The 113146-nt window shown below is 72.6% G+C and carries 101 protein-coding genes, 2 tRNA genes and 2 pseudogenes (1 of these 105 cut by a window edge); 57 read left to right on the top strand and 48 right to left on the bottom strand.

Annotated elements, in window-relative coordinates; genetic code table 11:
* Nucleotides 1–947 carry the 3' portion of an MFS transporter gene (locus FRAQA3DRAFT_RS19260; protein WP_051054392.1) on the top strand. 625 nt of this gene lie to the left of the window's left edge, so 947 of the gene's 1572 nt are visible here — the last part of the coding sequence; the start codon falls outside the window, past its left edge; it ends in the stop codon at nt 945–947.
* 406 nt (nt 948–1353) lie between these two features.
* Here the strand turns inward: FRAQA3DRAFT_RS19260 and FRAQA3DRAFT_RS19255 are convergent, their stop codons facing one another.
* A complete protein-coding gene (locus tag FRAQA3DRAFT_RS19255) occupies nt 1354–1710 on the bottom strand; it encodes a carboxymuconolactone decarboxylase family protein (RefSeq protein WP_009740720.1) in 357 nt (118 codons plus the stop codon).
* Nucleotides 1711–1946: 236 nt separating this feature from the next.
* Here FRAQA3DRAFT_RS19255 and FRAQA3DRAFT_RS19250 point away from each other — a divergent pair, with 236 nt between their 5' ends.
* The 5 genes from FRAQA3DRAFT_RS19250 to FRAQA3DRAFT_RS32125 all read left to right on the top strand — a co-directional run bounded on the left by FRAQA3DRAFT_RS19250 (nt 1947) and on the right by FRAQA3DRAFT_RS32125 (nt 6012).
* Complete coding sequence (locus FRAQA3DRAFT_RS19250) at nt 1947–3362, top strand: membrane protein (RefSeq protein ID WP_009740719.1); 1416 nt, start codon at nt 1947–1949, stop codon at nt 3360–3362.
* 219 nt (nt 3363–3581) lie between these two features.
* Nucleotides 3582–3995 (top strand): SHOCT domain-containing protein, encoded by a 414-nt coding sequence (locus FRAQA3DRAFT_RS19245; protein WP_009740718.1) that lies wholly within the window; start codon nt 3582–3584, stop codon nt 3993–3995.
* Nucleotides 3996–4036: 41 nt separating this feature from the next.
* Entirely contained in the window at nt 4037–4756 is a 720-nt protein-coding gene (locus FRAQA3DRAFT_RS19240; protein WP_009740717.1) for a GAP family protein, read from the top strand.
* A gap of 518 nt (nt 4757–5274) precedes the next feature.
* Nucleotides 5275–5412, top strand: a complete 138-nt coding sequence (locus FRAQA3DRAFT_RS35225; protein WP_157467480.1) for a hypothetical protein — start codon at nt 5275–5277, stop codon at nt 5410–5412.
* Nucleotides 5413–6012 carry a transposase gene (locus tag FRAQA3DRAFT_RS32125; protein ID WP_063820808.1) on the top strand — a complete coding sequence of 200 codons (600 nt, stop codon included), beginning with the start codon at nt 5413–5415 and terminating at the stop codon, nt 6010–6012.
* A gap of 161 nt (nt 6013–6173) precedes the next feature.
* Here the strand turns inward: FRAQA3DRAFT_RS32125 and FRAQA3DRAFT_RS19230 are convergent.
* Nucleotides 6174–6994: pseudogene (locus tag FRAQA3DRAFT_RS19230) on the bottom strand (IS1634 family transposase); the annotation flags it as partial.
* Nucleotides 6995–7306: 312 nt separating this feature from the next.
* Between FRAQA3DRAFT_RS19230 and FRAQA3DRAFT_RS19225 the strand changes: the two are divergent.
* Nucleotides 7307–7954, top strand: coding sequence for an SAM-dependent methyltransferase (locus tag FRAQA3DRAFT_RS19225; protein ID WP_009740715.1), 648 nt, complete (start codon nt 7307–7309; stop codon nt 7952–7954).
* A 60-nt stretch (nt 7955–8014) separates the two neighbouring features.
* Here the strand turns inward: FRAQA3DRAFT_RS19225 and FRAQA3DRAFT_RS19220 are convergent, their stop codons facing one another.
* The 4 genes from FRAQA3DRAFT_RS19220 to FRAQA3DRAFT_RS19205 all read right to left on the bottom strand — a co-directional run bounded on the left by FRAQA3DRAFT_RS19220 (nt 8015) and on the right by FRAQA3DRAFT_RS19205 (nt 13011).
* On the bottom strand, nt 8015–9895 hold the full coding sequence (locus FRAQA3DRAFT_RS19220) for a glycoside hydrolase family 3 protein (RefSeq protein ID WP_232291662.1): 1881 nt from the start codon (nt 9893–9895) through the stop codon (nt 8015–8017).
* Between the two features lie 130 nt (nt 9896–10025).
* On the bottom strand, nt 10026–10784 hold the full coding sequence (locus tag FRAQA3DRAFT_RS19215; RefSeq protein ID WP_009740713.1) for an SDR family NAD(P)-dependent oxidoreductase: 759 nt from the start codon (nt 10782–10784) through the stop codon (nt 10026–10028).
* Between the two features lie 285 nt (nt 10785–11069).
* Nucleotides 11070–12041 (bottom strand): alpha/beta hydrolase, encoded by a 972-nt coding sequence (locus FRAQA3DRAFT_RS19210; protein ID WP_009740712.1) that lies wholly within the window; start codon nt 12039–12041, stop codon nt 11070–11072.
* 124 nt (nt 12042–12165) lie between these two features.
* Nucleotides 12166–13011 (bottom strand): enoyl-CoA hydratase-related protein, encoded by an 846-nt coding sequence (locus FRAQA3DRAFT_RS19205; RefSeq protein WP_009740711.1) that lies wholly within the window; start codon nt 13009–13011, stop codon nt 12166–12168.
* 344 nt (nt 13012–13355) lie between these two features.
* Here FRAQA3DRAFT_RS19205 and FRAQA3DRAFT_RS31640 point away from each other — a divergent pair, with 344 nt between their 5' ends.
* Nucleotides 13356–14858 (top strand): DMT family transporter, encoded by a 1503-nt coding sequence (locus FRAQA3DRAFT_RS31640; RefSeq protein ID WP_009740710.1) that lies wholly within the window; start codon nt 13356–13358, stop codon nt 14856–14858.
* 121 nt (nt 14859–14979) lie between these two features.
* Here FRAQA3DRAFT_RS31640 and FRAQA3DRAFT_RS19195 read toward each other — a convergent pair whose 3' ends face one another.
* Complete coding sequence (locus FRAQA3DRAFT_RS19195) at nt 14980–15567, bottom strand: dihydrofolate reductase family protein (protein ID WP_009740709.1); 588 nt, start codon at nt 15565–15567, stop codon at nt 14980–14982.
* On the bottom strand, nt 15555–16148 hold the full coding sequence (locus FRAQA3DRAFT_RS19190; protein ID WP_009740708.1) for a metallophosphoesterase: 594 nt from the start codon (nt 16146–16148) through the stop codon (nt 15555–15557). The genes FRAQA3DRAFT_RS19195 and FRAQA3DRAFT_RS19190 overlap by 13 nt, the downstream gene beginning before the upstream one ends.
* 87 nt (nt 16149–16235) lie before the next feature.
* Here FRAQA3DRAFT_RS19190 and FRAQA3DRAFT_RS19185 point away from each other — a divergent pair, with 87 nt between their 5' ends.
* Entirely contained in the window at nt 16236–17567 is a 1332-nt protein-coding gene (locus tag FRAQA3DRAFT_RS19185) for an MFS transporter (protein WP_009740707.1), read from the top strand.
* A 37-nt stretch (nt 17568–17604) separates the two neighbouring features.
* Here the strand turns inward: FRAQA3DRAFT_RS19185 and FRAQA3DRAFT_RS19180 are convergent, their stop codons facing one another.
* On the bottom strand, nt 17605–22095 hold the full coding sequence (locus FRAQA3DRAFT_RS19180; protein ID WP_009740706.1) for a LysM peptidoglycan-binding domain-containing protein: 4491 nt from the start codon (nt 22093–22095) through the stop codon (nt 17605–17607).
* Nucleotides 22096–22802: 707 nt separating this feature from the next.
* Between FRAQA3DRAFT_RS19180 and FRAQA3DRAFT_RS19175 the strand changes: the two genes are divergently transcribed.
* Nucleotides 22803–23462, top strand: a complete 660-nt coding sequence (locus tag FRAQA3DRAFT_RS19175) for a hypothetical protein (protein ID WP_035921166.1) — start codon at nt 22803–22805, stop codon at nt 23460–23462.
* 159 nt (nt 23463–23621) lie between these two features.
* The gene (locus FRAQA3DRAFT_RS19170; protein WP_232291661.1) at nt 23622–24224 is read left to right on the top strand and encodes a hypothetical protein; all 603 of its coding nucleotides are present in this window, start codon (nt 23622–23624) and stop codon (nt 24222–24224) included.
* A 21-nt stretch (nt 24225–24245) separates the two neighbouring features.
* Here the strand turns inward: FRAQA3DRAFT_RS19170 and FRAQA3DRAFT_RS19165 are convergent, their stop codons facing one another.
* From FRAQA3DRAFT_RS19165 to FRAQA3DRAFT_RS19105, 12 genes are all read right to left on the bottom strand, one after another.
* Complete coding sequence (locus tag FRAQA3DRAFT_RS19165) at nt 24246–24533, bottom strand: hypothetical protein (protein ID WP_035923102.1); 288 nt, start codon at nt 24531–24533, stop codon at nt 24246–24248.
* Nucleotides 24534–24604: 71 nt separating this feature from the next.
* Entirely contained in the window at nt 24605–24874 is a 270-nt protein-coding gene (locus tag FRAQA3DRAFT_RS19160) for a hypothetical protein (RefSeq protein WP_009740702.1), read from the bottom strand.
* Nucleotides 24871–29535 carry an FtsK/SpoIIIE domain-containing protein gene (locus FRAQA3DRAFT_RS19155; protein WP_009740701.1) on the bottom strand — a complete coding sequence of 1555 codons (4665 nt, stop codon included), beginning with the start codon at nt 29533–29535 and terminating at the stop codon, nt 24871–24873. The genes FRAQA3DRAFT_RS19160 and FRAQA3DRAFT_RS19155 overlap by 4 nt, the downstream gene beginning before the upstream one ends.
* 109 nt (nt 29536–29644) lie before the next feature.
* The gene (locus FRAQA3DRAFT_RS19150; RefSeq protein ID WP_009740700.1) at nt 29645–30784 is read right to left on the bottom strand and encodes a GGDEF domain-containing protein; all 1140 of its coding nucleotides are present in this window, start codon (nt 30782–30784) and stop codon (nt 29645–29647) included.
* Nucleotides 30785–31254: 470 nt separating this feature from the next.
* Nucleotides 31255–31953, bottom strand: coding sequence for a DUF305 domain-containing protein (locus tag FRAQA3DRAFT_RS19145; RefSeq protein WP_009740699.1), 699 nt, complete (start codon nt 31951–31953; stop codon nt 31255–31257).
* Between the two features lie 93 nt (nt 31954–32046).
* Complete coding sequence (locus FRAQA3DRAFT_RS19140) at nt 32047–32541, bottom strand: hypothetical protein (protein WP_051054606.1); 495 nt, start codon at nt 32539–32541, stop codon at nt 32047–32049.
* A gap of 161 nt (nt 32542–32702) precedes the next feature.
* Nucleotides 32703–34931: a hypothetical protein gene (locus tag FRAQA3DRAFT_RS19135; RefSeq protein ID WP_009740697.1), complete on the bottom strand. Its 2229-nt coding sequence runs from the start codon at nt 34929–34931 to the stop codon at nt 32703–32705.
* On the bottom strand, nt 34928–35287 hold the full coding sequence (locus FRAQA3DRAFT_RS19130) for a PadR family transcriptional regulator (protein WP_009740696.1): 360 nt from the start codon (nt 35285–35287) through the stop codon (nt 34928–34930). The genes FRAQA3DRAFT_RS19135 and FRAQA3DRAFT_RS19130 overlap by 4 nt, the downstream gene beginning before the upstream one ends.
* A 469-nt stretch (nt 35288–35756) precedes the next feature.
* Nucleotides 35757–35847, bottom strand: a tRNA-Ser gene (locus FRAQA3DRAFT_RS19120).
* A 15-nt stretch (nt 35848–35862) separates the two neighbouring features.
* On the bottom strand, nt 35863–38286 hold the full coding sequence (locus tag FRAQA3DRAFT_RS19115) for a [protein-PII] uridylyltransferase (protein ID WP_009740695.1): 2424 nt from the start codon (nt 38284–38286) through the stop codon (nt 35863–35865).
* A 293-nt stretch (nt 38287–38579) separates the two neighbouring features.
* On the bottom strand, nt 38580–38921 hold the full coding sequence (locus FRAQA3DRAFT_RS19110) for a P-II family nitrogen regulator (protein ID WP_009740694.1): 342 nt from the start codon (nt 38919–38921) through the stop codon (nt 38580–38582).
* Nucleotides 38918–40204, bottom strand: coding sequence for an ammonium transporter (locus FRAQA3DRAFT_RS19105; RefSeq protein WP_009740693.1), 1287 nt, complete (start codon nt 40202–40204; stop codon nt 38918–38920). Before FRAQA3DRAFT_RS19105 ends, FRAQA3DRAFT_RS19110 begins: the two co-directional genes overlap by 4 nt.
* Nucleotides 40205–40469: 265 nt before the next feature.
* Here FRAQA3DRAFT_RS19105 and FRAQA3DRAFT_RS19100 point away from each other — a divergent pair, with 265 nt between their 5' ends.
* Nucleotides 40470–41873, top strand: coding sequence for an NlpC/P60 family protein (locus tag FRAQA3DRAFT_RS19100; protein ID WP_009740692.1), 1404 nt, complete (start codon nt 40470–40472; stop codon nt 41871–41873).
* A gap of 70 nt (nt 41874–41943) precedes the next feature.
* Here the strand turns inward: FRAQA3DRAFT_RS19100 and FRAQA3DRAFT_RS19095 are convergent, their stop codons facing one another.
* A complete protein-coding gene (locus tag FRAQA3DRAFT_RS19095; RefSeq protein WP_009740691.1) occupies nt 41944–42633 on the bottom strand; it encodes a metal-dependent transcriptional regulator in 690 nt (229 codons plus the stop codon).
* Between the two features lie 202 nt (nt 42634–42835).
* On the opposite strand from FRAQA3DRAFT_RS19095, the gene FRAQA3DRAFT_RS19090 reads away from it, so the two are divergent.
* From FRAQA3DRAFT_RS19090 to FRAQA3DRAFT_RS19080, 3 genes are all read left to right on the top strand, one after another.
* Entirely contained in the window at nt 42836–43060 is a 225-nt protein-coding gene (locus FRAQA3DRAFT_RS19090) for a DUF3039 domain-containing protein (protein ID WP_011602139.1), read from the top strand.
* 239 nt (nt 43061–43299) lie between these two features.
* A tRNA-Arg gene (locus FRAQA3DRAFT_RS19085) sits at nt 43300–43372 on the top strand.
* Nucleotides 43373–43933: 561 nt separating this feature from the next.
* Nucleotides 43934–45178, top strand: coding sequence for a hypothetical protein (locus FRAQA3DRAFT_RS19080; protein ID WP_009740689.1), 1245 nt, complete (start codon nt 43934–43936; stop codon nt 45176–45178).
* Between the two features lie 103 nt (nt 45179–45281).
* Here the strand turns inward: FRAQA3DRAFT_RS19080 and FRAQA3DRAFT_RS19075 are convergent, their stop codons facing one another.
* A complete protein-coding gene (locus FRAQA3DRAFT_RS19075; protein ID WP_009740688.1) occupies nt 45282–45725 on the bottom strand; it encodes a type II 3-dehydroquinate dehydratase in 444 nt (147 codons plus the stop codon).
* 325 nt (nt 45726–46050) lie between these two features.
* Between FRAQA3DRAFT_RS19075 and FRAQA3DRAFT_RS19070 the strand changes: the two genes are divergently transcribed.
* From FRAQA3DRAFT_RS19070 to FRAQA3DRAFT_RS38840, 3 genes are read left to right on the top strand one after another with little or no spacing between them, the layout of a single operon-like run.
* Nucleotides 46051–47217, top strand: coding sequence for a DegT/DnrJ/EryC1/StrS family aminotransferase (locus FRAQA3DRAFT_RS19070; RefSeq protein ID WP_009740687.1), 1167 nt, complete (start codon nt 46051–46053; stop codon nt 47215–47217).
* A 14-nt stretch (nt 47218–47231) separates the two neighbouring features.
* A complete protein-coding gene (locus tag FRAQA3DRAFT_RS19065; RefSeq protein WP_198286930.1) occupies nt 47232–48314 on the top strand; it encodes a Gfo/Idh/MocA family protein in 1083 nt (360 codons plus the stop codon).
* 54 nt (nt 48315–48368) lie between these two features.
* A complete protein-coding gene (locus tag FRAQA3DRAFT_RS38840) occupies nt 48369–49244 on the top strand; it encodes an HAD-IA family hydrolase (RefSeq protein ID WP_009740685.1) in 876 nt (291 codons plus the stop codon).
* A gap of 85 nt (nt 49245–49329) precedes the next feature.
* On the opposite strand, the gene FRAQA3DRAFT_RS19055 is transcribed toward FRAQA3DRAFT_RS38840, so the two are convergent.
* From FRAQA3DRAFT_RS19055 to FRAQA3DRAFT_RS19045, 3 genes are read right to left on the bottom strand one after another with little or no spacing between them, the layout of a single operon-like run.
* Nucleotides 49330–50385, bottom strand: a complete 1056-nt coding sequence (locus tag FRAQA3DRAFT_RS19055; protein WP_009740684.1) for an ROK family protein — start codon at nt 50383–50385, stop codon at nt 49330–49332.
* Between the two features lie 18 nt (nt 50386–50403).
* Nucleotides 50404–51264, bottom strand: a complete 861-nt coding sequence (locus tag FRAQA3DRAFT_RS19050; RefSeq protein ID WP_009740683.1) for a shikimate dehydrogenase — start codon at nt 51262–51264, stop codon at nt 50404–50406.
* Nucleotides 51261–52331 carry a 3-dehydroquinate synthase gene (locus tag FRAQA3DRAFT_RS19045; RefSeq protein WP_051054389.1) on the bottom strand — a complete coding sequence of 357 codons (1071 nt, stop codon included), beginning with the start codon at nt 52329–52331 and terminating at the stop codon, nt 51261–51263. Before FRAQA3DRAFT_RS19045 ends, FRAQA3DRAFT_RS19050 begins: the two co-directional genes overlap by 4 nt.
* A gap of 238 nt (nt 52332–52569) precedes the next feature.
* Between FRAQA3DRAFT_RS19045 and FRAQA3DRAFT_RS19040 the strand changes: the two genes are divergently transcribed.
* Together FRAQA3DRAFT_RS19040 and FRAQA3DRAFT_RS19035 are read left to right on the top strand one after the other, a co-directional pair.
* The gene (locus tag FRAQA3DRAFT_RS19040; RefSeq protein ID WP_009740681.1) at nt 52570–53022 is read left to right on the top strand and encodes a MarR family winged helix-turn-helix transcriptional regulator; all 453 of its coding nucleotides are present in this window, start codon (nt 52570–52572) and stop codon (nt 53020–53022) included.
* A gap of 288 nt (nt 53023–53310) precedes the next feature.
* On the top strand, nt 53311–53775 hold the full coding sequence (locus FRAQA3DRAFT_RS19035) for a hypothetical protein (RefSeq protein WP_009740680.1): 465 nt from the start codon (nt 53311–53313) through the stop codon (nt 53773–53775).
* A 684-nt stretch (nt 53776–54459) separates the two neighbouring features.
* Here FRAQA3DRAFT_RS19035 and FRAQA3DRAFT_RS19030 read toward each other — a convergent pair.
* Nucleotides 54460–55029 (bottom strand): VOC family protein, encoded by a 570-nt coding sequence (locus FRAQA3DRAFT_RS19030; RefSeq protein ID WP_009740679.1) that lies wholly within the window; start codon nt 55027–55029, stop codon nt 54460–54462.
* Nucleotides 55030–55158: 129 nt separating this feature from the next.
* Here FRAQA3DRAFT_RS19030 and FRAQA3DRAFT_RS19025 point away from each other — a divergent pair, with 129 nt between their 5' ends.
* Together FRAQA3DRAFT_RS19025 and FRAQA3DRAFT_RS19020 are read left to right on the top strand one after the other, a co-directional pair.
* Entirely contained in the window at nt 55159–55527 is a 369-nt protein-coding gene (locus FRAQA3DRAFT_RS19025) for a cupin domain-containing protein (RefSeq protein WP_035921155.1), read from the top strand.
* 45 nt (nt 55528–55572) lie between these two features.
* Nucleotides 55573–56547, top strand: coding sequence for a pirin family protein (locus FRAQA3DRAFT_RS19020; protein ID WP_009740677.1), 975 nt, complete (start codon nt 55573–55575; stop codon nt 56545–56547).
* A gap of 116 nt (nt 56548–56663) precedes the next feature.
* On the opposite strand, the gene FRAQA3DRAFT_RS19015 is transcribed toward FRAQA3DRAFT_RS19020, so the two are convergent.
* The 3 genes from FRAQA3DRAFT_RS19015 to FRAQA3DRAFT_RS19005 all read right to left on the bottom strand — a co-directional run bounded on the left by FRAQA3DRAFT_RS19015 (nt 56664) and on the right by FRAQA3DRAFT_RS19005 (nt 59691).
* Nucleotides 56664–57143 carry a peroxiredoxin gene (locus FRAQA3DRAFT_RS19015; protein ID WP_009740676.1) on the bottom strand — a complete coding sequence of 160 codons (480 nt, stop codon included), beginning with the start codon at nt 57141–57143 and terminating at the stop codon, nt 56664–56666.
* A gap of 270 nt (nt 57144–57413) precedes the next feature.
* Nucleotides 57414–59063 carry an NAD(P)/FAD-dependent oxidoreductase gene (locus FRAQA3DRAFT_RS19010; protein WP_009740675.1) on the bottom strand — a complete coding sequence of 550 codons (1650 nt, stop codon included), beginning with the start codon at nt 59061–59063 and terminating at the stop codon, nt 57414–57416.
* Nucleotides 59064–59433: 370 nt separating this feature from the next.
* The gene (locus FRAQA3DRAFT_RS19005; protein WP_009740674.1) at nt 59434–59691 is read right to left on the bottom strand and encodes a hypothetical protein; all 258 of its coding nucleotides are present in this window, start codon (nt 59689–59691) and stop codon (nt 59434–59436) included.
* Nucleotides 59692–60029: 338 nt separating this feature from the next.
* On the opposite strand from FRAQA3DRAFT_RS19005, the gene FRAQA3DRAFT_RS19000 reads away from it, so the two are divergent.
* Nucleotides 60030–60707 (top strand): hypothetical protein, encoded by a 678-nt coding sequence (locus tag FRAQA3DRAFT_RS19000; RefSeq protein ID WP_157467472.1) that lies wholly within the window; start codon nt 60030–60032, stop codon nt 60705–60707.
* A gap of 6 nt (nt 60708–60713) precedes the next feature.
* Here FRAQA3DRAFT_RS19000 and FRAQA3DRAFT_RS18995 read toward each other — a convergent pair whose 3' ends face one another.
* Complete coding sequence (locus FRAQA3DRAFT_RS18995) at nt 60714–61283, bottom strand: hypothetical protein (protein ID WP_009740672.1); 570 nt, start codon at nt 61281–61283, stop codon at nt 60714–60716.
* On the bottom strand, nt 61280–62770 hold the full coding sequence (gene selA / locus FRAQA3DRAFT_RS18990) for an L-seryl-tRNA(Sec) selenium transferase (RefSeq protein WP_009740671.1): 1491 nt from the start codon (nt 62768–62770) through the stop codon (nt 61280–61282). The genes FRAQA3DRAFT_RS18995 and selA overlap by 4 nt, the downstream gene beginning before the upstream one ends.
* A 428-nt stretch (nt 62771–63198) precedes the next feature.
* On the opposite strand from selA, the gene FRAQA3DRAFT_RS18985 reads away from it, so the two are divergent.
* Nucleotides 63199–63822 carry a TMEM165/GDT1 family protein gene (locus FRAQA3DRAFT_RS18985; protein ID WP_009740670.1) on the top strand — a complete coding sequence of 208 codons (624 nt, stop codon included), beginning with the start codon at nt 63199–63201 and terminating at the stop codon, nt 63820–63822.
* Nucleotides 63823–63840: 18 nt separating this feature from the next.
* On the opposite strand, the gene FRAQA3DRAFT_RS18980 is transcribed toward FRAQA3DRAFT_RS18985, so the two are convergent.
* Entirely contained in the window at nt 63841–64323 is a 483-nt protein-coding gene (locus FRAQA3DRAFT_RS18980; protein WP_009740669.1) for a hypothetical protein, read from the bottom strand.
* Between the two features lie 307 nt (nt 64324–64630).
* Here FRAQA3DRAFT_RS18980 and FRAQA3DRAFT_RS18975 point away from each other — a divergent pair, with 307 nt between their 5' ends.
* Nucleotides 64631–64990, top strand: a complete 360-nt coding sequence (locus FRAQA3DRAFT_RS18975; RefSeq protein WP_009740668.1) for an STAS domain-containing protein — start codon at nt 64631–64633, stop codon at nt 64988–64990.
* Between the two features lie 6 nt (nt 64991–64996).
* On the opposite strand, the gene mshD is transcribed toward FRAQA3DRAFT_RS18975, so the two are convergent.
* Nucleotides 64997–65998 carry a mycothiol synthase gene (mshD, locus tag FRAQA3DRAFT_RS18970; RefSeq protein WP_009740667.1) on the bottom strand — a complete coding sequence of 334 codons (1002 nt, stop codon included), beginning with the start codon at nt 65996–65998 and terminating at the stop codon, nt 64997–64999.
* Nucleotides 65999–66196: 198 nt separating this feature from the next.
* Nucleotides 66197–66949 carry a response regulator transcription factor gene (locus tag FRAQA3DRAFT_RS18965; protein WP_009740666.1) on the bottom strand — a complete coding sequence of 251 codons (753 nt, stop codon included), beginning with the start codon at nt 66947–66949 and terminating at the stop codon, nt 66197–66199.
* Between the two features lie 127 nt (nt 66950–67076).
* Here FRAQA3DRAFT_RS18965 and FRAQA3DRAFT_RS18960 point away from each other — a divergent pair, with 127 nt between their 5' ends.
* From FRAQA3DRAFT_RS18960 to FRAQA3DRAFT_RS18925, 9 genes are all read left to right on the top strand, one after another.
* Complete coding sequence (locus tag FRAQA3DRAFT_RS18960; RefSeq protein ID WP_009740665.1) at nt 67077–67952, top strand: alpha/beta hydrolase; 876 nt, start codon at nt 67077–67079, stop codon at nt 67950–67952.
* Nucleotides 67949–68257, top strand: a complete 309-nt coding sequence (locus FRAQA3DRAFT_RS18955; protein ID WP_009740664.1) for a MoaD/ThiS family protein — start codon at nt 67949–67951, stop codon at nt 68255–68257. Before FRAQA3DRAFT_RS18960 ends, FRAQA3DRAFT_RS18955 begins: the two co-directional genes overlap by 4 nt.
* Before the next feature lie 87 nt (nt 68258–68344).
* A complete protein-coding gene (locus FRAQA3DRAFT_RS18950) occupies nt 68345–69382 on the top strand; it encodes a hypothetical protein (RefSeq protein WP_009740663.1) in 1038 nt (345 codons plus the stop codon).
* Nucleotides 69379–70125, top strand: coding sequence for a DUF2993 domain-containing protein (locus FRAQA3DRAFT_RS18945; RefSeq protein ID WP_009740662.1), 747 nt, complete (start codon nt 69379–69381; stop codon nt 70123–70125). Before FRAQA3DRAFT_RS18950 ends, FRAQA3DRAFT_RS18945 begins: the two co-directional genes overlap by 4 nt.
* Nucleotides 70126–70496: 371 nt before the next feature.
* Nucleotides 70497–70997 carry a thioredoxin family protein gene (locus tag FRAQA3DRAFT_RS33350; RefSeq protein ID WP_083873757.1) on the top strand — a complete coding sequence of 167 codons (501 nt, stop codon included), beginning with the start codon at nt 70497–70499 and terminating at the stop codon, nt 70995–70997.
* Nucleotides 70906–71112: a putative leader peptide gene (locus FRAQA3DRAFT_RS38835; RefSeq protein ID WP_369809369.1), complete on the top strand. Its 207-nt coding sequence runs from the start codon at nt 70906–70908 to the stop codon at nt 71110–71112. The genes FRAQA3DRAFT_RS33350 and FRAQA3DRAFT_RS38835 overlap by 92 nt, the downstream gene beginning before the upstream one ends.
* 92 nt (nt 71113–71204) lie before the next feature.
* Nucleotides 71205–71624, top strand: a complete 420-nt coding sequence (locus tag FRAQA3DRAFT_RS18935) for a DUF4395 domain-containing protein (RefSeq protein ID WP_009740660.1) — start codon at nt 71205–71207, stop codon at nt 71622–71624.
* Nucleotides 71621–72454 carry a sulfurtransferase gene (locus tag FRAQA3DRAFT_RS18930; RefSeq protein WP_009740659.1) on the top strand — a complete coding sequence of 278 codons (834 nt, stop codon included), beginning with the start codon at nt 71621–71623 and terminating at the stop codon, nt 72452–72454. Before FRAQA3DRAFT_RS18935 ends, FRAQA3DRAFT_RS18930 begins: the two co-directional genes overlap by 4 nt.
* Before the next feature lie 3 nt (nt 72455–72457).
* Nucleotides 72458–72757 carry a DUF1416 domain-containing protein gene (locus FRAQA3DRAFT_RS18925; protein WP_009740658.1) on the top strand — a complete coding sequence of 100 codons (300 nt, stop codon included), beginning with the start codon at nt 72458–72460 and terminating at the stop codon, nt 72755–72757.
* A 154-nt stretch (nt 72758–72911) separates the two neighbouring features.
* Here FRAQA3DRAFT_RS18925 and FRAQA3DRAFT_RS18920 read toward each other — a convergent pair whose 3' ends face one another.
* Nucleotides 72912–73184 carry a hypothetical protein gene (locus FRAQA3DRAFT_RS18920; protein WP_009740657.1) on the bottom strand — a complete coding sequence of 91 codons (273 nt, stop codon included), beginning with the start codon at nt 73182–73184 and terminating at the stop codon, nt 72912–72914.
* Between the two features lie 209 nt (nt 73185–73393).
* A complete protein-coding gene (locus FRAQA3DRAFT_RS18915) occupies nt 73394–73756 on the bottom strand; it encodes a DsrE family protein (RefSeq protein WP_035921151.1) in 363 nt (120 codons plus the stop codon).
* 192 nt (nt 73757–73948) lie between these two features.
* Between FRAQA3DRAFT_RS18915 and FRAQA3DRAFT_RS18910 the strand changes: the two genes are divergently transcribed.
* Nucleotides 73949–74518 (top strand): FABP family protein, encoded by a 570-nt coding sequence (locus FRAQA3DRAFT_RS18910; protein WP_009740654.1) that lies wholly within the window; start codon nt 73949–73951, stop codon nt 74516–74518.
* Between the two features lie 4 nt (nt 74519–74522).
* On the opposite strand, the gene FRAQA3DRAFT_RS18905 is transcribed toward FRAQA3DRAFT_RS18910, so the two are convergent.
* On the bottom strand, nt 74523–75017 hold the full coding sequence (locus FRAQA3DRAFT_RS18905) for a YbjN domain-containing protein (RefSeq protein WP_009740653.1): 495 nt from the start codon (nt 75015–75017) through the stop codon (nt 74523–74525).
* Nucleotides 75018–75114: 97 nt separating this feature from the next.
* On the opposite strand from FRAQA3DRAFT_RS18905, the gene FRAQA3DRAFT_RS18900 reads away from it, so the two are divergent.
* Nucleotides 75115–76323, top strand: a complete 1209-nt coding sequence (locus FRAQA3DRAFT_RS18900; RefSeq protein WP_009740652.1) for an RNA-guided endonuclease TnpB family protein — start codon at nt 75115–75117, stop codon at nt 76321–76323.
* Between the two features lie 115 nt (nt 76324–76438).
* On the opposite strand, the gene mshA is transcribed toward FRAQA3DRAFT_RS18900, so the two are convergent.
* Nucleotides 76439–77662, bottom strand: a complete 1224-nt coding sequence (gene mshA, locus FRAQA3DRAFT_RS18895; protein WP_232291658.1) for a D-inositol-3-phosphate glycosyltransferase — start codon at nt 77660–77662, stop codon at nt 76439–76441.
* A gap of 448 nt (nt 77663–78110) precedes the next feature.
* On the opposite strand from mshA, the gene FRAQA3DRAFT_RS18890 reads away from it, so the two are divergent.
* On the top strand, nt 78111–78974 hold the full coding sequence (locus tag FRAQA3DRAFT_RS18890; protein WP_009740650.1) for a class I SAM-dependent methyltransferase: 864 nt from the start codon (nt 78111–78113) through the stop codon (nt 78972–78974).
* Here FRAQA3DRAFT_RS18890 and FRAQA3DRAFT_RS18885 read toward each other — a convergent pair.
* Complete coding sequence (locus FRAQA3DRAFT_RS18885; RefSeq protein ID WP_009740649.1) at nt 78940–79464, bottom strand: O-acetyl-ADP-ribose deacetylase; 525 nt, start codon at nt 79462–79464, stop codon at nt 78940–78942. The genes FRAQA3DRAFT_RS18890 and FRAQA3DRAFT_RS18885 overlap by 35 nt on opposite strands.
* Before the next feature lie 292 nt (nt 79465–79756).
* Between FRAQA3DRAFT_RS18885 and FRAQA3DRAFT_RS18880 the strand changes: the two genes are divergently transcribed.
* Nucleotides 79757–80257, top strand: a complete 501-nt coding sequence (locus tag FRAQA3DRAFT_RS18880; RefSeq protein WP_035923093.1) for a DUF1269 domain-containing protein — start codon at nt 79757–79759, stop codon at nt 80255–80257.
* A gap of 166 nt (nt 80258–80423) precedes the next feature.
* On the opposite strand, the gene FRAQA3DRAFT_RS18875 is transcribed toward FRAQA3DRAFT_RS18880, so the two are convergent.
* The 4 genes from FRAQA3DRAFT_RS18875 to FRAQA3DRAFT_RS18860 all read right to left on the bottom strand — a co-directional run bounded on the left by FRAQA3DRAFT_RS18875 (nt 80424) and on the right by FRAQA3DRAFT_RS18860 (nt 84714).
* Nucleotides 80424–81380: an aldo/keto reductase gene (locus tag FRAQA3DRAFT_RS18875; RefSeq protein WP_085950037.1), complete on the bottom strand. Its 957-nt coding sequence runs from the start codon at nt 81378–81380 to the stop codon at nt 80424–80426.
* Nucleotides 81381–81498: 118 nt separating this feature from the next.
* A complete protein-coding gene (locus FRAQA3DRAFT_RS18870) occupies nt 81499–82050 on the bottom strand; it encodes a hypothetical protein (RefSeq protein ID WP_009740646.1) in 552 nt (183 codons plus the stop codon).
* A gap of 221 nt (nt 82051–82271) precedes the next feature.
* Nucleotides 82272–83189, bottom strand: a complete 918-nt coding sequence (locus tag FRAQA3DRAFT_RS18865) for a helix-turn-helix domain-containing protein (RefSeq protein ID WP_009740645.1) — start codon at nt 83187–83189, stop codon at nt 82272–82274.
* 310 nt (nt 83190–83499) lie between these two features.
* Nucleotides 83500–84714 (bottom strand): DUF349 domain-containing protein, encoded by a 1215-nt coding sequence (locus tag FRAQA3DRAFT_RS18860; RefSeq protein ID WP_198286928.1) that lies wholly within the window; start codon nt 84712–84714, stop codon nt 83500–83502.
* Nucleotides 84715–85020: 306 nt separating this feature from the next.
* Here FRAQA3DRAFT_RS18860 and FRAQA3DRAFT_RS18855 point away from each other — a divergent pair, with 306 nt between their 5' ends.
* From FRAQA3DRAFT_RS18855 to FRAQA3DRAFT_RS18835, 5 genes are all read left to right on the top strand, one after another.
* A complete protein-coding gene (locus FRAQA3DRAFT_RS18855) occupies nt 85021–85920 on the top strand; it encodes a carbohydrate ABC transporter permease (protein ID WP_009740643.1) in 900 nt (299 codons plus the stop codon).
* A complete protein-coding gene (locus tag FRAQA3DRAFT_RS18850) occupies nt 85917–86882 on the top strand; it encodes a carbohydrate ABC transporter permease (RefSeq protein WP_009740642.1) in 966 nt (321 codons plus the stop codon). Before FRAQA3DRAFT_RS18855 ends, FRAQA3DRAFT_RS18850 begins: the two co-directional genes overlap by 4 nt.
* A 12-nt stretch (nt 86883–86894) precedes the next feature.
* On the top strand, nt 86895–88253 hold the full coding sequence (locus FRAQA3DRAFT_RS18845; protein WP_009740641.1) for an extracellular solute-binding protein: 1359 nt from the start codon (nt 86895–86897) through the stop codon (nt 88251–88253).
* The gene (locus FRAQA3DRAFT_RS18840) at nt 88250–89611 is read left to right on the top strand and encodes an ABC transporter ATP-binding protein (protein WP_009740640.1); all 1362 of its coding nucleotides are present in this window, start codon (nt 88250–88252) and stop codon (nt 89609–89611) included. Before FRAQA3DRAFT_RS18845 ends, FRAQA3DRAFT_RS18840 begins: the two co-directional genes overlap by 4 nt.
* 1118 nt (nt 89612–90729) lie before the next feature.
* Nucleotides 90730–92079, top strand: a complete 1350-nt coding sequence (locus FRAQA3DRAFT_RS18835) for a hypothetical protein (RefSeq protein WP_009740639.1) — start codon at nt 90730–90732, stop codon at nt 92077–92079.
* Nucleotides 92080–92095: 16 nt separating this feature from the next.
* Here the strand turns inward: FRAQA3DRAFT_RS18835 and FRAQA3DRAFT_RS18830 are convergent, their stop codons facing one another.
* Nucleotides 92096–93244: a folate-binding protein YgfZ gene (locus tag FRAQA3DRAFT_RS18830; RefSeq protein WP_009740638.1), complete on the bottom strand. Its 1149-nt coding sequence runs from the start codon at nt 93242–93244 to the stop codon at nt 92096–92098.
* A gap of 608 nt (nt 93245–93852) precedes the next feature.
* On the opposite strand from FRAQA3DRAFT_RS18830, the gene FRAQA3DRAFT_RS18825 reads away from it, so the two are divergent.
* A complete protein-coding gene (locus tag FRAQA3DRAFT_RS18825) occupies nt 93853–94587 on the top strand; it encodes a phosphoglyceromutase (protein WP_009740637.1) in 735 nt (244 codons plus the stop codon).
* A 103-nt stretch (nt 94588–94690) separates the two neighbouring features.
* Here the strand turns inward: FRAQA3DRAFT_RS18825 and phoU are convergent, their stop codons facing one another.
* On the bottom strand, nt 94691–95338 hold the full coding sequence (gene phoU / locus FRAQA3DRAFT_RS18820) for a phosphate signaling complex protein PhoU (protein ID WP_009740636.1): 648 nt from the start codon (nt 95336–95338) through the stop codon (nt 94691–94693).
* A gap of 338 nt (nt 95339–95676) precedes the next feature.
* Between phoU and FRAQA3DRAFT_RS18815 the strand changes: the two genes are divergently transcribed.
* The 13 genes and pseudogenes from FRAQA3DRAFT_RS18815 to FRAQA3DRAFT_RS37440 all read left to right on the top strand — a co-directional run bounded on the left by FRAQA3DRAFT_RS18815 (nt 95677) and on the right by FRAQA3DRAFT_RS37440 (nt 111320).
* Nucleotides 95677–96996 (top strand): cell wall metabolism sensor histidine kinase WalK, encoded by a 1320-nt coding sequence (locus FRAQA3DRAFT_RS18815; RefSeq protein WP_035921147.1) that lies wholly within the window; start codon nt 95677–95679, stop codon nt 96994–96996.
* On the top strand, nt 96993–97673 hold the full coding sequence (locus FRAQA3DRAFT_RS18810; protein WP_009740634.1) for a response regulator transcription factor: 681 nt from the start codon (nt 96993–96995) through the stop codon (nt 97671–97673). The genes FRAQA3DRAFT_RS18815 and FRAQA3DRAFT_RS18810 overlap by 4 nt, the downstream gene beginning before the upstream one ends.
* Before the next feature lie 35 nt (nt 97674–97708).
* Nucleotides 97709–99004, top strand: coding sequence for a Ppx/GppA phosphatase family protein (locus tag FRAQA3DRAFT_RS18805; protein ID WP_009740633.1), 1296 nt, complete (start codon nt 97709–97711; stop codon nt 99002–99004).
* Nucleotides 99005–99346: 342 nt separating this feature from the next.
* Nucleotides 99347–100282: a sugar phosphate isomerase/epimerase gene (locus FRAQA3DRAFT_RS18800; RefSeq protein WP_035923090.1), complete on the top strand. Its 936-nt coding sequence runs from the start codon at nt 99347–99349 to the stop codon at nt 100280–100282.
* Nucleotides 100283–100313: 31 nt separating this feature from the next.
* Entirely contained in the window at nt 100314–101084 is a 771-nt protein-coding gene (locus FRAQA3DRAFT_RS18795; RefSeq protein WP_009740631.1) for a class I SAM-dependent methyltransferase, read from the top strand.
* A gap of 367 nt (nt 101085–101451) precedes the next feature.
* Entirely contained in the window at nt 101452–104352 is a 2901-nt protein-coding gene (locus tag FRAQA3DRAFT_RS18790; protein ID WP_009740630.1) for an acyltransferase, read from the top strand.
* 127 nt (nt 104353–104479) lie between these two features.
* A pseudogene (locus tag FRAQA3DRAFT_RS18785) lies at nt 104480–105064 on the top strand (IS607 family transposase).
* Nucleotides 105061–106389 carry an IS607 family element RNA-guided endonuclease TnpB gene (gene tnpB, locus FRAQA3DRAFT_RS18780; RefSeq protein WP_009740628.1) on the top strand — a complete coding sequence of 443 codons (1329 nt, stop codon included), beginning with the start codon at nt 105061–105063 and terminating at the stop codon, nt 106387–106389. Before FRAQA3DRAFT_RS18785 ends, tnpB begins: the two are co-directional and overlap by 4 nt.
* Before the next feature lie 58 nt (nt 106390–106447).
* Nucleotides 106448–107245 carry a pyrroline-5-carboxylate reductase gene (proC, locus tag FRAQA3DRAFT_RS18775; protein WP_009740627.1) on the top strand — a complete coding sequence of 266 codons (798 nt, stop codon included), beginning with the start codon at nt 106448–106450 and terminating at the stop codon, nt 107243–107245.
* Between the two features lie 83 nt (nt 107246–107328).
* The gene (locus tag FRAQA3DRAFT_RS33345; RefSeq protein WP_003948845.1) at nt 107329–107427 is read left to right on the top strand and encodes a 30S ribosomal protein bS22; all 99 of its coding nucleotides are present in this window, start codon (nt 107329–107331) and stop codon (nt 107425–107427) included.
* Nucleotides 107428–107656: 229 nt separating this feature from the next.
* Complete coding sequence (locus tag FRAQA3DRAFT_RS18770) at nt 107657–108520, top strand: S-adenosyl-l-methionine hydroxide adenosyltransferase family protein (protein WP_009740626.1); 864 nt, start codon at nt 107657–107659, stop codon at nt 108518–108520.
* Nucleotides 108521–108734: 214 nt separating this feature from the next.
* Nucleotides 108735–109775 carry an NAD-dependent epimerase/dehydratase family protein gene (locus tag FRAQA3DRAFT_RS18765; RefSeq protein ID WP_009740625.1) on the top strand — a complete coding sequence of 347 codons (1041 nt, stop codon included), beginning with the start codon at nt 108735–108737 and terminating at the stop codon, nt 109773–109775.
* 228 nt (nt 109776–110003) lie between these two features.
* The gene (locus FRAQA3DRAFT_RS37440) at nt 110004–111320 is read left to right on the top strand and encodes a 1-acyl-sn-glycerol-3-phosphate acyltransferase (protein ID WP_369809469.1); all 1317 of its coding nucleotides are present in this window, start codon (nt 110004–110006) and stop codon (nt 111318–111320) included.
* A gap of 44 nt (nt 111321–111364) precedes the next feature.
* Here the strand turns inward: FRAQA3DRAFT_RS37440 and FRAQA3DRAFT_RS18755 are convergent, their stop codons facing one another.
* The gene (locus tag FRAQA3DRAFT_RS18755; RefSeq protein ID WP_009740623.1) at nt 111365–112246 is read right to left on the bottom strand and encodes an HAD family phosphatase; all 882 of its coding nucleotides are present in this window, start codon (nt 112244–112246) and stop codon (nt 111365–111367) included.
* A 285-nt stretch (nt 112247–112531) separates the two neighbouring features.
* The coding region (locus tag FRAQA3DRAFT_RS18750) for a sigma-70 family RNA polymerase sigma factor (RefSeq protein ID WP_009740622.1) at nt 112532–113146 on the bottom strand (615 nt) is incomplete at its 5' end.

Below are 113146 nucleotides of genomic sequence, written 5' to 3'. Positions count from 1 at the left end.
TGCCCAGATGGCTGGGGCTGTCACCAGCAATCTGGTTGATACTCGCTGGCGGCTGCACACTCCGGATCTTTATTTGGTGGCAGGGCAACCGCCTCGCCCGGGGCGACGCGGTACTACTCGATCCGGAAATATTGCGGAACCCGACCCTTCGGGGTGGGCTCACCTCGTTCTTCTTCCAGTACCTGCTCCAGGCCGGCCTCTTCTTCGCAATCCCTTTGTTCCTGTCCGTGGCGCTCGGACTCTCCGCAGTCGAGACCGGGGTCAGGTTGCTGCCGCTGTCCGTCACTCTGCTCCTGGCCGCCGCGGGCATTCCCAAGGCACTGCCGCACAGCTCACCGCGCCGCATCATCCGGAGCGGATTTCTCGCTCTGTTCACCGGAATCGTGATCATGATAGCGGCGCTCGACGCCGGAGCCGGTCCCGAAATCGTGACCTGGCCGATGCTGCTTGCTGGCCTCGGCGTCGGCGCGTTGGCCTCGCAGCTGGGCAGTGTCACCGTCTCTTCCGTGCCGGACGAAAACAGCGCCGAGATCGGCGGAGTGCAGAACACGGTGACAAACCTCGGAGCGTCGATCGGCACCGCGATGGCCGGCGCGGTGCTCATCTCGACACTCACTACGTCGTTCCTCACCGGCGTCCAGCACAACCCCGAAGTGCCCGCAGGTCTCGCCTCGACCGCCGAGGTGAAGCTGGCGGAGGGCATTCCGTTTCTGTCTGACAAGGACCTGCAGACCAGCCTCGCCGAGGCTGGTGTACCCCCGAGGACAGCCGAGGCGATCGTCGACGAGAATGCTGATGCGCGCCTCGTCGGACTACGCGCCTCATTGGCCCTGCTCGCGGTCTTCGCCCTGCTCGCGTTGTTCTTCACTCGCCGTATCCCGACCCGGCAGCCGTCCGCAGCGCCCCAGACCGGTGGTCCCCCGGATCGGGTAGAAGACAGCAGATAGATCTGCTTTCTATCTTTAGGAGAACGCCGTTTCTGGCGGGCCGTCCGACGTTTGCTGGGGTTCGTACCCTCCGGGAATGCGGAACGGCAGAGGAACTGGGATACTGATCCCCGCCGGCAGCAGGAGGAGGCGCCGCGCCACGGCTACCTCCGGAACTCTCCCGTTCCGCATGGAACACGTCCTGGTAGCGAGTGCACCCAGACTGCCGCCGACTGGGCGGAGTGCCAACGGCTACGGAACGTCGAGCGTGCATGCACGGCCCGTATGCGTCGTTGTCCCTACTCGCCGTCGTCCGCCTGATCCCGTTTTTCTTCGCTCGCCGGATCCCGGGGTCTGCACCCGCTCCCGGTACCCCTGGCAGATTATTCCTCTCATCGAGGGATCGAGACCGATGGTGAAAGTCGTCCTATTCCCGGCTTTCCTTGCTCTCCGAAGAATCCTCTTGCAACACGAACGCCCTCAGCACGCTTCCTGCCGCTGACACGACCCGGGCGCTTCCAACGATCGGTGCGATGGCGGTGCACACGGCCTGGGCGTCGGCGGCGGTGAGCCCGACTTCCCGGGCAGCAGCAAGATTCGCTAGATAGGAAGCAGGTGCGGACTCCATCGCGATGAGCGCGGCCAGACGGACGAGGTGGTAGGTACGCTCATCGAGCCCGGACCTCTCGAGGGTGTCCAGGTGCATCTGAGCAAGCTCTTCCAGAACAGGGAATTCTCCTTGCGCGATCGCGTCGAGTGTCCGCTCCGGAGTTAGCGTCGTCATTTTCTCTCCTCATGCATGTTTGTGTTCGTGCAGAATTGTCACCTAAATGCCTCACTACCCAAAGAGTGACCAGTAAAACCCGCTCGAATGGATTGCGCGATCGCGGCCGATCGGCGGTATGAAATCTTACGGATATTTTATTCTTAACCCTGATTCTCGCCCAATTCTTCAGATAGGGAAGGTGGCGAAACCGCGACGATGCGCCTATAAGGGTTCAATGCGGAAAGGATCATACTATGGCTACCTCCGGTACTCCCGGTCCCAGTAGCTCGGAGTGTCCGGAGGGCAGGCGCCCTCTGACGGCCGCCGAGCGGGCGGAGTACGAGCGGCTGCGTACCGGGACTGGACCGCAGAACAGACGGCTGCGCATTATCGGGGCTTCTCTGGTACTCCTGCTGGCCTTCCTGCTGGCGCCGCTTAGCGTGATCGCCGTCTGGGCGCACTCGGAGGTCTCCGACACCGAACGGTACGTGCAAACCGTCGCTCCGCTCGCCACCGACCCCGCGGTGCAGCACGCGGTGACCGACCGCCTGACCAACCGGGTAGTCAGCAACGTCGACGTCGGTCAGGTCACCGCCGCGCTCGCCGACGCGCTCGCGCGCAACGGCGCTCCCCCCATCGTCGTGGATCACACGCACGCGCTGGCCGGCCCGCTGAAGGATGCGTTGACCAGCGCCGTGCACCGGGTGGTGGAGGGAGTGGTCACCAGCGACCTCTTCGCCCAAACATGGCAGAACGCAAACCGCCGGGCACACGCCGCCGTGGTCAAGGTTCTCACCGGCGAAGGAAACAGCGCCATCCAGACCGAGGGAGACACGGTGGTGCTGGACATCGGCACGGTCGTCGACAAGGTGCAGCAACGGTTGGTCGACGCCGGCTTCCGAAGGGCCGCGAAGATCCCCGATGCCGACCGACAGATCGTGTTGCTGAAGTCCGACGAACTAGGCAAGGCACAGAACGTCATGCGCCTACTCAAGATTCTCGGCCGCTGGCTGCCACTGGTCGCAATCGTGCTCGCGGGGCTCGGCGTATGGCTGGCGCCGTCGCATCGGGCCGGGCTCATGGCCGCAGGCATCGGCGTCGGCGTGATGATGGCCGTGCTACTGGTGGGGCTCGCCTTCGTGCGGCAGCGCTACCTGGACTCGGTGCCACCCGGCACCCAGCCCCAGGCCGCGGCCGCAGCCATCTACGACACGCTGGTCCGCTTTCTGCGGAACAGCACACGCACCGTCCTGGTCATCGCCATCATCACCGTGCTCGCCGGATATCTCTACGGTCCTGGACGCGGCGCCCGCGCGATCCGCACCGGCAGCAGCAGCGCCACCACGGCCATCGGGCGAGCCCTCGCCCGAACGGGTCTACGCACCGGCGCGGCGGGCCGGTGGCTGCAAACCCACCAACGCTGGACCACCGGCCTCGTCATCGGCGCCGGAGTCCTCGCCCTGGTGCTGTACAACGACTCCGCCCCGGCATCCGTCGCCTTCATCCTCTGCATCGTCATCGTCGCCCTGGCACTGCTGGCCATCCTCGCCGCCGCCGGCACACAACCCACCCCCGCGAAATACGGTGGCCCCCTGCCCGACACCGATACGATCCAGACCACCCCGAACCGGCCGGGAGGCTCACGGAACCGGCCACCTGACAGCACCTGACAGCACCCCCGCACCACGCCAAAGGCACCGCGACGCCAGCAGACGTGGTGCCACCTGCCCTGCCAGCACGTCCGGCAGCGGACGATATCTGTCAGCCAGTCGCACAAGTTGCACTGCTTCGCCCATATCAGATGCGGCTCCTACGGCTGATCGAGTCGACCGCTCCCCCCCTCGAGTGGGACTGTAGAGGTGTGACCGCGAGAGGCGGGTGAGCAAGAGATGGCTCACTACTATCTGGCCTATGACTACGACTATCCAGTTCTCGGCACTTTCTGGACCCTGCTGTGTATTTTCGTGTGGGTCATCTGGCTGGGACTCATTTTTCGTGTCGTCATCGACTTGTTCCGTGACCGGGAGCTGAGTGGATGGGCGAAGGCTGGATGGCTTTTCCTCGTGCTGGTCCTCCCGTTCGTCGGCGTCTTCGTCTACCTGATCGCGAGGGGTCAGAACATGGCCGGACGGGAGATCCAACACGCTCGCGAGCAGCAGGAACTGGTCAACACCTACATCCGGGACACAGCCGCCGGCACCAGCACCGGCACCGAGGACCTCATAAAACTCTCCGAGCTCAAGGCCCGCGGCGATATCTCTGAAGAGGAATTCCAGCGCGCCAAGGAGAGAATACTGCGCTGAAATCCGGCACCGGCTGGTAGGGCGTCGGAAGGCGGACAACAGTGACCAGAGCGCTTCCGCTGGCCTTCGTCGCCGGAGTCTATCCGCTGGGTCTGGCGATCGTACTGCGTTATCTGGGGGAGCCCACGGCGATGCGGCACGCATTCGCCTATCTCGCCGGAGCCGCAACCGTCACCCTCGGTGCCGGAGCCGCCATCTTGGTCGCCCTGCGCGTTTCCGACTTTCCTGAACGGCAGCAGCGGACGATGAGCGCCGGCATGCAAACGTTTCTCGGGGTGATGTTGCTCCTGGTGGCGGTCTGGGTGGCTCGGCACCGGACACCAGCCGGGATGCGTCGGCCCGCCCGGCGCGTCGCTGCACCACCGCGAGAGGCGGACACGCCGGATGCGGTGCGCAGCCCGGCGGCCAATGAACCTGCTACGAGACGACGGGCCTCGGGAGCCCGGGCGATCTTCTTCCTTGGGATGGTCACCTATCTACCCTCGGCATTTTATGTCGGCGCAATTAAAGATCTTGCCGATGCCGATCTCAGTAGGGCCGCCACCATTCTTGCCCTGTTCGCCTGCACCTTGCTGGTGCTACACATGGTGGAACTACCGATAATCCTTAGACTGCTCGTCCCACGTCGGACCGGGGCGATTCTCGCCGCCTACAATGCGTGGATGCACCGACACGGATGGGATATCGTCGTTCTGGCTGCCGCAGCCAGCGGAATATACTTCCTCGCGAGCGGAATCATTACGCTCCTCACGTCCAAATAAGACCGCTGGCATTTCCTGTTGCGGGATCATCACGCTCGCGCTGTGGGCTATTTTTGGCTGGTTGATGAGTTCCTGTCGCTCTTTCGGGTGATCGACTCGGCGTCTTATGTGTCGACGGGTTCTTGTGTACCGACGGGTGCAGTGCAACCCTCGAGAGACGCCGCGCTTCAACCTCCGAGAACAATGGTGTAGCCGCCCTGTCGCACTGCGTGCAGAGGCGCAGGTGGGGAGGCGCCTGATGAACGAGACGGTGACCGCCGACCTAGTACTACAGCCTCAGTGATTGCCGTGTGGTCTCTTGTCGCGGATGCGGTGTGGAGTGAGGTGTGGGGCGGCCACCGTGGTTTTCTACGTTGTTTGTGAGAACAGACGAAGATGCCGCGGTGGCCGCGGCTCGTAGCATATCCGGGGTGGGCGTGTCGGTGTGGGAGGCGGGGTTGGAGGAGCTGTTCGGTCGGGTGGCGGGCTGTTTCCGGTCCGAGCAGCCGCGGGCGCAGGTGCGGGCCTAGGTGGCCGGGTTGTTGTCTCGGACGGAACGGAAGAACGGGTGGACACTGGCGGAGTTCACCCGCGAGTCCGGGCCGCAGAAGATGCAGCGGTTGTTGAACGAGTACGCGTGGAACGCCGACGCGGTGCGTGACGTCGTTGCCCGGTAGGTGGTGGAGAACCTGGCCGAGGCGGACGGGGTCCTCGTGGTGGACGCGACCGGCTTCGTCAAGAAGGGAACCTCGTCGGCCGGGGTGCAGCGGCAGTACAGCGGCACCGCGGGCCGTGTCGAGAACCGTCAGCTCGGAGTGTTCACTGCCTGCGTCTGCGGGAGAGGGCGGGCGTTCGTCGACCGGGAGCTGTATCTTCCCACAGGCTGGACCGAGGACCGGGCGCGGTGCGCGGCAGCGGGCGTGCCGGCCAGGGTCGGGTTCGCGACCAAGCCGCTGCTGGCCCTGGACATGGTCCGCCGGTTCTGGGTGACGCACCGGGAGCTCGGCCGGGTCGCCGGCGACGAGGCGTACGGCGTGGACCCCGAGCTCCGTGACTGGCTGGAAGAACACCGGATCGGCTATGTTCTCGCCGTCAAGAAGGACACCCCTGTGCCCACGGCCGTCGCCGCGTCGACGTCCTCGCCGGGAAGGTCCCCGCCCGGGCCTGGCAGACATGTTCCTGCGCGGATGGTTCGCAAGGACCCCGGCTGTACGACTGGGCGCTGGTCGACACGATCGACCGCGCCGGCCTGGACAACCGGCCCCAGCAGATCCTGATCCGCCAGGCCGCCGTCCCACCGGCCGTGATCACCTGGTGGTCGGACTGGCGTCGCGGCCACCAGGCACGCGCCCGCTATCACCACTTCCAGACCAGGATCCGGGCCGCCCAGCGGATCGTCAGGCCGGCCGCGGCCACATAAAGATCACTGTGACTGCAGTGCTAGCCGGTGGCGGTCCTTGAACTGGCGGACGGTCGGCAGGACCGTCGCGGTCTCGGCGCGGTTGCCCTCGTAGCAGCCGATCTCCAGCGGGAAGCCGTACCGGTCGACGAGCAGGCCCACGACGATCTGCGGGTCGACGCGGCGTTCCTTGGAGTAGCCGACCCGGCGCAGGTCGTCCTCCTTCTCCGCCTCGAAGTCTCGAAGTACAGCGTCGTGACGTCGCAGAGGCACAGCGAGACGTCGCCGTGGGCCAGGGCGTGGGCGAAGCACAGGTCGGCGACCTGGCCGCGGTAACCGCCGGAGGCGCAGCGGGCCAGGGTCCGTTTCATCGTCGCGTACGCCGCCGGTTTGCGCCCCAGCTCGGGCAGCACCCGGCCGGTGTCGAGCAGCGACGTGGGCTCCACGACCCGGGCAATCACGAGGTCCCGGAACACCGGATCTCCCAGCGCGTCGAACCCGAGATCGGTGAACACCGAGGCCAGGGCATCGAACAGCAGTACCGACGCGGTCCCGAGGACCTTCGCCGGCCCGACCACCGCGGCCGGCCCGGCGGCCGGCTCGGGGTCGAACAGCGCCGGTTCACGCGGCGGCCCCAGCAGCCTGGCCGGGCGCACGGCCGGCTCGACCCCCAGGTCGAGCACCCCCTGCCGGCTGTCGGCGAGCATCTCCTCGGCCCGCGCCAGCAGGATCCCGAGCTCCGCCTCGGTATGGGCGGACCCCACATGCGCCACGACCCGCTGACGCCGGCCACCGACGTACTCGGCGATCTGCACCGCCGTCGCGCCCGAGGCCGTCCGCACCCTCCGCACGAACGCCACGGCCGAAGACTAGAACACCGTTAGTGCGTGAAAACGGCCCACCAGCCGGCCATCACCCCAGGTCAGCGCCCTGCAGCCCCGAAGATCACAACGCAGTGAGCCAATTCAGGTCTGTCGTTCTGCCGGCTCAGAGCCCGACGCCGGCCAGCGGGGATGTCCCTCCACGTATCCACGGCGCGGATGTAGCGCAGCACGGCCGGGCTTCCCGGAACCCAGCGGCCGCGTCGGGGGGAGTCGACCTACCCCGCCGACTGCGCGCCCTCGCAACCGGTCTACCAGCAGAAACAACCCAAAGATGCGGAAGAAGCCCACATGTGCAACCCAGGGGTGGTACCGATCGTGCTCACCCACGCCCGGGCGCTGCTCACCGGCACCCCGGCGGGGCGGACCGCCTACCTCGACGCCGACGTGCGGGACGTCAAGCGGATCCTGACCGCCCCGGAGATCGTGGACACCCTCGACCTGTCCCGGCCGGTGGCGCTGTCGCTGCTCGCGGTGGGCCACTTCCTGCCCGACTCCGACGACCCGGGCGGCATCGTCCGCCGGCTCGTCGACGCCCTGCCGGCCGGCAGCTACCTCGTCCTGTCCCATCTCGCCCCCGACCACGACCCGTCGATCGAGGCCGGCGCCAAGGCCTACCGCGCGCGGGGAATTCCGCTGCGGCCCCGGACCCGCGCCGAGGTCGAGGCGCTGTTCGACGGGCTGGAGCTGCTCGACCCGGGGCTCGTGTCGGTGCACCGCTGGCGGCCCGATGCCGCCGTGCCGGCAGACCTGACCGACGCGCAGGTCAGCGCCTACGGCGCCATCGGCCGCAAACCGTCGCCCTCGTCGCCCTCGCACCGCGGACCCCTGTCCGCGCTGGCGAACGACTCGATCGACCTCGACGCCGTGGCCGACGAGGCGCCGGGACTTTCCTTGCCTATCTGGAGGGTTCTGCGCCTGATTTATCCCTCTGGATAGGCAAGGAAGGATTTATCCCTCTGGATAGGCAAGGAAGGCGGCGCTGTACGCCGGCGGGGGTCAGCAGGGGCGCAGCGCGGTCAGGCCGGAGCCGCGGGGAAGGGGGCGGCCCGAGGGGGCGGTCGCGGTGACCGGGAGACGGCCGAGCGGTGGGGCGGCGCCGGTGAGCACGGCGGCCAGGGCCGTGATGGAGGCCGGGTCGGTGGAGTAGGTGGCCAGCCACGCGGCGGCGGCGGTCGGTGGGTGGTAGGGCGTGGCGGTGGAGACGACGACCGTGCCGGGCGTGGCGCGTGCGGGCGGCCCGGCGTTTCCCGCGAGGACGATCGTCACCGGGGCGGTCCCGGCGGCGCTACCGGACCCCGCGGCGGAGGTTCCACCGGAGGTGCCGGGGGGTGTCGTGGCGGTGCCGGCGGCGGCGCTCGGCGCTCGGGTGACGATTCCTCGGGCGGCCAGCGCCGCACGCAGGCGGGCGGCCGTGGTCGACGAACCGGCGACGGTGACCGGGGAGCCCGCGCGCAGGGGGAGGATCCCGCAGTCCTGCGTCAGGAGGGTGACCGACCGGGACGCGACCCGGGCGGCCACGGCGGGACCGTCGCCGGTCGGCGCCGGGGCCGCATGCGCGAGACGCCATTTCAGGTGCAGCACGCGGCGCGCCGAGTCGTCGACGCGGCTGGCGGGGATCCGGCCGGTACGCAGCGCCGCGAGCAGGCCGTCGCGGGCCTCGACGAGCCGGGGCGGCATCAGCAGCAGGTCGTTGCCGGCGAGCACGGCCCGAACGGCGGCCTCGCCCGGCGGGTACCGCTTCGTGATCGCCGCCATGTTCAGCGCGTCGGTGACGATGACGCCGTCGAAGCCGAGCTGGCGGCGCAGCAGGGTGGTCACCACCTCGCCGGACAGGGACGCGGGCGACGCGCCGTCCAACGCGGTGGCGAGCAGATGCCCCATCATCACCATCGGCACGCCCGCGGCGATGGCGGCGCGGAACGGTGCCAGGTCGACGGCGTCGAGCCGTTCGCGGGAGGACGCGACGACGGGCAGGTCGAGATGGCTGTCCACCGAGGTCGAGCCGTGCCCGGGGAAGTGCTTCGCGGCCGCTGCCACCCCGGCCGAGGTGAACCCGCTCACGGCGGCCGCGGTGAGGCGGGCGACCGCGGCCGGGTCGTCGCCGAACGACCGTTCGCCGATCACCGGGTTGGCGGGGTTGGTGTTGACGTCCGCGTCGGGGGCGAAGTCGACGTTGATGCCGAGCGCGCGCAGGTCCGCGCCGGTCACCCGGGCGGCGTCGCGCGCGTCGGCGTCCCGGCCGCTCGCGCCCTGCGCCAGCTGGTCGGGCAGCAGGGTCACCCCGTCGCGGATCCGCATCACCGGCCCCTGCTCCTGGTCGACGGCGACGAGCAGGGGGATGGCCGCGGCGCCCTGCAGCCCGGCGGTGAGGCCGAGGACCTGGCCCGGGGCGACGACGTTGTCGGGCAGCGCGCCGGGACCCGTGCCGCCGGCGTCGAACAGGACCACGCCGCCGAGCCCGAGGTCGCGCACGGCGGCGGCGGCCGTGTCGGTCCCCGCGACCGTCCGGTTGCCGGACAGCGCGGCCGGGGTCCGGTCGTCCGCCGACGTCCCGAACACGTAGCCCATGAGCAGCTGGCCGACCCGCTGCTGCGGAGTCATCCGCGCGAGCGTCGACTCCACCCACGCCGTCTCCGCCTCGTCGGCCGTCGCCGCCGGGGAGCGGGTCGGCGCCGGGGAAGGCGAGGGCGACGGGGTCGGCCCTGCCGCCCCGCCGGCCGCTCCGAGGGCCTCCCGGGTCGGTGGCGTCGTGCTGCGGGCGCGATCGGCGCCGGCCGGGTCCGGGTCGGGATCTCGCCCGAGGCAGCCCGCGACCAGCAGGAGACAGGCCAGCACGACGAGGACGGCACGCGGCAGCCGGCGCCGCCGTCCGCTCACCACAGATCGGGCCCCGCGTCCGGAGCACCGGGACTCATCGCGTCGATGAGTGATCGACCGCCTTCCTGATCGTTCGGGTGAACGGGGACGACCGTGGGCCCGCCCGCCGCGGGCCGGCCGGACCGCCGATTCAGGTGCTGGGGCGCAGGCCGCCGTCGACCTCGATGACGGTGCCGTTGACGAACGACGAGCCCGGCGCGGCGAGGTCGCGGACGACGGTGGCGATCTCGGCGGGCTCGCCGCCGCGGCCCACGGAGATGCCGGCGACGATCCGCTCGTGCCACTCGGCCGGGATCGCCCCGGGGTACAGCTCGGTGTCCGGCACGTAGCCGGGGGCGACGGCGTTGACCGTCACCCCGTCAGGGCCGTAGTCGTTGGCGAGGCCGACGACGAGCCGGTTGAGCGCCGCCTTGGTGGCGGCATAGCCGGGGTCGCCGCCGGCACTGCGCGCCGACCGGGAGCTGATCATGATGATGCGCCCACCCGGCCGCCGGATCGCGGGGCCGAGCGCCTGCGTGACCAGCAGGGCGCTGACGACGTTCTGCAGGTAGAGCGTCGTGTGCTTCACCACCACGTCGCGCAGCGAGGTCACCGGCGCGGAGTGGGTGCCGCCCGCGTTGTTGACCAGCACGTCCAGGGCGCCGAACTCGCCGGTCACGAACGCGGCGAGGCGTTCGACCTGGTCGGGGTCGGTGACGTCGGCGGCGAAGGGCAGCACCGGCGGGCCGCCGACCTCGGCGTTGATGTCCTTGGCCGCGGATTCCAGCCGGTCCGGGCGGCGCCCGACGATGACGACCCGGTCGCCGCGTTCGGCCAGCGCCCGGGCGATCGCCCGGCCGATCCCCGTCCCGCCGCCGGTCACCACGGCCGTCCCTGCCTGCTCGCTCATCGCAACGCCTCCTCGCGCCGGATCGATGTCGCAATGCATCGGCTTGTACCCAGACGTCTCCAGTCTGGTCGATGCCCCGACACCGGGCGCCCGTCACCCCCCGGCGGCCGTCGCGGTAGCGGTCCGAGTGGGAAACCGACGTGATCCGGTAGCTCGGGTGGCCGTGAGGATCTCGGCGGCGCGTCCCCTCGCCGCGGTCGGGATGGTCATCCCCGCCGGCTGGGCTGTCGAGATCGAGATGGTTGTCGCGGTCTTGCCGGCCGCCCGAGCCCCGCCGGCCGTCCTTCAGGTGTCCCGCAGGGCGGCGCGCAGGAAGTCGCCGCCCTGCGCGGTGGCGGCCTTCGCCGCCTGGGTGTCGCGCAGCGCGTGCGGCATGACGAAGTCGTGGATGGTGCCGTTGTAGCGCACCGAGGTGACCGGGACGCCGGCCGCGCGCAGGTGGGCCGCGTACGCCTCGCCCTCGTCGCGCAGCACGTCGGCCTCCCCGTTGATGACCAGGGCCGGTGGCAGCCCGGCGAGGTCGTCGCGGGTGGCGCGCAGCGGAGAGGCGGTGATCTCGGCCCGCTGCGCGGGATCGGTCGTGTACTGGTCCCAGAACCACTGCATGCCGTCGCGGCGCAGCCAGTAGTTCTCGGCGAACTGGTGGTAGGAACCGGTGTCGAAGGTCGCGTCGGTGACCGGGTAGTAGAGCAGCTGGGCGGCGATGCGCGGGCCGCCGTGCCGTTTGGCCAGCAGCGTGATCGCGGCGGTCAGGTTCCCGCCGACGGAGTCGCCGGCGACCGCGATGCGGCCCGGGTCGAGGTCGTGCTCGGCGCCGTGCGCGGCGATCCACTCCAGCGCGGCGTAGATCTCCTCGATCGCGGTCGGATACCTCGCCTCCGGCGACAGGCTGTAGGAGGTGAACACCGTCGCGGCCTGCGCGCGGACGGTGAGCTCTCGCGCGAGCCGGTCGTGGGTGTGCAGGTTGCCGAACACCCAGCCGGCGCCGTGGGTGTAGAGCACGACCGGCAGCACCCCGGTCGCGCCGGCGGGCCGGTAGACCGTGACGGACACCTGCCCGGACGGCCCGCCGGGGATCGTGAGGTCCTCGGTGCTGGCCGCCGGCTCGGGGAACTCGCCGTTCTGCGCCTCGTCGACGGTGCGGCGCCCCTCGTCCACGGGGAGGTCGAACAGGAACGGGGGCTTGGCGGTCGCCCCGACGAAGCGCGCCGCCGCCTCCTCCAGGACCGGCGTGGTCGGTGCATCGGGATTCGTCATGGGCACCGCTGTGACCGTCCCGGCGCGCGGCGCCACCGGTCACGGCGACTGGACCCGGCGGGTCGCACCGGTATCCGTCGGGGCGTCGCTTTCGGCACCGCGCAGCGGATCGCGTCGGTGCCGGTCAGGCTGGCGCGGGTCGCTCCTCGGTGCCGGGGACGCGCTCGCGGAACGTCGGGGCGCGCTTCTCCCGGCGGGCGGCGACGCCCTCGTCGAAGTCGAAGGCGCGCAGGCCGGCGCGCATCACCGGCACGGTCGCCGCGTAGTGCTCGGCGAGCGGCGAGCCGGCGGCGTCGTCGATCATGCTGCGGATCATCGCCAGCGAGTCCGGTGAGCAGTTGCGGGCCAGGTCACGGGCGTAGTCCAGGGCGGCCGGCAGCACCTCGGCGGCCGGCAGGACCCGCTGGGCGAGCCCCAGCTCGCCCGCCTCGGCGCCGAGGAACACCCGGCCGGACAGCAGCAGGTCCGCGGCGGCGCCGACACCGATCAGCCGGGGCAGCAGCCAGGCCGACCCGTACTCCGAGTACAGGCCCAGCCGGGAGAACGGCAGCGACAGCTTCGCGTCCGCGGCGACGAACCGGAGGTCGGCCGCCAGGCTGACCGCGAACGCCAGCCCGGCCGCCGGACCGTTGATCGCCGCGATCACCGGCAGGCGCAGCGAACGGATCATCGCGGGGCCGTTCTCCGGCGCGACGATCAGCGGGTCCCGGCCGTCGACCGGGGTGTGCGCCAACATGGCGAGGTCCGCGCCGGCGGAGAAGGCCCGCCCCGCACCGGTGATCACCACGGCCCGGACCCGCGGGTCGGCGTCGGCCCGCCGCAGCAGCGCGAACAGCCGGTCGCCCATCGCCACGGTCAGCGCGTTCAGCTTGTCCGGACGGTCGAAGGTGATCGTTGCGACCTGGTCGGCCACGTCGTACCGGACCGGCGCGTCGTCACGCTCCCCGGTCGTCCGGGTGTCCACCGGCATCTTCCACCCGCCCCTGTCGCTCCGGTCACATCGGTGTGTCGTCTCTTCATACCGCCCGCGATGCTCGCGTGCGCGCCGCCGCAGGGTCCGTCGACCGGTCGATGGACCCGCCGCCGCCCACACAACCGTCGATCCGCGGTCGGCGTCCGGTGTGAGATGTAGCGCCCGCGGCGCCTGAACGGGGACGGATGAACGACCGGTGGCCGCTATCTGGCCACCGGCATGGCACCCTGTGGGGAACCGGCCGCCGACGGGGTCGGGAACACGCCGGGGGCCGGCGTCACACGGCGACGGACGGACCGTCGCCGGCGGGCGCGACGGGACCACGGCGGGATCGAGGAGGCGTGGCGACCTATCTGCTCGGCCTGGGGGCCGCCGTGTGTTTCGGGGTGGCCGCTGTCATCCAGCAGCGGGTGGCCTTCACTGCGCCACCCGGTGACGTTCTGCGGTTGCGGCTGCTGCTCTGGCTGGTGCGCCGGCCGCTGTGGGACCTCGGCGTCGCCATCGGCGCCATGGGCAGCCTGCTGGCCGGGGCCGCGCTGACCCACGGCGCCGTCGCGCTCGTCGAACCGTTGCAGATCTGCCAGCTGCTGTTCGCCCTGCCGCTTGCCGCGCTGCTCGCGCGCCGCGTGGTGCCGCGGCGGGACTGGATGGCCGCCGCCGCAACCGCCGCCGGACTCGCCCTGTTCGTGTTCGCCGGCGACCCGGACGTGGGCGATTCCGAGGCCGCGACCTCGGGGGGCTGGGCGTTGACGGGCATCCTCGTCGGGCTGATCGTGTTCGGCGCGGTCTGGGGGACGCGGGGGATGGCGGCCGTGCGGCGCGCGCCGCTGCTGGCCGGCGCCGCGGGCCTGCTGTCCGCGCTGCAGGCCGCCCTCGTCAGCGCCACCGGCCACCTGCTGACCGACGATGGAGCCGGCGCCCTCGCCCAGTCCTGGTTCCCCTGGGCGGTCGCGGCCGTGGCGGTGATCAGCGCGTTGCTCGCGCAGAGCGCCTACGAGATGGCCCCGCTGCCCGCGTCGCTGCCCGCGTCGGTCAGCGTCGAGCCGCTCGCCGGCGTCGCGATCGGCGTGGGGCTGCTCGGCGGCGAGCTGCGGCTGACTCCGCTCGCGCTCGCCGGCGAGCTGCTCGGCCTGATCGTGATGACGGTCGGCGTGCGGACCCTGGCCCGCTCGCCGCTGATCACGGGGCAGCTCTCGCGGCTGGCGGCGCGGCAGGCCCAGGGCCGGCTGTCCCGGCTGGAGGAGCAGGTGCACCACGACCTGGAGCGGCTGCGCCACGACCTGCGGCGCAGCCGGCAGGCCGGGCCGAGCGGGCCGGCGGCCCGGCGCCTGCGCCGCCGCCTGCAGCGCGACCTGGACCGGATCGGCGAGGAGCTCGCGAGCCTCGCCCGACGAACGGGACCGCTTCGAGGAGCAGCTGCGGCCGCGACGGCCGGCGCGGGTGGTCGCCGCGGTCCGGACCGCGCGCCCCGATTCCCACCGGCGGCGCCCGATGACGCGCGCCGCCGGTGCCGCCGGTGCCGCCGGTCTCGCCGGCGCCGGAGTCGCCTGGGCCGGCGCCGCCGCAGCCCGGACGGACCTCGACGGCCGGGCCCCGGGCGCCGGGGCCCACGCGCCGATGCCGGGTGCCGCGGGCCCGGCGGGCTGGGCGGACACCGGCGGGCCGGTCCGTGGCGGCGGCCTGCCGATTGGATCGACCACGGCCCCGATCGCAGCAGGCGTGCCCACCCCCGGACCGGGTGTGCTCACGTCCGGATCGGGGGTGGCGCGGGACGTGCTCGGCAGCGACGTGGTGCCCGCGGAGGGTCTGATCGCGGCGCGGCGCGAGCTCGACGCGCGGGCTGAGGACCTGCGGCGGCAGGCCGACCGGCTGCGCCTGGCCACCCACCGGATCCTCGCCGCTGACGGGGCGGCCTGAGCCCCGGCCGTCGGCGTCATCGTCGTCTTCAGTGGACGCGCCGCACCGCTAGGGGGCACCGGTGACGCGGTGGTGCAGGTGCACCACGCCGCTGCCGAACCGGCGCTCCCCGAGCAGCTCCAGCCGGACCCGGACGCCGTCCGGCAGCGATCGCACGCCCCCGCCGACCACGACCGGCGTGAGGAACAGGTGATATTCGTCGACCAGTCCGGCCCTGATCGCGTGGCCGGCGAGGGTGGGTCCGCCGATGGAGACGTCGCCCTCGGCCGACGCGACCAGCTGGCGGACCGCGTCCGGATCGAACGTGGGTTCGATTCTGGTTCGCGCGGTGGACGCGCCGCCGAGGGTCGTCGAGTACACCACCTTGTCGGCTGCCTGCCAGATCCGCGCGTAGTCGAGCATGACCGGACGCGGGTCGCCGTCGGCATCCCCGGGCCGAGAGCCGACAGGCATCGTCTCCCAGGCCGCCATCACCTCGTACAGACGGCGCCCGTACAGGTAGGTGCCGATCGTCCGTTCCAGGTCGTTGACGAAGGCGTGCACCTCCTCGTCGGGCACCGCCCAGTCGAAGCGTCCGTCGGCGTCGACCACGTAGCCGTCGAGCGACATGATCGCCGTGTAGATCAGCCTGGCCATGAAGCGCTCCCTCGGTCTTCTCGGCGGGACGGCAGCGGATGCAGGACGATGTCGTCGAGGCGGCCACGGGCGACCACCGCGGTCAGGTAGGTGGCCGCGGGCTGGCGCCGACGGTCCGTGGGCGAACCGGGATTGAGCAGGCGCAGCGTGCCCGGCGCCGCCGGTGGCGTCCGTGCCGCCCGGCCGGCCGCGCCCGCCGGATCGGGGGAGCGTTCGGCCGTCGAGTCCCACGGCACGTGCGAATGACCGAAGACCAGCACGTCGGCATCCGGGTAGGCGGCGGCCATCCGGCGTTCCCGTCCCCGGGCCGGGCCGGTCTCGTGCACGACCACGAAGCGCAACCCGCCGAGCGTGGCTCGGGCGACCTCCGGCAGCACCGCCCGCACATCCGGACCGTCGTTGTTGCCGTAGCAGCCGATCAGCCGCCCCGCCCGCGCCGACAGCTCGTCGACGGCGTCCCGGCTGATCCAGTCGCCGGCGTGCAGCACCACGTCCGCTTCCTCGATCGCGGCCCAGATCTCGGTGGGCAACTCGCGCGCCCGCGTCGGAAGATGCGTGTCGGACAGTATTACCAGCCGCATCCGGCCAGTATGGGATGCAGCGCCGGAATCGGCCGGGTGAGCGCGCGGACGGGCGAGTGACGGCGCGGCTGGAGATCGGGTGACGACATGGGGCGTGCGGCCGTGACCGGCGGGGACGGCCCGCAGCGGCGTCGGCACCTGGCCCGGGCCCGGGCGGCGACCATGATCGCGCTGTTCGTTCTGGCCCTGGTGTTCGCGAGCTGGGCGCCGCGGGTGCCGCAGATCAAGACCGACCTGCGCCTCGGCGACGGGCGGTTGGGGCTGGCCCTGCTTGGCGCACCGGTCGGCGCCGTCCTGACACTGTGGCTCGTCGGCATCGCGGTGACCCGTTTCGGCAGCGTCCGGGTGGTACGCGCCGCCCTGCCCTGCTACTGCGCCGTCGGGTCGTTGTTCCCGTTCGTGGATGGCCAGTGGTCGCTGTTCGCCCTGCTCGCCCTGTGGGGTGCGACCAGCAGCGGCCTCGACATCGCCGCGAACGCCCAGGCCGTCGGGGTGGAGCACGGCTACGGTCGGCCGATCATGGCCACGGCGCATGCGGCGTGGACGGCTGGCGCGCTGGTCGGCGCCGGGATCGGTACCGCCGCCGCGGCGCTGGCGGTGCCCGTCAGCGCCCAGTTCGCCGCGCTCGGCGCGATCGGCCTGGTCATCGCCCTGCCGGCCACCTGGTGGATGCTGCCGGACCCGGCGGGGTCGATGGTGGAACCGTCCGGATGGCAGCCAAGGGCGGAACCGTCCGGCGGGTGGTCAGGGGCGGAACTCGTCGCCGAGCGGTCGGTGGCGGCGGCAGCCGAGCCGGCGCGCGAGCGGCGCCGTCGCCGGTTGCCCAGGCCGTTCGTCGCGTTGTGCGCCGTCGCGTTCGGGAGCTTCCTCTGCGAGGGGGTGGCCGCGGACTGGAGCGCCGTCTACCTCTCCGAGGTGACGGGAGCGGCCGCCGGGGTCGCCGGTGCGGGTTTCGTGGCGTTCACCGTGTGCATGTTCGCCGTACGTCTGGTCGGCGATCGCGTGATGGCGCGGTACGGCCCGGCGCGGACGGTGCGAGGCTTCACGGCGGTCGCGGGCGTGGGGTTCGCCGGTGCGCTCGCGGTCGGTGCCCTGCCGTTCGGTTCCGCCGCCGGCGTGATCGGTTTCGGCGCCCTCGGCGTCGGCACCGCCTGTGTGGTGCCGGCCGTGTTCTCGACCGCCGGCCGGCTCGGCGGGTCGGCGGGAACCTCGATCGCCGTGGTCAGCACGGTCGGCTACGCCGGTTGGCTGGCCGGACCGCCGGTCGTCGGCGGGCTCGCCGAGCTCGTCGGCCTGCACCGTGCCCTCACAGTCGTGCTCCTTCTGCTCACCACGATCGCCGCCTTCGCGCCCGCGTTGCGCGCCCCCAGCGCCGATCCCGCGGCGGACGTGCAGGCCCCCATCCGAGCCGGCGGCTGACGCCGGCGGACCGGGGCCCCGCGATCTCCCCTCCGTCTCACTTCCGCGCGCGCCGAAACCCGGGCAGCAACGTCTGGACCAGCGCGTCCGTCTCGGCCTCGGCCCGGCCACCCCGACGCGCCCCGCCGGCGCCGATGGTCCGGTACATCTCCGTCGCCACCGCCTCCAGCGTGCGGCGATCGCCGCGGGCCGACACGGTGCGCAGCAGGTCACGCCACAACACCTCGGATGCCGGCACCGCCCTCAGCCCGGTGCGGCAGGCGGCCATGGCCGTCATCGTGTCTCCGAAGCCCAGCGTGAGCTCGGCGAGGCGGTGGGCCACATCGACGACGCCGGCCCGGGTACTTCGCGCGATGGGACCGGTGGTCGCCCACCGGTACCGATCGGTGGGCAGGTTCGTCCACAGCGGGCCGCTGACCATCCGCAGGGCCGTCGTCAGGTCCGCCTCGGTGTCGCCCCCTGGCATGCCGGCGCGGTGGGTGTAGGCGACGAACAGCTCCCAGTCGCAGCGCACGTCCGGGCTCAGCCGCCACCGTCCTTCCGGGTCGAGGGACAGCCGGGCCCGACCCTCGGCATCGACTCCCAGCCAGTGGCGGGCGTTGTCCAGCGCCGCATCCACGGCGTCGTCGTCCGCCGCGGCGTCGGTGGGCCAGATCTCCTCGGCGAGCAGCCGACGGTGCGCGCCCTCGCGGTGCAGGGCGAGGTACACGGCAATCTCGGTGAGGAGATCGAGATCGTCCGTCGGTTGCCGGCCGGGCCCCTCGACGGTGGGCAGTCCCAGGATGCGGACCTGGGCCTCCCCAGTGGCCACCGGCTCGCCCGGCCGCGGCTCGCTCACCGGCACCGGCGCGGCTCCCACGGCCAGTGATGGTTCTGGCACTGTTGGCACTGTTGGCGTTGGTGGCGTTGGTGGCGTTGGTGGCACTGCCGGCGGTGATGGCGGGACCGGATCGGCTGGCCGGACCCGGCTGCTTGGAATGGTCGTTTCCCCGTCGGAGTAGGTACCCGGCACCGTGCGCCGCGCGGCCTGCGCGGGTTGCGGCCCGCCGGGTTCCGGCGCGGCAGATGATGGCGCGGTCGGTGATGGTTCCGGGGGTGGCGTGGAGATGGGATACCGCCCGGCGGGCATCTCGTTCGGCGGCGGAATCGGCGGGCGGGGCGGGGCCGCCGGGCGCGGCGGGGTCGGTACCCGCTCAGGCGGTACCGCGAACCGCCCGGACCCCGGCTGTGAGGTTGGCATCGCAGTCGGCGCCGTCGCCGCGGGCCATGGTGTCGCCGCGGGTTGTGGTGTCGTGGTGGCCGGCGGCGTAGTGGCCGGTGGTGGTGCGGCCGGAGCGGCATCCGCCACCTGCTCCGGCGTTCCCACCGGGGTCTGGGCCTGCCGATTGGCCCGCATCCGCGGCGTCTCGAAGTAGAGCACGGGTGGCACGCGGGGAATGTCGGTCGGCCGGATGAGTGGACTGCTCGGATGGGACAGCAGCGTGGATCCGGTGTCGTCCGGGTCCGTGTCGCCGCGTGCTGCCAGACGAGACGTGGGTGCCGGGCCCGATCCGGGAGTTGCGGAGGCCGGGGATGCCGCCGGTCCGGGCGATGCCGCCGGTCCGGGCGATGCCGCCGGTCCGGGCGATGCCGGAACGCCTGGGGAGGTGAGCGGGACGGGTGGTGGCCCGAGCGGAGCCCGGCGACCGTTCGCCGGTGGCCGGGTGGAATCCTCGTCCGCCGCCGGGTGCGCGGATGTCCGCGGCCCGGTCGCGGGTGGGATCGCCGAGAGCTGCGGCGTCCATGGCAGAACGCCGGGAACCGAGTCGCTTCGGGCCGGTGGTCGGGTGATCTCGTCAGCCGGCGTGAGGTGCGCCGTCGCGGCCGTCGTCCCGCCGGCGGCCGCCTGCGCCTGGGCCGGCGGCGCCGTCCCGGCGACGCGCGCAGGACCCGTCGTCGCCGACGGTGGCAGCGGTGAAACGGTGATGGGCGGTGGAGACGCCGGCCTAGGTTGCGGGGGCGTCTCGTCGTGGGCCGGGCCGGCGGGAGCCGGACCGGGCAGGGCCGCGTCCGCCTCGCGGAACAGGGCGGCGATCGCCCGGTATTCCGGCCCGGTGATGACCTGCGCCCACACCTCGACGCCCAGCACGCCCAGCGACATCCGACGGTCCGGCCCGACGGTGAACCGCCACCGGGCGGCCGGGGAGTCGCCCACGGCGAGGACGCCGACCGCGTGCCGGCGTCCCTGCGCCATTCTCATCAGCCGAGCGGTGTCGGCCTCGCCGGGCGGCTCCGCGAGGACGAGCAGGTCGGGTGCCAGCGCCCCGGGGTTGCCGGCGATCCGCTGACCCGCTTCGAGCGGAAAGTCGTCACCGGGTCCGACTCCGAAGCCCGCCTCTTCGTCGTCGGGCCCGGCCAGCTCGTCGAGGGCCTCGGCCACGCTGACCGCGGTCCACAGCCGTTCCGGAGCGATCGTCAGCAGCTCGTCGAGATCGTCGTCGGCGGGAAAGCCGATCAGGCAGACGCGCAGGTCGTCCGACCAGACGTTGGTCGCCAGTTCGAGGGCGACGGCGATCACGATCTGCGTCGCTATGGCGCGGTCACCGAGGAGGCTGATCACACCGGGGGCGCCTTCGAGGTCGACGAGAATGCGCGAGCCGGTGTCGTCATGTCCGAAGCTGACCAGCGCCGGGAACGGTGCGGGCACCCCGGGGTGCGGCTGGGCGGAGGAGTCACCGCCCGCCCCCGCAAGGAGCCCGGGCGTGCGCTCGATCCACCAGGATCCGGGAACCTCCCCGACCGTCCACGGCGCGGGTGGCGGCTCCTCCTCGGCCGGCGCCATATGCAGGATCAGCGCGTCCTCGGTGAGGATGGCCGCGTAGACCGCGGGAAGCAGGCGCCCCTGACCGGTGAGCGAGGCGGACAGCACCCGCAGCGACCGGTCGACGAATCGGGCTGCCTCGGTGTCCGCGGCGAGCAGCAGTGCTCGTTCCGTGGCGTCCTGGGGTGGTTGCGCCGGACCGGTTCGGCGCCCGGCCAGCGCCACCATCACCCCGGCCGCGAGCAGGCCGGCGGCGGCGATTCCCAGGAAGTCCTGTGGCGGCGCGAGCGAGGCGCCCTGCACCCGATCCATCGCCGCCGGTTCCGGCTCATCCGGCTCATCCGGCTCATCCGGCACCGCCGGCAGGTGCGATGTCTCGTACCGGTCGTCGGCTCCGCCGGGGCCGGCCTCGAGATCGACGTCGAGATCGGCACCGTTGGTGTCCGCGGCGTCGCCGAAGCCGTGGTGATCGAGGAGATCGCCCAGGTCATCGTCGCCGTCGGTGCCTGCCGGGGGTTCCGGCCAGCCGGCGGTGCCCTCGGGCATCTGCAGGACACGTAGCCCGTCGCCCTGAGCGTCGGCGGGCAGGAGCAGGACCCACCCGGAGTGGATGAGGGACGGCTTTGACAACGTTCGGCCGTCAGGTTGGGTGCGGCCCTCGTTCAGATCGAAGATCTCCCGATACCGCAGCCCGTCACCGAGAAAGCGTTCGGCGATGCCCCAGAGGGTGTCGTGATGGCGTCCCTCCGCGGGGCGTACCTCGTACAGCTTCACCACCCGTTCGCCGGGGACCAGGCGACTGTGCCGGTCCGAGGCCGGGCTGATCAGCTCCGGACGCTCGGGATGCCAGGGCGGCGACAGCTCGTCCTGGCCGGTGACTGGCTCCTGCGCCGCGGGAACCGGCCCGGCGAACTCCGCCGTCGGCGCCCCGTTAGAACCGCCGGTGCCGTCCAAGCCGTCCAAGCCGTCCAAGCCGTCCAAGCCATCCAAGCCGTCGTAGTCGTCGTAGTCGTCGTACCGATCGCCGGCATAGGGAGCGTCCTCATACCCGCCGTCGCCCAGGGGCTCGTCACGCGCCGAGGTGCCAGCGCGCGGCGCGGCCCGGTCGGCCGGCCGGCCCGGTGGTGCGGCGGGCAGGGCGGCCCGCCCGCGGGGGGCCTGGACGGGCGGGCCCGCACCGTCGGGTGTACCCGTGCCGTCGAGACCGTCGGCGCCGTCCGTGGCTCCGCGCCGCGGGTCGCCGCCGTCCGCCACCCGAGGCGGCGACAGTGCCGGGCGTGGACCCGGCGGAGGCATCGCCCGCAACGCCCCGGCCGGCCCGGGGCGCGGGCCGCGGGACATCTCCTGCCCATAGGTCACCGGAACCACGAGGGCTGTGGTGCCCGAGAGCAGCAGCGCGGTGACGACGAGGCGGCGGGCGATCGTCTGGGGGGCGCCGCCGAAGGGAATCCGCGGGGCGAGACCGCTGCCGCGCACCTCCGCGCGCCACTCCGCGACGAGACAGGCGATGAAGTGCGCCCACGCCGCCCAGAACAGCAGGGACAGGATCGCCCGGACGACCCCGCCCGCCCCGCCGCGGCCCTGGATCGGCGGGCCGAGCACCAGCGCGAGGATCACGGGGATGCCGAGGACCGCCACGGCGATCGCTGCGAGCGCGCCGGCTGCCTGCAGCCGCTCCCGCGCGCGTTCCTCCGGCGGGACCGCCGGCACCGCCTGCCGGGTAGGCACGGCCTCCTCGGGACCGGCGGCACGCCCGCCGCCCGTCGCCCCTCTGATGGGGCCGCGCCGCCGCTTCGCAGCCGGCCGCGATGTGCCCAGTTGTGGTGCGGGTTCCGGCGCGGCCGGGGTTCCCGTGGAGGTGGGCGGATGCGCGGGCGACGGTGCCGAGGGCAACGGTGTGGTCGACATGGTTCGTCCCCGATCAGGTGCAGGGTCGGGTGGACGTGCGTGCCGGGCGAGGGTCGGCGTCGGTCCGCAGGGCACGTCGCGTGGCGCTCATGCTAGGTCGACCGCCGCGGGAATTCGGCGCGAAGTAAGAGTTCTCTGGCCTTCTTGTGACGATTAACCAGATCGCGTACGCGGACGCCCGGGTCGATGGACGCGGGGATGCCCCGGAGCGGCCGGTGGGGGACATGGCGCGGCCGTAACGGCCACCAGGTGTCGTCCGGGGCTCCCTCCGCGGGCGGCACGCCGTGGGCATCCGGCCTCCTCACGCTGCTGCGCCGAGACGGCGACAGCGGGACGAACCAGGTGTAACCGTACCAGTGCGGTCGCGCAGCGGGAACGTAGGGATGACAGATCCGAGATCTTTCACGCACGATAAGCATTCGGTACCCGATCCAAGGCTAAATGTCCGGATTCAACCTTGCGCTGAGTAATCTCCGTATCTCGAAGCTGCGGTGTTGGTCGGCGCCTGCTGAGTGCAGGGATGTGGCTTGAGTGGATACGCGGCGGCGAGCCGGCGAGCTCCGGATCGTTTCGCCATCACGGTGCCCGAGAGCTGGTTCACGTTGGATCTGAGGTCCGGCATGGCCATGCGTTCGATCGATCCTCTCGTTCATGCCCGTCTCCGTGGCGCGCCGATGCTGGCCGGGCGACGCGCGGTCATGGCCGCGATGCTGCGCGACGCGGCGCGTCGGGCGACGGCAAGCGGCGCGGTCTACTGCGGGGTGATGGTGGATGCCGTCGACGGCGCCGGCCTGTCGGCCACGGTGTCGGTCTCCTCTTTCCGTCATGACGTATGGCCGGGGGAGCCGGTCCCGACGGCGGGCGATCTCGTGTTGGGGTTGCAGGAGGAGCCCGAGCCGTCGACGTCGGGCACTTGGCGCAAGGTGCAGATCGTGGATCTCCCCGCCGTCGGCCTGGCTGCCCGGATGCTCGGCGTGTTGGCCTCCGGTGGGGGGTTGGACATCGAGCCGAGCCTGGTCGCGAGCATGCGCACGCTGATCCCCGTGCCGGGTGCGCCGCGGGTGGCCCAGGTCGAGTGCCGGAGCCCGAACGTCGCGGTGACCAATGCGCTGCACAGCCTGTTCGACGCGGTGACCGCGACGTTCCGCTTCGTTCCCAGTGGCCCTGACTTCCGGGCACCCGTCTGACGGGCCGCCTTGTCCGAGGGGCCGGGTCAGGCTGCAACTCGGTTTGACCATCGGCTTGTGGCGCATCACTGCCCCCCTTGTTAGGTTAGGCAAACCTAATAGACGGCTGTTAACCATAGGTCGACGTGGAGGCATTGGATGACGGATCAGCGGCGACGCGTGGACAGCGCACCGGTCACGGCGGGCCGATCCTTGATCAGGACCGCCCCGTACGCGAGCCTCGCGCTGTGGGGTGGCCGGGTCGCGCATGGCCTGCGTTTCGCGACGGCCGCCGTCGATGTGTCGTTGGACGCGCCGACCGGCCCGGTGGCGGTGCCCCGGCCGCACCCCGGTGTGTCCCCCGCCCACCCGGTCCTTGGATCGATGTCACCTGCCGAGGAGTCGCCGACCAAAGCGCTGGCGAGCGGCTCGGCGGTTCCCCGGGTGCTCCTGCTCGCTCCGACACTGTTCGCCGAGAGCCTCGGCGAACAGGACCTCGTGACCCGGCTGAACCTGTGCGGGTCGGCACCTGGCTGCGGTCGATGGGTCTCGGTCGCGTTCGGTGGATGGGTCTCCTCGCTGTCCGCGGACGCCTGGCCGGCAGCCGCCGTTCGCTTCTCCGAGCGGCATCCGACTGCCGATCTGCTCGATCTCGGCGCCGGTTGGTTGCTGCTGCAGATGGAGATTGCCGAGGCCGTTGTCCGCACCGACCGGGCCTGTGTCCTGCTTAACACCGAGGAGGCGGGTGGTTTGCTGGTTGGCGCGCCCGGGCCTCTCCACTGACCCGACGGCGCCGGACACCGGTCATCCGGCGCTCTGGATCTCGCTCTGGATCTCCGCGAGCCGGGAGCGTAGCTGGTCGAGACGGGTGTGCAGCTCGGTGAGGGTGCGCTCGTAGCCGGGCCACACGGTGGTCCGGAACTCGGTCGCGCCGCGCCCGTCCCAGCTCTCCGGATCGGTGAGGGTTCTCGCGGTGGACCGCAGCTCGTCGAAGTGGGTGAGCAGCGGACCGTTGACGATTGAGGCGAGGTCCGAGACCGCGGCCACGGCCTGGGGGGTGCTGCGAACGGTGATGTCGGACGGCGAGGTCATGGTGTTCTCCGTGAGGATCTCGGTCGGCATGCGGACACGCAGCCGAGGGGGACGTGGGTCCGGGACGGTGTTCAGCTTCCCGCCGCGGCGGTCCGCCTGTTGATCTCGGTGATGCCGCGGGCCAGCTCCGTGAGGTTGGAGTGCAGGTCCGTGAGCGCGTGCTGTACCTCCGGCCAGATCTGCCCGCGGAAGATCTGCGCTTTCGGGCCCTCCCAGTTGCGCGGGTCCGCCAGCGTGTTGCCGTGGTTGATGAGGTTCATGGCCGTTGTCTGCAGGCCGGGCAGCAGCTGGCCCATCCGTGCGGCGGCTTGCATGGCCGCCGGGGTCGTGACAGTTCTCATGCGATTCCCTTCGCGGTGTGTCGCGGGCGGAGTGGGAGGGGAACGGTGGCTGGTGGGCAGGCGACCTGGACGGGGAGCAGGACTCCACGCCGGACGAGGAATCCCCGGCCGGCCGGCGCGGGGCCGGGGCTCGTCCGAGGAAGCCGGACACCGAGGAGTTCGCCGTCGACCGGCCGTCTCGGGGCGAGGAGCAGCCCGTGCCCCTCACGACGGACGTCGACGACGAAGCCGCGGTACTGAAGCACCAGCTCCTCCGTAGCGCCGGCGACGACGAGCGCGCCCCCAGCGTCACGTGCCCGCTGCCAGAAGCTCGCCAGCTCGGCGGCCGCCTGCTCGCCGATCAGCTCGGCGTCGTCGACGAGGACGACCGGCGGGCGGTCCCCCTGCATGACGGCCCAGGGCGGGACCATGCCGGAGAGGGGCTGGGTCGTTCCGGGGGGCGGGAACGGCAGGCCCGAGCCGCCCACGCTGTCGGATCCGGCAAGGTGGCTGAGTTCGGCATCCACCACGGCCAGAACACCCGAGTGGCCCGCAAGTGCACGCAGGGCTGATGGGCGCGGGGTCACCGCGACGACGTCGGAACCGCCTGCGAGCAGTGACAGGGCGATGGTGAGCAGCGCCGAGCTGCGTCCCGAGCGCGGCGGCCCGCCCACGACGAAGCCGGGATCCTCGCCGAGGTCGATGTCGACGACGTCCAGTTCGTCCCCGCCGAGTCCGAGGGCGGCTCGCAGCTGGGGCGCGGTTGCGCGGCGGGCCGGGGCATCCCTGCGAGCCTGGGCGGCGGTCGTCATCCGGGCGGGAGAGACGCAGTCCGGTAGCGCTTCGACGCGGAAGGGGCGGTCGCCGGCCCGATCCGGTGCCATTGCGGCGGCGCCGGCCTGGGCCCGTGCACCCACGGTCCGCAGCGCCGCCACCTGCGCCCGGCCGGTCGGTTCCGCGTCAAGCAGGGCGACTTGGACCTCGACGGGGGTCGGGAATCGACCTCCGATCACGACCCCGCGCCCGGGGGTCAACTGCTCGGGCACGTCCAGGGGTGAGATGCCGGCCAGGGCGTAGTCGCCGGAATCGGCCATCCGTAGGATCAGCCGCTCGTCGATGAGGGAGGCCAGCCGGCCGATCAGCCCGCGGCGGTCCGTGGACAGGATCACCTTCAGCCCGGCCGCCGGGCCCTCCCCTAACAGCCGAAGGAGGCTCTCGACGAGTTCCCCACCGTCGGCGTCCTCGGACGAGGCCAGCAGACCCTCGAAGCCGTCGAGGAGGAGCACCAGGTAGGGCAGGCGGACAGCGGCGTTGCCCCCGGCGGGGGCAACGCCGCGCCGTGCCTCCCGCAGATCCGCCACCCCGTCTGCGGCGAGTCGCCGACGCCGCTGCTCGACGGCGACGATCAGGCGGGCGAGCATCCGTCCGATTCGCTCGGGGTCATCCCGCCCGACGAGGGCGCCGGTGTGCGGCAGGCTGGTCAGAGCGGCCAGCGCGCCGCCGCCGTAGTCCAGCCCGTAGATGTGGACGTCCCGTGGGGACAGCGCGCCGGCGATCGCGCCCGCCGCGGTTCGCAGGACCGTGGAGCGACCGGACCGTGGCGCGCCGACAACCATCAGATGGCCGCCGTCCTCCAGATCCAAGGTGAGGGGCTGTTGCAACTGGCGATCACAGCGGTCGGACAGGCCAATGACGACAGGGGCGAGCAGCGTGCCGGTGGGGCGGGGCTCGGAACGGCGTCGCCCCGGCGGACCCGCGGGGCGTGCGTGCATCTCGTCGCCGTCGGCGAGGACATGCAGTGAGGAGAGGGCGATCCGCTCTGGCAGCGGCGGAAGCCAGGGACTTGGCGGAGCCGGGAGCCCCATGACGGTGGCGGCTTCGCGCACCGCCCGTACCAGGACGGTCAGTTCGGTATCCGGGGATGCGGTATCCCGGGATGCGACGGTGGGATCCGGCCGGCCAGGCCCCGACGCCAGCGAGCCTGGCCCGGGCCAGGCCAGCAAGGTCACTCGCGGAGCGGGCTGGCCGGGGGAGCCGTCGCCCTCCTCCCGGACTCGGCCGCCCACCCAGGCGGTCTGCACGGTAGTGACCCGGTCGGGTCCGGTGCGCACTACTGCTCGGCCGGGGGTCGCGGCAACAATCGCGGCGGCGTCCGGACAGCCGACGACGTCCTCGCTTTCAGCCGCATCGGTCACCCGCAGGGCGATGCGCAGATTCGTGTTCGCGCGGATCTCGGGGGAGACGACGCCGCTCGGGCGCTGGGTGGCCAGGAGCAGATGGATGCCGAGGGAACGCCCGCGCTGGGCGAGGCTGACCAGGCCGGTGACGAACTCGGGTAGCTCTCGGGCCAGGGTGGCGAACTCGTCTACGACGAGAACCAGCCGGGGAGGGACCGTCAGCTCGCCCGCACCCGTCGCCGTGCGGCGGAGGGCGTCGAGATCCTTGGCGCCGGCCCGGGCAAGGAGCGCCTCACGGCGCTGCAGCTCGGCGGACAGCGAGATCAGGGCTCGGCGCACCAGATGCGGGTCGAGATCGGTGACGAGACCCACGGTGTGCGGCAGCGCGGCGCATTCGGCGAACGCGCTGCCGCCCTTGTAGTCGACGAGCACGAACACCAGCTCGTCGGGCCGGTAGGTCACGGCGTGCGCAGCGATGATCGTCTGAAGCAGCTCCGACTTGCCCGAACCGGTCGTGCCCGCGATCAGTCCGTGTGGACCGTCACGGGGAAGATCGAGGGTGAACGTCCTGCCGCCGGCGACTCCCACCGGGACCGGACGGCTTCTCGGCGGGATCCCCGAGTCCGGGGCGAACGACCATCCTCGCAGGACCGTCGATGCGGTCGGCCGGCCCACGCCGGTGATGTCGGACAGCCGCATGGCCACGGGGAGCGCGGCATCGTCATCGGCCGCCACGCGAAGCGGCGCGAGTGCGCGCGCCACCGACTCGCACCAACGGACCGTCCCGGATGCGTGCCCGCGGTCCCCGGCCGGACCGACGAGGTCGGGGCGAACATTCCTGATCACCGCTGCCCGGTCCTGACGCACCGTGAGATGCCCGCCGTCCGATTCCACGACGGCCCGGCATTCGGCCGGAAGATCACGGATGTCGGAGTCCAGGCAGATCACGTGGATGCCTACTGGCGGGCCGGAGCGCAGCACCGGCACCAGGCCGGCGGTGGACCGCAGCGCGCGCGCACCGTCCAGCACGAGCAGGACGTCGGGGCCGGCGGGGTGGCGGTCGGGCGGCAAGTCCTGGCGGCGTTGCATCAGCGAGCGGAGTTCGGCGACGCGGGCGACCCGGTCCGCCGCGTCCGCCGCGAACCACCCGGCTCCATCCCCGGCGGCGGAGCGACAGTGCGGCAACCAGCGAATCCAGCGCCAGGCGGCGGCGCGGTCCGCATCCGCCGCCAATACGCAGATCGTCAGCTCCTCCGGGCTGTGCAGAACGGCGGCCTGCGCGAGGAGCCAACAGCCGAGTTCCTGGGACCGGGCGCCCGGCCCCGCGACTCCGACGACGCCGTTCTCGCTCAGTGCGATCACGGCGGGCAGATCCGCGTTGATCGGGTCGGACGGGTGGTCGAGGCCGGTGGCGCCGGTGACCCGGACCGCGCTCGGCTGGTTCGCGGTTCCGATGCGAAGCCGCAGGTAGTCGGCGTCCCCCCGGCGGCGCCGCCACAGCCCGGAGTCCCGCTGCCACGCCGTGGCGAACAGGCTCGCCGGATCGGGCTGCTCAGCGTGGCGTTCGGCGCACTCCGTCTCAAGTGCCACCTGCGCCGCGCGTTCCACCTCGTCGCACAGCCGCCGATGGCGCGCGGTGGCCTGGCGGAACTCGCGGCGGTCCCGGCGGCGTCCGCTCACCACCGACACGACCAGGTTCAACGGCCCGAGGACGGCGAACAGCAGGACATAGAGCGTGCGCAGCACCGCGGCCATGCCCACGGCGGCGAGCAGGGGGAGGAGCGTGGCCAGAACGGGGATGGGCGCTCGGCGGGGCTCCTCGGGCGCCGCGGGCAGCGCGAAGGTGGACGCCCGCTGGGGTGGGTGCAGCCGTGGCGGGCGGTTGACGTCGAGTCTTCCCGGCACGACGGAGGAGGGGAGGGCCAGGGGAGCGATCGGCGTGGGGCGCAGAAGCCGCAACGCCACGCTCGGAGTGCGCACGGAGGCGACGATCGAGCCGTCGCCCTTCGCCCCTTCCCATCCGACGACGGTCGAGCCGGGGCCGGGAGTGACCGAACAGCGTCCATCGGGGGCGACCCGCACAGTCAGTACGGGCGCGTCGGTGGTGGGGCCGGCAAGCATGATCGCGCTGCCGGGAGCGGAACCGACGGTGTGTTCGCCGACCGGTAGCGGATGGATGACGCCGGCGTCGGGGCCGGCGGTGACCATCAGATGGACCAGGCCCATGCCCGAGGCTCGCCGGGCCGGCGGCGCGTCGAGGATCACGGTCGCGCCCTCGTGCAGCGGTGATCGGGCGAGCGGCAGGCTCGGCCTGAGCGGGCGGCCGCTGCCGGCGAGGGTCAGTGAGGGACTGGCCCGAGCCGGGGCTCCGCCCGGGTGCGGCGGCCGGACGGCGGCCGCCAGTGCGCCGGCCACGACGCCGAGCGGTGTGTCGGCACCGGCGCGCAGAAGTACGTCGACGTTCGTCCCAGTGACGACATCGTGAACGGTGAATGCGAGCTGCATGGGCCGAAGATACGAGCTGAAACGTCGTCCGGCGACTTCGAGCGACGCTGCGTATACGAACTCGGCGTTGTGGTCGGGAATTTATCTGCTGAACGACCGGAAAGCCGAATTACTGACCGGAGCGGGATCGGCGGTCGTGGCTGGCCCGCAGTCTGGAACGGGCGCGAGTCACTTCCGCTCCGGCTCTTGCGACCAGTGCGTCCCCGTCCTCGGCCGGGGTAGCAGAGGCCCACCGAGTTCCCGGACGGCGGCCCTGTTCGCGCTGCCCAGGATGGTTGTCGCCGGCGTGGGGCGGAGATGCGCCCGCGAGGGCGACCCCAACGCTGACCGACAGCCGGATTCGACGGCCGTGCACGTCGAGTGGCTCGTCGAGGGCCGCCACCAGCCGTTCAGCCAAATCGGCGACCTCCGGTGCATCCCCGGAGCCGGCAAGGACGACGAACTCGTCGCCGTCCCACCGCCCGATGATGTCGGCGGGGCCGAGTACGCTCGAAAAGCGTCGGGCGACGGCATGCAGAGCAGCATCACCGGTCGGATACCCAAAGGAGTGGTTGATTCGACGAAATGCATCCAGATCCAGGAAGAGAACTGCGGTACCGGCCATTTCCGGGGAAGGATGCGTCCTTACGGATGAGGCCGCGTTCACGTTCGGTGCTTTGGTGGCGTCCGACGTGCCTGACCTGCTGGGGTTGAGTCTGGCCGCGAGCAGGGTTCGCAGCGCCGTCCGGTTCGCCAGACCGGTGATCGGATCCGTCGTGGCCCGACGGCGGAGGTCCTCTTCGCGATGGCGCCGTTCGGTCACGTCCTCGACGACGACGATCAGTCCATCGCCGCGGATGAGGGTGCTCAGGCGCACATCGAGCCAGCGGTGACCGCGCAGCGCCGGTTGCGGCAGCTCGATGCGGGCCCGGGTCCGCCGCCGGTCGATCAGCTGACGGGAAAGGAAAGCCAGCTTCCGGAACGGCGCGACCGGATCGAGCACGGTGACCTCGGTGTGGCCATAGGGCGAGGAAGGGGCCTGGTCCACATCCCTGCCGGCCGACCGCGCCGCGGTCTCCGCAGCGTCCGCCGCGTGGTCGCACGCCGCCAACCAGTTCATGCCGGGCCGGATGGGGAGCAGGGCCACCCCGGTCGCGGCGCTGCGGCGCCAGGCCTCGTTGAGGCGGGCCACCGTGCCGTCCGGGCCGAGTACCGCGATGAGTGAAGGGAGGGAGTCGAATACGGCCGCCGCGACGTCATCGGTGGGCACGGAGCTGGAATCCTTCCGGCTGCCGCACCGTGGTGTCGGCTTGGCGCAGGGCGCGCCCTCGACCCGCACGGCGCGGGTGATGTGCCGTGGGACCGCCCGGCCGGGTGTCTCCCGCGCCGGGCAGGGCTGCCGCGGCGGTGCCTTTCCGATCCTCGGGTGGCTACCGACGGGTGGTTTCCTTTTTGCCGAACGGTGTGCAGCGAAAGGTTTTGGTGAGAGCCGTGGATGCGTGGGAGTAGTGAATTCTCTGGCGTGTCGGCGCGACCTTGAGCCGGAAAAGTCCGGGTGAAGACCGTCGAACGGAGCCGGTGGGGCGCTGCCGCCGGAGAGTGCCGGGCCGCCGGAGAGTGCCGGGCCGATGGGCAGGTCCGGCGCGAACGCGGTGCAGGCTCGGCGGGAACCGGTTGGGCTCGGCGGGACGGGATGGTGGCCGAGTGTCGCAGCCACCATCCCGTGCTGCACAGGACTGGTCAGATCTTGGTGAGCAGGTCCTGCATGCTGGTGATCTCGGCCGTCTGAGTACGCCGAATGTTCTCGGCCAGCCGTTTCGCCGAGGTGTGGAGGCCGTCACGGATCTCGGTCTTCGCCATGGTGATGGCTCCCTGATGATGCTCGATCATCATGGCGAGAAACATCTCGTCGAAGGACGGTCCGGTCGCGTTCCTGAGGGCGGTCATGTCCGCGCTGGACATCATTCCCTCCATGGAGTCGTCCGGCGCCGCGGTTTCCGTTCCGTGATCGGCCATGCCGTCGTCGGTCATGCCACCGCTGCCCGAGCCATGACCACCCGAGCCATGACCACCCGAGCCATGACCACCCGAGCCATGGCCGGAAACACCCGCATCGGCCGGGGGATCGGTGGGCTGCCCCCAGCTGGTGAGCCAACCCGCCATGGTTGCGATCTCCTGGGTCTGTGCGGCTCGGATCTGCTGTGCGAGGGATCTGACCTGCGGGTTCTGTACGCGGGACGGGGCCAGTTCGGCCATCTCGATGGCCTGCCGGTGATGGGGGATCATCGCCTGGGCGAAGGTGACGTCGACCGCGTTGTGGCTGCCGGTGGTGGTCGTGGCGGCGGTGGAGGAGGGCGTGCCGCTGCTCCCCCCGCTGCCGCAGGCGGTGATGATGGCCGCGGCGAGAAGCGCCGGGATGAGCAGGATGAGTCGTTTCATGCTGAAGTCCTCGTCCTCCAGATGCGTGCGGAGCCGAATGCCGGGCCGCCGGGCGGGAGTCGTTGAGGACGCCCGCCAGCGGAGCGGGTCGGTCTACAGGCGGAGCACGCAGAGGCGGGCGAGTGAGGGTGCGCGGGGACGTGGTAACCCGCCGGGGGGAGACCGCTCGGGGCGGCAGGGCACCGGGCGTGAGCGGGCTCGTGCGCCGACGGCCGCCCGGACGGCGCGGGCGAGCAACAGTGCGGCGAGCAGGATGCCCACCAAGCGAAGGAACGCCAGGCACAGGTGGCCGACGTGCCCGACGTGACTCGTGGCCGGGTCGGGAGCCAGGGTCCCGGGCCCGCCCCCGAGGCTGGTCGGGTGGCCGGGGGTGGGCCGCTGGTGCGGTGCCCCGCCGTGCAGCGCGCCCGGCCGGCTCTCCGCCGCGGCGAGCGGTCCGTCAGAGCCGCAGGTGCCACCCGGGTGAGCGTTGTGGCCGGCATGGGCGGACAGGCCGCCATGCATGAGCAGAATGCCGAGGAGCACAGGCACGAGGAGCATCAGGTACGGCCCGCGCGCGGTGATCTGTCCGCGGGCCCTGACACTCACCGTTGCATGATGCCTGAGCGGGCGGGCCGCGGCGGAGTCTGACGCCACCTCCGATCCGGACCGCCCGAGAATCCGTGGAAGGACCTCGTCTCGAGAATGCACGGGCGGAGACGTTCTTCCCAGGACGGCCGCCTGTTCGCTGTGCCGCGTCGCCCGCGCGCTCAGGACCGACGTTCGGCCTTCTCCCCGGCGAGCTCGGCGCGTAGCAGCGCAGCACCCGCCAGGATCGTCAGCGCGCACCACAACCTCCTGGTACGACGCAGCCGACCGTCGACCTCCACGAGCGTCGCCTCGAACTCCTCCGCGTATCGTTCCTGCTGCCCGTCGGACGCCGCGATCGCGGCCGCCAGCCCGACCATGCCGTGCGCGAACGTACCTGGCCGCAGCAGTCGCAGCAGGCGGACCACCTGCCTCGCCGGCAACGACGACCGGAGCGCGGTGCTCCCGGCTGACGGGGCGTACGACGGCCCCAGTCCGCCGGCGGCTACGACCGCTCCGGCTGCTCCGCTGAGGACGAGCCAGACGGCGGGGGAGATACCGAACAGTATTACCGGGACCGACGTCCCCGCGAAGACCCCCGCGAGCGCACCCAGCGCGCGCCGCCCCTGGCGCGGCCATCGCGCCGTGAGAAGACCTGCCAGCAGGCCGAGCACGGCACCGGCGACCACGGCGGTGCCGACGTAGACGGCTATGGCGTCCGGTGTGTGCCCGTTCTCCCCAAGAAAGCCGTAGGTGTAGTCAGAACCGATGGCGGAACCCGCGAGGGTACCGAGAGCCAGCCCCAGCAAAGGGCTCGAGAGCCGGGTTCGGCGGTCAGCGAGCGCGCCGAGCACCAGCCCTGCCGCGGCACCGGCCAGCAGACCCACGACCTCCGCCCAGCGGCTGTCAGACGGGTGGTTGTAGGTGTAGTCGACGGCGAACAGGTACGTGTCCGCCGCCACGCGGGCTGCCGTTTGGCCGACAAGGGCGCCGAACACCAGGCCCAGCGCCGGTCTGACGAACCGGGGATACCAACCAGCGAACATGCCGGCGCCCAGCCCGACGACCACGCAGGCCAGCGCAGGGACAACAATCCTGGTTCCAGGAAAGTCATCGCCTGGATACGAGGGCGCGCTGCCAAGCAGGACGAAGTCGTAGTAGCCGGCGCTGACCGCGGAACCGGTCGAGATGCCCAGGGCCAGACCCGCCAAGGGCTTGAGGAGCCGAAGGCGACGGCCGGCGAGCAGGCCGGCGACGCCGCCCAGCACGGCGCCGACCAGCATGGCGACGACCTGGCCGTTGCCGTAGCTGAACACGAGCGACGTGGCCGTGCCGACGGGCTCGCTCCCCCCCGACCAGATGAGAGGGTTGGGCCAGTCGAAGGACGTGCTGTACATGGCCCTCAACCCAGCACCGGCGGCATGACCGACCACACCACCGACCGCAACTCCCAGCAGCGGTGTCGTAAGCCGGTGCCAGCGCTCGGCGAGCAGGCCGAGCAGCAGGCCAAGCGCCGCACCACCCGCCACGACGGCCAGCCCGTGGCCGAGGTCGCCGAGATAGCCCACGCCGGCGAACTTCTCGAAGGAGTGGGGGGAGCCCGTGTCGTCGAAGATGATCGGGCCGGGAAACGCGGCGTACATGCTCCGGCCCGCGGCGACGCCGAGGCCGCCGAGGAGGGCGCCGAGCGCCAGCCCCAGCGCTGGGCGCGCGAGCCCACGGCGACGCTCGGCCACCAGGCCGAGGAGCAACCCCAGCACCGCGCCACCCGTCACGAGCACGGCCGAGGCGTAGCCGTGAGCAAACCCGTAACCGGAGACGAGGATGTCGGCGTGACCGGCACCGTCGAGGAGGTCGAAACTCGGCCCGGCGCTGTCGGCGACGACGCGACCGTCACCGGTCTTTGCGGCAAGACTGGCGAAGTGCCCGGCCAAAGCGCCCAGTACCAGGCCCGACACGGGTTTCGCGAACCAGGGACGGCGGCCGACGAGTTGGCCGAGGGCCGACCCGAGCACCGTGACGGACACCAGGGCCACGACCGGCTGGTAGCCGTAGTCGAAGGTCTCTGCGTCGGAGTAGGTCCGGGTGACCGCGACGGGGACGACGGGGTTGGCGACCAGGCCCGTGCCCGCGCCCGCCGCCAGGCCCAGCGACGCCGGCGCGAGCCCGCGGCGGCGGACCGTCAGCAGGCCGAGGAGCAGTCCGAGCAGCGAGCCGACAGCGACCACCGAGTAGGCGGGGCTGCCGGGGAAGAAGGCGGACAGGGCGTCGCCGAGATACGTCCCGATGACGACGCCGAGGCAGACGCGGGCAGCGACCCGTTGCGGCGAGGCGGCGGCGCGGGCAGCGCCGGCACCCGCCGCACCTGTCGCACCTGTCGTGACTGTCGCACCTGTCGTCGGGGCGTTCACCACGCTCCCTCGGGCGCGGTGAACGTGCCGTGGCGCCCGTGCCCGCGACGCGGCCTGCGCTCGGCGAGCAGCGCGCGGGCGCCGGCCATCCCCTCGGGGGTGAACCGGTACAGCCGGCGGCGAGGGCCGGGACGGTCGGACTCCTCCCAGGAGGAGCTCGCCCATCCGAGGCGTTCCAGTCGGGCCAGGATCGGGAACACGCTGCCGGTCGCCAGCCCGGCCTTCCTGGCGATCGCCAGGCCGTACGGCTCGACATCGCCCTCGAGGAGCACCTCGAGGACGTCGAGCGTCGCCGGCGTCACGCGGGACAAACCTGCCATGCGCGTTAAATTATATATGTAGAGATAGAGCGTCAACGTCGATCATCCTGGCTGAAAAATCAGCTGCGGTGCCGGCGCCGTTGCCGAGACCCTCGTGGCCTCGTGGCAACCGCCCCCGACGAGGGAACCGCGAAGGTGCTCGAGGTAGCCCGCAAGGGGTAGCTCGAGGAGCGCTTGCACTGGGTGAGGCGTGCCAGGACTCCGGCCGGGTGTTCACCTACGAAGACAGCCGGGCGCTGCGGCCCGGCCCGCCTACATCTCGCAGCGTTTCGGGTAACTCGTCGAACGGTACGGGGCGGTCCGGAGCAAGCCCGCCAAGGGCTGGACGGCCGAACGGGTGGCGCACCCGTACCGGGTGCCGGCCGAGGCCGTCAACATAGCGGCGTCGGCACCGCTCCGGTTCCACGACCTGCCCCGCGGCGCGACCACGATGCTCCTCGCGTCCGAAGCGCCGATGAAGCTCGTCTCCGAGGACCCGCGCTCTTGCGCGAATCCTCTGGTACTGCGGAGGCTCCGGGATTTGAACCCGGGAGGGGGTTGAAGCCCCCAACCGCATTAGCAGTGCGGCGCCATAGACCGGACTAGGCGAAGCCTCCCAACGTGCTCGCCCATCATAGCGTCTCCCCTGAGGGTGCCAACGGCCCGGGTGCCGGACCGGGCGGGGGGGATGGATCACAGCCGCGGCCGGCGGAGCCGGTGCGCTCCGCCGGCGCCGTCTGGTCGGGGAGATCGCCCGTCCCCAGCGCGGCGAGCACCGCGCGCGCGATCTCGCGGCGGCGGGCGTCGTCCGCCACCGGTCGGCCGTCGGCCTCCTGGACGTAGAAGGCGTCGACCACGTCGAGCCCGAGGGTGGCGACGATGGCGGTGGCGACATCGAGCCTCAGCCCGGACAGCGCCCGCACGATCCGGAACAGCACACCGGCCCGGTCGGGGGCGCGCACCTCGAGGACGGTGGTCGAGCCCAGGCCGTCGTCGAAGATGACCTGCGGTGGGCCGGGAGTGGTCCACTGCTTCGCGCCGGAGTAGTCGCGTTCCCGGGCCGCGAGCCGCTCGGCGATGTCGAGGCTGCCGGCGAGGGCGGCCCGCAGGTCCGCGAGCAGCTTCGCCTCCTCCGGCACCCGGCCATGCGGGGCGGCGACCGCGGCCTGCAGCAGCGCGCGCCCATTGGCGCTGCGGGCGGAGGCCCGCCGGATGTCGAGCCGGTTGAGCGCGAGGACACCGGCGGTGACGGCGAGCAGCCCGACCTGGTCGGCGCTGACCACGACGATCTCGAACATCCCCTCGTCGGGCAGCGGATTGACCTGGACGACGTACTCCTCCGGCAGGGCGAGCAGACCGCGCTGACGGTCGTCGAGCCGCGGCGGGCAGGGCACCCGCTCGCCGCCGAGCAGCGCCCGGGACCGTTCGACCAGGTCGTTGATCAGGCGCGCCTTCCAGGCGGTCCACGCGGTCGGCCCGGTGGCCCGGGAATCGGCCTCGGTCAGGCGGTGCAGCAGGGTGAGGAGCCGATCGCTGCCGGCGGCGGTGGCGACGGCCTGGATGGTCGCGAGATCGTCGATGTCCCGCCGTGTGGCCGTCTCGCCGAGCAACAGGTGGTGGCGGACCATCGCAACGAGCACGTCGACGTCCTCGGCGGGCAGCCCGAGCCGGGGGCCGATCCGCCGGATCTGCTCGATGCCGGCGTCGGTGTGGTCCCCGGGGAAGCCCTTGCCGATGTCGTGCAGGAGCGCGCCGAGCAGCAGCAGGTCGGGGCGGTCCACGTCGCGGGTGAACGCGGCGGCGCGGGCCGCGGTCTCCATCAGGTGCCGGTCGACGGTATAGCGGTGGTAGGGGTTGCGCTGCGGGCGGCTGCGCACGGCGGCCCACTCGGGCAGCAGCCGGACCAGCAGGCCGACCTGGTCGAGGGACTCGAGCACGCCGACGGCGGCATCGCCGGTGGCGAGCAGGGCGACGAGCGCGTCGCGCGCGGCGGGCGGCCACGGCTGCGGCATCGGCGGCGCTTCAAGGGCGAGCCGGTCGACGGCGTAGCGGCCCAGCGGCAGCCCGGTGCGGGCGGCGGCCGCCGCGACGCGCAGGACGAGGGCCGGGTCCTTCGCCGGTTCGACGTCGAGGGCGAGCTGAATCTCGCCGCCCTGGTCGATCACCCCCTCGTCCAGGGGACGCCGGACGGGACGCCGGCCACGCCAGCGGGAGGTGTTGCGCAGCCCGGCGGCGGTGCGGTACCAGGTCGCGTCCCAGGCCCAGGAGATCGTCCGGCCGGCGTCGGCGACGGCGTGGGCGAGCGCCATCGAGTCGGCGTAGCCGAGCGCGGTGGCCACCGCCGTGGCGTCCTGCAACAGCAGCCGGTCCTGCGGGCGGCCGGCGCCGAGCCGGCGGATCTCGCCGCGGGCGTCGAGCAGCACCCCCGCGGCGGCCAGCACCCGGTCGGAGGGGACCTCCGCGACCCAGGCCGCGGCGAGGGCGTGCAGGGCGTGCACGTCGCGCAGCCCGCCGCGGGACTCCTTGAGGTCCGGTTCGAGCAGGAAGGCCACCTCACCGAGCCGGGCGGCCCGCTCGGCCACGGCGGCGGCGAGGTCGGGCAGTCGTTTCGGGGCGCGGGTGCGCCAGCGGGTGCGGGCGCGGCGGGCGAGGTCGGCGGTCAGCGCCGCGTCGCCCGCGACATGGCGGGCGTCGAGCAGACCGAGCGCGGCCTTCAGATCGTCGTCGGCCACCGTGATCGCCTCGTCGACGGTGCGCACGCTGTGGTCGAGGCCGATGCCGGCGTCCCACAGCGGATACCAGACGGCGTCGGCGACGGCGGCGATGTCCGGGTGGGCGCCGTCGTGGAGGAGGACCAGATCGAGGTCGCTGCCGAAGGCCGGCTCCGCTCGGCCGTAGCCACCGACGGCGACGAGAGCGACGCCGGGGCCGGGATCGCCGAACAGTTCGGTGAGGGCCTCGTCGGCCAGGTCGGTGAGGATGCGGCGCAGCTGCGGCCCGGTCACCGCGGGCAGCTGACCGGACCGCCCCCTGAGGATTTCCAGACGGTCCCTCATGGCTGTCCTCCTCCGGCTTCGGCCGTTCCAACAGACCCGGCCCGCGCGGGCCGGGCCGACACATGGCGCGGCACCGCGTCGATGATCGTGCGGTGCCGCTTCATGTGATCGGGCAAGGAGGAAACGCCCGGGCCGGGGCCCGGAGCGTCCGCGACCTCTGGTGTTACCTGCGTGGTGCGATTACCGAGTGGTGCCCCGGGCAACCATGTGCTGCCCAGAGCAGTCTGGTGGTGCCCGGATCGGTCGGGTGGTGCCGGAGCCGCCACGTGGTGCCCTGGAGCCGCCACGTGGTGCTACAGCGCGTCGGCGCCTCGCTCCCCGGTGCGCACCCGGACCACGGAGTCGACCGGGACGACCCAGACCTTGCCGTCGCCGATCTTGCCGGTCTGGGCGGCCGACGTGATCGCGGCGACCAGGTCGTCGGCGGCCTCGTCGGCCACGACGACCTCGATCTTGATCTTCGGAACGAAGTCGACCTTGTACTCCGCGCCGCGGTAGACCTCCGTGTGGCCCTTCTGTCGGCCATAGCCCTGGACCTCGGAGATCGTCAGGCCGTGCACCCCCAGGTTCTCCAGCGCCGCCTTCACGTCGTCGATCTTGAAGGGCTTGATGACGGCGGTGACCAGCTTGGTCATGCCTTGGCCTCCTCAGGCACCTTGACAGGGGTGACGCTGGAGGACAGTGAGCCGCCCCCACCGATGGAGGTGAACCGGTAGGCCGTCTCGCCGTGCAGCGACTCGTCCATGCCGGTGATCTGGTCCTCGTCGCTCAAGCGCAGCCCGATCGTGTACTTGATCAGGAGTGCGATGAGTGCCGTCACGACGGCCGAGTAGCCGAGCGTCGCGCCGACGGCGAGGGCCTGCTCGCCGAGGACGCTCCACGGACCGCCGTAGAAGATGCCGTCGTGGGCCAACGAGTTGGTGTCCACGGTGGCGAAGAAACCGGTGAGCAGGGCGCCGAGCACACCGCCGACGAGGTGGACCGCGCCGACGTCGAGCGAGTCGTCGATGCCGACCTTGCCCTTGATCGAGGTGGCCAGTGCGCAGACGACGCCGGCGATGGCGCCGATCGCGATCGAACCCATCGGGGAGACGTAACCACAGGCCGGGGTGATGGCGACGAGACCCGCGACCGCACCGGACGCGGCGCCCAGCGTGGTGGCCTTGCCGTCGCGGATCTTCTCGATCGCGAGCCAGCCGAGGATCGCGACACCGGTCGCGATCTGGGTGTTGAGCAGGGCGTACCCGGCGACCTTGTTCGCGCCCAGCGCCGAACCGGCGTTGAACCCGAACCAGCCGACCCACAGGATGCCGGTGCCGAGCAGGACGAACGGCACGTTGTGCGGGCGGAAGTCCCCGCTCGGCCAGCCGGCCCGCTTGCCCAGGACCAGGGCCAGCGCGATGGCGGCGATACCGGCGTTGGCGTGGACGACCGTGCCACCCGCGAAGTCCATCGCGCCGCGCTCCAACAGCCAGCCCTTGCTCGCCCACACCCAGTGCGCGATCGGCGAGTAGACCAGCAGTGACCACAGCGTCACGAAGATCGCGAAGGCGCTGAACTTCATGCGGTCGGCGACGGAACCGGTGATGAGCGCGGGGGTGATGATCGCGAACATGAGCTGGAAGGCCACGAACACGACATACGGGATCGCGTTGTCGCTACCGGACAGGTCCTGCAGCGCAAAGAAGTCGAACCCGCCCCAGAAGCCGTTGCCCTCCCCGAAGGCGATGCTGAAGCCCACGACCGACCACACGAGCGTGACGATGCCGATGCAGAAGAAGTTCTGCATGATCATGCCGAGGACGTTCTTCGCTCGGACCATGCCGCCGTAGAAGAACGCCAGTCCGGGCGTCATGAACAGCACGATCGCCGAACTGATGAGCATCCACGCGGTATCGCCCGAATCCAATTGGTCCATGTCTCTCCTGTCATCCCCCCGCGCGTCGCGCGGACTGCGGTCCCCGGTCCCCGGCCACGCTGCGCTCGTCCCGGATCCTTCGGGTCCGAAGAGTCGATAAGATCTGTTCCCGACCTGTGTCTTAGCTGTTTCTGACGTGTGAAATCGCTAAATTGGGCGGCCTGTGGCCCGTTTTGGTCGCCTAGCGGTGGGCGCACGGAGACTCTCCGACCGGTTCGGCGTGCTTCCGTGACTGTATAACTGCGTACAGTTACCGTTCGGCGGTGTGAGCAGTGTCCCTACGGAGGGCTGGCATAGCGTCGGCGAACCGGACCCCGAGACCCGCCACCCCAGCGCCGTCGGCCGGCGCGTTCCCATTGACCTCGGCGGATCCGCCGAGCCCGTCCTGCCCATCCCACGACAACGACCGGGCGGATCGAACCCGCGTCCCGGCAGCCCGAAAGTCGCAGCAGGCAAATCGGCAGCCCACGCCAACGTCGCAGATCCGAAAGTCGCAGGCCTCATTGTCCTTGGCCTGGCCGGCATTCTCCTCGCCGGCCCCGCGACCGTCGCCGGCCCCGCCGGTTCCGCCTGGGCGGCGCATGCCCCGTCGGCCACTTGGCCGAAGTCGCAGAGCCTCGCCGACGTCCAGGACGAAATTGGGCGCACGCGCGCAAAGCTTGATGGATCGGCCCGACAGACGGCGAGCGCCACCGAGGCCTTCAACGCCGAACGGATCCGGCTCGCCGAGGCGGAGCGGGCCGCGACGGCCGCCGCCGCCCGCGTGGACCGGGCGGACCGGGCGGTGCGCGAGGCCGCGGACCAGCACCGGGGGCTCGCCGTGTCGGCGGACCGCGCGGGTGGCTTCGCCCAGCTGTCGCTGCTGCTGACCGGCGATCCTCGCCGGGCCCTCGACCGGGCGGGCGCCGTCGACGCCCTCGCCCGCCGGCAGCGGGTGGCGGGCACCGGCCTGCGGCTGGCCCGCCGTGATCTCACCGAGGCCCGGCGCAGCGCCGACGCTGCCCTCGTCGGCAAGAAGAAGATCGTTGCGGATCTCGCCGCGCGCAAGCGGACCATCGAGGCCGCGGCCGACGAGCAACGCGGCCTGTTGCAGCGGCTGGAGTCGCGCTACGCCGAGCTGGAACGGCAGGCCCGGGCCCGGCAGGCCGCCGCCCAGCGAGCCCGGCAGGCCGCCGCGGCCGCGGCGGCGGCCGCGGTGGCACGCCAGGCGGCGGCCGAGCGGGCCCGCTACCGCCAGGAGTCCGGGGTGGCCGCGGTGGCTGGCCGGGCCTTCGTCGCGGCTCCGATCACGGCGGCGGCGGCCGCGCCGGTGGGCGGCGGCGGCGCGGCGACCGCGGTGCGAGAGGCATACGCCCAGCTTGGGAAGCCCTACGTGTGGGGGGCCGAGGGGCCGGGAACCTTCGACTGCTCCGGGCTGACCCAGTGGGTCTGGGGGAAGGCGGGCGTCGCGCTCAGCCACTACACCGGATCACAGTGGGACGAGGGACGTCGGGTGAGCCGCGCCGCTCTCATCCCCGGGGACCTCGTCTTTTTCTACCCCGATCTCGATCACGTCGGGATTTACGTGGGGAGTGGGAAGATGATCCACGCTCCCCGCACCGGCGAGGTGGTCCGAGTGGAGAAGGTCTGGTGGTCGAGCTTTCAGGGAGGCATCCGGCCGGGGGCCTGACGCCGGCCACCCGGGGGGATCAGTGGCCGGCAGTCCGTGTACCGGCAGTCCGTGTACCGGCAGGGCAGGGTCAGTGGTCCACGTAGACGAGAGCCGCCGTGCTGCGACTGATCTCCGCGTCGCTCTGACCGTTCGGGGAGACGACGTGGATCAGATCGCCGCGGGAACCCGGCATGATCTGGGCGCCGGGCACGATCGCGGCATCCTGCAGCCGACGCATGGCGCCCTCGTCGGTCTGCAGCCGCTCGGAGATCCAGCTCACCGTCACCGGCCGGCTGCCATCCGCGGCAGCCCGGTCGGCGGAGGCCAGCAGGCTGACGGGAGCGGCGGTGGGCCGCGGCGCGTCGCCGTGCTGGGCGGGCGGAATCTCGTTGCCGAACGGGCAGCGCTTCGGATCACCGAGCAGGACGGTCAGCCGGGCCTCGACCTCGTCGGAGATCACGTGCTCCCAGCGGCACGCCTCGTTGTGCACCAGCGCCCAGTCGAGCCCGATGACCTTGGTGAGCAGCAGCTCGGCCAGCCGGTGCTTGCGCATGACGGCGGTGGCCCGCAGCAGACCCTTCTCGGTGAACTGGACGGTCCGGTCGTCGGCGAGGGAGACGAGTCCCTCGTTGGCCATGCGAGCCGTCGACTCGCTGGCGGCGGGCGCGCTCACGTGCAACCGCTCCACCAGACGCGCGCGTAGCGGGGGGATGCCCTCTTCCCTCAGTTCGTACAGGGTGCGGAGGTACATCTCGGTACTGTCGATCAGTCCAGTCACCGGTCTCCTTCGTCCCATCCAGAGTACGCCCCGTCCACAGGTCGCAAGGGCCATGCGTCCTGTGTACGCAGTGTCCCCCGGACAGTTTCCCGCGCGGGCCCGACCCGGCCGCATACCGGTCCGGTGCCCCGCTGGCAAGCCGGCCCCGGACGGGGGCTCACCCGCCCGGGGCGCCGTCGACGACCGCACTAGAATCGACACCATGAGCACGACTCAGATCGCACCTGAGACGTCGGACACCCGCACGGACGAGGGCGACGACCACTCCCACTACGCCCGCCGGGAGGAGATCGTCCGCGCGTCCATCGAGGGCGGTCGAGTCACCGCGCTCTGCGGCTACAAGTTCGAACCCGTCCGGGACCCCTCGAGGTTCCCGATCTGCCCGAAGTGCAAGGAGCTCGTCGAGATGGCCCAACAGTTCGGTTGACCGGCCGGTCCTCGGCGGCCGGGACGGCGAGTGCGCCGGCCGAACTTCGTAGCGGTGGGTGACCGATCGCCCACCCTCGGAGGGTGGCCGTGGTGTAGCGCCGCGCGGAAGAAGAAGTGGAAGAATCGGGACAGGCGGCCGATCTTGCAGGTAATTGCGCAGTCCTGAAGGTGTTGCCTCCCCCGGCATCCCGTCCGGTGGCCGTACGATCGCCACGGCGTCGATCCGATGCCCCCTCCGCCCCAGTAGCTCAGTGGATAGAGCGACCGCCTCCTAAGCGGTAGGCCGCAGGTCCGATTCCTGCCTGGGGCACGTTCGCCTACGGTTCAGGGAGTTTCCGAGTCGGGCCACGCCCGCGGGAGGCGCTGTCGTGCAGCCGCGCCCACAGCCTCGGAGCGAGTGGCGCGCGGGCGTCGGCGGGAGAGCGGCGGCCCGTCCGCCACGGTTGGCCCGCCGGGCGTGGGCGCAGCCGGAACGTGCTCGCATGTGTGGCGTCTGCGCCCCTGGTGGGGTCAGGATCTGAGTATCTGGTGGGAAAGTCATCAAAAGGTCTGAAGTGCGCATAATCCGTTCCCTCCAGGCGTCGACGCTTCGCCGGATCGGCGGCGGGCCCAGCGATGGCGCGGCGTTTCCGCGTCGCCGGACCGGACCGGACCATCGGCTCCGTCCCGGGTGTGACGATCATGGAGAGTGGCTCGTGACGAGTCGGGTACCGCGGCGGGACGATGGTCATGGACACGGCGTGGCAAGGGCCTGCGGGGCAGAAGCGAGCGGGGCGGAGGCAGTCGGGACAGGGGCAGTCGGGACAGGGGGCAGGCGGCGGCGGGGTGGCCCGCCGCGAGCGGGACGGGTCGGGGTGATCGTGGGGTCGGCGTGAGCGCCCCAGGCCAGGGTGAGGCCGACGGGTCCGGGCAGGCGGCCGCGGCCAATCCGGCATACAGCGTCACGGTCCGGGTGCCGCGCGGGGCGCGGGCCGACATCGACGCGGTCATCGCCGCCAGTCCCGGCACGATCACCTGCTATGCGGACGAGCCGGACCCGGCGGGCCGCCGGATCACTCTCGACGCGGACAGCGGCCCGACGCTGACGTGGCTGCTGCGTGCCCTGCGTAACCGCCTCGGCGCCGACCTGCTCCAGACCGAGGACCCGGTCTTCGTCGTCGCGGCGACAGGCAAGCTCACCCAGTCCCTGTGCGCGTCGGTGACCACGGGGCACGATCTCGCGCTCCTCGACGCGGACGCGGACCGGCGGGTCATCCGTCATCTGGCCACCCACCCGACCCACACCGATCTGTTCACCGGGCGGCCCCGCCGAGTGGCGCTGCTCTCCGACGCCAGCGCCGTGCTGGACTTCGAGCCGCTCGCCGCCGAGGCGGCCCTGCCGGCGGTGGAGTCCCAGGCGGTCCACCTGCACCGGGCGACCGGTCTCGACGTCATCCCGATGCCCATCGCCGCGCGGGACGCCGCCGAGCTCGGCCGGGCGATCGGCATGCTCGCGCCCGGCTTCGCCGCCACGGTTCTGGTCCACACGCACGTCAGCCACATCGACGCGGTCCGCGCGGTGCCGCGGCCGGGCGCCACACCGCTGCTCGACACCGTCAACGACGGCCTCGCCGTCGCCGCCACCGCCGCCGTCCTCAACCACCTGCGCGGCCGGGGGCTGCGGCCGCAACGGGCCCGGGTCGCCGTCGTCGACCCGGCCCGCGGCGGCGACCTCGCCGGCCTGCTCCTCGCCGCCGGGATCCGGGATCTCACCCTGTACGACCCGCTCGCCTACGGGATCCAGCCGCTGCACCGGCTCGCGGCCCACCTCGACCTGCTTGTCGACCTCATCGGCCTCGCCTCGCCGCCCGAGCAGGTGCCCGTGTTGCGGACCCGGCCGGAGACGCCCCCGCCGCTGGCCTCGGCCACCTCCGGTCCGCGCCCGCTGCACGCCCTGCCCGGCCTGTTGCGCGCGGCGGTGCGGACCCACCGGCCCATCAGCACGGCGGCGCGGTTGGCCGCTGTCCAGGCGTTGGTCGACCTGACCCCGCCCGGCGGCCTGCTGCCGCCCGTCGACCATCCGCGCCTGACCCCGGCCGTCGCCGACGCGGCCGCCCGGGCACTGGCCGCGGACTGACGGCGCGGCGGCACGTGCGCGGGCGGCACGTGGCGCGCCGGGACCGGCCGAGGATCGGCCGAGGATCGGCCCGCGACCGGACCTGAGGCCGGCGGACGGCCGCTCAGTCGGAGGCGGCGGGCACCAGATCGAGCAGTGCCTGGGCGGCGAGCTCGTAGCCCAGCGGGCCGAGGCCGACGATGACCCCACGGGCCAACGCCGACAGGATCGACTCGTGCCGGAAGGACTCCCGTGCCCAGACGTTCGACAGATGCACCTCGATCCACGGGTTCGGATAGTTCGCGAGTGCGTCCCGAAGACTCCAGCCGTACATCATCAGCGCGCCGGGGTTGACGATCGCGCCGACCGAGTCGTAGTTATCCTGAATGGCGTGGATTAGCTCGCCCTCGGATTCCCGCTGAACGGAGACCAGTTTCCAGCCGCGGTCGGCAATCCGAGCGGTGACGGCGGATTCAATGTCGGCCAGAGTGGCCGTGCCGTACACCTCGGGCTGCCGCCGGCCGAGTATGCCCAGGTTCGGGCCGTTTACCAGAAGAAGCGTGCTCACCAGACCTCATCACTCTTGCCGACCGGCCCGGTCGGCCGGCGCCCCGTGGACGATATCGCAGCTATGGTGCGGTCATCACCGGGTCACATAGGTTCGGGAATGACGCGACCGAGTGTGCCGGCAGTGTGCGTATAGTGTATTGATTGTCCTTGCGTTGGTCTTTTGGTAGTTCCGTCCGGGGGACGGCAGACCAGTCGGGGGCGTTGGGGTACGGTCCGTCGCGCACCTATCGCGTAGATTCTTCAGGCAGCTCACGGTAATGAACCGTCGACGGGCCGGGATCCTTGCGCGAACCTTATCGTCACGTAAGAAAAGGGTGGGGACCATGAGCGGTGTAGTGCGACGCGCACCGGAGTTGCCGGCCTGGCCGCAGTACTCCGACGAGGAGCGCGACGGTCTGATCCGGGCCTTGGAGCAGGGTCAGTGGTGGCGCATGGGCGGCAGCGAGGTCGACAGCTTCGAGCGGGAATTCGCCGTCTATCACGGCGCCGACTACGCGCTCGCCGTCACGAATGGCACCCACGCCCTCGAGCTCGCCCTTCAGGTGCTGGGTGTGGGCCCGGGCACCGAGGTCATCGTCCCGGCGTTCACGTTCATCTCCTCCTCCCAGGCCGCGCAGCGCCTCGGCGCGGTCGCCGTGCCGGTCGACGTCGACCTGGACACCTACTGCATCGATCCCGAGGCGGCGGCTGCCGCCGTCACCCCCCGTACCAAGGCGATCATGCCGGTGCACATGGCCGGTCAGGTCTCCGACATGGACGCCCTGGCGAAGCTGTCCGCCGACACCGGCGTCCCGCTGATCCAGGACGCCGCGCACGCGCACGGCGCCCAGTGGCAGGGGCGAAAGGTCGGCGAGCTCGGCTCGGTGGCGGCGTTCAGCTTCCAGAACGGCAAGCTGATGACCGCGGGTGAGGGCGGTGCCGTCACCTTCCCGGACTCCGGGCTGCACGAGGCCGCGTTTCTGCGGCACAGCTGCGGGCGGCCCCGGACCGACCGCCGGTACTTCCACCAGACCTCCGGGTCGAACTTCCGGCTCAACGAATTCTCCGCCTCGGTTCTGCGCGCCCAGCTCGGTCGCCTGGCCGGCCAGATCGACACCCGCGAACAGCGGTGGCCGGTGCTCGCGAGCGCGCTCGCGACCATTCCCGGCGTCGTGCCGCAGGGCCGCGACGAACGCTGCGACCGTAATCCGCATTACATGGCGATGTTCCGCCTTCCCGGATTCAGCGAACAGCGGCGTAACGCGTTCGTGGACGCTCTCGTCGAGCGGGGTCTGCCCGCCTTCGCCGCGTTCCGGGCGATCTACCGTTCCGACGGGTTCTGGGAGACCGGCGCCCCGGACGAGTCAGTGGACGACATCGCGAAGCGGTGCCCCAACACCGAGGCGCTGAGCGCCGACGGCGTCTGGCTGCACCACCGGACGCTGCTGGGCACCGAGGAGCAGATGCACGAGGTTGCGGCGGTCGTGGCCGACACCCTGGCGGCACAGTGACGGCGGCGGCGCCGGTGCGGGTCGCCGTCGTCGGGCTGGGCTGGGCCGGCCGGTCCATCTGGCTGCCCAGGCTGCGGGAGCACCCCCGGTTCGCGGTGGCCGCGGCGGTCGATCCCGATCCCGCCGCCCGCGCCTCGGTGGCCGCCGCGCACCCGGACCTCGAACTGCTGGCCGACGTCGCCGAGCTCGGCTCGGCCCGGTTCGACCTCGCCGTCGTGGCGGTGCCCAACCATCGGCACGCCGACATCGCCGAGCGGCTGCTGACCGCCGGCATCCCGGTTTTCCTGGAGAAGCCGGTCTGCCTGAGCTCGGCGGAGGCGGACCGGCTCGCCGCGGCCGAACGAGCCGGTGACGTCACCCTGCTGGCCGGCAGCGCCGCGCGCTACCGGGCCGACGTCAGCCGGCTCTACGAGGTCGCGGCGGGGCTCGGCGCGATCCGCCACATCGACCTCGCCTGGATTCGCGCCCGTGGCATCCCAGACGCGGGCGGCTGGTTCACCCGCCGGGAGCAGTCCGGTGGCGGCGCGCTGGTCGACCTCGGCTGGCATCTGCTGGACACGCTCACCCCCCTGCTCGGCAGCGTCGACTTCCACCAGGTGGTCGGGACGACGTCCGACGACTTCGTCAGCGACGGTGCGTGGGCGGCGTCCTGGCGCCACGGCGCGCAGGCCGCTCCCGCCGGGGGCGGGGACGTGGAGGACACGGCGCGCGGTTTCCTGGTGACCGAGGACGGGACCTCGGTGTCCCTGCGGGCGAGCTGGGCATCGCACGAAGCCCGCGACCTCACCGCGATCAACGTCGAGGGGGCCGCCGGCACCGCCTCGCTGCGCTGCACCTTCGGCTTCGGACCGAACCGGCAGGACCGCTCGGTCCTGTCCCTGACCCGGACCGGGCAGACCACGGCGGTGCCGCTGCCGGACGAGCCGATCGGGACCGAGTACCGCCGCCAGCTCGACGAGCTGCCGGCGATGCTGGCCGACCCGGCCGCCCGGGGGCGGGCGATCGCCGAGGTCCGGCCGACGATCGCGGCCATCGAGCGCCTCTACGACTCGGCGCGCTCGCACCGGTCCGCGCCGCAGCTCGTCCGCGCGGGCTGATGACGTCGCGCGTATAAAACACCGATTTTCTATTCGTCGAGCCCGGGGGGGCATGTGGGAACGGACCTGGGGGGCCGGCCGGTGGCCGGCGGCGCGCACCGGCAGACAGTGATCTTCGATCTCGACGGCGTGCTCGTCGACAGTTTCGGCGTGATGCGGCAGGCGTTCACGATTGCCTACGCGGAGGTCGTCGGCCCCGGCGAGCCGCCGTTCGAGGAGTACAACCGCCACCTTGGCCGCTACTTCCCCGACATCATGCGGATCATGAACCTGCCGCTGGCGATGGAGGAGCCGTTCGTGCGGGAGAGCTACCGGCTCGCCCGCGAGGTGGTTCTCTTCGACGGCGTGGAGGAGATGCTGCGCCGGCTGCGCGCCCGTGGCCACGGGTTGGCGGTCGCCACCGGTAAGTCCGGCCCGCGGGCCCGCCACCTGCTCGGAGAACTCGGCGTGCTGTCGTTGTTCGACCACGTGATCGGCTCCGACGAGATTGCGCGGCCGAAGCCCGCCCCGGACATCGTGCTGCGCGCGCTCGACCTGCTGGGAGCGGCGCCGGCCGAGGCGATGATGCTCGGTGACGCGGTCGCGGACATCGACAGCGCCCGCGCCGCCGGGGTCATGGCGGTCGCCGCGCTGTGGGGCGAGACGGACGGCGTCGAGCTGCTCGCGGCCCGCCCGGACGCGGTGCTGCACCGCCCCGCGGAGCTGCTGGCGCTGCTCGGCGAGGACGGCACCCGGGCGACTGCGGCGGTCTCCGGCTGCGGTGCGGCGGACCGGGCGGCAGCGGACCGGGCCGCAGCGGGACCGGCCGCGTCGGATGCGCTCGTCGCGGGGTCGGTCGACGTCCCCACCGCACGTGGGGACCTGCTGGCCGGACCGCCGACCCTGGCGACCGCGGCCCACCGGGCCGGGAGTCTACTCGGGCGCGACTGACCCCACCGAGGGACGGCCGGACCGCACCGGCCGTCCCTGCCGCACCCCGCGGCGATCCGGCCCGGCCTCGCCGCGGGCGGGTCGGTCAGGGCGCCTGGCGCGCCAGCAGGATCGCGCCCGACAGGGACGACAGGCCACCAAGCACCGCGGCCCGCACCGGCGCGGGGGGATGACCCGGGCGCCCGAGCTCGCGGGCCTGTTCGTCGACGGCCTGGGCGAACCCGGGCAGTCCATCCGCGAATCCGCCGCCGACCACCGCCATCGCGGGATGGAGCAGCTCGGTCAGCCCGACCACGGCGACGGCGACCGCCTGCGCGCTCTCCCGCACCGCCCGCACCGCCCAACCGGTCCCCGCGAGCCAGGCCGCGCGTAGCTCGGCGAAGGTGACCTCCTCGCGGGCCGCCGATCCGCCGGTGCCGCCGACATCGCCGGCACGGTGCCGTGCCGCCCGGCGCAGGGTGGCGGGGCCGCTGGCTGTGGCCTGCACGCAACCCTGCCGTCCGCAGGTGCACGGCGGGCCCCCCGCGGAGATCACCAGATGCCCGATCTCGGCCGAGCCGCGGCCCGGCCGTGGGCAGGGCCGGCCGTCCAGCACGATCCCGCCACCGACGCCCGTCCCGAGGCCGAGGTACACCAGGTCCGGGCAGCCGGCGGCATTGGCCTCCGCGAGCGCGGCGAGGTCGCCGTCGTCAGCCCAGACGACGGCCGCCCCCGGCACGAGGCCACGCAGGGCGTCGGCCAGCGCCAGTCCCGTCCAGCTCGGTCGGCCCGGCCAGGTCGTCACCCGGCCGGCCGGATCGATGGTCGCCGGCATCGCCACCCCGACCGCGGCCACCGGCCCGGCCCACCTCGCCCGCAGGGCGGCCACGTGGGTGGCGAGATCGCCGAGGTCGCAAGCGGCGCTCGCCGACGGCGTCCAGCGGAACGTCGCCTCGACCGCGGTGACGGCGCCCGCGGCAGTACGGACGCCGTCCGGGGCGCTGGCATGGGCCGGGGCGCTGGCGGGTGCGGTGGCCTGAGCGGGTGCGGTGGCCTGAACGGGTGTGGTGGTGTCGGCGGGTTCGATGCGCAGCGCGACCTTGGTTCCGCCGACGTCGATGCCCAGGACGCCGGGCGTCACCGGCGGGGCGAGGGTGTGCATGCGGAGCCTCCCAGGCCGTCAGGCGTGGTCCGCCGGGCCGAGTTCGAAGAACGACCGGTACAGGTCGAGCTGGTGGGCGAGCATGTGGATGCCCGGATGAGTCGGCAGCCCGAGCGCGCTGGCCGCCTCCAGCAGCCGGGTCCGCGGCGGTTTCATGATGATGTCGGCGACGACGCAGCCCGCCGGCAGCGCGTCGGGTGGGAAGGGCAGCGGGTCGCCGGGGCGCAGGCCGAGCGGGGTGGCGTTCACCGCCAGGTCCGCGTCGCCCAGCGCCGGTTCGGCCGCGGCGATGGCCCGGCCCGGCCAGTGCTCGTCCAGCCGGGCGAGCAGCTGCACGCACTTCGTCCGGTCCGGGTCGTAGACCGACAGCGGCCCGCAGCCGGCGTCGAGCAGCGCGACCGCGATCGCGCTGCCGGCCCCGCCGGCCCCCATCAGCGCGACCCGCCGGCCGCGCACCGGATGGCCGGTGGCCGTCAGCCCGTGGACGAAGCCGGCCCCGTCGAAGTTGTCGGCCAGCCAGCCGCCGCCGGGCAGCCGGCGCAGCACGTTGGCGCTGCCGCTGATCCGCGCGGCAGGGCTGCGCTCGGTGGCCAGCACGCAGGCGGCGACCTTGTGCGGGATCGTGACGAGGATGCCGTCCAGGTTCACGATGGCCGCGAGTCCGCGCAGGACGGTGGCGAAGTCCGCCGGTCGGGCGTGCACCGGGACGAGGACGGCGTCGATCCCGAGCCGGGCGAACAGCGGGTTGAGCAGCGATGGCGCCTGCACCTGGGCGACCGGGTCGCCGATGACCGCGTACAGCCGGGTGGCGCCGCCTACCGGCCGCGTCGCGGGGGCCGGGGTTGCCGGGGCCGGAGAGGAAGAGGTCGGAGACGTCACGCCGCGTCCTCGCGGGGCATCGCGGCGAGCGTCGCCAGCACCAGCTCCTCGTCGACGTCGGGCACGAGTTCCGGCGCGGGCGCGCCGTCGAGGACGAAGGTCAGCCCGGTGTTCGTCGACTTCTTGTCCAACCGCATCACGGCGATGAGCTCGGCGGGCTCCACCCCGGCCGGCAGGGCACTGGGCAGCCCGTAGCCCTGCACGACGTCGAGGTGTTCGCGGACGCGCTCGGACCCGATCCGGCCGAGTGCCCCGGCGAGCCGGCCGGCGAACACGGTGCCCACGGCGACGGCCTCGCCGTGGCGCAGCGCGTAGTTGGTGGTGCGTTCCAGGGCGTGCCCCAGGGTGTGCCCGTAGTTGAGGATGTGGCGCAGGTGCGAGTCGCGCTCATCGCGGGCCACGACCCCGGCCTTGAGCGCCACGCTCGCCGCGATCTGCTCGGCGACCGGCCGGCCGAGCAACCCGGGTGCCCCGATGAAGTGGGCCCGCGCGATCTCGCCGTAGCCGTTGATCCATTCCCGGCGCGGCAGGGTGGCCAGGTAGTCGGTGTCGCAGAGGACGGCGCTGGGCTGCCAGTAGGCGCCGACGAGGTTCTTGCCGGCGGGCAGGTTCACCGCGGTCTTCCCGCCGACGCTCGCGTCGACCTGGGCGAGCAGCGAGGTCGGCAGGTGCACGACGGCGACGCCGCGGTGGTACAGCGCGGCGGCGAGCCCCACGACGTCGGTGGTCGTCCCGCCGCCGCAGGAGATGACGACGTCCGAGCGGGTGAGCCCGAAGTCCGCGAACCGGCTGCACAGCGCCTCGACGTTCGCCAGGGTCTTGTCCGCCTCGCCGTCGCGGGCGGGCAGCCGCAGCGCCGGCACGCCAGGGTCCGGCACGGCGTCGAGGGGACGGGCGGAGACGATGACAGCCCGCCTCGCGCCGAGGCGGGCCACGACGTCGGGCAGGGTCCGGCGGACGCCGGCGCCGATGTCGACCGAGTAGCTGCGTGGGCCGAGTTCCACCGGGACGCGCCGGTGGTCGGCGGCGATCCGCTCGATCGGGCTGATCGGCTGGGTTGCAAGCATGCCCGTCACGTTTCGTCTCCGGATCCGCGAGGTGTCGTGGCCATCCGCCGTGCTCCCCGATGGTCCGCCGCGGCGCCTGCGCCCCAGTCTGCCGAAGTGCTGCTCGGACGCCCCAACCGGGGCACCTGCCCGAAGATCCCGTTGTGTTCCGGTCGTTGCGGCCGGACCCGGTCGGCTGACCGGGGTCCGTCGAACGCCGGCCGGCTCGTGCACCGTGCACGCAGAGTAAGGTCGAGCGGTGGGATCAGACGACGGCGCGAGGCTCGCCGCGGCGCTGGGGCTCCTGCTCGCGCGGCCTACCCGTATGCGGCTGTTCGGGGATCTGCTGGCCGCGGGCGACGTGAACCTGGACGAGGCGACCTACCCCGTGCTCAGCGGCCTGGCGCGGACGGGGCCCACGACCGCGCGCAAGCTCAGCACGGAGATCGGCATCGACCGGTCGGTGGTCAGCCGGCACAGCGATCGGCTCGAGGCGCTTGGACTGCTGCGTCGCTCGGCCGATCCCGACGACGCCCGGGCCACCCGGCTCACGCTGACCGACGAGGGGAACGCCGCCATCGAGCGGCTGCGTGGTCGGCTGGCCGGCGCGTTCCAGCGCCGGCTCGACGCCTGGCCGGCCGAGGACGCGCGCGCCTTCGTCGCGGGCCTGGAGCGCTTCGTCGAGGAGAACCTGGCCGAGCGGGGCCGGTAGGCGGGTTTCCGAGACGAGAACGGGGCAAGGCAGGTCCGCGGCCGATCGCGGCGGGGGCCGTCGGCGATTCTGGCAGGGCCGCCGACGGCGGATTGCGGCCGGGCCGGCGGTGGCGACCCATCTCACGGTCGGTGGCGCTTTCGGGTGGCCGACACCTCCGCGCGGCGCGCTTTTCGCGAGGATCTGGGACACCGGCGTAAATCTGCGTCAGGCTCTGTGGCCACGGGCCGGTTCTCCGACCGCAGATCCGTCGAGAACACTGGATAGTTCGTAAACGAGGAGTCCGTGATGAGCAAGCCGACCCCCGCGACCAGCGCCGATTCCGGGTCGCTTCCCGCCGGAACGCCCGCTGGCGCGCCGGGCATGGCGTCGGGCGGGTGGATCGCAGCGCGGGGCGGGGATGGTCAAGGGCGCTCCACGCCGGCGCCGGATGTGCCGGAACAGGCCGGGCCCTTTCCCTCGGGTCCCGACGGCACCCCGCGTGTTCCGTACCCGGACAATGGTCCTGCCCAGCAGGAATACGGCTCACTGGCGGCGCCGGACGAGGAGCTGCCCGGCGCCCGGGCACTGTGGATCCTCGCGTTCACCTTCGCCGTCCTCGGCCTGTTCTTCCCGCTCGCTGGGCTGATCGCGATCGGCTGCGGGGCTCTGGCCTGGCGAAAGGGCAGCGGACGCGGCAAGATCGCGACCTTCGTCGCGATCGCGACGACCCTGGTCGGGCTCATCCTCACGATCGTCTTCCTCGCCACCTGACCGCGGCCGGGGCGCCGGGCCGCGGGTGCCGGTGGCGCGCCGTCGAATTGCCGCCGCGTGGTGGATGGTCAGTGGGCAGATTGTTTGATCGCGGACCTTCAGTGCCCAGCCTGGTCGGGCGGCCGATCATCGGTATGCTGACCGTCGGGAGACGGCCGGCCGGTGTCTTCCCGCCCCGGCCCGTGGTGGTTTTCCGTGGTCCGGGCCGTCGATGAGGGGGCTCGTCCCAAGCGCGGCGGGCGGACGTCCCGTCGGCAATCTGTATCAGCCGGTGGCCTCTTTCCACCGACCGACGCCGTCCTGGCCGGCCGGCGGTTCTTTCCTGGCGCGGAATGCTGGTCGGGAACGCGGCGGGGTCCGTCGGCTCACCGCTGGACCGCCTTTCGTGGGACCGGCCGGCGGCACGTGACTGCGGGATTTCCGGTGTCCCCGACCCTCACCGCGATCCTGGCTGTCGCGCCAGACCTGGTCGGCGGTCGCGCTGGTCGGCGTGGCATGAAGGCCGTGTGCGCGGGGGGTGAGCTGGCCGGCGCCGGGCCGTGCGGAGAGCCCCGCCCGGTGGCGCCTCGGTGGCACAGGTGAGGCCGCCCAGCTCGGGGGGTGCCGGGCGGCCTCTGGACTGATGATGACATTCAACGGGTCACCGACACAAGTCCGCCGGGCTCGTTGCGACCGTGCCGGCGGTCAGTCGGGCCAGGATGCGCCGCTTTGGACCAGGTCGACCAGCAGGCCCGAGCCGGCATCCAGGTACGCCCCGACCGGATGGCCCGCATCCGGCCTGACCTGCTCGACCGTGGCCCCGGCTGCGACCGAGGCGCGCAGCTGGGCCGCGACGTCGTCGACCACGTAGCCGATGGCGAAGAGGCCCTCGCCGCGCCGGTCGAGGATCTCGCGGGCCGTCCCCGGTTGGCAGCCGGGTTCGACCAGCTCGACGAGGCTGGTGCCGAGTCGGCCGATCGCGACCCTGGTGCCGTCGAGTGCGACGGGCCGGCCGCGGCGCACGGCGGGCCCGGACAGCGCCAGGGTGCGCCAGGAGTCGATGCCGAGCGAGACGGTGTAGAGCTCGCGGGCGAGATCCAGATCCGTGACCACGATGCCGAAGTGATGGAACGTCAGCCCGGCCAGCAACGACTCGACGGCGCCGATGCCGGTGAACCGTGAACCGGCCGGTGCGCAATCCCCGGCGCCGTGCCGTGCTGGGGCGACCCCCGTCTGCACACGGACCTGGGGGTGAAAGATCGATTCGGTTGTCACGACGCCCCTCCCACGTCCCACCGGCATCGGGGGAGCGCGACCGAGATCGTACCGTCGTCCTGCGCGCCCTGCGTCCCAGCGGCGTCCCAGCGGCGTCCCGGCCGGCTGCCAGGCACGATGATGCATCCCATGCCGACCTTCATCGAGAAGCCGACCGTCGTCGAGGCTGCCGGGAACCTTCCAAAGATCATTCGTGAGTACGTGGGCGGGGTGAACACCGGCACCCGGACCCTGAGCATCGCGCACATGTCGAGTCCGGGTGGCTGGGCCGAGCCTGGCCAGCGGCCGGAGTTCGACGAGTACACGATCGTCCTGCGCGGCTCGGTGACGGTGGAGCACGCCGGCGGGGTCATCGAGGTTGCGGCGGGCCAGGCGGTGCACACCGCCGCCGGGGAGTGGGTCCGCTACAGCACGCGGGGCGCGGACGGCGCGGACTACATCTCGGTCTGCCTGCCGGCCTTCCTGCCAGAGACCGTCCATCGTGACGAGGACGAGTAGGCGACCGTTTGTTGCACGTGCAACGAAATGTCGTACCGTTGACGGATGAGCGGACCCGTCTCACCCGTCGACGTCGCTCCCGGGCCGGGGGACCCGCCGGTGCCGCCGCCCGCCCTGGCACCGGCACCGGACCGGGCCTCGGTGGCCGGGCCGGAGCTGGAGGTCGTCGACGGGCGGGCGGCCGATGTGAGTGGCATCCCGGTGCGGCGGGTCCTGCCAAGGCGGGTCCGGCGGACCATCGGCGCCTGGTGCTTCGTCGACCACATGGGCCCGACGGCGATCTCACCGTCGAACCCCGTCGCCGTGGGGCCCCATCCGCACATCGGGCTGGCCACCGTCACCTGGCTGCTGCACGGCCGCCAGGTGCATCGGGACAGCCTGGGCTCCGAGCAGGTCCTGCGGCCGGGTGAGCTGAACCTGATGAGCGCTGGGCACGGGGTCGCCCACGCGGAGGAGTCCGAGGATCACCGGGGCGAGCTGCACGGCGTGCAGCTGTGGGTGGCGCAGCCCGAGCACACCCGGCACGGCCCGCCCGCCTTCGCCCACCACGCCGACCTGCCCGTCGCCCGGTTCGGGGCGGCCGAGGTGACGGTGCTGCTCGGCGAGCTCGACGGCAACGTCTCCCCGGCGCGGACCGACACCCCGCTGGTCGGCGCCGATCTAGCGCTGCGGGCCGGTGGCACCGTCCTGCCGCTGCGGCGCGACTTCGAACACGGCCTGGTCGTCCTGGCCGGGTCGGTGGAGGTCGGCGCGCAGGTCCTGCGCCCCGGCCGGCTGGGCTACCTGGGTGCCGGGCGCGACGAGCTGCCGCTGAGGGCCGGCGAGGGCGCCCGCGTGCTGCTGCTCGGCGGGGAGCCGTTCGCCGACCGGCTGGTGATGTGGTGGAACTTCGTCGCCCGGTCCCGGGCCGAGATCGACGTCGCCCGCGCCGACTGGCAGGCCGGCGCGGACCGGTTCGGCGCCGTGGCGACCAACGCCCGGCGGATTCCGGCGCCCGAGCGGCCCTGGGCGGCCGGCTGACCCGGCGCACGCGCGCCTGGCCCTGCCGCCCGCACCGCCGCCGTCGCGCCGCCGAGGCCGCGGCGACGGAACCCGGGTTACTCGGCGGCCAGGCCGTCAGATCGGCGGCCAGGCCGTCAGAGCTTGAGCTTCTTGACCTGTGCGGCGATGGTGTCGACGTCGGAGTAGGTGACTCCGAGCAGGCCGACCTGCTTCCAGCGCAGCACGCCGTCCGCGTCGACGAGGAAGACCGAGCGGCGCAGCCCGAGCCCGGGCACGGCGATCCCGTACGCCTTGACCGCCGTGCGTGCGGTGTCGGCGAGCAGGGGAAAGCCCAGGCTGTGCCGGCGGGCGAACCCCTCGTGGCTGTCCAGGTCCTGCGGGCTGATGCCCCACACGAGGACGCCGAGGTCGGCGAAGATCTCCAGGCCCGCCGAGTAGGAGCACATCTGCCTGGTGCAGACCGGCGTGTTGTCGCCGGGGTAGAAGGCCAGCACGACGGGATGCCCGCGCTCGGTGGACAGGGTGTACTCGCCGTCTTGGCGCTCGCCGTCTGCGAGTACGAGACCCGGCAGGCTGAGGTCGGGCGCCTGGTTGCCCACGGTCGGGGTGGCCACGTCAGGACCCCGCCCGGCACGGGTGCGAGGCCCCGGACGGGCCCGCCGCGCCGCCGCCGGGACGCGTGGCCGGGGCGGCGGGGACGAGCCGGGGCGGGCGGGTGCTGGGGGCGGTTCGGGACAAGCGCGCTCCTTCTCCTGCCGCCGCGGCCAGCGGGTCGGGCGGGTGCCGATTTTCGCAACAGTACCGGTGACAGAATGCGGCACGCCAGCCCGCATCGACGTCGCCACCGCTACCCCGCCCGTCCCGCCCGCCCGTCCCGGTCGGCGTCAGAAGACGGCCGGTTGCGGCGTCCCGCCCGTGCGGGTCAGCAGCTCGTCGAGGTCGTAGTCGTACCAGCGCCGCAGCGGCGTCGGGGAGTTGGTCCGACCCCACTCGTACATCCGGCGCTGGGCCTCGAAGGAGCCGTCGTGCCAGCGCCGCAGCACATCCCCGAGCCGCAGCGGCGCGGGCAGGAAGTCGGCCCCGCCGAGCAGGCCGGCGAGCCGCTCGACGGCGGCAGCCGGGGTCAGCCGGCCGGCCTCCACGTCGACCATCACCGCGCTCAGGGAGTCGAAGAACGGCTGGAACTCCGGCAGGTCCGGGCAGAAGGTGCCCAGGTGCGGGGCGTCGAGCAGCCGGTCGAACAGGGCCCGGTCGCCCTTCTCGAGGTAGCCGAAGTACGTCCCGACGATCCGGGCGATGCCCATGTTCCAGCCGAGGAACCACACCTTCGACCAGGCCCGCCACAGGTCGAAGTCCCGGAACGAGACGTACGAGCCGTGCACGAGCTTGTCGTTGACGTCGAGGATCGTCTGGTTGAGCGTGTCGATGTGGCCGAAGCGCTCGGCGGAGAAGTCGTCGTCGGCGAGCGCGGCCAGCAGGGTCGGGGTGAAGGCGTAGATCACCTGCATGGTGTTGGCCATGCCGCGGGAGAACAGCGCGTCGATCGCCCCGGCGGCGTGGCTCATCATCGCCCAGCGGTCGCCGACCGTGCGGGTGCTGGAGTACTGGGTGCGCCCGGTGGAGACCCAGTCCCAGGCGGGCCGGGCACCGGCGAACTGGCGGGCCACGCTGGGAAAACGGTCGAGGTAGGCGGCCCACTCCTGCTCGGCGGTGAGCCCAGGCTCCTTGGGGAAGCGGCTGGCATCCAGGTTGAGCCCGACGCTGCACAGCGGGTTGGTGGCCTTGCGGTGGTTGTCGAACGGGATGACCCACAGCCAGCCGCCGTCGAAGATGTGGTGCAGGGTGCCCTGGTGCCACAGCGACGGCTGGCCGCTGGGGGTCGTCACGTCGTCGAACGGGGTGACGCCGACCATGTGGGTGAACAGCGTCCGGGAGTTCGTCCGGAACCGGCAGGGCTCCTCACGCAGGGCGAACTGGTTCGCGAGGACCGAGTTGCGGCCCGACGCGTCCACGACGTAGCGGACCCGGATCGTCTCGCCGGACCTCGTCGTCAGCGTCGCCGCGTCGGCGGTGAAGTCGACGCGCTCCACCATGGTCCGCTGGCGGGGTTCCGCTCCGTAGCGGACCGCGGAGTAGAACAGGTAGGAGTCGATGTCCTGGCGGTGCATGTGCATTTCCGGGCCGTTCGGGAACTCCGAGACGCTGCACTGGGTGACTTCCTCGGGGTTCTGCACCTGCCCGTCCCGGTGGTACACGAAGCCGAAGTTGCGCTTGACCCCGCAGGCCGAGGTGACGTGCGAGCGCACCCCCTCGAAGCTGCTCACGTGGCCGAGCTCGGGTACGTCGAACCGCTCGGCGAGCAGCTTCAGCAGGTAGGTCGTCTCCCCGATCGTCGACTCGCCGAGCGCGAACCGTGGGTGGGTGCCGCTGTCGACGAGGACCACGCTGTGACCGTGCCGGGCGAGGATGTTGGCCAGTGTCGAGCCGGCGATGCCGCTACCGAGGATGGCAACCGAATAGTCGTACCCGCTCATTACGAGACTCCCTGGACGCCGCTTACACGAAGTGGGCCGGCTGCGTCCGCCCTTCCTCATAAAGATCACAATCATCGCAACCGGTGAACAAATAACACCTAACCAGCTCGACGGATCGCGGTTGCAACAAACGGCACATCAATGCCAATGCGTAAGCGACGATCCTAAATCGGAGCTTTCGACTATATGTCGGTAATGCGTAATTTGGTCGAATGGTCCGACTGGGTCGGGGGAGTTTGCCGCCTGTGACCTGCGCGGACGGGACTCCGGTTGCCCCGGCGTCGGGTCGTATTGTGAATCATTTGTTTCCCAACCGTTGTTCCGGTAATGCCGGCACGCACACCGGCCGAGCACGGATCATCGGATCTTGCTAGTGGTCGGCAACCGGGCGGCGCCCGCGCCCCGCGTCGTTCTCGCAGGTCTCCGGGGGCCGCGGGTCCGCGTCGGACCGGACCTCGATGAGCCGGACGGACCGCCAGTTGGCCAGCATCGTCCGCCCGTCCGCGAGGTGGAGCTGCTCGACCTCGCAGCGGAAGACTGCCTGGGCGACCCGCCTGCGCAGTTCGTCCGGATCGGCGCCCGCCGGCAGGGGGTAGGGCTGCCCGCCGATCACGATCTGCACTACCACGGCCCAAAAGTCGTATGCCTGTTCGATTCACGCGAACGCCGGTGGCCCGGACGGGTCATGCGCCGGCCGATGAACACCGCTGCCCGCCCGCCGCCGGCCATCGGGGCGCGCCCGGCCGGTGCCGGGTGGCCAGGGGCCGGGGTGGTGGCCGGCAAGGAAGAACCATTCTGGTATCAGATGGAGGCGTTCGGCCGGCCGGAGGCTCGCGCCGGGAGCACGATCGTGGTCGTGGTCCCCCGCCGCTGGCGCGCCCCGCCGGTGGCGACGCGATGGTCCGGGAGGGCGTGCGGGTGGTAGGGGGCGTGCGGGTGGGAGGGGGCTTGCGGGTGGGAGGGAACGTGAGCCACGTCAGCGAGGCTGCCGTGGCCGTTCCCCGATCACCGCTGGCCCGGGTCTTCGACGACGCGTTGCTCACCGCCGGCGCCCGCGCAGACGTGGGTGATCGTGTCGTGGCCTTCGTCGACCTGGCCCGGCGCCACCAGGAGCCGGGCCGGCACTACCACACCTTGCGGCACGTCGCGGAGATGTCCGCGGCGCTGCGGGTGCTGCTCGCCGCCGAGCGTCGGCCGCCGGCGGAGCGCGCCGCGCACGTCTGCGTGCTCGCCGTGTACTTCCACGACGCCGTCTACCAGCCGCGGTTGGCGGACAACGAGCAGCGGTCCGCGGAGCTGGCGATCGACGTGCTCGCCCGGCTGGGCTGCCCCGCCGCGATCGGGGCGGCGGTCGCCCGGCTGGTCCTCGCCACGGCCTCGCATCGGTCGAGTCGCGACGATGAGGCCCTCGTCAACGACGCCGACCTGCGGGTTCTGGCCCGCCCGCCGGCCGCCTACGATCGCTATGTGCGCCGGGTCCGCCGGGAGTACGGCTGGCTCGGCGAACAGGCCTGGCGCGAGGGGCGGGCGCCGCTCCTGCGCGGCCTGTTGGACGGTCCGCTTTACGCGACCGCCTGGGCGCGGCGGAACTGGGAGCCGCTGGCCCGCCTCAACCTGGCCCGTGAGCTGCACGCCCTCGACTGAGGGGCCCTATGCGCCGGCCTTCGCGCCGGCCTTCGCGCCGGCCTTCGCGCCGGCCTTCGCGCCGGCCTTCGCGCCGGCCGTGCGGGTTCGATCGGGTTTCCGGGCGTCGGCCGGCGGCGGGTGGCGCCGGGCCCAAGCCGTCGCGACGACGCTCGCCAGTAGCAGCCCGCTGATGACCGGACCGGCGCTGAACTCGGTGGGCGTGGGCTCCAACCCGGGCCAGGCCACCGCGAACAGCGCGAGGGAACCGGCTGCTCCGGTCCCGGTCGCGGCCAGCCGGTGCCGGCGCGCGATGGGCAGCCCGGCGAGCCCGGCCCCGCCGACGGCGTGCCCCAGCACGGCCGCGGCCAGCAGGATCCCGCCGACTGCCCAGACCGCCCAGCCGGGCAGCCACCCGAGTAGCTCCGTCTCACCGTCCCAGCGGTAGCGCTCGCCCGGCGTGCCGGTCGGGGCGCCGGGCCAGACCAGCAGGTGGACAAGCCCATAGCAGAGCAGGACCGATCCTGCGGCCGCACCGGCGACCCGGCGCGCGGCGTCGGCGAGGGCGGTGATGTCGCGCAACCGGGTGCGACTCACGGCGCCCGCCGATCCGGGACGACGGTGGGCGGGATCGCCCTGGACTCGACGGTCACCATGTCCGCCGCCGCGACGGCGCCGCCCGCCACCACCGGAACGCCGCCCGCCACCGCCGCGCCGCCCGCCGTGACGACGGTGTCGGCCGCCGCGGTGTCGTGCGGCTCGGTGGGGGCATCGGTGAGGGTGGTCGCGCCGGCTTCGGTCGCCGCCGCGAGCACAGCGGCGGCGAGCACCGGATCGAGCTCCGCCGGCACGGTCCGCAGGTCGAGCAGGCAGCAGCCCTGCTCGACGCGCCCGAGGACGGACGGTTCACCGCGGCGCAGCGGCGCCGCGATCATCGCGTCCAGCGCGACGGCGGCGCTGGGCAGTTCGGCGCCGACGCAGCCGAACCCACCCGCGCCGCAGGCCGCTCGCCCGGTAGCCTGATCCACTCCCGCGGCCCACCCGCGCTGGCATCCGCAGGCGTTCCCGTCCGACGTCGCGCCGGCGCCGCCGTCGACGAGCGCCCGGCTGGCCACGGCGGACGCCGCGATGCCGGCGCGGCGCAGCCAGGCCGCGAGCGTCTCGGCCCGGGCGGCGAGGCGCTCCGGCCGCGCGCGCAGGGCCTGCCGGACCGGCGAGTCGGGATGGCGCAGGGTTGCCTCCAGTGCGGCGAGGGTGAGCTTGCCGGCGCGCAGCGCTCGGGACATCGGATGGCGGCGCATCCGGTCGATCAGATCCGCCCGGCCGAGGAGCAGACCGCACTGCGGGCCGCCGAGCAGTTTGTCGCCGCTGGTCGTGACCACGCCGACCCCCCAGCCGAGCCAGCTCGTGACGTCGGGCTCGGTGGCGAGCAGCGGTTCGGGGTGGAGCAGGCCCGAGCCGCAGTCGCCGACGAGCGGAACCTCGAAGTCGGCGCAGAGGGCGGCGAGATCGCTGATGGTGGGGCTGTCGGTGAACCCGACCACCTGGTAGCTGGCCGTATGCACCCGCAGCACCAGGCCGGTGTCCGGACCGATGGCGTCCGCGTAGTCGCCGAGGGTGGTGCGGTTGGTCGTGCCGACCTCGCGCAGCCGCGCGCCCGTGGCGACCAGGAGCTCCGGCAGCCGGAAACCGTCGGTGGTCTCGAAGAGCTCCCCCCGGCTCACCACCACCTCGCGCCGCCCGGCGAGCGCGGCCACCGCGAGGGCGAGGCCCGCCGCGTTGTTGTTGACGACGTGCACGCCCGCCGCTGCCGGCACCGCCGTGGCCAGGGTGGCCAGGGCGGTGCGCCCTCGGCGGTCCCGGCGCCCGGTGCGCAGGTCGAGTTCGAGATCGGTGGTGCCGGCGGCCAGGTCCACGGCGGCGCGCGCGGCCGCCGACAGCGGGGCTCGGCCGAGCGCGCCGTGCAGGATCACCCCGGTTGCGTTGATCACTGGGCGCAGGCCGGTCGCTGTGCGGGCGAGCGCCATCGGCGCCGGCACCGGCCCGTCCCCGGCGCGGTACGAGGGGGGAACCGCGTCGTCCATCACTCCACGTGAAGTTAGTGCTTCTTTCCGGGATTTTCACGGAGGCCCCCACCGATGGATGGTGTCCTTTCGTGTTCCTGTGGCTCGTTCCACGGCAGGGGCGGATCGAGGTGAATGCCGGCGGTCCGTGCGGCCTGTACTCTCTCCCCCGAAGGGGAGTAGCCCCGCCGAGCGGCCCGTCTCCGGTGCGCACGGCCCGCGACGACCGACGTGTCCGTCGCCGGGCCGGCCGGGTGCGGCGTCCGAGCGGTCCGGTGCGTCGACATACTGGCGTCCGCTCATCGGCCCACTCCAGGGCCGGTCCGCGGGCACCCGGCGGCCGGGCCCGGCCCATGCGGCCGGGTGGGCGAGACCTTCGACACGGCAGTCATGCCGGGTCGAAGGCGTGTCCTGCTTCCGGCCCGGTCCCACGGAGAGGCCCCGGGCATTTGAGCATCACCGCAGCATTCATCACCTTCGGCGTGATCTTCCTGGCCGAGCTTCCCGACAAGACGATGGTCGCGAGCCTCGTGCTGGGCAGCCGCTTCCGGCCGCTGCACGTCTGGGCCGGAGTGGCACTCGCCTTCGTCGTGCACGTCACCGTGGCGGTGGCGGCCGGCAGCGCCTTCTCGCTGTTGCCACACCGGATCGTCGACGCGATCACGGCCGTGCTCTTCATCACCGGGGCCGTGCTCGTGCTGCGCGAGGGCCGCGAGAACGAGAACGAGGACGACCCGGACCGGGCCGACGCCGCGGCCGAGGCGTCCGCTTCCCCGCCGCCGGTGGCGGCGACGACGTTCTGGCGGGTGGCGGCCACCTCCTTCGGGGTCGTGTTCGTCGCGGAGCTCGGCGACCTGACGCAGATCTCGACGGCGAACCTCGCCGCCCGGTTCGACGCGCCGGTGGCGGTCTGGACCGGGGCGGTGCTGGCGCTGTGGACGGTGGCCGGGCTGGCCATCGCCGGTGGGCGCGGGCTGCTTCGCCTGATGCCCATCGCAGTGATCACCCGAATCGCCGCGGGCGCCTTCACGGTCCTGGCCGTCGTGTCGGCGATCGAGGCGGTGCGCGGCTAGGCCCCGCGCTCGCTCCGGTCACCGGGCCGGCTCCGCGGCAGTGGGCCAGCGCGGGTCGTCAGTGGCGAACACGAGGACGACGTCGGTGTCCGAGGTGAAGTCGACGAGCCGGGCCCGCGCCGGCAGCAGCGCCAGCGCGTGGCGCAGCTCCTCGGCCGCCGAGCCCTCCGCGACGCAGACGACGTGGTGCGAGCGGACGGCGGCCGTTGCGCCTGCGCCCCCGGCTGAGGCCCCGCCGCGGCGGTCGGCCGCGCCAGGGGGCAGCGCCGCGGCGCCGGCGGCCGCGGACAGCAGCTCCGCGAGCCGGTCCGCCTCGTCCGGCGTCAGCCGCAGGACGGCCGGGTCGCGTCCGGGCCGCTGGGCGGTCAGCACCACGCCGGGCGACGGCGGGGCGCCGGGCTGCGGTCCGACGGAGACGGCCGCGCCGTCCAACTGGCTGAGGAAGGTGACGACGTCGGGGGAAGCGGTGCCGCCAGGGGTCCGGGGCGGGTTGATGTCCATGGACTGACGCTCTCATCCGGCGACTCGTCATCCCATCCCGCGCGGCGGGGAGAAGACGGGAGGGAGCGTCCACGGGGGCAGACCGCGGCCGGGCGGGGTCGGTCACTGACCGTCGCGCGCCGCCGCCGGTGGGGCGGTGTCGATCCGGTGTGAGGAAAACCGCTTCCCGGTGGGAATCGGGCGGGTGTGGGAGTGGTGTGGTGGGGGTAGGTGGCCATCGTCGCGCTTGCCAGGGGCGCGGCGCGTAACGGGAAGCAGCCCGGCCGGCTTCTCGTGGCGCCGATGCCGTCCGGTCGTCAACGGAGCCATGGAACCCAGCGTTCGCGTCGAAGTGACCGGCCGTGAGGCCATCGTCGTGCACCCGGTCGGCGACATCGACTACTCGTCCTTGGACCCGTTGCGCGAGGCGCTGCTCGACGCGCGCGTCGCCGGAGTCAAGGACATCGTCGTCGACCTCGCGCAGGTGAGCTTCCTCGACTCCCAGGGGCTGGCGGTCATCCTGTTCGCCCACCAGCGTCAGCGTTCCGTCGGCGGCCGGCTGGCGTTGCGCAACCTCAACGAGGACGCCTACCGGCTGCTGCACGTCACCAACCTGAGCTCGGTCATCGAGGTCGACCACGGCGGCGCGGCCGCGGCGTCGGGCCTGGTAACCCGCCGCGGTGCATGACCGGCCTCAGCCCGTGGCCGGCCCGCGCCAGTGGTAGGACACGTCGCGCGTGTGGACGGTGAAGCTGAGGCCGGTATACATCCGCACGGCCCGGTCGTTGTCCTCGTCCACGTAGAGCAGCACCGCCGCGAGCCCCTCGGCGCGCAGATGGCGCAGCCCGATCAGGGTCAGGGCGCGCCCCAGCCCCGCGCCGCCCACGCCGGGCAGCACCCCCACCACGTACACCTCGCCGATCGGGCCGGGGCGGGTGCCCGGCGGCGGCGTCTCGTCCACCTCGTGGACCTTCGTCCAGTGGAAGCCGACCAACCGGCCGTCCCGTTCGGCGACGAAGAACCCACGCGGGTCGAACCATGGCTCGGCTCGCCGCCGGGCCAGGTCGTCGAGCGTCCAGCGACCCTGCTCGGGATGATCGGCGAAGGCGGCGGCGTTGACGGCCAGCCAGGCCTCGTCGTCGCGGCCCGGAACGAAGGCGCGGACGGTGACCCCGGGTGGCAGATGTGGCTCCGGCAGCTGCGGGCCGGCGGTCAGCGGGCGGCGAAGCTGGAACAGTACCCGGGTGCGGGCGAATCCGAGCCGGTCGGCCAGCGCGGCCGCGGGGGGGAGATCCCCGTGCGCCCACACGTCGAGCCGGGCCGGCGGGTCACCGAGCGCCTCGGTCAGCGCGGTGGCCAGGGCGCGGCCGATCCCCTGGCCGCGATGCCCCGGATGGACCACGATCTCGGCCTGGCGGCTGTCGATCGTGCCGCCGAGATGCGCATAGCCGATGATCGGGCGCCGGGCGCCCGGCGCCCCGACCGCGGCGGCAGGCACGGCGAGCAGGTGCCGGCCCACCCCGATCCGCAGGTCCGGACGCAGGGTCAGCCGGACGTCCTCGGACACCGGCCCGGTGCCGTCCGCCCGCTCGGCGGCGGCGAGCAGGCTCACGATGTCGTCCACGTCCGCGCCGTTCAGGACCGGCTGCCAGGTCAGGGAGGTGGTCACCGTATGACCGTATGGGCCCTGGGCCACGGCTGTCCCGTGATCCGTCGCCCCGACGCGACGATGCAGGGCGGGAGACGTGGACATCTCCCACCCGGCATCGTCAGGTCGGTTGCGCCGACGATCGGCGCCGCCCACCGGCTCCCCGCGGCCGGATGCCGACGCCGTGCGGTCCGGCATGCCGGTGCGGTGCCTGGCGGTGTCGCCCGCCGGCCCGCCCGGCGGCGCCTAGACCCGCTCGGGCGTGCGGGTGTCGTCCCGGTCGACGCGGGCGGTCGGCCCGGGGGTGTTCTCCGGCAGGGGCGCGATCGGCGGTGCCACGAACTTGTAGCCCACGTGCCGGACCGTGCCGATCATGGCCTCGTGCTCGGGGCCGAGCTTCGCCCGCAGCCGGCGGACGTGGACGTCCACGGTCCGGGTGCCGCCGTAGTAGTCGTAGCCCCACACCTCCTGGAGCAGCTGCGCCCGGGTGAAGACCCGGCCGGGGTGTTGCGCCAGGTACTTGAGCAGCTCGAACTCCTTGAAGGTGAGCTCGAGCGGGCGGCCCCGCAGCTTGGCCGAGTAGGTGGTCTCGTCGACCGACAGGTCGCCGGACCGGATGACACCGGCCTCGGCCGTGCCGCCGGCGGCAGCGACCCGACCGATGGCCAGTCGCAACCGGGCCTCGACCTCCGCGGGACCGGCGGAGTCGAGGACGACGTCGTCGACCCCCCAGTCCGCCGACACCGCGGCCAGGCCGCCCTCGGTCACCAATGCCAGCAGCGGCGTCGTGAGACCGGTCGTGCGCAGCAGTCGGCAAAGGCCACGAGCGATGACGAGTTCCCGGCGTCCGTCCACCACGATCACGTCCACGGGCGGAGCGTCCAACAGAGCACTCGCCTCCAGCGGGGCGACCCGTACCGTGTGGGTCAGCAGACCAAGGGACGGAAACGACTCGGCGGAGGGACCGGGGGCGTTGGTGAGCAAAAGGACGACGCTCAAGACGACTCCTCCAGGTGGTGTGTGGTGGGGCAGCGTCGACCCGGTGAGTAACTCGATGACCGGCCCTGGGCGTCTCACGACCGTCATGGGCATGAAACGAAGGCCGGTATGTGGGGAGGATAGCGGAGTGTCCTACTCGGCTCCTACCGTCTACGGGCTACTGCCTACCGCTGATTCTGAGATTCTGGCCACGAACCATGATCAAAGACGCGGGGTTGTGCACGGAGAGTCGCGGAAGCTGGCGGTCGTGATCGCCCATGGCTTCTCCTGTTCGATGGCGCATCCGGCGTTACGAAATGTGGCAGCTGCGTTACGGAATTATGCCGGAGTGCTGGTCATGGACCTGCGCGGCCATGGTCGTTCGAGTGGATCATGCACCTTCGGTGATCGCGAGGTGTTCGACGTCGATGCCGGCGTCGGCGAGGCTCGTCGGCTCGGCTACCAGCGCGTTATCACCATGGGCTGGTCGATGGGCGGGGCGGCGGTCCTCCGTCATGCCGGATTGGCCAAAAACGGTACGCTGAGTCACGACCTGCGCCTTCGCCATCCCCCGGATGCGGTCGTCAGTGTGAGCGCGACCAGCCGGTGGTTCGTCCGTGACACCGCGCCCATGCGGCGGATCCACTGGCTCGCCGAGCATCCCGCTGGCCGGATGGTGGCACGAGGTGCGTTACGAGTCCGTATCGACCCCCGCGCTTTCGTGCCAATTCCCGCCTCTCCGGTCGAGATCGTCGGCACCATTGCGCCGACGCCTTTACTGATCGTTCACGGGCATCGTGACCGGTATTTCACCCTGGAGCATCCGCGCGCGCTTGCTGCCGCCGCCGGAGAGACGGCCCAGATGTGGCTGGTACCCGAGTTCGGCCACGCCGAGGCCGGGCTGTCCCCGGGCCTGCTGGACCGCATCGGCGCGCACCTGGCGAACCTCGTGGCAGCCGGCGCCCGCGGTCCGGCGCAGGCCGCCTCGGCGCACCGCGGCGGCGCGGTGGTGGAGGCCCGGTGACGGCGGGCACCGGCCCGAGGCCGCCCGCGTCGGGTGTGCCGCCCGCGTCGGCCGCCCGGGTCACCGTCCGGTACTGGGCCGCCGCCCGCGACGCCGCGGGGGTGCGCGAGGAGACGATCGAGGCCAACACGCTCGCGGCCCTGTTCGCGGCCGTCGCGGCCCGCCACGGGGGGAACCTGCCCGCGCTGCTGCGGCGCTGCTCGTACCTGGTGGACGACCAGCCGGTGGGCCGGCGCGACCCGGCCGGGGTCGTCCTGCGCGACGGCGTGGTCGTGGAGGCCCTGCCGCCGTTCGCTGGCGGCTGAGAACCCGGGCGTTCCCGCCGTCCGTCCGTCCGTCCGACCTGGCCCGTGGCCGGTGCGGCGCCGGGGCCGCAGGGCGGGCATGACAGCATGACGTGCGTGAGCGCTGGCGATCCCGGGCTGTCCCGCGGCGTGCTGTCGGGGGAGACGGCCCCGTCGGCCGTCCCGCCGACCCGGCGGGTGCTGCTCGGCGCGCCCCTAGCGGCCCTGGTCGCCGCGGGCCTGGCCGTCGGCGCGGCCGCCCTCGCCACCTGGGTGCTGGCGGCCGTCCTGGCCGTCGAGCAGGTCGCGTTCGCGTGGGCCTGGAGCCGGGCGCTGCGTGCCTCGCCGGGCACGATCCCGCTCGTCGCGGCCTGGGCCGTGCTCGCCGACGTCGTCCTGCTGGTCTCCGACCGGCACGCCTACGGTTCGGCCGCCGGTGTCATCGGGGTGGCCGTCGCGGTCGTGGTGCTTTACCAGCTCGGCCTGCGCCGGGCCCTGACGCTGCGCGCTGCGGCCGCCCAGCCCGCTGCGGCGCCCCCGGCCAACGCCGGCGAAGCGGACTCGGCGGGCCGTCCGGACTCCGCCGCGCCTCCGGATCCCGCGGCCCGGGTGAGCGCCGAACTCGCCACCGCGCTGAGCGGGATCATCCTGGGCGCCCTGTTCGCGGGGTACCTCGCGCTGCGGGCCGGGCACGGCGCGCACCATCCGGCCGACCTGCTGGTGATCGCCGGCCTGCTGGGCGCCGGCAGCGCCGTCGTGGCGGCCCGGCTGCTCGGCTGGGCCGGCCTGGCGGCGGTGCCGGCCGACCTGCTCGGCGTGGTCGTCGCGGTGGCGGCGGGCGCGGTCTTCGGCGCGCTAGGACCCGACGACCTGACGCTGAACGCCGCGCTCGCGACGGCCGCGTCGGGCGCGGCCGTCGCGGCCCTGGTCGATCTGGTGCTGGCCCGCGCCCGCGAGGCCGGGTCGCCCGCCGCCGGGTCCGCCGCTGCCGCCGGGGGGCGATCGGACGGCGGGGCTGGCGCGGCGGAGCCGGTCGGGGACGCCACGGCGGCCCGGCTGGCCGCGGACGTCCTGCTCGCCGCGATCCTGCCGTTGGCCTGCGCGGCGCCGCTGGTCTACCTGGTCGGACGGCACCTTCCCGGATGAGCGGCCCGTCCGGCCGCGGCCTGCGCATCACGGCCGTGGTCGTGGTCGCCCTGCTGATCGTGCTCGCCGTCGTGGACCGGGTCGCCGCCCGGGTCGCCGCCGGCCAGATCGCCACGCAGACGCAGCGGACCGAGCACCTGCCGTCCCGCCCCACGGTGTCGCTCGGCGGTTTCCCGTTCCTCACCCAGGTCGTCGCCGGGAACTACCGGGACGTGCGGGTGGACGTCCGCGGTCACGTCGAGCAGGACGTCCGCGTGGACCGGGTGCACGCCGACCTCGCCGGGGTGCGGGTCCCCCTCGCAGACGTCGTCCGCGGCGAGGTGAGGCGGATACCGGTGGACCGGCTCGCCGCCCGGGTGGAGCTGACGTTCGCCGACGTCAACGCCTACCTGCGCGGCCAGGGATCGACCATCACGGTCAGCCCGGACGGGCAGGCGATCCGGGTCGCGGGATCCGTCGACGTTCTGGGGACGGCCTACCCCGTGTCCGGGACGGCGGACATCGGGGTCCAGCCCGCCGCCGTCACGTTCACCCCCCGTGAGCTGGCCGCATCGGTCGGCGTGATCCTGCCGCCCGCGCTGCGCCAGGCCGCCGCCGAGCTGCTCACGGTGCACGTGCCGGTCGCCGGCCTGCCGTTCAACATGCGGCTCACCTCGGCGACGGTCGCGGCCGATCGGATCGCCTTCGCCGCCGGCGGCCGCGACGTCGTGCTCGACGCCGACGCGGCCACCGCGGGGGGCTGATGTGACGGGCGCCGCGGGCTGGGTGGGACCGCCGAGGTGGGGGATCGCCGACGCCGACGGTGGCGGTGGCGGTGGCGGTGGCGGTGATTGTGGCGCGGTGGCGCCGGCCCGGGAAGAGCGGGCGCCGCTGGGATGCTGTAGGAGCTGTGACGGGAGTCTGGGTACTGGTCGGGGCCGTCGTCTTGGCGGTGGCGCTGGGCATGGTGATGCGCGCGCGGGACGGACGGTTCCGCCCGGCGCGGGGACGGGCGGTCGCCGCGCCCGGGAGGCCAGCCGGCGCGCAGGCGATCCCGGCGCCCGCCCGTGCGCGGGAAGCGCCGGCCTCCCCGCCGGGATCCGCCGCCGACGGCCCGTCGCCGAAAGGGTCGGTCATGGCCGTGGCTGAACCGTCCGGAGTCGCCGGACCATCCGGCGTGGTCGGGTCCTCCGGTGTGGTCGGGTCCTCCGGTGTGGTCGGGTCCGGTGAGGTGCCCGGATCCGGCCGTGCGTGGATCCCTGACGGTGGGTTGCGGGCCGAGTTCGCCGCGCTCGGGGAGGCGATGGGGGAGCGGGCGACACTGCTGCAGTTCTCCACGGCGTTCTGCGCGCCGTGCCGGTCGACGCGGCAGGTCCTGGCCGGGGTTGCCGCGCTGGTGCCCGGGGTACGCCACGTCGAGGTGGACGCCGAGGCGCATCTCGAGCTGGTCCGCCGGCTGGGTGTTCGGCGAACGCCCACAGTGCTGATCGTCGATGCCTTCGGCCGCGAGGTCAGGCGGGCCAGCGGCGCACCCCCGACGCGCAATGCCGTGTTCGCGACCCTGGCGGAGATCGTCCCCGTGGACGGGATCAAACGGGCAGATGGTGATTCTTCGGAACCATCGCCGGTGGGTTAGCACAGACGTGACTTTCGCTGCTACCGTGGCACGAACCATGTTCCAGACGCAGCTTGTGAAGCGCCGCGCGGTCGACCTGTGCCGCATGGGCAGCTGCTTGTGTCGTCTTTCCTGATCGCGGGTCGGCGTCCCTGATGTGATCGGTTACCCCGACGCATCGCTCCGCATCCGACCGGGTACTCGAGCCGGGAGTCAGGAGAAAGTCTCATGGTGGATCCTCGTGGCCTGCGGTTCACCGCTGCCATCACCTCCGTCGTGCTCGCCGCAGTGCTGGTCACGGGCAGTGGATGGCTGCTGCTCGCGCAGACCGCGGTGTTCGCGGTGGGAGCGGTGGCCGGCGTGCGGTACGCCCCCTACGGCCTGTTGTTCCGGGCGCTGATCCGGCCGCGCCTGGGGCCGCCCAAGACCACCGAGGACGCGGCTCCGCCCCGGTTCGCCCAGCTCGTCGGTGCGATCTTCGGTGCCGTGGGGGTCGCGGGGTTCCTCTCGGGCGTCTCCGCCCTCGGTTTCGTCGCCGCCGCGGCCGCCTTCATCGCGGCCTTCCTCAATGCGGCGTTCGAATTCTGTCTCGGGTGCCAGATGTATCTGTTCTTCCGTTCCATCACCGTGAGAGGAGCGCGCGCATGAGCCGCGAGAAGGCATTGGTCGACGCCGCGTGGGTCGAGGCGAACCGCAACGACCCCAAGGTTGTTCTGGTCGAGGTCGACGAGGACGTCTCCGCCTACGACAAGGGGCACATTCCGGCTGCCGTGCGGCTCGACTGGAAGTCCGAGCTGCAGGACCCGATCATCCGGGACTTCGTCAACAAGGAGCAGTTCGAGAAGCTGCTGTCCGGCAAGGGCATCGCGAACGACGACATCGTCGTTCTCTACGGCGGCAACAACAACTGGTTCGCGGCCTACGCGTACTGGTACTTCAGCCTGTACGGCCACGCGGACGTCCGGCTGCTCGACGGTGGCCGCAAGAAGTGGGAGCTCGACGGCCGTGAGCTGACCGCCGAGGTCACCCCGCGGCCTGCGACGACCTACACCGCCAAGGAGCCGCGTACCGACATCCGCGCGTTCCGCGAGGAGGTCGTCGCCGCGATCGGCGAGAAGGCGCTCGTCGACGTCCGTTCCCCCGACGAGTTCTCCGGCAAGCTGCTCGCGCCGGCGCACCTGCCGCAGGAGCAGTCCCAGCGGGCCGGTCACATCCCCACCGCGAAGAACATCCCGTGGGCGAAGACCGCGAACGAGGACGGCACCTTCCGGAGCAACGACGAACTGACCAAGCTCTACGACGAGGCCGGCGTCGACCTCTCGCGGGACATCATCGCCTACTGCCGCATCGGCGAGCGTTCGGCGCACACCTGGTTCGCCCTGCACGAGTTGCTCGACCTGCCGAACGTGAAGAACTATGACGGGTCGTGGACCGAGTACGGCTCGCTGGTGGGCGTGCCGATCGAGAAGGGTGCGTGAGACATGTGCGGCGCGACCCGCGGTGGACCGTCGGTGGAGGGAATTGACGTGGCCAAGGAGACCGTGATTCAGGGCGTCGTGGTGCAGGGCGGCGAACCGGTCTCGACCGGCTACGCCCGGCTGCTCGACGAGGGCGGCGACTTCACCGCCGAGGTTCCGCTGTCCGCGACCGGCCAGTTCCGCTTCTTCGCGCGGCCGGGGCAGTGGACCGTGCGGGCGCTGGTGCCCGGCGCGACCGGCGAGCAGAAGGTCTTCGCCCGCCAGGGCGAGCCGGTCGATACGCAGGTCGAGGTCGCGGCCTGACGGTCGCGGCCTGACAGCCGCGGCGACAATGGCGCGGCTGGCGCGGCAGAGGGGACAGCGGGCATCGTCCGCTGTCCCCTTTTTCAGGGTGCAGGGTTGGTGACGGCGGCCGGGCTGGTCCCGGGGCGCCGCGCGGCTACGGGCACCCGCGGGGCTACGGGCAGATGGCGCCGCCGCGCTCCGCGCCCGCGTGGACGGCGGCGGGCAGCACCGGGCGGGGGCCGCCCGGCGACCCCGTACCGGGCGGCACCGTCGTCGGCACCGCGAAGTGCATCGGACCCACCGAGAAGCAATGCAGCCCGTTGTCGTGGGCGAACGCGACCGCGGAGCCCCGATCGGGGAACGGCGCGATGATCCGGCGGACGGTTCGCTGCCCGGCGGCCGCGAACAGGACCACCGCGAAGAGTATGTCGGAGTCTGCCATCATGCGATCATGAAAGCGCATGCGATGGCCGGCGACATGCGTTTCGACGTGACCCGCTCGTGGTCTGTTGTTGCGCCTGCGGTGGCTTCTGCAACGGCTTTCGACGGGGCGCGAGCGCTGGGACACCCTGGGTCGACGTGACGGCCGTTTCGGTAGCCGTCGCCTCGCCAAGCCGTCGCCTCGCCAAGCCGTCGCCTCGCCAAGCCGTCGCCTCAGTAGACGAGAGCCTGGACTGCGTCCGCGAGCACCTCGTCGACGAACGCGGCGGCGCCGGCGATGCGGATGCCCGGGATGACGTCGTCCGGGCCGAACGAGCGCCGGGCGGCGCACTGGGTGCACACGGTGACCCGGCCGCCGGCGAGGATGCCGGCGAGGAGGTCCGGCAGCGGCGCGGCGTGCGGCAGATCGAACTCCGCCGCCCGTCCGGGCAGCGCGAACCAGGCGGATTCGCCGGTGAGCCAGACCGAGACGTCCGCCCCGGCGGCGACGGCGACCGCCGCCACCGTGAACGCCTGCGAGCAGCGCTCCGGCGCGTCCATCCCAGCGGTGACCTTGACGACGAGCGGACGGGTCATTGCCCCAGTCTGCCCCATCGGCGGCCCTCGGCGTGTCGCCGCGGCGCCCGCCCGCCTGACCGCGTTGGCCTGGCGCGGGGCTAGGCTGCGGAGCGTGCTGCACTACTTCTTCACCGGGCTACTGGTGGCGATGTCCGTCCTGATCGCCTGGTTCTCCGGCTATGTGGTCTACAAGCTGTACGAGGGGCAGCGCTGAGCGCCCGGGGCCGGTCGGCCGCCGGGCGGGCGCGGTCCGAGGCCACCACGACCAATACCGCCGATCTGCACCCCAGCCTGCTCCCGCTGGCCTTCCTCGTCGGCACCTGGCGCGGCGAGGGGGTGGGCGGCTACGAGGACCTCGAGGGCTTCCACTACGGCCAGGAGATCACCTTCGCCGCCGACGGCCGCCCGGCGCTGGGCTACGTCTCCCACACCTGGTGGGCGGACGAGCCGCGCGACGGCCGGGAGCCCGGCAGCCCGCTGGCCACCGAGACCGGCTTCTGGCGCGTCCAGCCCGGCGAGGACGGCAAGAAGGTCGTCGAGGTGACGCTCGCGCACCCGTTCGGCATCGCGGAGATCTACGTGGGCACGGTGACGGGAACCCGCATCGACCTCGACCACAACGTGCTGATCCGGACGGCGACCGCCCGCGACGTCACCCGCTCGGCGCGGCTCTACGGGCTGGTCGAGGGCGGGGACCTGGCCTACGCGATCGACATGGAGGCCGAGGGCAAGCCGTTGCAGTCGCACCTGTCGGCGCGCCTGCACCGCGTCACGGACTGACCGTTCAGGCGGGCTTCGCGGCGTTGCCGGCGTCGGCGGCGAGCTTCGCCCGCCACGCCTTCTCCCGCTCGATCGCCGCGGCGAACCCGAGGGCGATCGCCGGGTCGAAGTTGTCGTCCGCGTAGGTGCCGACGCAGCCGAGGATCCGGTCGATCTCCTCGGCGGTGACCGCGAGCAGCGGGATCTGCCCGGTCAGGAAGATGTCACCGACCCGGTCGATGGAGAAGTGCACGCCGTAGGTCTTCGCGTTGCGGCCGAGCAGGAAAGCGTAGGTGCCCGCCGCGTTCTCCGCCGGGGCGCGCATGAAGAACGCGTCGACCAGCAGGGTGTGGTCCTGCACGACGAGCCAGGTCATCGTGCGCAGCTTGTGCTCGCCCTCCAGGGTGACCAGGAACGAGCCCGCGTTGACGCGCTCGTAGGCGAGGCCGAGGTCGGTCAGGGTGTCGGCGATCAGGGTGTCGAGCCGCTCGCGCTCCGCCGTGTCGATGGGTGCCGTCATCGGGTCTGCGGCGTGGAGGCCCCGCCGTTCACGGCAGAGGGGAAACGCCGCTCCATCATGTTTGGCATTTTCGGTATCCATTCCCTGGAATCATGGCATGTCCCGCTTCCGGCTCTATCCGACTGTTGTACAGGCGGCATTGCTGGAGTCGCCTTGCGGGCATGCGCGGTACGTGTGGAATCTGGCCGTCGAACAGCAGTCGTGGTGGAGTCCCCGCCGCGGCCCGGCGCCCGACTATAACGAGCAGGCCCGGCAGTTGGCCGAGGACCGGAAAGAAAACCCGTGGCTGGCGGAGGGTTCGCAGACCGTCCAGCGGCGGGCACCGCGTGATTTCGCTATAGCTATGGCCGGTTTCTTGCGCGGCACCCACCGGAAACCCGGATTCCGCAAGCGCGGCAAGCGCGAGGGTTTCCGGATCGTGGGCAGGCGGGGCCACCAGTGGGATGCCCGGCAGGTCGGCCGCCGCTGGGCGCAGGTGAAGGTCCCGAACGTCGGTTGGGTGAGATTTCGCCCGTGCCGTACCGTGCCGAACGCGAGGTCGTATCGGATGACCCGGGACCGGACGGGTCGCTGGCAGGTGGCGTTCGCGGTGGTCCCCGAGCCGATCGGTGCCCCGGGCGCCGGCGGTGTCGTCGGCGTGGACCGTGGGGTGGCCCTGTCGGCCGCCCTGTCGACCGCCCTGTCGACCGGGGAGTTGCTGTCCTGTCCGGGATGGCGGCCGGGTGAGCGGGTTCGGCTGCGGCGGCTGCACCGCCGGCTCGCGAAGGCGAGACGCGGGTCGAAGCGGCGTGCCCGGCTCCGCGGCCGGATCGCCCGGGTGAAAGCCCGGGAGGTCGACCGGCGCAAGGACTGGGTGAAGAAGACCAGCACCGACCTTGCCCGCCGCTTCGACCTGATCCGTGTCGAGGATCTGCGGATCCGGAGCATGACCCGGTCGGCACGGGGCACGGTCGCCGAGCCGGGACGCGGCGTCCGGCGAAAAACCGGCCTGAACCGGGGCATCCTCGCCGCCGGCTGGGGGCTGCTGGTCGTCCGGTTGGAACGGAAAGCCCCCGGCCGGGTGGAGAAGGTCCCGGCCGCATACACCAGTCGGCGTTGCTCGGCCTGCGGGAACGTGGCCGCACAATCGCGTGAGAGCCAGGCGCGGTTCCGCTGCGTCGCCTGCGGGCACACGGCCAACGCCGACATCAACGCGGCCCGGAACATCGCGGCCGGACGGGCCGTGACCGCGCGGGGAGGCACCGGAACACCGGAGCCCGCGAACCGCGAACCTCACCATTCCACACCTCCCCCTGTCGATGAATGAAGTGTAGGAGTGGGAATCCCCCGCCTTCAGGCGAGGGCGGACGTCAAGGCCCGAGACCTCCCCGCTTGCGGCTGTGACGATGCTGGCTCCGGTGAAGATCCTCCCACCCGGCCGGTCACACGGCGACAGCCGCGGGGCTCAGCGCGTGCCGGTAGCTGTGCAGCACCCCGCGGGCTGTGGCCGACCAGCCGAAACCGGCTGCCCGGCCGACCGCGCCGGCCGCGAGCCGGGCCCGCGAGTGCGGCTGGCGCAGCAGTCGGTCCAGCGCGTCGGCGTAGCGGGCCGGGTCGCGGTCCGCGACGAGCAGGCCGGAGACCCCGTCGGCGACGGCGGTACGCAGGCCGCCGACCGCGGCGGCGACCACCGGCGTGCCGCAGGCCTGGGCCTCGAGCGCGACGAGGCCGAAGCTCTCGTTGTGGCTGGGGACCACGACGGCGGTGGCCGCCCGGTACCAGTGGGCGAGCTCGCGCTGGGGCGCCGGCGGCTGGAACCGGACGAGGTCGGAGATTCCCAGGTCCGCGGCGAGCTTAACCAGGGCGTCCGGCTGCTCCAGGCCGGAGCCGCTGGGCCCGCCGACGACGGCGACGGTCAGCCGCGAGCGGCGGGTCGGATCGCGGCGCAGCAACTCGGCGGCGGCATGCAGCAGCAGGTCCGGTGCCTTGAGCGGCTGGATCCGACCGACGAACAGCAGCAGGTCGCCGTCCGGGTCGAGGCCGAGGCGCGCCCGCGACTGCGCCGCATCGCCCGGCCGAAAGATCTCCAGGTCGACGCCCGGCGCGACGACGTCGACCTGGTCGGGGGCGGCGTCGTAGAGGTCGATGAGATGGTCGCGCTCGTCCGCGGTGGAGGCGATCAGCCGGGTGGAGCCGGCGATGACCTCCTGCTCGCCCAGCAGCCGGCCGGGCGGCTCGGGGCGGTCCCCGGCGGCCAGCGCACCGTTTTTGATCTTCGCCAGGGTGTGGGAGGTGTGCACGAACGGCACGCCCCACCGCCGGGCGACCGCGAGGGCGACCTGGCCGGACAGCCAGTAGTGCGAATGGATGACGTCGAACCAGCCCGGCTCGTGCCCCGCCTCGGTGCGCAGCACGTCCGCGGTGAACGCGCACAGCCAGGCCGGTAGGTCCTCGCGGTGGACCTCCTCGAACGGCCCGGCGTCGACGTGGCGCACCGTCACGCCCGGGGCCAGCTCCGCCGAGGTCGGCAGCTTGCTGCTCACCGCCCGGGTGAACACCTCGACCTCGACGCCGAGGGCCGCGAGCTGCCGCGAGAGCTCCACGACGTAGACGTTCAGCCCGCCGGCGTCACCGGTGCCCGGCTGCTCCATCGGCGAGGTGTGCATGGACAGCATCGCCACGCGCCGGGGCCGCGCGCCCCGGTCCGGCTCGGAGCGAGCCGTGGCACTGCTCCTGATCAACCGCACCGGGCACCTCCGCATCCATCCGTCTGGGTCGCCTGCCCGGCACGACCAACCCTGCACTGGACCGACACGACAACCACCGTTCTACCCGCCCCGTTGTCCGGTCAACTGTTCGCCCCCCTGTCCCGGCCGTCGCCGTATGCCGGAAAAGTTCCTGTCGCTGCTGGTCAGAGCGTTGCGTACGGGGAGGTCGCCGGGCCGGCGGTCACAAAGCTGTAAGGAATCAGACGCGCCCGCGCGCACCGGGAACCCGCCCGACCGGGCGGTCGACCGCCGTCGGTCACCGCTGTGGCGCGCGGAGGTGACGGACGGTCGCCGGTGGGCCGGGTGCCCGACCCGACCGGAACGGCCGATCTGCGAGGCTGGTCGGGTGCCGAACCCCCGCCGTGCCCCGCGCCTCGCGGCCGGCCGGGCCCGCGCCCTCGGGGTACCCACCCGAGGTACCACGGCGCCGAACCGGCTGCGGCGGGTCGACCGCTGGCTGCTCGACGCCGCCGGCCCGCTGCTGCGGGGCAGCGCGGACCCGCTTGTCGTCGATCTCGGCTTCGGTGCGTCGCCGGTCACCACCGTCGAGCTCCACCAGCGGCTGCGGGCGGCCTGCCCGCGGGTGCGCGTCGTCGGCCTCGAACTCGACCCGCAGCGGGTGGCCGCCGCGGCATGCGCCGCCCGGCCGCCCGGCCTGACCTTCGCCCGCGGCGGGTTCGAGCTGCCACCCGCGGCCGAACGTCCGGTGCTGGTCCGCGCCCTGAACGTGCTACGCCAGTACCCCGAGCCGGCCGTCGCCGACGCCTGGGCGACGATGACGGCGCGGCTGGCACCGGGCGGCCTGCTCGTCGAGGGCACCTGCGATGAGATCGGCCGGCGGGCCTGCTGGTTCTGCCTGCCGGCCCCGGGAGAGGCGCCCGGCTGGCTCCCCGCCGGGCGGGCCACCGCCCGGCCGACCCTGACCCTTGCGGCGCACCTGCCGAGCCTCACCCGCCCGTCCGAGCTCGCCGAGCGGCTGCCCAAGGCACTGATCGAACACAACGTGCCCGGCCATGACGTTCACCGCCTGCTCGCGGCGTTCGACCGGGCCTGGGAACGGGCCGCGCCGAGGGCGGTGTTCTCGCCGCGGCAGCGCTGGATCGCCGCGGCGGCCGAGCTGCGGGCACAGGGCTGGCCGGTACGCGGTGACGCCAGACGCTGGCGGCTGGGTGAGCTCACCGTGGACTGGCCGCCGCCAACGCCGCGCTGAACGCGCGGTACACCCGATCGTCGAACAGCACGAAGCGTGCGTCGGTGACGCCGGTGTCCGCCGCGAGGACGCTGGTCACCGCCAGGCGGGCGGCGTCGTCCAACGGCCAGCCGTATACCCCGGCGCTGACGGCGGGGAAGGCGACGCTGGTCGCGCCGAGCTCGTCGGCGACCCGCAGCGCCCGCGTGTAGGCCGACCGCAACAGCGCGGAGCGGTCCTCGGCCGGGTCGTACACCGGGCCGACGACATGGATGACGTGCCGGGCGGCCAGCCTGCCGGCCGTCGTCGCCACCGCCTCACCGGTGGGCAGCCCCCGCGGCAGGGAGGTCGCGCGCAGCCGCCGGCAGGCGGCGAGGATCTCCGGGCCGCCGGCGGCGTGGATCGCGCCGTCGACCCCCCCGCCGCCGAGCAGCGCGCTGTTGGCGGCGTTGACGATCGCGTCCGCCTCGATGAGCGTGATGTCGCCCTGCTGCAGGGTCACGTGCACCATGCCGCCGAGTCTCCCCGATGCGGAGCCGGTGTACCCGTCCCCGGCGCCGATCGCGCCGGCGGCCGCTCGCCGGGACGGTGTGGCCGGCCCCGGGTGCCCCCGCGGTGGGACCGGAGCGCCATGGGAACATCGCCGGATCCGCCGGATAAAGGATCGAATGGGCCCGTACGGAGTGGCACGTTTGCGGGTGGACGGGGACTGCGATCCGATGGAGGATGTCCGCTCCCCGCAGGGGGCGGAACCGAGGTTCAGGGCAGGAGAGGAAGCCGAAAGGCTGGAAGGGATGGCGGCGATGGCGGAGCAGCTCGTGGTTCTCGGGTTCGACAGCGTGGAGCAGGCGCGGCAGGCCTGGTCACTCGGCCGCCGACTGCGCCGGGAGAAGCGGCTCGACCTGGCCGACGGCACGCTGGTCTGGCGGGATGAGCGCGGCCGGATCACGATTCGCCGCGTGGCCAACCCGGCCCGGACCGCCGCTGTCGGCGGGGCCCTGTGCGGGGGGGTGATCGGGACGGTGTTCCTCGCCCCGGTCGTCGGCCTCGGCATCGGGGCGGGCGCTGGGGCGCTCGCCAGCCGGATCAGCGGCCCCGGTGTGGACGACGACCTGGTCAGGCGGATCGCCGGGCATCTGCAGCCGGGACGGGCCGCGATCTTCGCGCTGGTGCGCCGCTCGGCGGCCGACGAGGTCACCGCCGCGCTGCGACCCCATCACCCGGTTGTGATCATGACGAGCCTGCCCGCGGACCGGGAACGCCGGCTGGCCCGGGCCCTGGGCCGCCGGCCCGCGCCCGCCTGACGGCACCATCCCGGCCGTCGGCCCGGTAGGCCCGGCAGGCCCGGCGTATCGGGCAGACCCGGCAGACCTGCCGCGCCGGTGACCGAGGCCGTTCGCAGGCGGCCGGAGCAACCGGGCCGGCCGGGGGCCGGCGGGCACAGTGGCCGCCCGCCCCCCGGCCGGGGCGTCAGGAAGTGGCGGGGCGGCGAGTCGGGGCGATCTTGTCGAGGACCGCGAGGTCGTCCGGGCGGGGCTGCCACTGGCCGGCCGCGGCGTTCGCACGCACCTGGACCGCGCTCGTCGCGCCGGCGATGACCGAGGCGACGCCGGGCTGCGCGGCCAGCCCGCCGATCGCCACGTCGAGCAGGGAACGGTCCCGCTCGCGGGCGAAGGTCTCCAGCACGTCGACGCGGTCGAAGATCTCGTCGGTCAGCTCGTCCTGGCGCCCGGCGAGCCGGGTCCCGGGCGCGGGTGCCTCGTCGCGCTGGTACTTGCCGGTGAGCAGCCCGTTCTCGAGCGGGTAGTAGGGGATGACGCCGATGCCGTACTTCAGCGTGGCCGGCACCAGTTCCGCCTCGACGCCGCGTTCGAGCAGGCTGTAGTGGTTCTGGGCGGAGATGAACCGGGTGGCGCCGGAGGCCCGCGCGGTCCACTCGGCGTCGGCGACCTGCCAGGCGTCGAGGTTGCAGGCGCCGATGTAGCGGATCTTGCCCTCCTTGAGGATCTCGTCGAGCGCCTCGAGCGTCTCCTCGATCGGGGTGAAGGAGTCCAGCTTGTGGAGCTGGTACAGATCGATGTAGTCGGTCTGCAGCCGGCTCAGGGAGCCCTCGACGGCCTTGCGGATGTACCGCCGTGAGGCCCGGGCGCTGAAGTCCTGGCCATACATGCCGCCCATGTCATTGCCGAATTTCGTGGCAAGGACGACGTCGTCGCGGCGGCCCCGCAGAACGTGCCCGAGCAGAGTCTCCGAACCGCCCTTGTTCCCGTAGGTGTCGGCGGTGTCGAAGAATGTGATCCCGGCGTCGAGCGCGGCATCGACGACCGCGCGGGTCCCGGACAGGTCGACGCGTGAGCCGAAATTGTTGCATCCCAGACCGACGACTGAGACGAGCAGTCCGGACGATCCCAGCGGGCGATAGCGCATGTACTCAATACAACACATCGGAGTGTCGCCCGCGGACACCAGGTCCGCGGGCGACAGCCGACCTGTGCACACCAGTGGTCTTCCATGGATCATCCGATGTGCATGGGTTTGCCCGTTGTTACTTCTCCGGAGCGGCGTCGACTACCGCATGGCCGACTGCCTCCGCCGCCCGGCGGGTCGACGTGCGCGCCGCGCGGGACTGGCTGACCGCGGTCCGCGTGCGATGCACGGCCTCCTCGGTCGACGGGCTGCGCCGGATGCTCGCCACCCGGCGCTCCCCGCGGGTCGCGAAGGTGTTGTAGAGCTGGGTGGCGCGGTCCTGCAGGTCGGAGATCTGGGAGGTCACGGTGGCCGGCAGCGCGCGCACGGCGGTCCCCACCTGGGTGGGGACCCGGGCGGCCTGCACGGGCAGCGACCCGACTCGGTCGGAGAGCCGGCGGACCTCGCTGCTCGTCGTCGTGGGCAGGGCGAGCAGTTTCGCGACGGCGAGGTCCGCGGCCCCCACCGAGGCGTAGAGCGGCTTGCGAACCTCCGCCAGCGGCACCCTGATCTCGGCCTTTACCTCGGCGTTGTCGCCGCGGGTCTCGGCGCTGGCGCGGGCGCTGGGGCGGGCGGCGGGCCGGTTGGCCGGGCGGCTCGCGGTGCGGGACGTCGTGCGCGTGGTGGCCATGGTTTCTCCCTCGGGTCGAGGATCCGTTGTTGTCGTGTAGGTGATTCCTGGGATGTTCGGCCGTCGCCCGGAGCGGGTGATCCGGGCGTGGCTGTCGGGTCAGGGCGGTGCGGTCAACTGGGTGCCGCGGCAGAAGTCGGTCGGCCTGGTCGCGGCCGAGCCGGCTGTTGCCGGTGCGGCGTTTCCATCCGGCGGCGGGGTGGCCGCCCGGGTGGCTGGGGTTACGCGCCGGTCCCGCCGGAGGCGGACGTGTCCGACCCCGTGCTGGCGTCCGACCTGGCGCTGGCGTCCGACGCGGGGGTGGCGTCCGACGCGGGGGTGGCGTCCGACGCGGGGGTGGTGTCCGAACCGGGGGTGGTGTCCGGTGGGGTGTGGGTGTCCGGCGGGGTGGTGGCGGTGCGGCGGCGGGTGGTGGATGCGGTCGGCGAGGTGCCGCCGGCCGACCGGGTGCGCCCGGTCCCCGCCGAGCCGCCGGTGGTCGTCGCCGTCCGCCGGGTGCTCCGGCGCTTCGGCGGTTCCGGGGTGGCCGGTTGCGCCGCGTCGTCGACCGGCACCGCCGCGCCCAGCGCGTCCTGCGCGGCCTCGGCAGCGGCCCGCCGGCTGGTCGGTCGCCGCCGGGCGGTTCCCGTGGGGCGGGTCTTCGCCGCCGCGGTCACGCTCTCGGCGCCGGCGGCTGCGGCGCCCGCATCCACACCGGCGGCCGCATCCGTACTGGCACCGACATCCACACTGGCACCGACATCCGCACCGACGCTGCCCACGTCCGGGCCGCCGGCCGCCGCGCCGGCCCGGGCGGCGACGGCGTTCTCCGTGCAGAACGCCTCGTAGATGTCGAGCACCACCTGCTTCTGCCGCTCGGAGAGGGAATCGTCCGCGAGGACCGCCGCCATGACGTCCTCGCCGCCGTGCCGTTCCTCCAGAATTCCGGCCTGGACGTAGAGCACCTCCGCGGAAATGCGCAGTGCCTTGGCGATCTGCTGGAGAATCTCCGCGGAGGGTCGGCGCAGACCTCGCTCGATCTGGCTGAGGTAAGGGTTGCTCACCCCCGCCTGCTTGGCGAGTTGACGAAGGGAGATCTGCGCGGCGCGCCGCTGATCCCGGATGAAATCGCCGAGATCGCGCACATTCAGGGCCGCCACCGGGTCACACGCCTCCTTCGACGGACGGGTCGGGCGCCGCCCGACCGCTGCGGGTGCCCCGTGCCGAGGCCGCCGCCGACGGTGGTCGGCGCTCGGCGCTCGGCCACCGGGACGAGGAGCCCGGCACAACGCAAAGTCAACGGGATCGACGATACGTCCGACTGCTAGCTCTGGCAAGCGCTCGAGTTAGCACCTTTGGGGCGCTCCGACCGGAGGTCGCCGTATTTCGGCAGGTCCGGGCGGGCGGCCGCGCTCGGACGCCAGACGGCTGTCCGCGCGGCTCGCGTGACCGGCCCCGATCCGGGGGCGGTCAGTTCTCGGCCTGGGCCAACCACGCGCGCTGGGTGGCCAGCGCGGCCTCGGTCTCGGCGATCTCCTTGGTGTGCCCGGCGGCCTGGGCGCGGGCGAGCTTGGCCTCCAGCTTGGCGACGGACTCCCGCAGCCTGGTCACGAAGGGCGAGGCGGCGATGGAACGCTGCGCCCAGCGGGCGTCCGCGGCCTCGCGCAGCTTGTCGCCGATCGCCGCCATCTGGCGTTCGAGCGTGCCGGCCGACTCGCGGGGAACCCGGCCGATCTCGTCCCACCGGTCCTGGAGCTCCCGCAGGCGCCGCAGGGAGCGCTCGGTGTCAGCCGGGTCGAGCGCGGTCGCCTCGGCCAGCAGCTTCTCCTTTTGGACCTGGTTGTCCCGCAGCTCCGCGTCCCGCTCGGCGTTCGCGGCGTTGCGCCGGCTGAAGAAGACGTCCTGTACCTCGCGGAACCGGTTCCACAGCGCGTCGTCGACGTCCTTGGCCGCCCGCCCGGCCGCCTTCCAGCCGGCGAGCAGGGCGCGGTAGCGGGCGGTCGTGCCGGCCCAGTCGGTGGAATCGACCAGCGCCTCCGCCTCGGCGATGATCGCTTCCTTGCGCTCCCGGGAACGGGCCCGCTGGGTGTCCAGGGCAGCGAAGTGCGCGGTGCGCCGGCGGGTGAACTCCTCGCGGGCGGCGGTGATGCGCCGCCACAGCGCCGAGTCGGTGCGCTTGTCCAGGGAGCCGACGGCCCGGAACTCCTCGGCGAGGGTCCGGAACCGCTCGCCGGTCGTCTTCCACTCGGAGCTGCGGCCGAGCCGCTCGGCCTCGGCGACCAGCTCCTCCTTGGCCGCGGCGATCCGGGCGGTCCGCTCGGCCCGCTCGGCGGCGAGCACGGTGCGCCGCTCCTGCGTGCTCGCGAGGACCGTCTCCAGCCGGACGCGCAGGGCGTCGAGATCACCGACGACGGCGGCGGAGTCGAGGGAGTCGAGCAGACGGCGGGCGCTGCCGGCGATCCCGGCCGGATCGACTCCGCTGAGGGTCAGCCGCCGCTCCAGCAGCACGACCTCGGCGCTCAGATCGTCGTAACGCCGCTGGAAGTGGGCCAGGCCCTCACCGGGGCTGCCGGCACGCCATGATCCGACGGCGCGTTCACCGCTCGCCGTGCGAACGAAGACGGTGCCGTCCTCGGCAACGCGCCCCCAGACGGAGGTTTGGCCGGATTCGCTGCGGTCACTCATCGTGTTCCCGAAGATCGACTGACGTTTCCTGCCATTCTTGCAGGCGTCGGCCGCGGAGGGGACGGCCGCCACGTATCCGGACACCATGAATCGGTGCCGGCACGGCCGTAGCGCGCCGGGATCCGGAACGTGGGTCGACGATGCCCGCTGGTGGCGTCGGTCCACGCACCCGCCGGCCCGGCCGTCCGCGGACCCGGGCGGCGGCTCGTCGTCCGGAAGGTCACGCGAAGGCACCGGTTGTTCGTTCAGCGGCCCGACCCCGGTCTAGGCACCCCGTCATGGGTGGGGCCAAGATGCGTAACCGTGATGAGTGGGGTGGGCGGCCGGGTGGGCTGGCGAGTCGGCGCGTTGTTGGCGCCCGCGTTCGTCGGGCTCGGTGTCTTCGTCATCGGGCCCGCGTTGGTCTCGGCCTTCATCGCGGGGACCGACAAGACGCTGACCGGTCCGCATTTCGGCTGGGTGGGTGCGGCGAACGCGCGCACCGCCTTCTCCGACGCCGACCTCGGCGGGGCCGTGCGCAACACCCTCGTGTACTGCCTCATCACGGTCATCCCCGCGGTGGCGATCGGGCTGGCGCTGGCGCTGGCCGCCGAGCGGGTGGCCCACGGCCGCGCCCTGGTGCGCTTCGCGCTGTTCCTGCCGGTCAGCGCGAACATCGTCGCGATGGCGGTGGTGTTCGCGTACATGTTCGACAGCAGTCCCGACGGGTTCGCGAACACGGTCGTCGGACTGTTCGGGGTGGCGCCGGTCGACTGGCTCGGCGACACCTCCACCGCGCTGCCGGTGGTCGCCCTGGTCGGGGGCTGGCGGCTGACCAGCTTCGTGTTCATCGTCTACCTGGCCGGCCTGACCGCCATCCCGCGTTCGGTCTACGAGGCGGCCGACGTCGACGGCATCCGCGGGTTCGCCCGTCTGCGCCACATCACCCTGCCGCTGCTCGCGCCGACCACGATCTTCCTGGGCGTCTTCGTGACGATCCTGACGCTGCAGACCTTCGAGACGGTCGCCGTCCTCACCAAGGGCGGCCCCCTGGATTCGAGTACGACCATCATTTACTACATTTACGAGGTCGGTTTCACCGGATCGTTCCGCATCGGATACGCCTCGATGATCGCTCTGTTGCTGCTCGTCGTCATCGTGGCGCTCGGCGCTGGCGGAGCGCTGCTCGGGCGGCGTATCCGGCGGGCGCGGGAGGCCGCCGCGTGAGCGCCGGGACCAGCAGCGACGCCCCCGCCCCGGCCGGCCCACCCGCCCCGGCCGGCCCACCCGCACCGACCGGTCACCGCAACCCGGCCGCCCCCACGGCGACGGCGGCCCGCGCCGCGCGCCCGCGGCGTCGGCTGCCCGGGCCCGCGACCCTCGTGCGCCTCGTCCTGCTCACCGTGGGCATCGTGGTGGCGGTCCTGCCGTTCGCGTGGATGCTGCGCACCGCGATCGGACCGCCGCAGACCGCCCTCGCGCTGGAGTCCAACCCCATCCCGTCGCGGGTGCAGTTCGACTCGTTCGACCAGGCCTGGCATGCTGGCGACCTCGGACCCGCGCTGCTTACCGGGGTCGGGGTCAGCCTCGCGATCCTCGCGCTCCAGCTCGCCACGGCCGTCCCGGCCGCCTACGCCTTCGCCTGCCTGCGCTTTCGCGGGCGCACGGCCCTGTTCGCCGTGGTGCTGGCCACGCTGCTGGTGCCCGCCCAGGTCACCGCCGTGCCGAACTACGTGACGATCTCCGCGCTGGGCTTCGCCGACACCCGCGTCGGCCTGGTGCTGCCGTTCATGACCCACGCTGGCATGATCTTCATGCTCCGCCAGTACATGAGCACCATTCCCGGCTCGGTCCTCGACGCCGCGCGGATGGACGGACTGGGCACCTGGCGGACGCTACGCTCGATCATCGTGCCGCTCGCGGCGCCGGCGATCGCCTCGGTGTCCGTGTTCAGCTTCCTGCTCTCCTACAACGAGTACCTGTGGCCGCTGCTGGTCGCCCGGTCGCCCGGCATCGCCACCCCGCCGCTCGCACTCGCCCGCCTGATGACGGACTCCTCGTCGGTCATCCCCGATTTCGCCGAGCTCGCCGCCGCGGCGTTGATCATCAGCCTGCCGTCGCTGGCCGTCTTCGTCGTCGCCCAACGCCGTCTCGCCGCCGGGATCACCGGCACGGGCGCCGGTGCCTGAGAGGAAGAACGCGTGATCCGCATCCGCCGCATGCTGCCGCTGACCGTCGCGGTCACCATGCTCACGTTGACGGCGTGCGGCGGGGGCGGTGACTCCGGCCCGTCGAACCCGGCCGAGAGCCTGCGTCCCACCGCGCGTTCCGCCGCCGCGGGCGTCGACAACGTGGCCGGCGCGACGGCGTCCCCAGAATGCACCGCCAAGGTGAAGACCCTGCGGATGGCCGCCGTCGGCACCCTCAACGACGTGGCGAAGTCGGGCAAGGCATACATGGAGAAGGCCCATCCCGGCCTCACCGTCGACCTGAACACCAGCGCCCCCGACTACACCGCGCTCGTCCAGCAGATCAGCGCCGACCGGTCGGCGGGCCGCTCCGTCGACGTCGCGGTCGCCGGCTTCGACCTGCTGCCGGTCTTCGCCCGGGAGCTCGGCGCCCAGGAGCTCTCCCCGCGGCTGCTGCGCGCCTCCTACGACCAGCGCCTGCTCGGCCTCGGCACCGTCGGCGGGAAGCTCATCGGAATCCCGCAGCAGGTCTCCTCGCTCGCCCTGGTCTACAACCTCGACGTTCTGACCAAGGCCGGCGTCGACCCCGCCACCCTCAGCACCACCGACGGCGTGATCGCCGCCGCGGACAAGATCTCCGCGTCCGGCCAGGACGTCCAGCCGATCGACCTGCCGACCGGCCAGCAGTTCGGGCAGTGGATCCTCAACACGCTGGCCAGCTCCAAGGGCACCCCCATCCAGGACGCGGCCGGCCGCCCGGCTCTGACCACCCCGGCGGCGCGCGAGGCCGCGGCCTTCCTGGCGAAGGTCGGCACCTACGGCCCGCACTCCGCCGACCCGACCCAGCAGGGACTGCTGCGCTTCGGCATTCGCAAGCAGACCGCGATGACCGCCGTGACGGTCGCCTCGCTGGCCGGCGGGCTGAAGTTCATCGCAGGCCAGGGAGCGAAAGGCTTCCGGGCCGGCGCGATCCCGTTTCCGACCCTGCCCGGCGGCAGCCAGCACCCGGTCGCCGGCGGGAACGCGCTGAGCGTCCTGGCCACCGACCGGTGTCAGCAGGAGATGGCGACCGAGCTGATCGTCTCCCTGCTGTCCCCGGACGTCGTCGCGGCGAGCACCGAGGCGCTCAGCTACATCCCGGTGGACACCCAGGCCGCCAGCCAGCTCGGCTCGTTCTACGACACGTACCCGCAGCTCAAGCCGTTCCTCGCACTCACCGGCTCACTGGTCAAGGCGCCGGTGTGGAGCGGGGCCCGCGGCGGTGAGCTGCCGACCGCGCTGTCCGACCAGGTGGTGCGCATCCTCAAGGGCGAGGACCCGGCGAAGACGTTGGCCGCGGCGCAGGCCGAAGCCGTGGAGCTGACCCGTTGAGCGCCCCGGCGCCCGCCCGGCCCGCTCCTTCCCTCGGGACGATCACCGGCGTGCCGATCGAGTTCGATCGGATCAGCCGTTCGTTCGGCTCCGTGCACGCGCTGCGCGAGGTCTCGCTCACGGTCGCACCCGGGGAGATCGTCGCGCTGCTCGGGCCGTCCGGCTCGGGAAAGTCGACACTGCTGCGGATCTGCGCCGGGCTGGACGAGCCGACCACCGGCGACCTGCGCTTCGACGGGGCCAGCCAGCTCGGCCTCCCGCCGCACCGCCGCGACGTCTCCATGGTGTTCCAGCACTTCGCGCTCTACCCGCACAAGTCCGCGCTGGACAACCTCACGCTCGCCCTGCGCCACGGCCGCGGCCTGCCGAGGTCGGCCGCCGTGGCCAGGGCCCGGGAAACGCTCGCCATGCTCGGCATCGCCGACCTCGCCGGTCGCCGCCCCGCGCAGATGTCCGGCGGCCAGCGCCAGCGGGTCGCGATCGGCCGGGCGCTGGCCACCCGGGCGCGGGTCGTCCTCCTCGACGAGCCCATGTCCGGCCTCGACGCCCAGCTCCGCGTCGAACTGCGCGTCGAGATCGTCGGCCTGCTGCGCAGCCTGGGCACCACCGCGCTGTTCGTCACCCACGACCAGGCCGAGGCGATGGCCGTGGGGGACCGCGTCGCCGTCCTCGGTGGGGGCCGCCTGCAGCAGATCGGTACCCCCGACGAGATCTACGACCGACCCGCCACCCGCTTCGTCGCCGCCTTCGTCGGCAGCCCACCGATGAACATCTGGGACGGCCACTGGCACGACGGCCGCCTGCGCGGCGAGGGCTTCGACGTGCCCGCGCCCGCGGGGGCGGCGGCCTTCGGCGTCCGGCCCGAGCACCTCACCCTGGACGTCGACACCCTGGACGTCGACGTGCCCGGGCAGCCCGGCCGCCCCGTGTCGGTAGGGGGTGCGGGCTCGTCGGCTGGTGACGCAGGCTTCGGGACCGGCGCATCGGCTCCGTCGGTCGGTGGTGCTCCGCTCGCCGAGGCCGCCGCCGGCGGCACGGGATCGCCGCCGCCGGCAGCTGTCGTGATCCGTCCCGCGGCCGGCGGCCGGCCGGCGCCCGGCCCCACCGGCAGTGTCGCTGGTATCGCCAATATCGGCGATACCAGCGACACCAGCGAGTTGAGGCTGTCCGGCGACGTCGTCGTCTCCGAGCGGCTTGGGGCGGAGCGGACCGTCCACGTCCGCACAGGCGCCGGGGTGCTCGCCGTCCGGGTCGATGCCGGCCTCGTCCTGGCCCCCCGTGCCCCCGTGGTGCTCCGGGCTCCGACGTCGGCGCTCACCTATTTTGCGCCCAGCGGCGAGCGCCTCGACTACTCCTGACTTCGGCTACTCCTGACTTCGGCTACTCCTGGCCACGGCTAATCCTGGCCACGGCTAATCCTGACCTCGGCCTCCTGATTCTGCGCCCGCTTACCGGAAGACCCCGACGTTTACCCAGGGTCACAACCACAACGGCGAGGCCGCCATCATGCCGAGGGTTAGTCACGGTCTCCGAGCTGGGAACCGTTTCTAACCCTCGGCTCGATCCCGATTCGAGGCCGCGGTCCTGACTGTGGGTTGTCGCCCGCCGTCCCAGATTCTGGTCATGCCTCTCCCTCGGCCTCTGCCCTTCACGGTTGCACTTCCGGCAAACCTCTGCAAGGTCGCGCTTCCGTCATGCATCCCCCGCTTTCTTGACCTGTCCCTTTGCTGCGGGAAGCGGATCGACGGGGGATCGCCGTTTCGGCCGTGGTCGTGTCGGGGTGGGCGTGCCGCCCGTCCGGTCGTGTGCCGTCCGGTCGTGTGCCGTCCGGTCGTGTGCCGGGACGCCGGGCCGGGTGGGGCGGGGCGGCGGGCTTCGGGGGTGAGGTTCGGGGCCCCGGCGGGGGGGGGCGATCTGCAGGCACCGGAACGAGCGATGTAGCCCGCGGTGTGGATCGCGGGGAGCGTTGGCGCGACAAAGGGGTCGAAAGGTAGCGCGACTTTTGAATCGTCGTTCTCGGCTAATAGGAGTGTTATGAATCCGGATTTTGGCTAGCCGTCGTTGCCGTTTTGGAGAATAGGTGACGGCGTGTGGCGACATATGCTTTGCTGCGTGTCAAACGTCTGCTGTGCGGACGGTGTCGAACCGGCTCCGACCCCTTGGGTGGTACGTATGGTATTTATCGGGAACAGTCGGTACGACCAGGATGTGCTACCTGCGCTGTTCGTACTGATATCGGCCGGATGACGCCCGACGCCATGGCCGCGGGGCTGCGTCGTCCGAGAACCGGACATTCCAACGGGATACCCGGGCGGTTCCGGCGACATGCGTGCAATCAAGGCCGCCAGTGGTCCGGGCGTGACCTCTGTGCACGCATCGCACCGGGGTCATCACTATGGACACCAAGATGTCGCGACATAGCGTCAGTGGGCGCTCACAGAATTGACCCAGGAGTTCCGACTCGAGGAGATCGTCGATGCTGACGGATAACGCGCACGCCTGCACTCATCCGCTCGCATTCGTCCGCGCGCAGCGTGGTTGGTCCTACCAGCGACTGGCCCGTGTGGTGGCCCGTCGCGCCCGTGACCTCGGGGTGGCGAACATGGCCGCCGAGCGCCAGAAGGTCTGGCGGTGGGAGCACCGCGGCGTCGTTCCGGACCGGGTCTCCCAGCTCGCGCTCGCCGCCGAGCTCGGCGTCCCGAACGATCGGCTGGAGTCGCATCCGTGGCCGGCATGGCTACCGACCGGCGACGCCGTGCGCACCGAGTACCCGTGGACGCCGGTCGGCAGCGTCACGTCGATCATGGACGTCGTCGAGGACGCCCTCTCCGATCGGCGCGGCTTCCTGACGATCACCGGGGTCGGCGTCGCGGAGCTCGCGACGCAGTGGCTTGGCCTGGAGCCCAGCCGGCTGTCCGCCGCGCTCAACGGCGGACGGGTCGACGACCAGATCGTCAATCGGATCGAACACAACATCCCTGGCCTGCGGGTGATGGATGAGCGCCTCGGCGGCGAGAGCGTCCGGCGGCTGGTCGACGCCGAGCTCGGGGTGGTGGCGGACCTGTTGGTCCGCGGGTCCTACACCGAGCAGGTCGGCCGACACCTGCACGTGGTCGCGGCCGAGCTCGCCCGATTCGCCGGCTGGGTCTCCTTCGACGCCGGCTTCCAGACCGCCGCCCAGCGTTACTGGATCACCGCGCTGCACTCCGCGCACGCCGGCGGCGACCGGATGCTCGGCGCGAACGTGCTGAAGAACATGTCGCTGCAATGCGTCGACTTCGCCCGCCCGCGGGAGGCCGTGGATCTCGCGGAGGCGGCCGTGACCAGCATCGGCGGCGCCTCCGGCCGGGTCGGCGCCATGCTGCACATGCGCCGCGCCCGCGCCCATGCCGCGCTCGGTGAGGCCAGCGCCTGCGCGGAGGCGCTGGCCCGTTCGGAGGAGGCGATGGACGCCGCCCGGCCCGAGGATCCGGCCTGGGCAGACTACTTCGACGAGGGCGAGTACCAGGCCCAGATCGGCAGCTGCTACATCGATCTCGGCCATCTCGCACAGGCCGACCGGTGGCTGGAGCGGTCCCTGGCGATCCTGCCGACCTCGCGGGCCCGGGACCGGGCGACCTACCTGCTGCGCCGGGCCGCCGTCCAGATCGACCTGGGCAACGTCGAGCACGGCTGCACGCTGACCCGGGAAGCGATGCCGATGCTGGAGGCGACGCGTTCCAAGCGCAATGCCCGCCGGGCCGATGAGCTGCGGCGCCGGTTGCGGCGGCACAGCGCCGACCCGGAGGCGCGCGAACTCGACCAGGCCCTGTCCCGCACCGTCTGAGCGGGCGTCAGGACTGTCAGGAGGAGCGCAGCCGGCCTGCCGGGCGCTTCGGCGCGGCCGCCGAGTCGTCGTCGTCCGGGTCGATCGCGGCGGCGACGGGGGCGCCGTCGGGGTCGGTGACGACGAGGGCGGTGCCCGCCGGCACCGAGCGCTTCACGATCGCCAGGGCGATGGGGCCGAGCTCTTCGTGCATCTCGGAGGTGCCGACGAAGCCGACCTCACGCCCGTCGGCCGTCACCGCCGAACCCGGGGCGGCCACCGTGCCGTCGAGGTGGAGCAGTACGAGCCGGCGCGGCGGGCGGCCCAGGTTGTGCACCCGGGCCACCGTCTCCTGGCCGCGGTAGCACCCCTTGTCCAGGTGCACCGCGTCGGCGAGCCAGCCCACCTCGTGCGGGATCGTGCGATGGTCGGTCTCCCGGCCCAGCCGCGGCCGGCGGGCGGCGATCCGCGCGGCATCGAAGGCGGACAGCCCGGCGGGCACCGCGCCGGCGGCGCGCAGCCGCTGCGCCGTCGCCGCGAGCGCCGCCCGATCGACGAGCAGATCGACGCCGTACGCCATCCGGCGCACCAGGGTGCCGTCCGCGGCTCGGGCCACCGGGTAGGGGCCGGTGACCGGCGCGCCGGTGGGCTCGGCGGCGAGCGGCTCGGGCAGGTCCAGGTCGGCACCGCCGAGGGCCGCGGCGACGGTGCGCACCGCGGCCGGCCCGAGCACGCTGAGCACCGCCGTGCGCGCGCCGACGTCCGCCGGCTCCACCCGGAGCAGGAAGCGCATCGACTCCAGGTAACGCAGCAGCCCGGCAGCAGTGCCGGGTTCCACGTCCACCCAGGTGGCCGTGCCGTCGTCGGCGAGGACGAGATGGTGCTCGACGTGACCCTGCGGCGAGAGCACCAGCGCCTCGCTGCCGCGCAGCGGGCCCAACCCGGACAGGTGCTGGGAGGTGATGCTGTGCAGCCAGGACAACCGGTCCGGGCCGCCGATGCGGATGACGTCGCGGTGCGAGCGGTCGACGAGGGCGGCGCCGTCCCGTAGCGCGCGCTGCTCGCGCAGCGGGTCGCCGTAGTGGGCGGCGACTGGCGCGTCGTCACCTGCTCCCGCCACCGCGGCGGGCAGGTCGAGCAGCGGGGATCGCGTGGCTGTGGTGCTCGTGGGGGACCCGGCCGTCATGCCGTCGAGTCTAGTTCCGCCCCGGCACCCCCCACCCGCTTCAGGTAGTCGGCCCACGGGTGCCGCGGCGACCGGGCCAGGGAGGTTACGGCGGTGGCCGGGCTATTCCGGCTGGCGCTGTCGCGAGGGTCCCATCGACGCGCCCGGAAAAGGCGTTGCGAGGTGGCCACCGGGCCGCGTAGCGTCTGCGGTACACGAGAAGGGAGGTGGTCCAAGCTTTGTATGCTCATAGGACTCGTGAGGTGACTGTCCGCTAGCCGGTCTCGTGGTCCTCACCTCTAGCCGGGTGGCCCCACGGGCACCGGCACCGGCGAGTACCAGGCAGATCACCCGACCCCCGGGTGCCGTCGACAAGTCCCGACGGCCCGCCACCGCGTCCTGCGGCGGCGGAGCGCCCGGGGGTCGCTCATTTCCCGGCTCAGCCCGACATCTTCCCGGCCCGGACGGCATCCCCGCGGCTCGGACCGCCTCGGCGGCGCCCGGCCGACCCCTTCGGTGGGGCGTCGGCGTCGTCCGATCCCGGCCGCGACCGGCGGCGATCCGGCCGGCCGGCGGCAGGAACCGGCAATGCTGGCCGAGGGCCCCGGCGAACAGGCAGGATCTCGGGTATGCCGACCCTCGTCCTGCTCCGCCACGGTGAGAGCAACTGGAACCGCGAGAACCTGTTCACCGGCTGGGTGGACGTCGACCTGTCCGAAAAGGGCCTGAAGGAGGCCACCCGCGGCGGTGAACTGCTGCTCGAGGCCGGTGTCCTGCCGGATGTGGTGCACACGTCCCTGCTGACCAGGGCGATCCGCACCGCCTGGCTGGCGCTGGACGCCGCCGGGCGGACCTGGGTGCCGGTCCGCCGGAGCTGGCGCCTGAACGAACGGCACTACGGCGGCCTGCAGGGCCTGAACAAGGCCGAGACGTTGGAGAAGTTCGGCGAGGAGCAGTTCCAGCTCTGGCGCCGTTCGTATGACACGCCGCCGCCGGAGATCGGTCCGGAGCAGGCCAGCGGGGTGGACGAGCGCTACGCCGACCTCGCCCCCGACCTCATCCCACGTACCGAGTGCCTCGCCGACGTCGTCGCCCGGATGCTGCCCTACTGGTACGACGCGATCGTGCCCGACCTGCGGGCCGGCCGCACGGTCCTGGTCGCCGCGCACGGCAACTCGCTACGGGCCCTGGTCAAGCACCTCGACCACATCAGCGACACCGACATCGCCGGGCTCAACATCCCGACCGGTATCCCGCTGCGCTATGAGCTTGACGACAACCTGGGTGTGCTGAGCTCGGGTTACCTCGACCCGGATGCCGCCGCGAGCGCGGCGGCCGCCGTCGCCGCGCAGGGGAAGAAGTAACGCGCGCAGGGGAAGAAGTAACGATGGTCAGCCTCCAGGCCCGCGGCACCCTCGCGGGCCTGGCCCGTCGTCCCGGCGCGTGTGCCGGGGTCGACCGCACCGGTCACGGGGCGGTGTTCTCCCCGGTGACCAGGTAGATGACCCGCCGCGCCACCGAGACGGCATGGTCGGCGTACCGCTCGTAGTAGCGCCCGCAAAGGGTGATGTCGATCGCCGCCTCCATGCCGTGCGACCAGGGCTTCTCGATCAGCACCCGGAACAGGGTGCGGTGCAGCCCGTCCATCGCGTCGTCGTCCGCCTCGAGCTGCTTGGCGAGCTCGGTGTCGCGGCTGGCGATCACCGAGCCGGCCTTCGCGACGATGCGCTGCGCGACCTGGCCCATCTCCAGCATGGTGGCGCGAAGCTCCGGCGGGATCGCCCGGCCCGGGTACCGGCGGCGCGCCACCTTCGCCACGTGCAGCGCCAGGTCGCCCATCCGCTCCAGATCGGCGACGATCCGCAGCGTGGTGACCATCATCCGCAGGTCGGTGGCGACCGGTGCCTGGCGCGCCATGACGTCGAACGCGCGTTCCTCGATCTCGTTGCGCAGCAGGTCGACCGTCTCGTCCCCGCTGATGACGTTCTCGGCGAGCTGGAGGTCGGCGTCGAGGAGAGCGGTCGTTGCCCGGGCCATGGCCGAGGCGACCAGGTTGGTCATCTCGATCAGGGACTGGTTGATGCTCTCGAGTTCGTCGGTGAAGGCGTCCCGCACGGACGGCTCCTTCTCATCGCTAGTGGGCCGAGGGGCGGCTGTGGGGTGGGGCTCGGACAGAACTATGGGGACGAATCGTCGCGATCGCGATGACGGCACTGCGTCGTGCCGAACCTCGACGATGATGCGCACCTCTCGCGGTCCGGTGAACATCGACGATAGGTCCGATGAACAACTGGCAACCATCGGCGGTGGAGGCTTGCGGAGCGATGCCCAGAAGGCATGCGGGCACCTAGCATGCGGCGAGTGGGTGACAGGTCGGCGGATGCCATGACAACCGGTGCACACCACGCCGAGCCGCCCCCGCCCGTCGGGTGGCCCGACACGATGGATGGACGATGACGGTGGTACCCGGCAGGACAGCCACGCCAACCGGCCCCGATGGGGGTGCGGACGGCGGGACGATGCTGCCCGCGAAGCTGGTCCGCAGGGTGATCTCCGGCCTGCCGACCGGCCTGATCGTCCTTGATACCGCCGACCGGGTTGTCCTGGTCAACGCGGTCGCGAAGCGGATGGGCGTGGTCGACGAGGACGAGCTCGCGGTGGCGGAGCTGGCCGAGCTGGTGGGGGCCACCCGCGGCGCGGGCAGCGACCGGGAACGCCAGATCGACCTGCCGCCGGTGCCCGAGCCTCCGCTGACCCGTCCCCGGCCCGACCAGGAGGGCCTGGCCGTGCGCGCCCGGGCCCGCCTGCTGGACTCGTCCGGTCATGTTGCCGTCATCCTGGATGACATTACCGAGTCGCGCCGGGTCGAGGCGGTGCGCCGGGACTTCGTCGCCAACGTCAGCCATGAGCTCAAGACGCCGGTCGGCGCGCTGCACGTCCTCGCCGAGGCGGTCGCTGCGGCCAGCGAGGATCCGGTGGCCGTGCGCCGGTTCGCCTCCCGGATGACGCACGAATCGGCCCGGCTCGCCCGGCTGGTGCAGGAGATCATCGACCTGTCCCGGTTGCAGGGCGCCGAACCGCTGCCTGACCTGCGGCCGCTGCCGACGGCGGCGCTGCTCGCCGAGGCGGTGGACCGCACCCGGCTCGTCGCGCAGGCGCAGGCGATCTCCATAGCGGTGATCGGCGACGGCGAGCTGCGGGTGCTCGGAGACGAGAACCAGCTCGTCACCGCGGTGGCGAACCTCCTGGACAACGCGATCAGCTACTCGCCGCGCGGCACCCGGGTGGTGCTCGGCGTGCGCCGCAGCGGGACGACCGTCGAGATCTCCGTCGCCGACGAGGGCATCGGGATCGCGGAGAAGGATCTCGAACGGGTCTTTGAGCGGTTCTATCGCGCGGACCCGGCCCGCTCTCGGGCGACCGGCGGGACGGGGCTCGGCCTCGCGATCGTCAAGCATATCGCCACCAATCATGGTGGGTCGGTGACCGTGTGGAGTGCGGAGGGGGCGGGGTCGACGTTCACCCTGCGACTGCCGCTGTTCACCGGCGCGGCGCCGTCGTTCACCTTCGAGGAGCGCCGCGTGCCGGAGATGACCGGACCCGGGGCCCCCGACGCGGACGGTGCGCCGGGCGGCCAGCCCAGCGGCACCGACACCGCCGCCGGCTCCGGGGGTGCGGGCGATGCCGGCGGGGCGGGGCACCGCTCCGGCGGGAACAGGAAGCGGTCCGGGTCGGCCGGTCCGTCCGATCTGACAGGGGGAACGAACAGGTGACCCGGCTGCTCGTGGTCGAGGACGAGGAGTCCTTCTCCGATGCGTTGTCCTTCATGCTGGAACGGGAGGGCTTCGAGGTGGGGGTCGTTGCCGACGGCCCCAGCGCGCTGGCCGAGTTCGACCGGCGCGGCGCCGATCTCGTCCTGCTCGACCTCATGCTGCCCGGCCTGTCCGGCACCGAGGTGTGCCGCACGCTGCGGACCCGGTCCAGCGTGCCGATCATCATGTTGACCGCGCGGGACAGCGAGATCGACAAGGTGCTCGGCCTGGAGCTCGGCGCGGACGACTACGTCACCAAGCCGTTCTCGGCTCGTGAGCTCGTCGCCCGGATTCGGGCCGTGCTGCGCCGCCGGTCGGAGGCGGAGGAGGTCGCGGAGGCCACGCTGGAGGCCGGACCGGTCCGGATGGACGTCGAACGGCACGTCGTCACCGTCGACGGCAACGCGGTCACCCTGCCGCTGAAGGAGTTCGAACTACTCGAGATGTTCCTGCGCAACGCCGGGCGGGTACTCACGCGGGGTCAGTTGATCGACCGGGTGTGGGGCTCGGACTACGTGGGTGACACCAAGACCCTCGACGTACACGTCAAGAGGCTGCGGACGAAGATTGAGCGCGAACCCGGGAATCCGCGGCACCTGGTGACCGTGCGGGGGCTGGGTTACAAGTTCGAGCCGTGATCAGGTAGGTCGCGGCCAGAGGGGGCGGTGTTCAGGTGCTCGGTGGCGTGCGTCCGACGGGGTGGTTCCCGCTCGGGGCCAGCCGTACGACTCATCGGGCCGATGACATCGCGGGCGATCGTGACCCCGCGGGCGATCGTGACCCCGCGGGCGATGGTGACCCCGCAGGGGACCGCGGCGCGGCCGGGGACGTGGTTGGGGGCACGAGCGTGGTTGGGGGCACGAGTGCGGTTGGGGGCACGAGTGCGGTTGGGGGCAGGGATGCCGTCGAGGCCCGGGACGCCGCGGAGGTCGGGCCGGTCGCCGTGGCGATCGTCGGCAGCGGGTCTGCGTCCGGGCCCGCGCGGCCCGCGGTCGACGTGAGCCCCCTGCCGGCGGGACCCCATCCCGGTCCGATGCGGCTCGGCGTGATCGACATCGGGTCGAACACCGTTCATCTGCTGGTCGTCGACGCCCATCGGGGTGGGCAGCCGCAGCCGGCGGCCAGCGTGCGGGTTCCGCTGCGGCTGGTCGAGCTGCTCGACGCCGACGGATCGCTCGGGCCCGACGGCGAGCGGGACCTGACCGCCTGTGTGCTGGACATGCGCCAGCAGGCGGACGCCCTCGGGGTGCACGACCTCGCCGCCTTCGCGACCTCGGCGCTGCGCGACGCGACCAACGGTGAGCAGGTGCTGGACCGGGTCAAGGGGGCGACCGGGATCGCGATCGGCGTCCTGCCGGGCGAGGAGGAGGCCAGACTCACCTTCCTCGCCGTGCGGCGCTGGTTCGGTTGGAGCGCCGGGCGGCTGCTGGCGCTGGACATCGGCGGCGGATCCCTGGAGATCGGCGCCGGCATGCACGAGGACCCGGAGGTGGTCGCCTCGCTGCCGCTGGGCGCGAGCCGGCTCAGCCGGGACTGGCTGGCCGTCAACGATCCGCCCAAACGGGCCGAGCTCGCCGAGCTGCGGCGCTACGTGCGGGCGCAGATCGCGCCGGTCGTCGGCACGATCTACCACCTCGGCGAGCACACCCGGGCGGTGGCCACGTCGAAGACCTTTCGCTCGCTGGCGCGCATCGCCGGCGCCGAGCCCTACAGCCGCGGGCCGTACACCCGTCGGGTGCTGCGCCGCGACGATCTCACCGAGGTCGTGGCGAGGCTGTCCCGGATGTCGGTCGAGGAACGGGCCGGTCTGCCGGGAGTCTCCGCCCCGCGGGCGGGGCAGCTCATCGCCGGGGCCGTCGTGGCTGCCGAGGCGCTCGACCTGTTCAGCGTCGACGAGGTGGAGATCTGCCCCTGGGCGCTGCGGGAGGGCGTCATCCTGCGTCGCCTCGACTGGCTCACCTCGGCCTGATCCGTCCTGGCCTTACTGCGTATCCAGAGGGATACGTGTCCGGTTCGTCCCTCTGGAGATGCAGGAGGGGGCGGTGCGGCGGGGCCGGTCGGGGCAGGGTAAAGGGGCAGATGTCCGGTTGCGGGCGGGGCGTTGTAGCGCGACGATAACGGGATGTGGCCGTTGTCACGTGCGATGTGGGGCTACGCACCCTCGCCCGGCGGGCACCGGAGCGAGCGGGCCCGCGAAGATGGCCTAGCCTGGATGAGGGGAACGGTGGAGCAGACCGGTCCCCGGTCCGCACGGCAGGGAGATGGTTTGCAGGCGTCGCATGAGGATGCGTGGCCGGTGCCGCCGGTCGCGATGGCACCCGCCCAGGTGCCGCCGGAGCGAGCCGCCCCCGTCGCGGCTGTGCCCGCGGCCGCCCGGGCCCCCCGGTCGGCGGTCGTCCTGCCGCGCGGCGCCCCGGCCTCCGTACCCACCCCGCCCAGCGCGCGGGTTGCGCTGTCCACCGCCTCGACCTATCCGGAGTCCACGGCGTCCGCCTTCGAGATGGCCGCGCGGCTGGGCTACGACGGGGTCGAGATCATGGTCTGGACGGATCCGGTCAGCCAGGACCCGGAGGCGCTGCGCCGGCTGGTCGATTACCACGGGATCCCGATCCTGGCGATCCACGCGCCGTGCCTGCTGCTCACCCAGCGGGTCTGGGGCACCGACCCGTGGGCGAAGCTGGTGCGGGCCCGCACCGTCGCCGAGACGCTCGGCGCCCCGACGGTCGTGGTCCACCCGCCGTTCCGCTGGCAGCGGGACTACGCCCGGGAGTTCGTGACGGGCATCGAGCGGATGGCCGGGGAGACCGACGTGCGGTTTGCGGTGGAGAACATGTTCCCGCTGCGCGCCCGCGGCCGGGAGGTCTCCGCGTACGCGCCGGACTGGTCGCCGGTCGACGACGACTACGCCCACGTCACCCTCGACCTGTCGCACACGAGCGTGTCGCGATCGGACCCGATCGCGATGGCCGGCGTCCTCGGCGAGCGGCTGGTCCACGTGCACATGGCCGACGGTCTCGGGTCGGCCAAGGACGAGCACCTCGTCCCGGGCCGGGGCACTCAGCCCTGCGCCGAGCTGCTTGAACTGCTGGCCACCGGTGGCTTCGACGGGACGATCGTGGTCGAGATCAACACCCGGCGCGCCGAGTCGCGCGCCCAGCGGGAGGCCGACCTCGCCGAGGCGCTGGCGTTCACCCGGCTGCACTTCGCCGCGCCGTCCGCGGCCGGACTCCATCACACCTACGGCTGACACGCCCGCGGTAAATCGCCACCATGGTGGCATGTCCCGAGGACGGACCCCGACCGGCTCGTTATTCGACCCGCTGGCGGACGCGTACGCCGCCGCCCGGCCGAGCTATCCCGAGTATGTCTTCGGCGACATCGAAAGGATCTTGGGTCGTCCGCTGGCGGGGACGGACGTCATCGACGTGGGCGCGGGCACCGGCATCGCCACCCGGCTGCTGCTTGCCCGCGGCGCGCGCGTCGTAGCGGTGGAGCCCGGCCCGAGCATGCTTGCCCGGTTGCTCGGCCGCAGCCCCGGCCTGCCCGCCGTCCGGGGCGACGGGGAGGCGCTGCCGCTGCGGGCAGGGGTTGCCGACCTGGTCTGTTACGCGCAGGCCTGGCACTGGGTGGACGTGCCGGTCGCCGCGGCGGAGGCCGCCCGGGTGCTGCGCCCCGGCGGCGCGATCGCCGTCTGGTGGAACGACGTCGACGCGGCGGAGTTCCGTTGGTGGCAGCGCCAGCAGGAACGGCTGGAACGAATGAGTCCCGGCTACCGGCGCGAATACCGCACCCGCCCGTTCGCCGACGAGCTGCGCTGGACCGGGCACTTCAGCGAGGTGGTCACCCTGACCGGGCGGTGGCGGCGGCGCATCGGAATTGATGACTACCTCACCTGGCTGCGCTCCAAGTCGTACGTCGCGGCAATCGGTGATCGTCTCGACGACTTTCTCGACGCCGAGCGCCGGACCATGCTGCGGGCCTTTCCCGACGGTGTCGTCGTCGAGCCCTTTCGCACCCTGCTGGTGATTGCGCGGATGCCCGAGGGCTGAGCCGTCCGCAGCCGACCGCGGCGGGTCGGTTCGTATTGCCGAGCTGATCGGTGACGCCTTGTTGCCCTCGATGTCGCATATGTAATGAATCGAGCACTGTGGGTATAGTAGGCCGTCGTGTCGTTTTCACTACGGAGTACCCGTCTCGAGGCAGATTTACCGGTCCGTTAGTCTTGCGGGCGTTCGCGGGGTGGTGTCGTACTTTGTTGGCGAAGCGCAGTGTTGCGGCTACCGCGTACAGGTCGGGCGGGTCGGGCGGATCGGTACACGGTCTGCATCGCCCGCGCCCGGCCCGTTCCGGCGCCACATGTCACCCCTGAGTCGGACGCCGACCGTCGGCGTTCCGCTAGAGGAGGCGACGGTCATCATGCGGCGTGGTCCGGAACAGGCTGGAGCGGCGGACTCCCGGGCGATGGCTACCGGCCCGATGGCGCCGTGGCAGGCGGACACCGGGGCAATGGATCTGCACACGGGGGACCTGCACACGGGGGACCTGCGCACCGGGGACCTGCGCACCGGGGACCTGCGCACCGGGGACCTGCGCAGGGGGGACCCTCGGATGGGGGACCCGCGCGCTTCGGACACGCGTACGCGAAACGTGCGGGCCGGTGACGGGCGGGGACGCGGCGGGGGGAATCCCGGCAGCGGCCCGCCGCGCGGCGCGCAGCCGCCGGTGCGTTCGTCCGCGCCGGCCCGGCCGGCCGGGGCGTCGTCCGCGGACGCTGCCGCGAAGTTCGCCTACAACCCGGCGCTCGACGGGCTGCGGGTCGTCTGCATCTACATCATCCTCGCTGGCCACATGGGCGCCATCCATGCCAGCAACGTGGCGGTCGACGTCTTCTTCGTCCTCAGCGGATTTCTCATCACCGCGCTGCTGCTGGCTGAGCGCAGCCGGACCGGGACGATCTCCCTGGGCCGATTCCTGGTACGCCGTGCCTACCGGCTGATGCCCGCGATGTGGGTCTACCTGCTCGTCGGACTCGCCGTCACGGTGGCGTTCAAATGGGACGACGTCCCCTTCCGGGACGACTACATCGGCAGTGCGCTGTCCGCGTTCTTCAACGTCAACAACTGGTACAAGGTCGTGCATCCGGCGGCGGGCGGTCGCTGGCTGGCCCACGTCTGGTCGCTGTCGCTGGAGGAGCAGTTCTACCTGCTGTGGCCGGGGCTGTTCCTGCTCGTCACCCGCTCCGAGCGGCTGCGCCCGCATCTGATCAAAATTCTGCTCGCGATGATCGTGGTTTGCGCGGTCTGGACGTACACCGTCGCCAGCGGCGGCGCGCCGCACTCACGGGTGTACCTGGCGCTCGACACGCACGTCGCCCCGCTGCTGATCGGCTGCCTGCTCGCCGTCTGGCGCGACGCCCGGCTGCGCGCCCTGGCCCAGGGGGAGCCGGTCGCCGATCCGGCCACGGGCGGGCGCCGCCGCCGGCACTCCCCGCAGCCGGAGAGCAAGGTCACGCCGGTCACCTCGGCCGCCGTCGAGCGCTGGACGGTGGGGCGGCGCATCGCCGACCTCGGCCTCCTCGCCGGAATCGGGCTGATCTTCTTCGCCTTCCTCGGGCCGAACAAGGACGGCCACGACGCCAACTGGCTCGACCATGCCGCGTACATCCCGAGCGCGCTGCTCGGCGCGATCGTCATCCTCAGCGCCGACCTGCGCCGGGACACGGCCTGGGTCCGCCTGCTCGGCAGCCCGAGGATGGCCTTCCTCGGCAAGATCACCTTCAGCATCTACCTGTGGCACTACCCGGTCATCTCGGCGGCCAACGGTCAGCTCGTGCCCCGGATCGGGCTGTGGCCCTCGGTGGTGTGCGCCGCCGCCGCCAGCACGTTCATCGCCTACTTCTCGAACCGGTTCGTCGAGAAGCCCGCGCAGCGGGCCCGGCCCAAGTGGGCGGACACCCCCCGCGGGCCCGCGACGGCAAAGATCCCCGCCGGCCGCCCCGAGCCCGAGCCGGCCGGACGGGCCGAGAAGACCGGGCAGCCCGAGGAGACCGGGCAGCCCGAGGAGACCAGACGGGCCGATGAGCTTGGGCAGGCCGATGAGCTTGGGCGGGTCGAGGAGACTGGGCGCGGCGAGGACACCGCCTGGCTCAAGCTTCCCGGGCCGGCCGGTCGCGCCGCCGCCGGTCACCACCGCGACGGCGGGAACCGGCACGCCGACGCCGGGTACGCGGACCACAACTTCGCCGACGCTCAGTACGTGGATTCCGGGTACGCCGACGCGGGGTACGGCAGCGACCGCCCAGGCCGCGGCGAGCCGGCCGTGGACGACCGGCGATACCCGCAGCCGGCCGGGCGCGCGGCGGGCACCGGGCCCGGTGCCCGAGGACGACATCCGGATCGCAGCGGCGGGCATCCCGCCCTTGGCGATGACGACCGTGCCTACCGCCCGGACGCCTACCGCCCGGACGCCTACCGCCCGGACGCCTACGACGGCTGGAACGGCGCTGACGCCGGCGCCTACGTGAGCGGCCCGCGGACCGACCCGGGCTGGGCCGACACCGGCCAGGATCGTCGTGCCGGCCAGGACTGGGGTGACCAGCAGCCGCCCCGCCCTTACGACCGGGGCACCGGCCCGCGCGCGGGGGTCCTGCCAGGCTTCGCCGGGCAGGACACCGACGATGGCGCCGACGTGTGGATCGACGAAGGGTACGCGCACCCTCACGGCGGTTACGCTGCCGCGCCCGCTGACCGGACCTGGCCGCCGCGCACCGCTCCGGCACGCGCTACCGGTCCCGCCGCCCGCACCGGCCCGGCTGACCACTCCCATCAGGCCGACTACTCCGACCCGGCGGGTTACCGCGCTCCCGGCGGTTACGCTGATCCCGATGGTTACCGCGGCTCGACTGGTTACGGCGGTTACGGCGGTCGTGATGGCTACAGGGGGCCGGGCGACGACCCGCTGACCGGCCCGACCCCGCCGCCTGTCGGGCCCGCCTACGTGGACCATGCCTACCTCGAAGAGCCGAACTACGAGCGGGAGCCGGGCGTCGGCGCGGGCGACCGGTCCTGGACGCAGGCATTCGACTCCCCTCCGGCCGGTGATCCGCTTGCCCGCAGTGGGCCCGGATCGGACCAGGGCGGCTACGCCGCGGGCAGTGGTTACGACCGCGGAGCGGGGGGTGCTGGCTGGCAACCGGTCGCGGACCTTGGCCCCGGACGCGGCGCGACCGGCAGTCGTCAGCGGGGTGACGAGGGCGGCGGTCACGGCGGGTATGACCGCTGGGCCGGCTACGGCGATGTGCCGGGCGACGGCCGCTGACGTGCACGCCCCCAGGTCCGGGACGACCCGCGTTCCTCGGATCGCCCGATCGGGCCGTATCTTCCCGGCCACCCAGGGGTGAAGACTGCTGCCGATTTATTGCCTGGTAGCGTCGAATGATCTTGGTGTGAATCTCAGGGAGTGGGCGGCCGCGAATGGAGTCGGGTAGTCCACGGCGCGGTAGTGGTTCGGTGCGGGGAAGCTCCCAGTGCCCGCGCGCAGGGTCGGTGGGCTGATCCTCGTCGAGGAGCCGAACCGTCCGGTGGTGCGGGGGACGGCGGTGGTGTATGTCCGGGTGTCGTCCGCCGACCAGCGGAGCGACGTGGACCAGCAGGTCGCTCGGATCACCACGTGGGCGGGCGAGCAGGGCATTCCGGTCGGCAGGGTTGTGTCCGAGGTCGGCCCGGCGTTGAACGGCCACCGGTGGACGTTCCTCGGGTTGCTCGGTGACCCGCAGGTCGCCTCGATCGTCGTCGAGCGCTGTGGCCGGTTCGCCTGGTTCGGCGGCGAGTACCTCGACGCCGCTCTCGCCGCTTCCGGCCGGCGGCTGCTGGTCGTCGACCCTGCCGGGGTGGACGACGACCCTGCCGGGGACATCACCGATATTCTCACGTCGATGTATGCCCGACTGTATGGCCGACTGTATGGCCGCTGTGGCGCCGTGACCAGGGGCCGCCGAGCCGTCGAAGCTGTTGTCGGTGCTGCCGGGTGACGACGCTGCAGGCGTACCGGTTCGCGCCTGACGCGCACGACATCCAGGCCGCCGCGCTGTCTCGGCATGCCGGTGCGGCCCGGTTCGCCTTCAACCGGGGTCTGGCGCGGGTGCAGGCCGCGCTCGCCCAGCGGGACGCGGAGAAGACGTCTAGCGTTGCTTGCGCTGAACTGACGCCCGTGCCGTGGGCTCTGCCCGCTCTGCGGCGGGAGTGGAACTGGGCCAAGGCGACGGCGGCGCCGTGGTGGGCGGAGTGCTCGAAGGAGGCCTACTCCGCCGGCCTGGACCAGCTCGCCGGCAGGCCGAAGCACTTCGGTGATTCCCGCAGCGGCAAGCGTCGTGGCCGCCGCGCCGGGTTCCCCCGGTTCACAAAGCGCGGGAAGTCCCGTGACTCGTTCCGGTACACCACCGGCAGCCACGGCCCGGACGGGGACCGGCATGTCAAGCTGCCCCGGATCGGCCGGGTGAAGGTTCACGAGCCGATGGCCGCGCTGACCGGCCGGCCGGCCGACGGCACCGCCCGGCTGCTGGGGGCGACCGTGTCCCGGACGGCGGGGCGGTGGTTCGTGGCGTTCACCGTCGAGGTCGACCGGGAGGTCCCCACCGGCCCGTCCCGGCGGCAGCGCAAGGCCAGGACAGCCGGCGTGGATCTCGGGGTCAAGCACCTTGCCGTGCTCTCGACCGGCGAGATGATCCCCAACCCGAAGCATCTGGCCGCCTCGCTGCGCCGGCTGTGCACCGCGTCTCGGGCTTACGCCCGGTCGAAGCCCGCCTCGGCAGGCCGTCGCAGGCGGGCGGCCCGGCTCGCCTGTATCCACGCTCGGGTCGCCAGCCAGCGCCGGGACGGGTTGCACAGGCTCACCAGCCGGCTCGCGACCACCCATGACGCGATCGTGGTGGAAGACCTGCACGTGGCCGGGATGGTCCGTAACCGGCGGCTGGCCCGTGCGGTCGCGGACACCGCGATGGCGGAGGTCCGCCGCCAGCTCGGGTACAAGACCGGCTGGTACGGCTGTCGGCTGGTGGTGGCGGACCGCTGGTATCCGTCGAGCAGGACCTGTTCCGGTTGTGGCGGGCGAAACCCAAGCCTGACCCTGTCGGATCGCATGTTCGTCTGCCCGTCGTGCGGGCTGGTGATCGACCGTGATGTGAACGCCGCGGTCAACCTGCGTTCCCTCGTCGCCGCCAGTATGTCGGAGACGGTAAACGCCCGTGGAGGCGACCAGAAGACCCCGCTCGCGGGGCAGGTGGCAGTGAAACGGGAACCCGGCACGGCTCCGGCCGGCAAGACCGGGGGTGCCTCACCGCAAGGCGAGGCGGCATGAACGGCACTGTTGAGCGCTCTCATGCAACGGTCGAAGCGGACGGAAGGGAAGGACGGTCATGATCGTTGCGGTCATGGGGGCGGGACGGCTGGGCGGGGCGGTGTTGTCCGGCTTGCTGAACTCCGGGCACGCGGCCGGGGGCGTCGTCGTGGCCGAACGGGACGTGGGCCGGGCAGCCGAGATCGCGGCCCGCCACGGCGTCGAGGTCCATCCGCCGGTGGTCGCCGCGGCCAAGGCCGACGTGTTGCTCATCGTGGTCAAGCCGCAGGACGTCGCCGCGTTGCTGACCGAGATCGCCCCGGAGGTCTCAGCCGGCACGCTGGTCGTGTCGCTCGCGGCCGGGGTGACCACGGCGGCGATCGAGGAGCGGCTGCCGTCGTCGCCGCCGGTCATCAGGGTCATGACGAACACCCCGCTGCTCGTCGGGGAGGCGATGTCGGCGATCTGCGCCGGCCGCAACGCCCGGGAGGAGCATCTCGCCGCCGCGCAGGCGCTGCTCGCGCCGGTCGGGCGGGTCACCCGGGTCGCGGAGTCCCAGCTCGACGCGGTCACGGCGCTGTCCGGCAGCGGGCCGGCGTACTTCTTCTATCTGGTCGACGCGATGATCGAGGCGGGCGTACTGCTCGGCCTGCCGCGCCCCCTGGCCGCGGAACTCGTCATCCAGACCGCCCTCGGTTCGGCCCAGATGCTGCGCGAGAGCGGCGAGCATCCCGCGCTGCTACGGGAGGCGGTCACCTCGCCCGCGGGAACCACCGTCGCGGCGTTGCGGGAGATGGACCGGCGGGGGGTGCGCGCGGCGCTGATGGACGCGTTGGAGGCCGCTAGTGACCGGTCCCGGGAACTGGGCCGTTCGTAGCCGGGACACCGGGCTCGACGTGGTTGGTCCCCGCGGCGGGTAGGCTCGCCCGGTAACTTCCTCAACATAGATCGGTCGGGTACGTGGGCTCAGTCATCAAGAAGCGTCGCAAGCGGATGGCCAAGAAGAAGCACCGCAAACTGCTGAAGCGCACCCGCGTTCAGCGTCGCAACAAGAAGTAGGCTCCCGGCCGAGGCCGGCGCGGGGGACAAACCTGCGGCCGGCGGATGGTTGGCTGAGCCCACGTTCTCCGTCATCGGCGTCTTCCCGACGTTCCATCCCGTGCGTGGCGTGCGGTTCCCGTGCCAACAGGAACCTCGTCGTGTCGCTCTGCGTGCTTAAGCCATGACTCTGTGGCAGGCTGGCTCCGCTGAGGCGGCAGCGCGGTCGGTCCGCAGGCAGGGGGACGGCATGACGGGATCGTGGATCAACTTTCTGTCCGACTACGGCGTCGACGACGCCTGCGTCGGGGTGTGCCATGGCGTCGTCGCGCGGCACGCCCCGTCCGCACGCGTTCTCGATGTGTGCCATTCGATCGCGCCCCAGGACGTGGGGCACGCGGCCATCACCCTCGCCGGGGCGGTCGGCTACCTGCCGGCCGGGATCCATCTCGTCGTCGTCGAACGCCTCGACGCCGACGGTTACACCCGCGGGGTGGCGGTTCGCAGCGCCGACGGCTCGGTGTTCGTGTGCCCGGACAACGGGGTGGCGTCCCTGGCCTGGGAGGCCCTCGGCGGGATCGTGGACGTCCACGAGATCGCCAACCGGGAGCTGTGGCTGCCGCTACCCACCGCGGTGTTCCGCGGACGGGACGTCTACGCGCCGGTCGCGGCGCGGCTCGCCGCGGGCCTGGACCTGACGGAGGTCGGCCCGCGGCTCGACCCCGCTTCGCTCACCCGGTTCCGGCCGCGCGCGTGCAGCGTCGACGACGACCACGTCCACGGCGAGGTCGTGTCCATCGACCACTTCGGCAACCTCTCGCTCAACATGACCCGCATCGACCTGGAAGCCGCCGGCATCCTGCTCGGCGATCCGGTCGAGGTCCGGGCCGGCAACCGGCACATGCGGCTGACCTTCACGCAGACCTACGGCGAGGTGCCGCGGGGCGGGGTTACCGTGTGTGAGGACGCCCTGCGCCGGGTGATGATCGCGGTGAACTGTGGCCGGGCGTCGGACGCGCTGCGGTTGCGGCGCCAGGACGCGGTCGTGATCGCGCAGCTGCCCCGCGATCCCTCCGCGTTCCGCATCTTCCAGGATCTGCGGCTCCCCGCATGACGATCATTACCTTTGGTAGTCGACACGCCGAATAAGTTCACGCTGCGCAGTGGGGGTGGGAAGCGTGGGCGTACGATGACCACGGCGGGGTCGCGTGCATCGTCCCCGACCGGGTACGGCCACCGGCGATCGGCGGTGGGCGACGGGTCATTCCGGCCGGCCCGTTTGGCCCCGGCGCCGGAGGGACACCTGCGGGCGTTGCGGGGAGACTGCCATGAGACCACGCCGTGTGCTGGTTACCGGTGTCGCGCGGCCGCTGGGCGCCCAGGTGGCGACGGCCCTCGCCGCGGATCCCGACATCGAGGCCGTGGTCGGCGTCGACACGGCGGCGCCCGACGCGGACCTCGGCCGCACTCGGTTCGTCCGAGCCGACATCCGGCATCCGCTGATCGCCAAGGTCATCTCCACCACGGAGATCGACACCGTGCTGCATCTCAACGTCATCGCGACCCCGCTGGGGGCGGGCGGGCGGGCCGCGATGAAGGAGATCAACGTGATCGGCACGATGCAGCTGCTCGCGGCCTGCCAGAAGGCGAAGAGCGTCGCCAGACTGGTCGTGAAGTCGACGACGTCGATCTACGGGTCCTCACCGCGGGACCCGGCCCTGTTCACCGAGGACACTGAGCCGCGCTCCCTGCCCACCGGCGGCTATGCGAAGGACGCCGTCGAGGTCGAGGGCTACGTCCGCGGGTTCAGCCGGCGCCGCCCCGACATCGCGGTCACCGTGCTGCGCTTCACCAACATCCTCGGCCCGCAGGTGGACAGCCCGCTCGCCCGTTATCTGGACCTGCCGGTGGTGCCGACGGTGCTCGGCTTCGACCCGCGTATCCAGCTACTGCACTCCGACGACGCCCTCGCAGTGCTCCTGCGCGCGACCCGCGGCGAGCACGCCGGCACGTTCAACGTCGCCGGGGACGGGGTGCTGCTGCTCTCCCAGGCGATCCGCCGGGCGGGCCGTCCCTTCCTACCGGTGCCCTTCCCGGCGATCGGGGCGCTCGGCGGCGTGGCCCGCCGGCTGCGACTCGTCGACTTCTCCGCCGAGCAGCTCGACCTGCTCGCCCACGGGCGGGCCGTCGACACGGCCCGACTGAAGACGGTCTTCGGCTACCGGCCCCGCTACTCGACCGTGGAGACTTTCGACAACTTCGTCCGGTATCGCGATCTGCGGTTCACCATCGACCACGAGCTGGTGTCCCGGATCGAGCACGGCCTGCTCGGCTCGCTGGACCGGCGCCGGCTGGTGGGCTCGCCATGACGCGTCCGACGGGTGGGACCGGCTGGCCGCGGCTGCGGGCTGGGGGAGGCGGAGTGCATGGCGGACCGTGACGAGTCCCGGGGGGACGCGCAGATCATCCCGCTGAACAGCGAGGAACGGGTGGGCTCGGCGGACGGCGGCCGGCCGGTCGGCCGCGGCCGGTCCCGACCCGTCGCCCGCACCCCGGCGGCCCGGGCCTCGCGGCCCGGGGGATCCGCTGCGGGCGCCGTGGCGGCGGACGGAGCTGCTGCACGCGGTGGTGCCGGCAGCCTCGATCCGGCTGCGACGGATGCCGGTGAGCCGGCCCCCGGGCGGCCGGTCGACCCGGATGTGCGCCCGCTCAACGGCGTTCGCCCGCCGCGCGCGAAACGGCCGACCAGCCGCCCAGGGCTCGCCGCCGCCTCCGACCGCACTGCCGCCTCCGACCGCACTGCCGCCTCCGACCGCACCGTCTCACCCGCCCGCACCGCTTCCCGACCGGACGCCGCTTCCCGACCGGACGCCGCTTCGGGACCGGGCCCGCAGACCGGACCTGACGGCGACGCCGGCACCGGCGCCGGTACCGAGGACGGTGCCGGCGCAGGAACCCGGCACGCGGACGGCCGTGCCAGGCGCGCCGGTCGGGCCGCAGGCACCGGTCGAGGCGGTGACGCGGGCGCGGCGCACGACACCCCGGCGGCCGACCCCGCCGACCCCGCCGAGGCCGGGGACCTGGAAACGGCCCTGGCCGGCATGCTGGCCTTCCTGCGCCGGCGCATCACCGGCGACTACGTCATCGACGAGCACGGGTTCGATCCCGACCTCACCGAGCACGTGCTCGCGCCGTTGCTGCGCCCCGTCTACCGCGACTACTTCCGGGTGGAGACGCGCGGGCTGGAGAACGTCCCCGACGTCGGCGGGGCGCTGGTGGTGGCCAACCACTCCGGCACCCTGCCGATGGACGCGTTGATGATGGCGATGGCGATCCTCGACCACCATCCGGCCCACCGCAACCTGCGGATGCTCGCCGCGGACCTGGTGTTCGCCGTGCCGTTCCTCGCCCCGCTGGCCCGCAAGATCGGCAACACGCTGGCCTGCCAGGCGGACGCGGAGCGGCTGCTGACCGCGGGGCATCTGGTGGGGGTCTGGCCGGAGGGCTTCAAGGGAGTGGGCAAGCCGTTCAGCGAGCGCTACACGCTGCAGCGCTTCGGCCGGGGTGGCTTCGTCTCGGCCGCGTTGCGGACCGGAGTGCCGATCATTCCCTGCACGGTCGTCGGCGCCGAGGAGATCTACCCGATGATCGGCAACGCGAAGTCGTTCGCCCGCCTGCTCGGCCTGCCCTACCTGCCGATCACGCCCACCTTCCCGTGGTTGGGCCCGCTGGGCCTGATCCCGCTCCCGTCAAAGTGGATCATCGAGTTCGGAGAGCCGGTGCCGACCGACTCCTACCCGGCGGAGGCCGCGGACGATCCGATGCTCGTCTTCGAGCTCACCGACCGCATCCGCGAGACGATCCAGCACACCCTGTACAACCTGCTGATGCAGCGTCGTTCGGTGTTCTTCTGATCGCTTCCGCGCCGCGGTCGGCCGACCGCGGCGCGCCGCGGCCGTCAGGCGCTGGCCACCCGGCGGCGCAGAGCCATCCCGGCGGCGACGCCGCCGGCCAGCGCGCCGGCTCCGGCCGCGGCCGGAATACCGATCTTGACTGCCTTGCGGGCGGTGCGGAAGTCTTTGATCGGCCATTCCCGCTCGCGGGCGACCGTCTTCAGGTCGGGGTCCGGGTTGATCGCCACCGGGTGGCCGACCAAGGAGAGCATCGGTAGATCGTTGATCGAGTCGGAGTAGGCCCAGCACCGGGACAGGTCCAGCCCCTCCCGCTCGGCGAGTGCCTGTACCGCCTCGGCCTTGGCCTGACCGTGTAGCAGCCCGCCGACGAGATGGCCGGTGTAGGTGCCGTCGGTGACCTCGCTGACCGTGCCGAGCGCGCCGGTCAGGTTGAGACGCCGGGCGATGACCGAGGCCAGCTCCACCGGCGTCGCGGTGACCAGCCACACCCGCTGGCCCGCGTCCAGGTGCTGCTGGGCCAGGGCGTGAGCGCCGGAGTAGATCTGCTCGGCCATCCGCTCGTCGTAGATCTCCTCGCCGTAGCGGACGATCTCGGCTACCGAACGTCCGGCCACGAAGGCGAGGGCCGTCTCCCGGGCGTCGCGCATCCCGTCCGGGTTCTCGTGGCCGCGCAGCCGGTAGGTGACGTGCTGCCAGCCGAACCGGAGCAGGTCACGCGAGTCGAAGAAGTCCCGCGCGGCGAGGCCGCGGGCGAAGTAGAAGATCGAGGCGCCGGCCATCATCGTGTTGTCCACGTCGAAGAACGCGGCGGCGGACTCGTCGAGCGGGGGCCGTGGAACCTCCTCGGCCGCGACCTTCAACGCGGCGATGGCGGCCGCCTCGGCCGCCTGCCTGGTCTCGGCCACATCCCTGCGTCGCACCCTCATCAGTCATCTCCATGCTGTTCGCGGTGGAGCGAGGGCTCGGCCCGGACGGTGACGCTCGGCCCGGGCGGTGACAGGCCCACCGCCCACTCGTCGTCACCACCTCGGCGCGTCAGGTTCCACACCTCGGTCCGTCGGCACGCCGCCAGACTACGGCCCGACCCCGGCCGGTGGCTGCAGGCGGCTCAGATCCTGCAGCGCAAAAGTGCCGGTGGGACAAGAAAGGTGTCGTGGTCCACAGGTGATCCGCAGATCCGCAGATCCGTCGATCCGTCGAATCGGGCCGGGTCAGGCCGGCCCCGCCGTGGGCAGGCTGCGGGCGAGGGCACGGATGGCGCGCAGCTGCAACGCCCGCACCGCGCCTTCGTTGCGCCCCATCGCGAGCGCCGTCTCCCGGACCGAAAGACCCTCGATGAAGCGCAGGGCGACGCACTCCTGCTGGTCCGGTCGCAGCCGGCGGACCGCGTCCAGCAGCTCGCGGCGGGTCAGCCCGGCGAGGATCGACTCCTCGGGGCCGGGCACGACGAGCGCGGTGGCCCGCTCGTCCGCCGCCGCGAGGATGTCCGCGGTCGGGATCTCGAACCGGTGCCGCGCCGAGCGGGCCTGGTCGATCAGCAGGTTGCGGGCGATGGTCACGAACCACGCCCCGATGTCGCGACCCTGCCAGCGGAACGCGCCGATGGTGCGCAATGCCCGCAGGAACGTCTCGCTGACGATGTCCTCGGCGGCCATCGGGTCGCCGCCCAGCCGGTACAGCGCGTACCGGAACACCAGTTCGGCATAGTGGTCGTAGAGCAGGCCGAAGGCCTCGGTGTCGCCCTGTCGGGCCCGCGCGACGAGCGCGGCCCGCTCCGACTCGGTCGGGCCGTCGGGCGCGGCCGCGCCGCGGCCCTGGGCGGGGGA

The organism is Frankia sp. QA3 (assembly GCF_000262465.1).
Lineage (GTDB): Bacteria > Actinomycetota > Actinomycetes > Frankiales > Frankiaceae > Frankia.
Note: the sequence above shows the minus strand (reverse complement) of the source record. Positions and strands in the feature narration are given on the sequence as shown.

Excerpts from the sequence above, each read along its gene's own strand:
- FRAQA3DRAFT_RS18880 (WP_035923093.1), top strand. The coding sequence starts at position 79,757 with ATGGCGGAGCAGCTCGTGGTTCTCGGGTTCGACAGCGTGGAGCAGGCG.
- FRAQA3DRAFT_RS19195 (WP_009740709.1), bottom strand. The coding sequence starts at position 15,567 with ATGGCCAGGCTGATCTACACGGCGATCATGTCGCTCGACGGCTACGTG.
- FRAQA3DRAFT_RS19245 (WP_009740718.1), top strand. The coding sequence starts at position 3,582 with ATGGCTCACTACTATCTGGCCTATGACTACGACTATCCAGTTCTCGGC.
- FRAQA3DRAFT_RS19145 (WP_009740699.1), bottom strand. The coding sequence starts at position 31,953 with ATGAAACGACTCATCCTGCTCATCCCGGCGCTTCTCGCCGCGGCCATC.
- FRAQA3DRAFT_RS18945 (WP_009740662.1), top strand. The coding sequence starts at position 69,379 with ATGAGCGGCCCGTCCGGCCGCGGCCTGCGCATCACGGCCGTGGTCGTG.
- FRAQA3DRAFT_RS18815 (WP_035921147.1), top strand. The coding sequence starts at position 95,677 with ATGACGGTGGTACCCGGCAGGACAGCCACGCCAACCGGCCCCGATGGG.
- FRAQA3DRAFT_RS19190 (WP_009740708.1), bottom strand. The coding sequence starts at position 16,148 with ATGCGGCTGGTAATACTGTCCGACACGCATCTTCCGACGCGGGCGCGC.
- FRAQA3DRAFT_RS18860 (WP_198286928.1), bottom strand. The coding sequence starts at position 84,714 with ATGAGTGACCGCAGCGAATCCGGCCAAACCTCCGTCTGGGGGCGCGTT.
- FRAQA3DRAFT_RS18825 (WP_009740637.1), top strand. The coding sequence starts at position 93,853 with ATGCCGACCCTCGTCCTGCTCCGCCACGGTGAGAGCAACTGGAACCGC.
- FRAQA3DRAFT_RS19160 (WP_009740702.1), bottom strand. The coding sequence starts at position 24,874 with ATGAGAACTGTCACGACCCCGGCGGCCATGCAAGCCGCCGCACGGATG.
- FRAQA3DRAFT_RS19210 (WP_009740712.1), bottom strand. The coding sequence starts at position 12,041 with ATGACGAATCCCGATGCACCGACCACGCCGGTCCTGGAGGAGGCGGCG.
- mshA (WP_232291658.1), bottom strand. The coding sequence starts at position 77,662 with ATGCACACCTCGCCGATGGAGCAGCCGGGCACCGGTGACGCCGGCGGG.
- FRAQA3DRAFT_RS18765 (WP_009740625.1), top strand. The coding sequence starts at position 108,735 with ATGAGACCACGCCGTGTGCTGGTTACCGGTGTCGCGCGGCCGCTGGGC.
- FRAQA3DRAFT_RS19055 (WP_009740684.1), bottom strand. The coding sequence starts at position 50,385 with ATGCACACCCTCGCCCCGCCGGTGACGCCCGGCGTCCTGGGCATCGAC.
- FRAQA3DRAFT_RS19165 (WP_035923102.1), bottom strand. The coding sequence starts at position 24,533 with ATGACCTCGCCGTCCGACATCACCGTTCGCAGCACCCCCCAGGCCGTG.
- FRAQA3DRAFT_RS19205 (WP_009740711.1), bottom strand. The coding sequence starts at position 13,011 with ATGCCGGTGGACACCCGGACGACCGGGGAGCGTGACGACGCGCCGGTC.
- FRAQA3DRAFT_RS19010 (WP_009740675.1), bottom strand. The coding sequence starts at position 59,063 with ATGAGCGGGTACGACTATTCGGTTGCCATCCTCGGTAGCGGCATCGCC.
- FRAQA3DRAFT_RS19045 (WP_051054389.1), bottom strand. The coding sequence starts at position 52,331 with ATGCTTGCAACCCAGCCGATCAGCCCGATCGAGCGGATCGCCGCCGAC.
- FRAQA3DRAFT_RS19105 (WP_009740693.1), bottom strand. The coding sequence starts at position 40,204 with ATGGACCAATTGGATTCGGGCGATACCGCGTGGATGCTCATCAGTTCG.
- FRAQA3DRAFT_RS19115 (WP_009740695.1), bottom strand. The coding sequence starts at position 38,286 with ATGAGGGACCGTCTGGAAATCCTCAGGGGGCGGTCCGGTCAGCTGCCC.
- FRAQA3DRAFT_RS18755 (WP_009740623.1), bottom strand. The coding sequence starts at position 112,246 with ATGAGGGTGCGACGCAGGGATGTGGCCGAGACCAGGCAGGCGGCCGAG.
- FRAQA3DRAFT_RS18770 (WP_009740626.1), top strand. The coding sequence starts at position 107,657 with ATGACGGGATCGTGGATCAACTTTCTGTCCGACTACGGCGTCGACGAC.
- FRAQA3DRAFT_RS18800 (WP_035923090.1), top strand. The coding sequence starts at position 99,347 with ATGGCACCCGCCCAGGTGCCGCCGGAGCGAGCCGCCCCCGTCGCGGCT.
- FRAQA3DRAFT_RS18870 (WP_009740646.1), bottom strand. The coding sequence starts at position 82,050 with ATGGCCACCACGCGCACGACGTCCCGCACCGCGAGCCGCCCGGCCAAC.
- proC (WP_009740627.1), top strand. The coding sequence starts at position 106,448 with ATGATCGTTGCGGTCATGGGGGCGGGACGGCTGGGCGGGGCGGTGTTG.
- FRAQA3DRAFT_RS18790 (WP_009740630.1), top strand. The coding sequence starts at position 101,452 with ATGCGGCGTGGTCCGGAACAGGCTGGAGCGGCGGACTCCCGGGCGATG.
- FRAQA3DRAFT_RS18900 (WP_009740652.1), top strand. The coding sequence starts at position 75,115 with ATGTCCCGCTTCCGGCTCTATCCGACTGTTGTACAGGCGGCATTGCTG.
- FRAQA3DRAFT_RS19035 (WP_009740680.1), top strand. The coding sequence starts at position 53,311 with ATGAGCAAGCCGACCCCCGCGACCAGCGCCGATTCCGGGTCGCTTCCC.
- FRAQA3DRAFT_RS33350 (WP_083873757.1), top strand. The coding sequence starts at position 70,497 with ATGGCCGTGGCTGAACCGTCCGGAGTCGCCGGACCATCCGGCGTGGTC.
- FRAQA3DRAFT_RS18935 (WP_009740660.1), top strand. The coding sequence starts at position 71,205 with ATGGTGGATCCTCGTGGCCTGCGGTTCACCGCTGCCATCACCTCCGTC.
- FRAQA3DRAFT_RS19250 (WP_009740719.1), top strand. The coding sequence starts at position 1,947 with ATGGCTACCTCCGGTACTCCCGGTCCCAGTAGCTCGGAGTGTCCGGAG.
- FRAQA3DRAFT_RS19070 (WP_009740687.1), top strand. The coding sequence starts at position 46,051 with ATGAGCGGTGTAGTGCGACGCGCACCGGAGTTGCCGGCCTGGCCGCAG.
- FRAQA3DRAFT_RS19090 (WP_011602139.1), top strand. The coding sequence starts at position 42,836 with ATGAGCACGACTCAGATCGCACCTGAGACGTCGGACACCCGCACGGAC.
- FRAQA3DRAFT_RS19185 (WP_009740707.1), top strand. The coding sequence starts at position 16,236 with ATGGGGCGTGCGGCCGTGACCGGCGGGGACGGCCCGCAGCGGCGTCGG.
- FRAQA3DRAFT_RS18855 (WP_009740643.1), top strand. The coding sequence starts at position 85,021 with ATGAGTGGGGTGGGCGGCCGGGTGGGCTGGCGAGTCGGCGCGTTGTTG.
- FRAQA3DRAFT_RS19025 (WP_035921155.1), top strand. The coding sequence starts at position 55,159 with ATGCCGACCTTCATCGAGAAGCCGACCGTCGTCGAGGCTGCCGGGAAC.
- FRAQA3DRAFT_RS19110 (WP_009740694.1), bottom strand. The coding sequence starts at position 38,921 with ATGACCAAGCTGGTCACCGCCGTCATCAAGCCCTTCAAGATCGACGAC.
- FRAQA3DRAFT_RS19020 (WP_009740677.1), top strand. The coding sequence starts at position 55,573 with ATGAGCGGACCCGTCTCACCCGTCGACGTCGCTCCCGGGCCGGGGGAC.
- FRAQA3DRAFT_RS19155 (WP_009740701.1), bottom strand. The coding sequence starts at position 29,535 with ATGCAGCTCGCATTCACCGTTCACGATGTCGTCACTGGGACGAACGTC.
- FRAQA3DRAFT_RS19225 (WP_009740715.1), top strand. The coding sequence starts at position 7,307 with ATGTGCAACCCAGGGGTGGTACCGATCGTGCTCACCCACGCCCGGGCG.
- FRAQA3DRAFT_RS19215 (WP_009740713.1), bottom strand. The coding sequence starts at position 10,784 with ATGAGCGAGCAGGCAGGGACGGCCGTGGTGACCGGCGGCGGGACGGGG.
- FRAQA3DRAFT_RS18830 (WP_009740638.1), bottom strand. The coding sequence starts at position 93,244 with ATGACGGCCGGGTCCCCCACGAGCACCACAGCCACGCGATCCCCGCTG.
- FRAQA3DRAFT_RS18905 (WP_009740653.1), bottom strand. The coding sequence starts at position 75,017 with ATGACGGCACCCATCGACACGGCGGAGCGCGAGCGGCTCGACACCCTG.
- FRAQA3DRAFT_RS18930 (WP_009740659.1), top strand. The coding sequence starts at position 71,621 with ATGAGCCGCGAGAAGGCATTGGTCGACGCCGCGTGGGTCGAGGCGAAC.
- FRAQA3DRAFT_RS18835 (WP_009740639.1), top strand. The coding sequence starts at position 90,730 with ATGCTGACGGATAACGCGCACGCCTGCACTCATCCGCTCGCATTCGTC.
- FRAQA3DRAFT_RS18950 (WP_009740663.1), top strand. The coding sequence starts at position 68,345 with ATGACGTGCGTGAGCGCTGGCGATCCCGGGCTGTCCCGCGGCGTGCTG.
- FRAQA3DRAFT_RS18885 (WP_009740649.1), bottom strand. The coding sequence starts at position 79,464 with ATGGTGCACGTGACCCTGCAGCAGGGCGACATCACGCTCATCGAGGCG.
- FRAQA3DRAFT_RS19255 (WP_009740720.1), bottom strand. The coding sequence starts at position 1,710 with ATGACGACGCTAACTCCGGAGCGGACACTCGACGCGATCGCGCAAGGA.
- FRAQA3DRAFT_RS18915 (WP_035921151.1), bottom strand. The coding sequence starts at position 73,756 with ATGACCCGTCCGCTCGTCGTCAAGGTCACCGCTGGGATGGACGCGCCG.
- FRAQA3DRAFT_RS18925 (WP_009740658.1), top strand. The coding sequence starts at position 72,458 with ATGTGCGGCGCGACCCGCGGTGGACCGTCGGTGGAGGGAATTGACGTG.
- FRAQA3DRAFT_RS18920 (WP_009740657.1), bottom strand. The coding sequence starts at position 73,184 with ATGATGGCAGACTCCGACATACTCTTCGCGGTGGTCCTGTTCGCGGCC.
- FRAQA3DRAFT_RS38835 (WP_369809369.1), top strand. The coding sequence starts at position 70,906 with ATGCCGTGTTCGCGACCCTGGCGGAGATCGTCCCCGTGGACGGGATCA.
- FRAQA3DRAFT_RS18875 (WP_085950037.1), bottom strand. The coding sequence starts at position 81,380 with ATGCGCTATCGCCCGCTGGGATCGTCCGGACTGCTCGTCTCAGTCGTC.
- FRAQA3DRAFT_RS18795 (WP_009740631.1), top strand. The coding sequence starts at position 100,314 with ATGTCCCGAGGACGGACCCCGACCGGCTCGTTATTCGACCCGCTGGCG.
- selA (WP_009740671.1), bottom strand. The coding sequence starts at position 62,770 with ATGGACGACGCGGTTCCCCCCTCGTACCGCGCCGGGGACGGGCCGGTG.
- FRAQA3DRAFT_RS18980 (WP_009740669.1), bottom strand. The coding sequence starts at position 64,323 with ATGGACATCAACCCGCCCCGGACCCCTGGCGGCACCGCTTCCCCCGAC.
- FRAQA3DRAFT_RS18975 (WP_009740668.1), top strand. The coding sequence starts at position 64,631 with ATGGAACCCAGCGTTCGCGTCGAAGTGACCGGCCGTGAGGCCATCGTC.